The sequence below is a fragment of the Bacteroides sp. 44_46 genome, assembly GCF_001915465.1.
GTDB classification, from domain to species: domain Bacteria; phylum Bacteroidota; class Bacteroidia; order Bacteroidales; family Bacteroidaceae; genus Bacteroides; species Bacteroides clarus.
The window spans coordinates 57,672-173,014 of the sequence record NZ_MNQO01000002.1; the positions used below are offsets into that span (position 1 = coordinate 57,672).

Consider the following 115,343-nt stretch of genomic DNA (forward strand, 5'->3'; position numbering starts at 1 on the left):
TATATGTCCTTGTTTTAATCGGTCACTTTTAACAGTTCCTCTTTCATCTTTTCAACACCGGGAAAACCGGTTTGCTTGAATTTGATATCTCCCTTACGGTCGATAATCAAATAGGTAGGGACGCCTCTGATTCCGAAGCTTTTACTTAGATATTCCCATTGCGCGTTTGTCAGACGGTAGTGCTCTCCATGAATGTCGGGAATCATGTTTTCCCATGTCTTCTGTGGAGAAACTTCGCCTGTGATATACAGATAGACAATATCCTTATCTTTTAACTCTTCTTTCATGGGAGCCATTACTTTGTTCGCCATGCGGCAAGGACCGCACCAGGTTGCCCAGAAGTCTACTAAAAGTACCTTACCTTTGAATTTGCCGATAATGGAGGGAAATAAATCCTCATTACTTACTTCGCCTGCCTCGTTGATGGTAAAACCTGATTTTTTCTTATTGTTCTCGAGTAGCTGCAATAACTGTTCGTTGGCTTGTTGCAATGTGCGTTGATAAGCATCGGGCAGAGTGGTGATTTCAACTTTTTGGGTATCGGTCAGCGGAGTAAAGTCTTTTATACTCTGATAGAGCAATGTCGTGCGGGCGATATCGAAAAATACGCCTTTATCGGTCCCCAATCTCCGGGCGTAATCATTTTGGCGGCGTGCCGATACGTTGATTGCGTACAGGTAAGGTTGTACAAGAATAGCTTGTGGGATATTCAGATGTTTCAAGGTTTCGGTGGGAATATAATCTGCCGGTAAACTTTCGTCTAGTTTTTTGAAATAGGCTTCGGATTCATTTCTTTGCAGTTTTTTCTGTTGCAGAGCGGCCTGCGTCAACAGCCAAGGGGCTTGTGTCAATGTTTGGATTATATTCAATTCCTTTTCAAGAGAGAGTAGTTGTTTGGCACTTTGGCTGAGACTGGCATTGTCTATTTTCTGTTGAATATCTTTTGCTTTGTCAAGCATATAGGTTTTGTAGGCTGCTATATCCATGTTCCTAATCTCTTTTATTAGGGTCTGGTAATTAGTTATCATATCGGTGTTGATGCGGTTTCTATTCAACTCCTCGGATAAACTTGCCAGCGGCCCATTGATGTAGACGATTTCACCATAAGGCTTTTTGCTTTTGTGGAAAGTAGATTTTTTTCTGGATATTTCCCGCAAATTGATGTACAGTTCGCTGGTTTGTTCCGGCTCCACAAAAAAGTTTATATCTGTACCAAGAAGATTGATTGCGGCCGCTGTGGTTCCCATTACGGGGAAAGTGATATTAAAGCTTCCGTCTCGTTTGATTTCCGTTTTGATGGGGTCGGCATAACCTTTTGAGGGTTCCGACAGATATAGGGAGAGCTCTTTCATCATGCAGGGACGATAATCCAACAGCTTCCCTTTTACAGTCGTGTTACCATATTGCACAAGGGGAGCGGGGAGTGTGGCATTTTTATCTATCGGATGAGCTACGGCTTCCTGCGGTAACATTAACTTCGGCAGTTCTTTGCTTTTCAGTTGTATTCCCCAAATACTGAAAGCTCCTTCCACACCTTCCCCTTCTGTAAAGTCGATGGATGTAACTTTGGCTGGCAATGGCGGAAATACCAGTTGAAACTCTGCTTCACCGGATTCCGGCATCCAAAATTGCTTTCCGGGAGTGATGCCTATGCCGGAGCGTAATAAGTAAGTTTCTCCGTTATTGTCTTGCAGGTAACTTTCCGAGGCAATCCGTATCCAGTTTTTTGGACGGTATTTGGAGTAGATATGCAGTATAGTGGCTGTGTCGCTAAGTATTATTTTACTTACTTCGATGGAGGTCGTGTTACGTACGCAGAATGGCGGTTCTTCGATAACCCGGTTTTTGGCTTGGACGGTACAACCTACTATCAAGCCGACGATAAGTAATAGTGTTTGTCTCATAATATGTTGGTTTTTTATCAAAAATACGCATGTTTCGCAGAAGTGCAAGTATATGCGAGTTAATTGATGCAAAACGAAAGAAAATCGTATTTTTGCAAGAAACTTTGTATCTTTGGGAAATACTTAACATCATCTATAACATGAAAACAAAATCTTTTCTTTTGTGCCTTGTTTTGGCTGTATCCGCCAATGCACAAGTCGTCTATCACGACGCTTCCGCTTTTCCTCTGTTGGGAAAAGCTACCGAGACAACCCTTACACGTTACGAACGTTTGCCGGATTCTTTACAGAATATCTCCCGTAAGCCTTTATGGGAGTTAGGGCGCAACAGTGCCGGACTTGCTGTACGCTTTCGTTCTAATTCTACCCGGATTGCTGCCAAATGGGATGTATTGCTCGACAGGAATATGAATCACATGACCCCTACGGGTATTAAAGGACTTGATTTATATTGTCTGCAAGATGGAAAGTGGATGTTTGCCGGGAGCGGACGTCCGCAAGGAAAGGCGAATGAGGCGACGATGGTGAAAGATATGCTGCCGGAAGAACGTGAATATCTTTTGTACCTTTCTTTATATGATGGAGTGACTTCTCTTTCTATCGGTGTCGATTCGTTATCTCAAATTAGCGGGCCGGCAGTAGAATTACCGGTGCGTAAGAAGCCTGTCGTATTTTACGGGACAAGTATTCTGCAGGGAGGTTGCGCTTCCCGTCCGGGTATGGCGCATACCAATATTTTGGAGCGCTGGCTCAATCGGGAGTGTATTAATTTGGGATTTAGCGGTAATGCTTTATTGGATTTAGAGATAGCGCATGTGATAGCGGGTGTGGATGCTTCGGTATTTGTATTGGATTTTGTTCCGAATGCCAGTGTGGAGCAGATAAAGGAACGTACTGATAAGTTCTATTCTATTATCCGTAGCAAATATCCTGATACGCCCATACTCTTTGTGGAGAATCCTGTATTTACTCATTCCCGTTTTAATAGAACCGCTGCCAAGGAAGTGAAAGATAAGAACGAAACTTTGCATACTGTTTTTCAATCTCTCAAAAAGCGGGGAGAGAAGAATATCTATCTGCTTTCTTCCAAAGATATGATAGGGCATGATGGAGAAGCTACCGTAGACGGTGTTCATTTTACGGATTTAGGTTTTATGCGTTATGCGGAGATGTTGTATCCGGTGTTGAAGAAACATATAAAAACAGAGTAAAGGGAAGTAAATTGTAAAAGTAACTTCTCCCTGTCATTTAAAACGCAGTGAAGAATCCCTTTCTCTTATATGTATGGGAAGGAGATTCTTCACTGCGTTTTAAATGACAGGGAGAGATGTTTATCAAAGCTTAGTATTTCCCTGACATTCGTATATCAAGTTTCTCAGCCTTAAGCTTTCTTCTTGAAAAGTTCTTTCAAACAAATTGTCTTATTATTAATCAGCGGATGAGCCCAGAACCCGATGAATGTAATATAACCTACGAATACGAGGATAATCAACATACCGGTACGTAATGAAGTTGCATCCGCCAGCATACTGATAATCATCGGACCGCCGGCTCCGCCTACAATCGCCGAACACAGGATACCCGCAAACGAGCCATGATGTTGCGATGCCGAGTTCAGTGCCAGTGAGAATACGATGGAGTACATCATGGAAATGCTGAAACCGATAGCCGGGAAAGCAATGATAGATGCTTCCTTATTTCCAAAGAGCGCAGTCAGCAATAAGACGATAGTTAATCCGCCTGATATTTGGAGCAGCCGTTTACTGTCAATCAATTTCAACAGTACCATGCCTACCAAACATCCGGCAGTCATTAATCCCCAGAAATAACTTACAGCTTGCGCACCTTCTACCTGCGGGTTCACTCCGTGATATTGTTCGAGGAATGTACTCATAAAGATGGAAGTTCCCTGTTCCGTGCTGACGTAACAGAAAATACCGAGGAAGAACAACCATACGTATTTCTGCTTGAACAGTGCCAGATAAGAATCTTTTGAACCGCTCTTTTCATCTTCTTTCAACTCGATTTTCGGAAAGCGGGAAACGCTTACGGCAATCAGCATTACCAGCAATAGTAACGTAAATACCCAGTAAAGCGATACCCACGGCAAGTCGGGCGGGGTGATACCTGCCAAGAGGTCGATGAAGAAATTCCGGCCTTCCGTGTATATATCCGGATTGAGTTCGTGAATCAGGTATGTGTATACCAAAGGGCTGAGGAAAGAAGCGATACCGAATACGAATTGGGCTACCTCTGCCACGAACGCGTAGTTCTCTTCTCCGCCTACGACACGCTGTAACGGATTAATAACTGTCTGCAACATGGCCATACCCAAACCTATGATGAAAGAAGAAGCCAGCAGCACAGGGTATGTGTGCATGCAAGCAAACAACGTTGTTCCGATAAACGGCATCAGGAAGCCCAAGAACAATACCGGTTTCTCGCCGAAGCGGTCAATCATCAGTCCGGCAGGAATAGACATGATAGCATAGGCAATGAAGAAAGAAGTCGGGATGAATCCCGCCATTGCCAGGTCACTCAAATTGAAGTTATGAATAATGTCCGGAATGAGCGGTCCCAGGATATTAGTAATAAACGATATGGTAAACCAGAACGCCATGATTAGCGCCAGCATTCCTAAATTCTTTTTCATACTATTTTGTGTTTAATGAGAAGACCAGTGACGCGGCGCCGATACTTCCAGCTTTATTACCTAAAGATGCAGCCATGATTTGAGTATTCACGGCACAGTCGGCTATGGCATAACGATGTGCTTTTTCGCTGACTTTCCGGATATAGAAGTCGCCGGCTTCGGACAGTCCGCCACCTATTACGATGCGTTGCGGGCTGAAGATGTTGATGAATCCGGCGATGCCATGTCCCAGAAAGTCACAATGCTCGTCCAAGCACTCTGTCGCCAGTTCGTTTCCTTCTTTATAAAGGCGTACGATAAGCTCTCCGTTGATGTCTTCACCCGGGAATGAGACACCGGCTTCAGCGGCACGTTTGCTGAAACGGCGTACCAGTGCCGAAGTGGATGCATAATGCTCCAGGCATCCCACGGAACCGCATGCGCAAGGTTCACCATTAGCGATAAGGGGCACATGTCCCAGTTCGGTACCGCGGTTGGCAAAACCGTTGAACAGTTTACCGTCGATAACCACTGCGCCGCCGATACCGGTTCCTACGGTCAGGAACACGACATTCTTTGCACCTTGTCCGGCACCGTACATCGTTTCTCCCAACCCCATCAGGTTGGCGTCATTGCCCATCTGTACAGGCAGGCCGGTTTCCGCTTCAATGCGGTCGGCAAGATTCAGATTCTCCCAACCCTTGATGTTCTCGGCTCCACCCAATACTATGCGGTTCGTTTCGTCCACAATACCGGGAGTACCTATACCTATACCTTCTACCGCTACTCCGAGTTGCAGGGCCGAAGCCATCACCTCTTTGCAGGCGGTTACCAATTGACCGATTACCGCTTCCGCGGATACGTCGGCTTTTGACGGTAACTTCCCTTGAAAGTGAAATACGCCTTCATTATCAATAAGGGCGTATTTCACAGAAGTACCGCCAAGGTCAATTCCTATAGCGTATTTTTTCATAATTATCAAACTCTTTCAGCCCAGATAGGAGAACTCCAAGCCCATTGTCCGTCGCGCTGACGTACACGTACGTAGTAATAATCGGTGTCACGCTGAGGTTCTTTGTCTTCCATGTAGTGTTCTACGGTGAAGCAGCTTTCAGGCATGGCGCGGTTAAAGAGAATAGCTTCGCTCAACCAGCCGATCATGAAGTGAGAACGGGAACCTTCAAGCAGTTCGCCCAATGTGTGTTCGAACTTCTTGCCGTTGAAGTCTGCGGTAAGTATTCCGTCCTTCGGCATTTCCAGGTCGAGGATTACCGCCTGCATGGCTGCGGTGGTCGTATTCGGGTTCTTGCTGCTGTACAAATCCAGTTCCGTTTCTTTCTCGCCCACGGAGAGAATACGATTTACGTGTGTCTTGAACTCGTGTTCGCCCTCTTGGGGAGAAGTGAAGGCTGCGCCACGGAAGCAAGGAGTAACGCTTACGATACGGCCCTTGTTTACCGACAGCTTACCTTGCCAGTGTACGTACTTTTCTTCGCGGTTCCAACCGAAATCAACTTTTACTTTGCAACGGACGGTATCGCCTTCCGGTGCAACCGGAGTTAACGGGCCGTTCATGCGGGCCAATATCTGACCGTTTTTGACAATGTCTACATAATCGATGCAGCTTTCGCCGGTTACATTCAAGTAGATACGACGGCTGTTGCCACGGACAACATCACCCATGAAAGCGTCATTAAGACGGAAGTCGATTATTATTTTATCACCGGTGGCGGCGCATACGTGGCGGGTACGAAGAGCTTCCCAGATAGCGTCACGAGTCAATGACGGAGCCAGAACACCGATACGTCCGTCACCGTAGCTGCCCGGATAACCGGAGTGCTGGTCGGTAGAAGCCATGATACCGAATTTGTGGCCTTGATCCAGACCGTATTGGATAGTGCCTTCCCATTGGCGGGGACCCATATCGTGCAGATACGGATAATCGCCCTGGTCGCTTTCTGCCAAACCGTGGCGGGAATACATTTCGACGAACGGAGTAATATCTCCTTCGGTGAAGCATTTCCAGTTGTAGCCGCGATAACCGCCCTGATAACCCATGTGGTGCGGAGTGACGAATACTTTATGTCCTTTGGCTTTCTCTTTCCAGTCTTCGATGGAAGTACATTCCACAAGCGGTGCGTCCAAGTCATAGTTCAGCGCTACGTGGTCGCCATGCTCCATACTGTGTGCCTCGTATCCTACGAAAGTAAGGAATTCGCCTTCCTTATTGTATTCGTTGGTCATCTTTACATATTTCTCATAACCGCCTTCGCGCAAACGCTTGAAAGCTCCGGTATGATAGTCGATTACCCATTTCAGACGGGGATCGTTTGCACCCGGAATATCCGGCCACATAGCGTGGGGAGTTACGCTGACAAAGTCCAACTGGCCTTTGGCCGCTTCAAAAGCATCGCGCATATCGCCGTGTCCGTAAGTAATGTTACAGTGGTTATGTAAGTCACCCCAGAAAACTTTAAGGTTGCTTGCCGACGGCATAATTTTCTTTGCTTCTTTGCTTCCTGCTACGCAAGAGCCGAGCAGGCTTCCTGAAGCTGCCAGTCCGAGAAAAGACCAGCCTGTGTTTTTTAGAAAACTTCTTCTATCCATGATAATAAATTTAATGGTTTTATCTGTTTTTCATCAATCTTCTGTCACCCTTGAAAAGCTCGTTTACTTTTTCGTCGGGGTCATTGTCATTGTATTGCTTTTGAGTGTCTTGCAGCAGTTGCATCAGCTCTTTCTGTTTTTCAGCGTATTCCGGTTTACCGAACACATTGTTCATTTCGCGCGGATCGGCTTTCATATCATACATTTCCCATTCGTCGATGTCGTTATAGAAATGAATCAGTTTGAAGTCCTGTGTGCGAATACCGTAATGACGTTTCACCGAGTGCTCTGCGGGATACTCGTAATAATGATAGTAGGCAGCTTTACGCCAGTCTGCGGGAGTTTTGCCTTCATTCTCTAATACGGGTTTCATGGAAGTTCCCTGAATATCCGATGGAATTTCCACTCCGGCAAAGTCAAGGAAAGTAGGAGCGAAGTCCACATTCATACAGATTGCGTTACTTGTGCTGCCGGCTTTAATGGCTTTGGGGTAACGGATGATAAGCGGCATGCGCTGGCATTCCTCATACATGAAGCGTTTGTCGAACCAACCGTGCTCGCCGAGGAAGAATCCCTGGTCGGAAGTGTAGACAATGATTGTATTATCCAGCTCGCCAATCTTTTCAAGATAGTTCAAAAGGCGGCCGATATTTTCGTCTACCGACAGTACGGTAGACAGATAGTCGCGCATATATTGCTGATACTTCCAGCTGACTAACGCTTTACCTTTCAAGTTGCCCTTGCGATATTCGGCAATGCGTTGCGCATACACTGAATCCCATTTGTCCTGTACATCGGCAGGCATACGCTTGTACACGCTGTAAAGCCTGTTGGTGGTATCTTTCAGCATTTCTTCACGAGTCAGCAACTTCAAATCCCAGTCGTTGGTCAGGGTATGTTCGATGGACATATCCTGTTCGCGGGCGGCTCTGCCGCGTCCTTCATAATCGTCAAACAGATTGGCGGGTTCCGGGAATGTAGTATTGTTGAATATGCCCAGATGGCGTGGGGCCGGCATCCAGTTACGGTGCGGAGCTTTCTGATGATACATCATGCAGAACGGTTTGTTCTTGTCCCTGCCTTCGAGGAATTTGATAGCCTTATCTGTAATGATGTCCGTGGCATAACCTTTCTCTACGATATGTTTGCCATCTTCCCAGAAATCGGGATCGTAATAATCTCCCTGTTCGTGCTGGCCACTGAGAATACTCCAATGATCAAAACCTTGCGGTTCGCTGATAAGGTGCCATTTACCAATCATAGCCGTTTGATACCCGGCTTGCTGAAGCAGTTTCGGGAATGTTTGCTGGTCGCCGTTGAAGGTACTTGCATTATCCGTAAAACCGTTTTCGTGGCTGAACTTACCGGTAAGGACACATGCGCGTGACGGGCCTGAAAGAGCATTGACAGCGTAACAGTTATCCATGCGGATGCCCTCATTGGCTATACGGTCCATATTGGGAGTTTGCAGGAGGTTACCACCGTAACAAGACATGGCTTGTGTGGTATGGTCATCCGTCATCATGAAGATAATGTTCGGACGCTTGGGCTCTTCTTTTTTCTGGCTGGCGCAAGAAGCAAGACTTAATGTCGCTAACGGAAGAAGCAGGTTGGGGAGATTGTTTTTCATAATTGGATTGATTTGTTATAATCCTTTGGTAAATAAGTAAGTGTTGAAAATTAGTTTATACCAGATAGTATAAACTAATTTTCAGTATTATTATAATTTGTAATTTAGAGACTGTTTCTTACCGTTTACTTTCACCTCTACTTCCAGTCCGTTTTCATTGAATGCTTTGTTTTTGAACTTGGCAGATAATTTGGGGGCATCTGCACTGTTCTTAATCGGACAGATAACGGTAATGTAACGTACGGCATCTTCGCTGTCTTTCTTTGCGTTGAACGATACATTCATACGGTTGTAGCGTTTGCGGTAAGCGGTTGAACACCAACCCGGCTCTTTCTTCATAGTCATACCTTCGGGACCGAAGCATTGCAGTTTCATGTTGCTTCCTTCTTCAAACTGAGTAACGAAAGTCATGTCTTCGCGGCTGTTGGCGATTTTGCCTTTCGGCATCTGATAGTGCAGGTTGATAGAACCCTTTTGGCTTCCTACCATTTCGTCTACAATTACGAAGTAGCTGTTGTCTACGAAGAATACGGAACGACGGTGTTTCAAGTTTTTGTAGCTCGGGTTTTCGGTAACCAATATCTGTACATTACCTTCCGGCTGCCACAGTTTGGTTACAGATTCAGTCTGATCCAGATTCTTGTTGTTCAGAGTTACGGTGTTGTGTACGCAAGTCTGACGGTGCCAGTTACGTTGTTCCATTACTTCTCCTTCACCGGCGTATACATAAGAACCGGAATCGGGGAACAGGTTCTTACCGTTGAACCAGAGTTCGAAAGTACCGTTATCCGGTTGGCAGTGCCAGAAAGCTTTCGGGCCGGCCTTTACAACCATTTGTGTGGCATCCGTTCCCCAAGAGTTACGGAATACGAAGAAACCGGATTTCAAGAAACCTTTAGAGAGATATTCGGGCAATGCGCCTTCTTTACCATCGGTTGCCAGATACTTGATGAACTGGTTCTTCGGGAACATCTTGCTCCAGCTACGGTAGTTCTTCAGCATTTCTTTCTTATTGGTCAGCTTGGCATCGCTGAAACACGGGTTGGTGTAGTCAGGGAAAGAAATGTTGGCATAGAATACAATCATGTTTTCAATTGTATTCAGGTATTCTTGCGGGAACTCGTTGCGGAAACCGTTCAAGTCGGCAATGTTCAATGCTTTACAGAAGATATTGATAGCAGCGAGGTGATAGTGCGGGTCAAGCTCGAACTGTCCGCCGTCATTGTATACCTGTACATTGATTTCACGGTTCATGATGTCGATACCGCTCTTTCTCCAGGCAGCTGCTTCTTTGAATTCGGGGAAGAAAGCTCCGGCATAAATCATACGCTGTGCTTCGAACAGCAGGTGATTACCTTGCTTGGAATAATTACCCAATATATGTATGGCATGTTTGTGATAGTTTACCAGGAACTCAGTCAGGAACTCCGGTGTGAAAGAGGGAGACGGGAGGAACAACTGGAACTGTGAGGTCTGGTCTTGCAGACGGTTGCTCACTTCCAGCGGACGCCATGCGAAGCGTACATTCTCTGCGTCATCTTTCAGTTGGGTATTTCCTGTCAGTTCATATTCGTTCTTGTTTATCTTCACCAACGGGTTTTTCTTAATCCAGTCAATGTATTGCTTCGTCCATTCGGCGGCATATTTTTCGTCACCGCTTACACGATAAGCCTTACCCATGGGAGTAAACCATTTGTGGCGGTGCAACTGCCAGCGCAATTCGTTATCTTTCACCGGCCAGTATCTCCAGTCGATGTCTTCACCGTAATTGAATGACGGTTGATAACCTTTGTGAGCAAAGAATGTATGCTGTAGAGCATCGTCCGCCATTTTCTGGTCATCTTTGCTGATAGTCACTTTCTTAAGGTTGATGTCCGGAGTTTTCACGTTGGTACGTGCGCGGTAGTAGTCGAGTAATGCTTTGGCCGCATCGGCGTCTTTGCCTTCCTGATGCAAAGTCTTTACTTTCTCCAATCCGGGATAGTCCAGATTAAGGAGCGAGAATACCTCAGTCTTCAGTTCCTGGGCATTTGCTTTTCCAACGAAGCAAGCAAGAGCCAGCAGGACGATATATTTGAAAGTCTTATTCATAATGTTTGTCGATTTATAGTTCAGGTATTAGAGATTTTTATAGCTGATGCCTTTCAAATCCATGAAACGCTTCAAAGCTTCCATATAGTAGTAGTCCGCATAGTTCAGCGGAGTATCGATTTCCGAACCGTTAGGTAATGAACCGGTCGAGTGCATCAGGATGAATCCCTGGTTGTCGCCAACCTTTGCCAGATAAGCGTCGCTTGACAAGCTCTTCAAGATTTTCTCTGCGTAGTCCAGATATTTCTTTCCGTCGGGTACCATCGTACTCAGCTCTATCAGTGCGGAAGCGGTTACTGAAGCGGCAGATGCGTCACGCGGAGTTTCCTCGGTTACGGGAGCGTCATAGTCCCAGTAAGGAATGGCGTCGTCGGTCTTAACGCGATCCATAATCATGTCAGCCACTTTTACGGCGAAGTTCAGGAAAGTAGTGTCTTGTGTTTCGCGATAGCAAGCAGTATAGCCGTATACAGCCCATGCTTGTCCGCGTGCCCATGAAGAGTCGTCGTTCTTGCCTTGGAATGTTTGTTTCTTTTCTACCGTACCGTCGTTGTTGTAGCTGACTACGTGCCAGCAAGTATAGTCGGGGCGGAAGTGGTTGTTCATGGTAGTCATTGCGTGTCTGACGGCAATATCCTTATAAGAGTTGTTACCGGTTGCTTTGGCTACATTGAACAGGAGATCCAGGTTCATCATATTGTCGATGATAACGGGGAAGTTCCAGGTTCCGAAGTCCCATGAACGGATAGCTGAAATGGAGTCGTTGAAACGTCCGCACAAGTTGTCGGCGGTTTCTTTCATTACGGCTGCAATGGTATCGTTAGGAGCCAGACGCTCTGCATTACCATAGCTGCAATTTACCATGAAGCCCAAGTCGTGCGTACCGGTGTAGTAACGAACGGGGTTCAGCAGGTTAGTATATTGAATAGCCCATGTTTTCAGTGTATCGTTGCCCGTCAATTCGTAAGCATACCATAAAGAGCCCGGGTAGAAACCGCTAGTCCAGTCATAAACGCTGCATAGGCGGCGTTTTCCCAGTTGGTCGGCTGCGGGGTGCGCGCGTAAAGAATCTTTGAAGGTGTCTTCACCTCTTTCTAATTGGCGGCACAGGAAGTCCATGTCATAGCCTGTGCGAATAGAACGCGGCAACATATTAGTGGATGAGATTTCTTCTGCGGTTAATGTTAATTGTGCAGAAGCTACATCCAGGCCTTTTTTAATCCAACTGTAGTCTTCCTTAGGCTGTGTCTGGCATGATGCAAAAGTCAGCGCACCCAAAGCTAAGAGAACAAGGTTTTTTTTCATGTTATTCGTTTTTAATGTAATTGATTTTAGTAGGTTTTGTAACGAAAGCAAAGCTAACGGATTTTTTATAGTTTTTGTAGTAAGAATGTTGAAAAGGCAATTAATCCGCGTTCTTCGAATGTCACTTTTGTTGAAAAGAGTTTAGATAATCTCCAATATGCCTCGGGTAGGGGCATATTGGAGATATATTTAGGGTGATTGTTACCAACCCGGGTTCTGTTTGAACTGGGTACACAAGTCCATTTCGCGTTGCGGGATGGGCATTAGTTCGTGTTTTCCTTTTTCTGTGTAGTCATATACAACGTAATTAGCACTACTCCACCAGTTCTTTAATGCGTTATATGTATTTTGTACTGTTTCATAATACACACCCCAGCGTACTAAGTCGAGGCGTCGATGACCTTCGAATGCTAATTCGTAGGCACGTTCTTTATGAACGGCTTCACGGAAAGCTGTTTGATCCAATCCCTCCTTTAAGCTATAGTCTTTGTTGATTGTTCCATCTGCTTTTGTATAACCGCGTTTGCGAACTTTATTAATAGCAGCATAAGCCTCTGTGGTGGGGCCGCCTTTCCATTCGTTCAAGGCTTCTGCATATAGTAACAGTACATCTGCATAACGTAATACATACCAGTTTACAGTTGATTTATCATTGTTGATGAAAGGTATACTTTCCATGTATTTGTCAATATCCCATTTGGCCGGAGTATAAGTTTGTTTAGCTTTTTGAGACTTTTCAGGATCCAGGTCTTTACTTAACGCAGTAGCAGTATTGTCGTTGGGAATACTGGCTGCCAAGTAGTAATCATCCAAGTAAACAGCACCGGTTTTACTGTCGTTATGACCGTGCTTGTAGTTAGCTATAGATAAGTTCTGACGTCTGTCGGGACTTATGCCGGTGATTTCATCAGGCTTGGCTTCTTCTCTCCAATCAAGTACGAATGAATGAACAACCTGAACGTTGGCTGCAGTACTTCCGCTACGACCTGCATCGACTGTAGTTTTAACTCCGTTCCATTTTCCAATACGACCCACAGGATCACTATTTCCAGAATATGTAGGAGAGTAGAAAGATATTTCAATCAAACTTTCCGTTGGGTCCCAAATACCGTTACAAGTGTTTTTCCATAATTGTTCGTAGTCGTTCAGTAAATCATGTTTACCCGATTCTACTAAGATACGTGCAGTTTTTGCGGCAGCTTCCCACTTACTTGTATCTTGTATGGGGTATCCTGCCCAAGTGGCATACACTTTAGCGAGTAATCCCAATGCTGCTCCTTTTGAGAAACGATAATCGTTACTACTGCGGTAAGTATCATCTTTTGCATACGGCAGAATGTCGCAAGCGTATAACAAATCTTCTTCAATTAACTTATAGACATCTACAGGATCGGCCTGTACAAAGGTCGACGGATGTTGGTTGGACATAGCTGTACTCGTCATTAAAGGAATGTTTCCCCAGCGGCGGACTAATTCGAAGTAATACAATGCTCTTAGGGCTCTTGCTTCGGCAATGTAGATAGTCGCCAACTGTTTATCGGACTCGTTGTATGAATCCATTTTTACAGATATGCGTTCCAAAAAATCGTTTGCATTATAAATACCCGTATAGAGAGAAGCCCATGAAGTCTGCACTTCGGCTTGCGAAGCAGAATATGCATTGGTAGGCAAAATACGGAAATTCTCGGTAGTGCTTCCTTCTACTTGTGAGATATCAGTTCCCATAGAAAAGTAGATGGAGAGATGATAACCGTACATTCCTTCTTCTATCGTAGAGCGATATACACCGAGCAATACATCCTGTGCTTCTTTAGCATCATTTAGATATTTGTTTTTCTCTACTTCAGTACTACTTTCTTCTTCCAAAGAGCATGCAGCGGGAAGAAAGCATAAGGCTAAAATTCCTATATAGTATATAAACTTTTTCATATGTATATTATTTTATGAATTAGAATTGAAGGTCGATTCCCACAGTGAATACTCGGCTCTTAGGATAAGCACCCCAGTCCAGACCCGGCATCATCGGATTACTCAGACTGTTTACTTCCGGGTCATAACCGCTGTAGTTATTCAGACAGAACAAATTCTGACCGGTAACATATACACGGAGTCTGGAAGCGTGGAACTTGTTTGTCCATTTCTTTGGCAAGGTATATCCAAGTGTCACATTTTTCAGACGTAAGAATGAACCGTCTTCTACAAAACGTGAATATACATCGTTTGTGATATAGCCTCTGTAAGAAGGTACCAAATTAGATGCATTGGTAGGACTCCAGCGATCGGCTACTTCAGCAAGCATATTGCGACGTCCGCTACGGCTTTGTGTGGCATACAAACGGGTAGCATTATAGATGTCGTTGCCATAGTTGAACTGGAACATAAAGCTTAAATCGAATCCTTTGTATTCAAAAGTATTAGTGATACCACCAAACCATTTCGGCATGGCATTACCAATTACTGTACGGTCATTGGTCGTGATATCACCGTCACCGTCTTGGTCTTTATATTTTACAGCACCCGGAACAGCTCCGTTTTGTGCACCTTTCTCACCTGTATTATAACGTGTATTGTTAGTTATTCCTGGTTTCAATACTAAATTACCATTCGTATCGGTATAAAAATCATCGTACTGATAGATACCGTCAAATTCATAACCATAAATCAATCCCAGAGATTCGCCAACTTTAGCGATATAATCATAACCGGTGAAATTGCTATCGAAACCGGAACGTGCGTACATATGGCTTGCGCCGTCTGCCAATGCTTTCAACTCATTTCGGATAAATGAGATATTGAAATTGGTATTCCATGTGAACTCTTTAGTCTGTATATTAGTAGAGGTTATACTTAATTCGATACCCTTGTTTTGGATTTTACCGATATTCTGCCATTGCGAAGTGAAACCGGTGGCTTGTGCCAATGATTGTGCCAACAATAGATCTTTAGTGTTCTTGATAAAGAAATCAGCAGTTACATTCAAACGGTTATCAAAGAAACCTAAATCTAAACCTAAGTTGACAGAACTTGAACCCTCCCATTTCAAATTAGAGTTTTTCAATTGTTTCGGTGTCAACACGGTAACTGTACTGTTACCCATACCATATTTACTGTCTGTATATAAATCCATAGACAAGTAATTGCTGATACGGTCATTACCCACGATACCCCAACCGAAGCGTACTTTGAAATTGGAAAGCCATTTAAGGTCTTTCATAAACGCTTCTTCTGACACACGCCACGCAGCAGAGAATGAAGGGAAGAAACCCCATTTATTCTTGTTGGAGAATACGGTAGAACCGTCAGTACGTACAGTTGCCGTCAACAGGTAACGGTTGTCGTAGTTATAGTTGGCACGGGCAAAGAAAGAAAGTAGGGTCTTATCATAATAGTTACTGTTTACTTTACTTGGAGTAGCGCCAAGTCCCAAGTTGTTGTTACCTAAGTTATCAAATGGAAAGTCCATAGCTTCACCAAGCAGATACTCGCTGCTTCTGAAAGAAACTTCATGAGCTAACATTACATCATAGTTATGTTTTTTCACTTTGTCTTTCCATGTCAATGTATTCGTATTGGTCCAGCGAACATCGCGTCCCATTTGTGTACGTCCGTAAGGTTTCTGTCCATTACGGTAGGCTTCTTTTGAACCGTCTCTATAGAATATATCTGTGCGGCTGTTGGTTGTATTATAAGAGCCGCTGGTTTTGAATGTCAGTCCTTTTATAATTTGCCAGTTTACTGCAGCATTAGCCGACCACATTTCGGCACGTTTGTCATTTGTTACGGATTCTGCCTGTTTCACAGGGTTTACCTGTGCCAAGCTTTCACCTGTACTTAGCATTTCAGGGTCAATGGCTGATTCTAAAAGTTCCTCATTAGTCATTTTTAAACCACCTGTAGGACGTGCACTTAATATCTGTGCCAACATGTTGAAACGTCCTGAATCACCGGATGTTCCTACACCCTTGCGATTGGTCATAGCATAGTTTACAGTCAGATTGAAAGAAACTTTCTTATTTATTTTCTGATCCAAGCGGAATTTGGCAGTAGTTCTGTCAAAGCCACTATTTTTGAAAATACCGTTTTCTACATAACGTGAGAGTGAACCATTGTATTTAGTATTGTCGGTACCGCCCATAATACTTATATTATGATCTTGTGACCATGTTGGGTTGAATGTTTCACCTTGCCAGTCTACTCCGGCTACTCCGATATAGTCGTCAAGTGTCTGGTATTTATAAGGATTACCGTCTGCGTCATTTTCAGCTTTGAAGTAAGTACCACTATAATTTTCATTGACTTCTCCCTGCAATTTTACGAATTCATATGGAGAAAGCAAATCCAGCGTCTTTGAGATTTTACGGTAGGTGGCGGAACCGTTATAAGAAACAGTTGTCTTGCCTACTTTACCAGATTTTGTAGTGATTAATACCACACCATTGGCTGCACGTGCACCGTAGATAGCAGATGATGAGGCATCTTTCAGTACTTCGATAGATTCAATGTCAGAGTTTGAAAGATAATCTATGTCTGAAACTTCGAAGCCGTCCACAATATAAAGTGGAGAAGCGTCTCCGGTTAATGTTCCTACACCACGGATGCTGATATTGAAACCTGCCCCCGGAGTACCGTCAGTAGAGGTGATTTGCACACCGGCGATTTGACCGCCTAAAGCTCCGGCAACAGAACTGGTTTGGAAACCTTCGATATCCTTAGAAGCTACGGAAGCAACAGAACCTGTCAAGTCACTTTTTTTCATGGTACCATAACCTACTACAATTACTTCATCCAACGTTTTGCTGTCAGGAACTAATTGTACTGTTATTTGTGTCTTGCCTTGCAGACGGACTTCTTGCGTCAAATATCCGATGTAGCTGACTACCAATGTGGCATTTTTCTTTACTTTAAGTGTAAAGTTTCCATCCAAGTCGGCTGCAACACCGTTATTTTCTCCTTTTACTTGAATTGTAGCACCAATTAGAGGCTCTTTGTTTTCGTCGAGTACAGTTCCTTTCACTGTTACACCTTGTGCGAACGTGATAATGGAGACGAGGAGAGCCAAGAGGGTAATGTACCCTCTTTTGCTCAGTGTATGATATGCTGGTTTATACATAATGTTTTTTACTTTTTTGTTGGATTATTAGTTGCCTTCATAGGTTTCGTCGAACCAAATGATGAGAGGGAATACAGAGACATTATTGGTTGTTTGTAGGTCAGCTGTTCCACCATATACGTTAAATCTCATTTGTCCTATCATAGCTCCATTGGGATATTTACCATCAGTTCCAATCCATTTTGTGGGGTCGATATATAATTGGTTTGATTGGTTGATATATCCTGCTTTTGTCCCTTGGTCTTTGTTACCTTTTTCATCGTAAAAACGCATTGGAGAATTATCCGTTTTAGTAACGATACCACAATTATCCCAAACTTGATATAACATTGTTGATGCAGTTTGATTATTTCCTGTTGCATGTTCAGAGTTTTCATCAAAATTGCAATATGAATAAGCAGAATTATAATCCCAAACTAAGTTATCAGTAGGCAGTTCTTTTGTACAGAAATTTCTTTGGATTCCTTCTGGGTTATTGGCATTTGCATTTATTACATAGACTTTATAATTGAAAGGAGCACAAACACCTGTTTTAGGATTGGCTTTTACAACGAATGGAGTGCAAATTAAAGTTTGATTTTCTGTTGTGGGGCTCTCTCCAGATGTGAGATTTTTCTTCTCAACTTTTGGCGTACTGATGAAAATGGGTATTTTTTTTGTAACAGAAGGAGCGCCATTGCCAGATGCAGTAACTTCAATTTGGAATACACACCCAGTATAGTTGCCACCTCCAGAAAAGTTTCCGTTGTTTGTTTTTGTAAATGTAATAGTTCCTCTATTATCGATATTAGCACCATTGATAATATTAGGATTTCCAATATAATTATCCTTTATAATTTTATATGTAAAGTTAGAGTTTCCTTCATTATCCGTATTTTGACGAGGAATATCGACTACATCTCTAATATGGATGAATCTAAATAGATTTCTATTATAACTATATGTAGCTTCTGAACAAGTTGTACTAATATGATTAGTTTTTGTAGGATCTATTAGTATTTCATTTTCAATATTAGTACCCCAACTTACGTATGTAAAACTATTTGGGTTTTTAAGAACTGTTACAGAAAGAGCTTTTACTACACCTTCTTCATTTTTCTTATTGGTTACTCGAACCTGAATTTCATGAGTCTTTGCTGCTAGGGTATGGTTATTGGCGATTGAAATAGCACCGGTTCCTGAGTTGATTGAAATGATATTTTGTGCAATTTGGGTTTTAATTTCATCGCTGTTACTTTCGTCGAACTGGAATGTAGGTGCACCTCCAATAAAACCTTGGTCAGGGAGTTGGTTTTCTAGGGACCCTCCTTGTTGATAGAGTTTATCAACTGCAGTATAGTGGAATGTTTCCGGTTGAATAGGTTCAATGAAAGCTACAATCTTAGCAGAATAAACCGCTTCAAAATCTGAACTACCATAAGTGTTCTCTACTGTGATAGTAAAGACATAAGGGGTTCCGCTCTCTGTAAGTGGATGATTTTCAGGTAAACTTATTTGTCCAGTTGTTTCATCGATTATAAAAGCATTGGTTTCTGGAGTAACAGATTTGATTGCAAATTTTAAACCTTCTTTTGTACCTTCGATTGTGGGTATTACGGATTTACCTTCTACTTGAACTTCAAAGAGGTCAGGCAGAGATTCTTGCTCTATATAGAACAGATTACGGGGTTTGGAAACAACTTTGAAAGTTACCGCATCAGCATACATATGTTCACCTGCTTTAGTTGTCAGCTTTAAACTAAGTGTATAGCTTTCGCCTGCAATCAGTTGTTGTTCTGTAGTACCTGATTTAATCGTAATTTTACCCTCATTATTAATGGAGAAATATTCTAAATAAGGTTTACTTTCGTCTTGTGCGATAGCGTAATTAGTAATACTTACATGTTTATCTTTTTCAGTTGTTACTTGTGCACTGGCTTCTACCCAGTTTTCCTCGTCTTGGTTTACTAATACTTCTGCCGGTTCCACAGTTACACCTTCAGGAACGGCTAATAGCATGTTTACTTGTACGGCATCTTTAAAATTGTAGAAATTGCCATTGGAATAACAACCCACACTGATATTGTAAAGACCAGCCGACATCGTTTCTGTATTTTGGATAGTTATTTCGCCTGTTTCGGCATTTATCACGAAGTTATCCTCATTACTATAGGTTTCATCATTGAGTGTAACATTAGTAATAGTAAAATCGTATGGCGCACTTCCTTTGTATGTAGGTGCTTTTAGTGTATATGACATACTGGGGCCTATGTCTGTTACTCCTAAATAATGGAGAATAAATCCTGTTGAATCAGTAGTTTCTGTTTTGTCACAAGAACTACATAACACTGCTAATACGGCTATAATGGATAGACGTAATAAGCTAAATGTATTTGATAATTTAGATTTCATATTATGAAAATTATTGGTTTGTTATAAAGTATAAGATAAATCGTAATTAGTATTATTGATTTCTACTTTTACGGAAGCACCATTTTCACTATAACCTTCATCTGTGAATTCTGCATTAATATTTTGTGAACTTGTATCTCCACAGGGAAGGATAACTGTGATAAAACGTGCCGTTTCATCAGCCGCTTTATTCTTTTTAATACGATAAGATTTACGTGTATAAAATACGTCATTTTTTACAGAGAAAGCGACTCTTCCTGTAAAAGGTTCAAAAGTGAAGTCTGTTTTTGGGAATGTACGTACTACAATGTTATTGCCATCCTTGAATGTAGTATGGGCTCCCATCTCATCGGCATCGTATTCTACTTCATTTTCGTTTTTGCAGAGGTTAAAACTCAAATTTGCAGAACCAGTTGCATTCCCTATTCCTTCATCTATTAAAACAAAGAAACTCTTATTTACGTAGAATACAGCACGCCTGTGTTTCATATTTTCATAATCTTGATTTTCGAAAACAAGCGTTTCGATATTATTTCTTGTTTCAGATTTTAATAATACACCGGCGGCGTTTTTACTTTTTGTGTTGTTAAGAGATAATGTGTTGTGTTTATCAGGGCCACGGAACCAATTGCGATATTCTTGTATCGCCGAATCATCACTTGAATATGCGCATACACCTGAGTCAGGGAAAAAATTACGTTTATTAATATAGAGCTCAAAAGTTCCATTGTCTGGCTGGTTGTGACTATACGAACTTAAACTGGTTGATACATCATTGAATTTATTATTACTGAAAATCATAACTGTAGATCCGGGGTCCCAGCCGTTACGCATAATGTAAAAACCTGCATCATCAAATATCTTCATTTCATTTCCCGGAGTTTTTCCTTGTGCTGTACCGCCATTACCAGCTGTATACATATACTTCAGCTCTTCACTGTCGGGAAACATTTCTACATATGTTTTAAAATTATTGTTTTTCAATGTGTTGCGTGAACGATTCCATGAATCGTTGAACATAGGAACTATTTGGTCTAGATTTTCTAATTCATCTTTACTAGTTCCGCTAAGAAAATAGTTAGGGTATGTGAAATACATAACTACTTCAGCAGCTTTACGAAGTGCTTCTTTAAAATCAATAGATTGATTATTGGCGTTTGCTAACTTCATGGCTTCATAGAAGTCTGCAATAGCCGCTATATGATAGTGTAAAGAAAATTCTTTATGCCATCCATCTGCAAGAAATTGTTGTACTTGTGTATTTAGAATCCCGTAACCTTTATTTTTCCAATTTTCCGCATTCTTCAATTCAGGCATTAAAATACCGGCTGTTGCTAATGCGTTAGCTTGTGTGACAAGGATATTACCACCAGCTTCATATGGATATGCAGCTAAAAAATCAACATGTTCTATGAATGCTGTTAGGAACGTAGTGAACCATTCAGGAGTAAAATTGGAAGATATTTTGTAGTAATCCATTAATTGTACTTGGTCAAGAACGCGTGTTGCTACTTGTAATTGCCACCAGGGCCCCTCATCTGTGGGACCTGCTTCTGGTTTAGGGTTTTGAGCGATCCAATCGCTATATACTTCAATCCAGGAGTTTATGTACTTCTCGTCGTGGGTTGCGCGATATACTTTTGCCTGTGGTATGAACCATTGGTGGCGGTGTAGCTGTTTTTGATATTCTGCACTTGTACCTTTAGGATTGTTGGCCCAATTGATAGCTCCGGCTTTTCCTACGGAATAGGGCATTTCTGTTGTAGCATCTTCAAGTTGTCCATTTACATAAAAGCGATATTCCAATGCATAATTTGCTTTAGATAAATCGGCATCACTGTAAGTTACATCAATTAGTGAGAGATTCGGATTTGTTACATTAGTCCGTGTTCTGTAGTATTCAAGCAATGCACTGGCGGCAAGGTAATTCTCGCCTGCTTCATAATATTGCTTTACTTTTTCCAGACCGGGGTAGTCGAGGTTGAGTTGTTCAAAAACAGCAGCGTTCAATTCTGCGTTCTCTTTGTTTTCGGGAGTCAGTTCCGGACTGATGTTTCCGCCTGTTGCGAAGTCTTCTTCATCGTCAACACATCCGGAGAATGCAAATAATGCGAACAAACAAATAAAAAGAGTGTTCTTCATACTTAAGTTGATTTTTATTAGTAAAAGTTTAATTTTTCTTGCCGCAAATATATTACATTGTATTTTAAACAATAGTATATCTTGTTTATGTTTTTTTTGAATTTCGAATTTTATTATCAAAGTTGTTGAATGAAATATTAGATTTGTCTAAAAGGGTGGCATAAGATGCTCAGAGAGGGCGGTTTGAGTGAATTGGGAAGTACCGGATTATACTTGTTTTATCAGATTATCATCGTAGGAAAACAGGATATTATCATAGGAAAATAATGTTTGCTCATACTTCCTTCACCCTTTTACTTCCTCCTATTCATAGGGGATAACGGGTGAAGCCTGATTATATAAGTGCCATTAGTGTCGGCGTATAGCAGTACTTGAAACGCCACACCTTATCTCCCCAAAGTCCGGGTATTTGCTTGGCAAACCACAGGCATTATGAACGTTGAGGTGTGGCATTTTACTCGTAAAGACGTGGTGTTGCGGGTGCTGACGTGTGGGGTTATTACACATAAAATCGTCTTGCAGGATGAACTTATTCATCCTGCAAGACGAATAAATTCATCTTACTAGCTAAACTTTTTCGTCCCATGGGATGAATATATTTATTCCATGGTTTCACCCGCTATCCCGCATGAATAGGAAGAAGTGAAAGGGTGAAAGGCGGGAATGTATAAACTTCATCAGATAACTTATACATTAAACCTTTATCCTTTAGCTTTCTTTATATACTCCGTCGGCAAGCAGCCCACATACTTCTTGAAACATGTTGCAAAATAAGACGACGAATTAAATCCTACCATACTGCTGACTTCGGCCACTGTATAACGTCCGCTTTTCAGCAGTTCCGTCGCTTTCTTGAACCGGATTTTGCGAATAAAGTCAATAGCGGATTCTCCGGTAATCGCTTTTAGCTTCAAATGCAGGTTGGAACGGCTCATATTCATTTTCTGCGCAAATTCATCGGTGGAGAATTCGATGTTGTCTATGTTCTCCTCTACAATGCTCACGGCACGTTTCAGCAACTCTTCGTCCATGGCGTTGAAAGTGATTTTCTCCGGTTCCACTTCCAGTGACTTGGCATACTTCTCGAGCATGTGCCGGCGGGTACGCATCATGTTCTGTATCTTTGAAGTGAGGACGGTAATGGCGAACGGCTTGGAAATATAATCATCCGCACCCACTTGCAAGCCTTCCAACTGGTCTTTTATATCGGTTTTGGCAGACAGAATAATGACCGGAATGTGGCAAGTACGGATGTTCTGCTTGATATTCTTACACAGTTTGATTCCGTCCATTACAGGCATCATAACGTCGGTGATGATGATATCTACCTCATTATCTTTCAGCTTCTCCAGCGCTTCTTCACCGTTTCCGGCTTCCAGAGTATTGAACAACCCGGCCAAGCCGCTGCTGAGATAATGGCGTATTTCCTGATTGTCTTCCACAATAAGGATAGTGCCGCGTTTTTTGTCACCCGTCTCTATGGCCTCACTTTCCATTTTCTCCGTATCGATGAAATACATGTCTTTGGAGTTGGTGGAGTACACCTGCTCTTCTTCCTTGGAGGCATTGGAGTCCGCCCGTTCCGAAACTTTATAGACGGACAAGTCTTGCGGCAGATAGACGGAGAACGTGCTTCCCTTACCTTCTTCGCTCTCTAATTCGATGTGCCCGTGATGTAAATCCACCAGGCGTTGCACCAATGAAAGGCCGATTCCGCTTCCTATATGCTGGCTTTCTATCTGATAGAAACGTTCGAACACCTTACCCTGCTTGTTGATGGGGATACCGATACCGGTGTCGCTCACTTGCAGTATCAGGCAGTTGTTCTCCTCTTTCAGAGTAACGGTGATACTCTTTCCGTTATCCGTATATTTAAAGGCATTGGATAACAGATTGTTGACAATCAGTTCCAGATAGTTTGGGTCGAAATACTCCTCTTTATCTTCCAGCTCGGAGTGGAAAACATAGTGTATCTCTTTGTGGCGTGCCAGCTTGTCATAATACAGGAAGTTTTCGCGTATCAGGCGATATGCGTTGCCTTTCTTTATCTTCAATTCGAAAACCCCGAGTTCCGCCCGGCGGTAGTCCATAAGCTGATTGACAAGATGCAGCAGGCGATTGGCGTTCCGCTGGATGTATTCCAGCTGGTTGCGGGTCCAACGGTCGTTGATTTTGCTGATAACCTCTTGCAGCGGTGCCAGAATCAGGGTAAGCGGCGTGCGGAGCTCATGCGAAATATTAATGAAGAAACGCATCTTCATCTGGTTGATTTCTTCACGGTGTTCCTTGTCTCGGCGTTCTATTTCAAGCTCCGCTTCCATATTCTTACGCAGCCAGAAGAACCGGAATACAAACGTAATGAACCCGATGGAAGTGGAGAGGAACAGCAGGATAGCCCACCAGGTCTTGTACCATACGGGCAGTATGACGATTTCCAGTATGGTAGGCGTGGTATTCCATTTGCCGTCGTTGTTGGCGGCTTTCACCATGAAGTGATAAGTGCCGTGCGGCAGGTTGGAGTAGGATACCGAGCGCCTGTCCGTGAGGTAATACCATTCTTTGTCGTAACCGTCTAATTTATAGGCGAAAGTATTATGCTGTCCGGAAATGTAGTTTGAAACGACAAACTCCAGAGAAAACGCTGTCTGCCAGGATTTCAGCGTGATGCTTTGCGTGTCGCTGATGTTCTTGCTCAAAATACCGGTTTCGTCGTCGGGACGGACGGTTTTGTTGAACAGTTGTAACTTGGTGATTACTACCGGCGGAGTATAGGGGTTGTCCAGCAAGAGTTCCGGGCGGAATGTGGTAAGGCCGTTTATGCCTCCGAAGTACATTTCGCCGTTAGAAGTACGATAACAGGAAGATGTATTGAACTGGTTGCTTTGCAATCCGTCCGCTTCGGTAAAGTTGCGGAACTTCTCCGTTTCAGGGTTGAAACATGAGATACCCCGGTTGGTGCTCATCCACAGGCGGCCGTAAGAGTCTTCGAGTATGCCGTAGACCACGTTGTTGGGCAGGCCGTTGGCTGTGGTGTACCGCTTAATCCGCTTCTCCTTCTCGTTGAAACAGTAGAACCCTTCGCGCGTACCCACCCAGATTAAACCGTTGGCCGCTTCATAGATATAATTGGTGAATGCTTTTGTAACAGTGGATTCGGGCAGAATCGCCGCTTTCTGTATAGACGTTCCATGCTGTTTGAATACGGATATACCCTCTTCCCCGCCTATCCAAAGGCGCTTTTGAGAGTCCCGGAACAGGGTTGTAATCTTTTGAAGATTCATTGGTGTCCCGTCGCTTTCCTGCGTGACGGTGGTAAAGCTCCGCTTCTCCGGATTGAAGTGTACCAAAGCGCTTAATGTACCTAAGAGGAAGTTATTCTCTCCGTCGGGCAGAATGGCGTATACGTTTTCGTTGATTAAACGGCTGTTGCGTTGGTTGAAGTTCTCTATGCGTCCGCTGTTGCGATGCAAGATGCTTAGACCGCCGGCGTGTGCGCCGATGTAGACCAATCCTCTCGGTTCATCCACATATACGGACTTGATGTTGTTGGAGCCGAAACCGTCTTCACGCTGGTTTTCCTGCAATGCGTAATGGACGAATTGCTGGGTATCGGGGGTGTATAGGTTCAGTCCGCCGTCATTGGTTCCTATCCACAGGTTTTTCTGCCTGTCTTCAACGATACAGCTTACGACATTATCACTCAGCGAGTTTCTGAAAGGAATACGCTCGATGTTCTTGAAGCGGTTACGGATGGGGTGGTAATAGTTCAGTCCGCCGAAATAAGTGCCCAGCCACATACCGCCTTGCGAGTCCATGAAGATGCTGCGCACCGAGCGTTGCGACAGGCTGCCGCTTTCTACGGGATTGCTGCTGTAAGACATGAAAGAGTCGTTTCCTTCATGGTAGATATTGAGGTCGTTGAAAGTACCTATCCATAAGCGGTTTTGCGAATCCAGCGCCAATGAACGGATGTAATTGGAACTGATGGACTGCGGATTGGAAGGGGAATGTCTGTATATCTTGACTTCCCGGGTCTTAGGATTGATAAGAAGCAGCCCGGAGCCTTCCGTTGCCACCCATATACGGGTGGGGGATTGCTGGAGTATTCCCTGAATCTGCTTGCTGCTCGGTATGTAAGTAAGCTTCTCAAGTTTTTTCTGCGGAACGGAGTAGCAGTACATACCGTCCGACGGCGTACCGATATAGATTTGGTCGCCATGCCTGTACAGGGCGGATGCAATCGTTTTGTGCATTGCCGTACTGAATATGTCGTTGACAAAACGGGATGTAGAGACGTCGAACATCGTCAAACCCTCCAGAGTGCTGATGAGCAAACGGTCCGGTGACAGTTCCACAATACCGTTGACTTGCAGATGCTTGCCGTTCTTTTCATAGAAAAAGTTCTGGAATTTGTCTTTCTCCTCGTCGTAGTACGAAAGGCCGTCGCGGGTACCGATCCACACGCGCCCTTTGCTGTCGGTCATCACGATACGGGCTATATCGTTGGCGATGCTGTTCGGGTCGTTCTCGTCGTGCTGATAAACGGTGAATGCGTATCCGTCGTATTTGTTGACGCCGTCGTAAGTGGCGAACCACATATTCCCGAGCTTATCTTGCGCTATGGAGAATACTGTGCTTTGCGATAAGCCGTCCTTAATGGATATATAAGAAAAATTTATTTGCCCCCAGGCTTCCGAATAAGCGTAAGAGACTCCTGCCGTACATAGAAGAAACAGGATGGTTACTATCTTTTTAAGGTTACTCATTATTAAACCGTAAAATTTATGATGCTTCAAAGGTAGTAATATCTTTCAAAATTTCTATATCTTATGGTGGATTTACACAAATATAGGGTTTTCTGAAACAAATAGGGGGTGGGTATGAGGGATAGCTTTCGTACTTTTGCAGCGTAATTTAAGTTTAATATCAAATAGGATGAAGAAAAACATTTTTGTTATCTGCATGGTGATGGCAGCAGGTTGCACGACAACACTGACTGCGCAAACCAAAGGCTCTGAAACATTGGTTCCCTTGACCAAACGGGTAAACGTTCAAGCTGACTCAGCGCGTATCGATCAGGTTATAGACGGCTGTTGGGTAGCTGTCGGCGCGAAAAAGGAGCATGCCATTCAACGGGATTTTACATGTTTGTTCAACGGCAAGCCGTCTTATCGTTTTGAGCTGCGTGAAGAGGATAATACTTTGGAAGGGTACGGAAAGGGAGAGACCAAAGGCCGTGCCGAGTTCTCTTATTGTTATGCCACCTCGGCCGATTTTAACGGATTGCCGGCGGATGCTTACCGGAAAGCGCAAATCACCAAGACCGTATATCATCACGGAAAAGGTATTTGTCCGCAAGGAGCGTCACGCGACTATGAGTTCTCCGTATATATTCCGTCTGCGCTGGATAGCAATGTGTCTACCATTTTTGCCCAATGGCACGGTATGCCCGACCGTACGCTTGTACAGACTCCTGAAGGTGAAGTGAAAAAGTTGACGGTTGACGAGTTTATAGAGCTGGATAAGACCACTATTTTCAAAAAGAACACCGGACATGAAAAAGTGGCGAGACTGGATAAGCAAGGAAATCCGATGAAAGATAAAAAGGGAAATCCTATCTATAAGGCCGGAAAGAAGAACGGTTGGTTGGTAGAGCAAGGCGGTTATCCGCCGTTGGCTTTCGGATTTTCCGGCGGCTGGTTTTATATCAAGGCCAATTCAGACCGCCGTTGGCTGACCGACAAGACTGACCGCTGTAACGCCAATCCGGAAAAAACTCCGATAATGAAGCCTGTGACTTCTGAATACAAATCGTCTACAATAGCTTATAAGATGCCTTTTGCCGATTTCCCCAAAGACTGCTGGGTTACTTTCCGCATTCATATCGACTGGACTACTTATGGCAAGGAAGCCGAAACCATTGTGAAACCGGGCAAACTGGACGTACAAATGGAGTATACCGACAAGAAGAAAACCGTTAAAGAGCATATCGTGAATAATGAAGAAATTCAGATAGGCCGTAATGACGATGACGGTTACTATTTTAAATTCGGCATCTATCGTGTAGGTAACAGTACAGTACCGGTATGCTATAACTTGGCCGGATATAAGGAAGAGTGATGAGTTATAAGTTATGAGTTATAAGTGATTAGCGATTAGTGATACCCCCGATTCACAATTCCCTTGCTTACAACCAATCCTTAATCACTTATAACTCATAACTTATAACTTATCACTCCTTTCTTTCTGCTTTGTATGATTTGCCAACGATAGACCAGACAAGTGGTGAGGAAGTAAATGCCTGTTTGTATCCATAAAGCCTGATACTCGAACGATACTTCGTTGAGAGTGGCTCCCATACTGTTGATGCGTACATAGCCGTTGATTCCGAAAGTGGAAGGGAAGATATAGGAAAAATATCTCCAGAATTCGGGCATTGCGGCGCCCGGCCATGAAATGCCGGAGAGGAACAATAGCGGTACGGAGGTAAATACAAACAATAACATACAGGTTTCCCGGTTGCGTATGGCAATGGATGCCGTCATCGCAAAGAAGATGCAAGCTGCCAGATAGGGCAGGGCGAAGAGAGTCAGCACACCGGGAATCGCTATCTGGTTGAGGCTGAAAAGGCGGGGAACCACGCATAATATATACACAGCCACCAGCGAATATACCATAAAATAACTCAATCCTTTTCCCATTACGATACGGAGCGTACCGTTATAATGACGGTTGATAGGAACCAAATCTTTGAACCGGTTTTGCTCGCGGGCGGTTCCGGCGGATAAGCCGATACCCAGCAGGAGCGTTTGCTGTATAATCAATATGAGTACGGCAGGTATCAGAAAAGCGGCAAATCCATTGGTCGGGTTGAAGATGGTTACGTCTTCGTATTCGATGGGGTAGGCTGTTATTTCATCCTGACGGGCGGTGGTGTTGCCGGAGCGTTTCATTTTAATGTCTGCATTCATGGCGAGCGACACGTTGGTGTTGGCTGTCAGTAATGCCTTGTAGTAAAGCAGTCCGCTCATATCGCAGAAAATACTGACTTGTGTCTGTTTGCCCCGGGCTATGTCATCGCTGAAATGGGCGGGTATGTAAATAATGCCGTAAGCTTTGCGGTCTTTCAGCATGAGTTTGGCTTCTTCCATATCGGCGCAATGAGCCACAATGCTTGTTTCCGGACTGGCGTCTACTTTCCGGAGATACTCCCGGCTCAGTGAACTGCGTGAGTTGTCCACGACTACGGTAGGCACTTCACGAATTGTTTCGTTGGTATAGATGAAAGAGTATATCAACGGATACACCAACGGGACAAGCACAAAGAAAATCAGCACGCCTTGATCGCGAAAGGTGGTGCGGAATTCCTGCTTCCATATATAGAACAGGTCGTGTATGCCTTGTACGACTTTCTGTTTGAACGTCAGCTGTTTCATCAGGGTACGTATTTATAGTATATCAATGCTTCTTTCAGCCTGTGGGCAACGAGGAAGGGAAGCATCATGAAAATAAGCAATGCCACATAATTCATCCATGAGTAAATCATGGGATAGCCGTTCAGAGCCTGGTCTACATAGATAAGGAAGTAGTGACGCAGGGGGAATAAGTTGGCCAAACCTTGCAGTACGGGGTGCATCGCCATAGCCGGGAACGACAGTCCGCACATGGAGAACGACAGCACGCCCCATAAGGAAGCGAAGCTCAGTCCCAAACGCAGTGTGGGGAGGGTGCCTATCATCAGTATGCCCATGCCTTGCGAAGCCAATACCAGGCAGAGGGTGGCGAACAGCATCGGCAATATTCCGCTGTTGCAGGGGAAGTGCAGGAAGCCGTACAGATACACATTATATAATATACCCATAAGGAAGAATACAGCCGTGTGGGGCAGCAGCTTTCCGGCAAGGGAAATCCAGATGGAGTTGTTACCCGTACGCAACCATTCGCGGGCGGTACGGTCTTTGATTTCTACGCCGATGGAGTAGACGGTTATCATAAAGATGAGCAGCATCAGTACGCCCGGAGCAAAGGTATTGCACAGGTATACGGAATAGTTCAGCCACGGATTGTTCAGCGGGTGAGTATCGATGACAATCGCTTGCAGGAATGCCATCGCCTGGTCTTCGGTAGCGCCTTTGGCATATAGTGCTGTGCGTGCGGCGGCTCCGGATGCCAGTTCGCTCATCATCTTCATGTCTTTAAAGAGTAATGAACCGGCTATGAGCAACGTGTTGTTGGTATAGAAAGATACTTTGGGCTGCCGCTGGGCTTGTGCTTTGGCGGTTGTCCCTTCGGGGATGTAATAGAAGCCGTAAATCTCTCCTTTCTGCATGGCGATACGCGCATCGGCGATAGTGGGGTAGTGAGCTACGACTGCCGTTTGCTCGAAAGCGTCCAGATTACGTACCAGTTGGCGTGAGGTGGTAGTCATATCCTGGTCTACCACGCCGACCGGCATATCGGTGGGCAAACCGGAATCCATCAATGTCGTGAAGAATATATAGCAGAATAGGGGCGCTACTACCATGCAGAACAGGTAGAGCGGGCGTGAAACGAGACGGCGAAACTCACGTTTCATCACATTCCACAAGGCCATGTATTTATTGTTCTTCTCCATTGTCATTCTCTCACCTTATCACTTTACCACCTTATCGTCTTTGTATTACCTCATCACTTTTTCAATATCACGCTCATTCCCGGACGCAGCCCTTCTACTTTCTCCTGCGGAGACGCCTTTACCTCGAATGTTTTTAAGTCGAATTGTCCGGTAGTCTTGGTGGCTTTCCAGGCGGCGTATGTGCCGAGGTCTTTCATGTAGTATACTTTCAGCCGGATGTTCCTGTCAAGAGCGGGGATGAAGGCTTCAAATTCGGTTCCCATACCTAATCCTTGCAATAAATCCTCGCGCACATTGAAAGTGACCCACATGTCGTCCATAATAGCGATATTCATGATGGGGGCACCTGTACCCACCAACTCGCCTGTTTTGGGGAATATCTCGGAGACTTCACCGGCGGTTTGGGCTATCAGGTAAGTCTCCTTAATGTATGACTCTACCTCGGCGACGGCTCCTTTTGCCCGTTCCACCAAAGCTGCCGCGGCGGCCTTGTCCTCACGTTCCGCCCCGTTCTTTGCCATGGTGTATTGGGCTTTGGCGGCTTTCTCGGTGGCTTGCGCGGCATCGCGCTGGGCGGTAACTTCATCCAGCTTTTGGGCGGACATTACTCCCTGGTCGTGCAGGTTCTTTACACGCTTGTACGATTTCTCTGCTATGGCAAGTCCTGCTTGGGCTTTCTGCCACATTTCGTAGGCTGCCTGTATTTGTTCTTGGCGGGCGCCTTTCAGCGCCTTTTCGTTTTGGGCTTGCGCGGCGGCTTCGGCGGCACGTGCCTGCTCCAGTTTCGCCTGTACGTCCGGAGCTTCAAGAATGGCAAGCGTATCTCCGGCCTGTACGCTTTGTCCCTCTTTCACCCGGAACTCCAGGATACGCCCCGGTACTTTGCTCGATACGCGGTATTCTGTTACTTCCGCCTGGCCTTGTATGATTTCCGGTCCCTTGCGCAGCATGAAGAAACCCACCAGAGCAACGATGGCAATCACTCCCGTTAAAGTGAGGAATGCCAGCAACATGTTACTGTTTTGTGATTTTGTATTCATTTTATGATTTCAGATTTATAATTTTCAACCCTTAAACTTCCCATTGCCTTCTTTAAATAGATGTCCGTCAGTTTCACGTCTATTTGGGCGTCTATCTTCTCCGACTGGGCGGACAGCCAGGCGGTATGCGCTTCCAATACGTTGCTTGCCGGGATTACTCCTTCCTCGAATCCGAGGGTGGCGTAGCGTAAGTTCTCATTTGCCTTTTCCAGGTTCTTTTCAGCCATGATAAGTTTCTTGGCTGCTTCGTTTACTTTGAAAACCGATTGGCTGACTTGCAGTTCTATCTTTTCTTTGGCGTCGTCCAGTTGATATTGGGTGATACGGGCTTCGGACTTGGCGGCTTTTACTTTATAAATACCTTCTCCCCAATGCCAGATAGGTACACTGACCATGACGCCTACATTCCACATGCCTTTGAATTTGTTCTCAAAGCTGTTGAATACGGAAGGATTCGTTGCCATATAGTTTCCGATGAGGGCTACGGACGGCAGGAACTCCGAACGGGTGACGTTCACTTTCTGCTTGTAGATTTGAGTGGCGAGTTCCAGGCTGCGTACTTCCGGGCGCGTGGCATATACATTATTTATATCGATACTGCTGTTGTCTGCCGGAATAAGGGTTAAGTCGTTCTCCTTTTCATCCGCTAAAGCAATGGGGGTACTGAGGTCTAATCCGCATAGCTGGCATAGCAACATTCTGGAAAGGCTTAAACCGTCATCCACTTTTGTCAGTGTCATTTCGGCTTCGTTTACTTTTACTTTGACAGACAATCCGTCCGCTTTGGTAGCTACTCCTTCGGCAATCATCTTGTCTACATCGCTTTCCAGCTTTTGCAAAAGTTCAAGATAGCCTTCCGCCAATTTCTTTTTATTGGCGAGAGATACGACTTGCCAATATGCCTGGTCGGTACTTAGAATGACTTCCTGCATCCCGCTGTTGTGCTGTTGGCGCGCCAGTTCTTCGGCATATTTGGTAATCTTGTTGTAAGCGCGTATTTTACCGCCCATATACAATGGCTGGGTCAGTGTCAATGCCCCGGCGTACATGTTACGTGTGTCGGTACGGAAGGCATCGACAAGCGACTGTCCTAATCCATTCAGCGGAGTGGCAATGTCTATGTTGCCCAATGACCGGACGAGCGCCATGAATTGCGGGTTTTGTGTCAGTTGCGGGTATTGGGTTATCATACCTTGAATACCGTTCTGTAACGCGCCGCTTACTTGTGTTCCTACGGAGCCGAGCGCGCCTTTCTGCGCATCATTCAGCAGAGAAAACTCTTTTTGATTGCGCATATATCCGCCGGTAGCGGATATTTGGGGCAGATAGCTCGTGAACGCCGCTTTTTTCCGGTAGTGCGCCGCTTTGATTTTTTCCTGACCGATCAGCAGTTCCTTGTTATTGGCAATTGCCAATGCACGGCAACTATCCAAGCTTAAAACGTCCTGTGCAACCGCTGGAAGCGTCAGGCAGGTCAAACAGATGAAACAGAAGAACTTTTTCATTGTATCTATACATTAGAATAGTAGTGAATCCGTTGTTTAATAAAGCAACAATTATTGCATAAACAACGATGCAAATGTATAGGGTTTCAATGATATTGCAAAATAAATTAGGGCTTTTTTAGAACTTAATCCAAGTTGAACGATTGAGAGCCGATGAGCGTTCCGTCCGAGAATATGTCTATGCGATAGCTTCCCGCATACAGAAACTCTTCGACATCCCAATAAACCGTAACATGCTGTTCTTCGCCGTTATACTCTATATATTTCTTGATGGAGTATACCAGTTCGCGATTTTCATACGGGAATGTGTTGGAAGCGCTTTTGCTCAGTACGTCATTATCCGGTTTGGTGATACGGACGTAGAGCGTGCGTTCTCCAGTTTCGGCGGTTATATTCTTGACGATTGTGAAGTTGATTTTCAGTTTAACGACGTCTTTCACCTTTTTGGCTGTTTTGCCTCGTTTGTTGGTAGCCTGGATGTTGATGTTCGTAGCATCCAGCTGAGCTGCGAGCGTAACCTTTTTATTCAGGTTTTTCTTTTCTTCGGAAAGGTTGCTGATTTGCTGTGAGGCGACGTTATACTTACGGGTGACATCGGCTATCACTTCCTTTTGGTGGGTAGTGAGACGGCTCAGGGAGTCTATCTGGTTGATATAGCCGATCATTACTTTACGAAGGGTCGCCAGTTCTTTTTTCAAGCGGCGAATTTCGGTGGCATTGGTGCTTTTTACGGTACGGAGCTCTTCCAACAGACGTTGTGTCTTCAGCTGCTCCTGCTCCAGAAGTACGGAAAGGGAGTCGTTGGAAACGGTAAGTTTCAGTTCGTCATATTGTTTGGCGAAGTCGGTATATTGGTTCTCCAGGTCTTCCTTTTCCAGGTTGAACTCCTGTACCAACTCGTTGTTGGTTCGTTTCTCCGAAATCAATAACACGGTGACACCTATTAATAATAGTATCAAAAGACTTCCGATGATAATCTGAAGCGTATTTTTTTTATTGGCCATTTTGATGGTGTTTAGTGGTTAGCGATTGGCGATTAACAGATGGGTTGCTTCCCCCTATAATCGTAAATCACCGCAAAAATAATCATTAATCACCAATCACTAACCACTAACTACTATCAAATTCTTCATTTAACTAAAATTATTACGGAAATATTTCTTTAATCAGGAATGTCGTTGTACTTTTGTGGCAACTTTATAGAACACTAATAAACAAAAACTTTAGAAATTATGTCAAAAGTAACCGTAGTAGGTGCAGGTAACGTAGGTGCTACATGCGCTAATGTGTTAGCCTTTAATGAAGTGGCTGACGAAGAAGGCGTTTCAGAGGGTAAAGCAATGGATATGATGCAGACTGCTCAGCTGTTGGGCTTCGACACCACTATTGTAGGTTGTACCAACGATTATGAGAAGACTGCCAATTCCGACGTTGTCGTAATCACTTCAGGTATTCCCCGTAAGCCGGGTATGACTCGTGAAGAGTTGATTGGCGTGAATGCAGGCATCGTTAAGTCGGTTGCGCAGAACATTCTGAAATATTCTCCTAATGCTATCCTCGTAGTTATCTCTAACCCGATGGATACTATGACTTATTTGTCTTTGAAATCTTTGGGTATTCCTAAGAACCGCATCATCGGTATGGGCGGCGCTTTGGATAGCTCTCGTTTCAAATACTTCTTGTCTCAGGCTCTGGGTTGCAATGCCAACGAAGTGGAAGGTATGGTTATCGGTGGTCATGGTGATACTACTATGATTCCTTTGGCTCGTCTGGCTACTTACAAAGGCCAGCCGGTAAGCACGCTGTTGAGCGCGGAAAAGCTGGACGAAGTCGTTGCTTCTACTATGGTGGGCGGTGCTACGCTGACTAAGTTGCTGGGTACTTCTGCATGGTACGCTCCGGGTGCGGCAGGCGCTTATGTAGTTGAGTCTATCATCCACAACCAAAAGAAGATGGTTCCCTGCTCTGTATATCTGGAAGGTGAATACGGTGAGTCCGATATTTGCATCGGCGTTCCCGTTATTCTCGGCAAGAACGGTATCGAAAAGATTGTTGAACTGGAACTGAACGCTGATGAAAAAGCTAAATTTGCTGCCAGCGCTGCTGCCGTTCACAAAACCAACGCTGCTCTGAAAGAAGTAGGCGCTCTCTGATTGAGGGGGTAACTTAAAGTATAAGTAAAGCCTCACGAACTTTTACCGGAAAGGAAAAGTCGTGGGGCTTTTGCATTTTTCCCATTATCCTAATGCCGTTCGTTATGCTCTGAATGACAAACGGCGGAAAACAACACTTATTATATGAAAAAACTATTATTAACCCTTGCCGCCTGTATGGCAAGCTTTGCTTTTGCGCAGGATACTCCGCTTTGGATGCGTCATTGCGCCATTTCTCCCGATGGGACTACGATTGCTTTCACTTATAAAGGCGATATTTATACAGTGCCGGTCGGTGGTGGGCGTGCCATGCAGCTTACTACCAATCCCGCCCATGATACGGAACCGGTATGGAGTCCTGACAGCAAACGCATCGCTTTCGCTTCCGATCGTATGGGGAGCATGGATGTCTATATCGTTTCCAAAGAGGGCGGCGAGCCTCGCAGGCTGACTACCCATTCGGGGAGCGAAATCCCTGTGGCGTTTAGCGATGCCGGACATATTCTGTTTTCCGCGGATATTATGCCGTCTGCCGAAACGGTTCTCTTCCCTTCCAACGGACAATTCCGGCAAGTATATAAAGTGTCGGTAGAGGGCGGCCGTCCTGTCCTTTATTCGCCGATGCCGATGGAGCGTATTTCTATTAATAAGGAAGGGACGATACTTTATCAGGATAAGAAAGGCTATGAAGATTATTGGCGTAAGCATCAGGTATCGCCCATCGCACGTGACATATGGATGTATGCACCGGATGAAAAACCCGCTTACCGACAACTGACTGCATTTGGCGGTGAAGACCGCGAACCGGTTTGGGCGCCCGATGGAAAGTCTTTTTATTATCTGAGTGAAGAAAACGGAACTTTCAACGTATATCAGCGTACTCCCGACGCAACTTCCGCCACGCAGGTCACCCGTCATACCAAGCAACCGGTGCGTTTTCTCAGCATTGCTGCCGACGGCAGGCTTTGTTACGGTTATGACGGGGAAATTTATACCTTAACTCCGGGAGGAGAACCTCGGAAAGTGAATATCAGCATTGTTTCCGACAGAAGCGACAAGGATTTGATTCGCCAGATTAAGAGTAGCGGGGCAACGGAAATGGCTTTATCGCCTAATGGCAAGGAAGTGGCTTTTGTGCTTCGTGGAGATGTGTATGTAACTTCGGTTGACTATAAAACCACCAAACAGATTACAAATACGCCTTGTCAGGAACGTGATGTTGATTTTGCTCCCGACGGCCGTTCGTTGGTATATGCTTCCGAGCGTAACGGGCTCTGGCAGCTTTATACTTCCGCTATTGTCCGTAAGGATGAAAAACAGTTTACATACGCTACGGAGTTGAAAGAGGAACGGTTGACCGATTCGGATGTGACCTCTTTCCAACCGCAGTACAGTCCCGACGGGAAAGAAGTGGCATTTCTGGAGAACCGTGCGGCTATCCGTGTCATCAACTTGAAAACGAAAGATGTACGTACCGTAATGGATGCCAAGTATCAGTACTCTTATTCCGACGGCGACCAGTGGTTCCGGTGGAGTCCTGACAGCAAGTGGATTCTTTCTGATTTTATAGGCATCGGCGGTTGGAACAATAAGGATGTCGTGTTGCTGAATGCCGACGGAAAAGGAGAAATGATAAACCTGACCGAAAGCGGCTATACAGACGGTAACGCCAAATGGGTATTAGGCGGAAAAGCGATGATTTGGACGAGCGACCGTGCCGGATATCGCAGCCATGGCAGTTGGGGAGCCGAAGATGATACCTATATCATGTTTTTCGATGCCGAGGCTTATGACCGCTTCCTGATGAGTAAAGAAGAAACCGCTTTGATGGAAGAGGCCGAAAAAGCGGAAAAGGAAGCAAAGGAAAAAGCGGATAAGAAGAAAGATTCCAAAAAGAAAGGTGATAAGACAGAAAAGGACGGGGATGCAGCGAAAGAAAAGAAGGCGGAACCTTTGAAATTTGATTTGGAAAATCGCTTCGACCGCATTGTACGTCTGACAGTTAACTCTTCGCACATGGCGGATGCCGTACTTACTCCGAAAGGGGATGCGCTTTATTACCTGTCTACTTTTGAAGACGGTTACGACCTTTGGAAGCATGATTTGAAAGAAAATTCAACCAAGGTTCTTTTGAAAGATGTAGGCGCGGGTGCTTTGTTGCCTGATAAGGATGGAAAGAATATTTTCCTTTGCAGCAGCGAAGGTATGAAGAAAATAGAGGCAGAAGGCGGTAAAGTTACTCCGATTGAGTTTGAGGCCTTCTTCGATTATCGTCCTTATGGAGAACGTGAGTATATTTTCGACCATGTTTGGCAACAGGTGGATGATAAGTTCTATGTGGAAGATTTGCAGGGAACGGACTGGATGGGCTATAAGGCGAGCTATAAACGCTTCTTGCCATATATCAATAATAACTACGACTTTACGGAAATGCTGAGTGAAATGCTGGGTGAGCTGAACGCTTCGCATACGGGAGCGCGTTATTATGCTTCCGGTGCAACACTGCCTACGGCTGCATTGGGCGTATTCTATGATGAATCGTATACCGGTGATGGACTGAAAATCAAGGAAATCATCGCTCAAAGTCCTCTGACCAAAAAGAAAACCGATGTCAAGCCCGGTTGTATAATCGAGAAGATAGACGGTGTGGTTGTCAAGGCGGGTATGGATTATTTCCCGTTGCTTGAGGGTAAGGCTAATCGTAAAACGATTCTTTCGGTTTATGACCCGGGTACGAAGAAACACTTTGAAGAGACGGTCAAACCGATTACTTATGCGGCGCAAAGCGAACTCCTTTATAAGAGGTGGGTGGAGAATTGCCGTAAGAAAGTAGAGGAACTGTCCGGCGGACGTATCGGTTATGTTCATATCAAGGGAATGGATAGTCCGAGTTTCCGTAAGATGTATTCCGAATTGCTGGGACGTAACCGTAACAAAGAGGCGGTAGTGGTGGATGTCCGTCATAATGGTGGCGGATGGCTGCACGATGATGTGGTGACATTACTTGGCGGAAAAGAATATGAACGCTTTGTGCCGCGCGGGCAGTATATCGGCAGCGATCCGTTTAATAAATGGTTGAAACCGTCCTGTATGTTGGTTTGCGAGGACAATTACAGCAATGCCCATGGTACTCCTTTTGTTTACAAGACTTTGGGTATCGGTAAATTGGTGGGCACTCCCGTTGCCGGGACGATGACAGCCGTATGGTGGGAACGCCAGATCGATCCGAGTATCGTGTTCGGCATTCCACAGGTGGGTTGCATGGATATGCAGGGTAATTATCTGGAAAACCATACTTTACAACCGGATATTTTGATATACAATACTCCGGAAGAGGCGATAAACGGAGATGATGCGCAATTGAAAGCTGCGGTGGAACATCTGCTGAAGCAGTTAACATCGAAGCCTGAATGAAGTTAACTGAAAGGTAGATAATTAGTTAACATCTTGATATAAGGAAGTTAACTTCGTTGTTGGCGCGAAGTTAACTTCCTTTTTTTATCTTACATCCGCCCCCCACATCATTTTATTCCGCAACGTATCGAAAAAGATATGATTGAAGCGCTTCACTACTTTTATGGAATAGTCCGCACGTGAAATGGTGAGCCGTGTGGTTTCTTTGCATGATTCGCTCCGTCCGTCGATGGCTACGAGGAAGTTGTGGCTGCGGCTCTCTACTTCAAGCGTGATTTCCCAGTCATCACAGATGACGATGGGACGTACGTTCAGGCTATGAGGGGCAACGGGAGTAATTGCAATCGTCTTGCTATGAGGAACGATGACCGGACCGCCGACACTCAATGAATAAGCCGTAGAGCCCGTAGGGGTGGCTACAACCAAACCGTCAGCCTGATAAGTGGTAAGATGCGCTCCGTTGATTGCCGTATGAATACTGATCATGGATGAACTGTCGCGTTTCAGGACGGCTATTTCATTCAGGGCATAAGGATATTCCATTAGTTTTTCGTCATCGCACTTCAACTGCAATACGCTGCGTTCCTCTACTTTATAGTGGTTGTTGTAAATTTCATCAATCGTTTCTTCCATTTCTTCGGGCGATATGTCGGCCAGGAAGCCGAGACGTCCTGTATTGATACCCAAAATGGGAATATTCTTTTTGCCGACGCGGCTGGCGGCTTTCAAGAACGTGCCGTCACCGCCGATGCTGATAACCATATCGGCGCAGAAATCGTCACCGTCGAACAATTCGGCGGAGGGGATGTTGAGGTGTAGGTCGGAAGTCAGGAAATTATAGAACTCGCGGCAGACACAGAGCTGTGCTTTGCGCTGAGCCAGCAGGCGGAAAAGGTTTTCGGCATGCGATGACTTCTTCGCCTGGTAAGTATTTCCGAATATGGCAAATTTCATAATTGTTTTCTGTTTTTGTAGGATGCAAAAATAGTTTTTTTCTCAGAATGCTGCCAACATATTGCTATTATTTGTACTTTTGCCCCAAACTATAAGCCGAATTATGACTAGATTAAGTGTAAATATCAATAAAGTGGCAACATTACGTAACGCGCGTGGAGGCGATGTGCCTAATGTTGTAAAAGTAGCGTTGGATTGTGAAAACTTTGGCGCCGACGGTATAACGGTACACCCGCGCCCCGACGAAAGGCATATCCGTAAGAGGGATGTTTTCGATTTGCGTCCGTTGTTGCGTACGGAGTTTAATATAGAGGGTTATCCCGCCCCCGAATTTATAGATTTGGTGTTGAAGGTAAAGCCGCATCAGGTGACGTTGGTTCCGGACAGTCCCACTCAGTTGACATCCAACTCCGGTTGGGATACGAAAACCAACCTTGAATTTTTGACGGAAGTACTGGAAGCGTTCAATACCGCCGGTATCCGTACGTCTGTATTCGTGTCTACCGATGCGGAGATGATAGAGTATGCCGCCAAAGCCGGCGCAGACCGTGTGGAGCTTTATACCGAACCCTATGCTACGGCATTCCCGAAAGGAAAGGAAGCTGCGGTAGCTCCTTTTGTGGAAGCGGCCAAAATAGCGCGCAGCCTGGGACTGGGGCTGAATGCCGGTCACGACCTGAGCTTGGAGAATCTGAATTATTTCTATAAAAACATACCCTGGCTGGATGAAGTTTCCATCGGTCATGCGCTGATTAGCGATGCTTTGTATCTGGGATTGGAACGCACCATTCAGGAATATAAAAACTGTCTCCGCTGATGAATCTTATGTTGTTATTAGCCCAGGCGGCTCCGGCGTTGGCCGATTCTATCGCCGGCGCCAATCCGGTACTTACTCCTGTTGCCGCTCCCGATGAAATGAATTTATGGAGTATGGCTGTCAAGGGCGGTTGGATTATGATAGTTCTCGGAGTTCTCTCCGTTATCTGCTTCTATATCTTGTTTGAACGGAATTACGTTATCCGTAAGGCGGGTAAGGAAGACCCTATGTTTATGGATAAAATCAAGGATTATATTCTGGGTGGTGAGATTAAGGCTGCCATCGCTTATTGCCGCAGCGTCAATACGCCTTCCGCCCGTATGATAGAGAAAGGTATCAGCCGCTTGGGACGTCCGGTTAACGATGTGCAGGCTGCCATAGAAAATGTAGGTAATATCGAAGTGGCAAAGTTGGAAAAAGGATTGACTATCATGGCTACCATTTCCGGCGGTGCTCCGATGATCGGTTTCTTGGGTACGGTGACCGGTATGGTACGCGCTTTCTTTGAAATGGCGAATGCCGGTAATAATATCGATATAACCCTGCTTTCGGGCGGTATATACGAGGCTATGATTACCACCGTAGGCGGTCTGATTGTGGGTATCATCGCTATGTTTGCCTATAATTATCTGGTGACGCTGGTGGATGGTGTCGTAAACAAGATGGAAGCCAAGACAATGGCTTTCATGGACTTGCTGAACGAGCCTGCCAAATAAAATCATAAGTTATAAATCATAAATAGGAGAGCGTGTTACAACGTAGAGCAAAAATATCGCCCAATTTCAGTATGGCGTCCATGACGGATGTTATATTCCTGCTGTTGATTTTCTTTATGATTACTTCTACGGTAGTATCGCCGAATGCAATCAAGGTATTGCTTCCGCAGGGAAAACAGCAGACATCCGCCAAGCCGCTGACAAGGGTTATCATCGATAAGGATTTGAATTATTACGCGGCTTTCGGTAACGACAAGGAACAGGCGTTGACTTTGGATGGTTTGACTCCTTTCCTGCAATCGTGCGCAGCGAAAGAACCCGAAATGTATGTGGCGTTATATGCCGATGAATCCGTTCCTTATCGGGAGATTGTGAAAGTGCTGAATATCGCTAATGAGAACCACTTCAAAATGGTGTTGGCTACACGCCCGCCTGAGAATAAGTAAACGGTTTCAATCGTAAATAGCTAAATCGTAAATCGAAACGGTGAATCAGAAGAAGAAAGGAAAATATATAGGATTGGCAGGGGCGCTGTTGGTACACGTTGTTGTCATTGCCCTTTTGATACTGGTAGGATTTACGTTGCCTGAACAGTCGGAGGAAGGCGGTGTGCCTGTGATGATGGGAGAAACGTCCGATGCCTGGGGCGTTGCCGATCCTTCTTTGGTAGAAGTGGAGACTATGCCGGAAGAAGCGGCTCCGGAAGTGCCGGAAGAGGCAGAGCAAGAGATGTTGACGCAGGAAGATGAAGAGACCGTCGCCATAAAGCCTAAAGCGGAAGAAAAGAAGAAAGAAATAAAGAAACCCGAAAAGACCGAGGCTGAAAAAGCCGAAGAGGCTCGTAAACTTGCTGCTGAAAAATCGGAACGGGAACGGAAAGCAGCCGAAGAAGCTGCCCGTAAACGTGTAGCGGGAGCTTTCGGTAAAGGTGCGCAAATGGGTAGTAAAGGTTCTACGGAAGGAACCGGCGTGCAGGGAAGCCCTACGGGGAATTCTTCGACGGGAGCGACAGCCGGAACCGGCGGATATGGAACTTTTAATCTTGGCGGACGTTCTATAGGCGAAGGCGGATTGCCGCGTCCTGTATATAATGTACAGGATGAAGGAAAAGTAGTGGTTACCATTACTGTAAACCCTGCCGGACAGGTCATCGGAACCAGTATCAACCGCCAGACGAATACTGTAAACCCCGCTTTGCGGAAAGCGGCCGAAGATGCGGCGAAGAAAGCGAGGTTCAATACTGTAAGCGGGTTGAATAACCAGACAGGAACGATAACGTATTATTTTAATCTAAAATAAGAGGAGAAACTATTATGGGTACAGTTTATGTGTTTTTTGCAGACGGTTTTGAAGAAATAGAGGCTTTCACTTCTGTCGATGTAATGAGACGTGCAGGTTTGAATGTGGAAATGATTACAGTGACTCCTGACGAAATTGTAACAGGCGCTCATAGTGTACCGGTGCTTTGTGATAAGAATATAGTGAACTGTGACTTCTTCGATGCTGATTTAATATTGCTTCCGGGCGGTATGCCGGGTGCGGCCACCTTGGAAAAATGTGATGATTTGCGCAGATTGATTTTACGTTTTGCCGAAGAACAGAAACCGATTGCCGCCATTTGCGCCGCTCCTATGGTGCTTGGTAAGTTGGGACTGTTGAAAGATAAGAAGGCTACTTGTTATCCGGGCTTCGAGCAATATCTGGAAGGCGCTGACTGCACCGGGGCGATGGTGGAAAGAGACGGTAATATTATCACGGGAAAAGGTCCCGGTGCCGCAATGGAGTTTGCTTTGGCTGTCGTGGAATTGCTGCAAGGTAAGGATAAAGTCGCAGAGTTGAAGGAAGCGATGATTGTCTGATTATAAATTATGAAAAAGCTGTGTGAAAAGCGCATGGGTATTTACATAATGATAGGATTTTAGGTACGGATTATACGGAACACACGGATTAAATAAACTAAGATGATGGAATCCGTGTAATCCGTGCCTAAAAAACATTAAGAGCTTTTTACACGGTTTCTTTAATACTCAAAACCCGTAATTCCAATGAAGTATGTTCTGATTGTAGCCGGTGGTAAAGGTTTGCGTATGGGATGCGAACTTCCCAAACAATTTCTTCCGATAGGAGGAAAACCTGTATTGATGTGTACCATAGAAGCCTTTTACGCTTACAATCCGGAGATACGGATAATATTGGTGCTTCCGCGTAACCAGCAGTCTTACTGGAATGAATTGTGCCGGAAACATGACTTTTCAATCCCTCATCATATCGCAGACGGTGGAGAAACACGTTTCCATTCGGTGAAGAACGGTTTGGAATTTGTTACAACACCGGGCTTGGTCGGGGTGCATGATGGTGTCCGCCCTTTTGTAGCCCGGGAAGTTATAGAACGTTGTTATTCCTTGGCAGCCGGAAAGCAGGCGGTGATCCCTGTGATAGACGTGGTGGAGACAGTACGTCATTTGGTCGGCGAAGGAAGTGAAACAGTCAGCCGTGACGAATACAAACTGGTGCAAACTCCGCAAGTATTTGATGCGGATTTGCTGAAACAGGCCTATGAACAGCCTTATACTCCGCATTTCACGGACGATGCCTCGGTTGTTGAGGCGTTAGGCAAACCTGTTTATCTGACGGAGGGTAATCGGGAAAACATTAAAATAACCACTCCCTTTGATTTGAAAATAGCTACCGCCCTTTTGGATTCATGTTCGATTTAACTACGCGTGACATAAAATATTTGTCGGGCGTCGGGCCGCAACGTGCTTCGGTGCTTAATAAGGAATTGGGCATCTTTTCCTTCCATGATTTATTATACTACTTCCCTTATAAATATGTAGACCGCAGCCGTATCTATTACATTCAGGAAATAGACGGTACGATGCCTTATATCCAGCTAAAAGGAGAAATCTTAGGTTTTGAAACAGCCGGTGAAGGACGGCAGCGAAGATTGATAGCGCACTTTTCAGACGGTACGGGGGTAGTTGACCTGATTTGGTTTCAAGGCATCAAATATCTGATAGGGAAGTATAAAGTTCATCAGGAATATATCGTATTCGGTAAACCTTCCGTCTTTAATGGCAGGATAAACATTGCCCATCCGGATATAGACCCGGCTTCCGAGCTGAAACTGTCTGCTATGGGTTTGCAACCCTATTATAATACGACGGAGAAGATGAAGCGAAGCTCTCTCAATTCGCACGCCATGGAGAAGATGATGAAAAACATTGTCCGGCAGTTGAATGAACCTTTGGCGGAAACGCTTTCTCCTGCCTTGTTGGCGGAACACCATCTGATGCCGTTGACGGATGCTTTGCTGAATATTCATTTCCCGGTTAGTCCGGATGCGCTGAGAAAAGCGGAATATCGTCTGAAATTCGAGGAATTGTTTTATGTCCAACTGAACATACTGCGTTATGCCAAAGACAGGCAACGTAAATACCGGGGGTATGTCTTTGAGAAAATAGGCGAGACGTTCAACGGTTTTTACTCCCGTAATCTTCCTTTTGAGTTGACCAACGCTCAGAAACGCGTGTTGAAGGAAATACGGCGGGACTTAGGCTCGGGTAAGCAAATGAACCGTCTCCTGCAAGGAGATGTGGGTAGCGGAAAAACATTGGTTGCGTTGATGAGCATGCTGATTGCACTTGATAACGGTTATCAGGCATGTATGATGGCGCCTACCGAAATATTGGCGAATCAACATTACGAAACGATTCGTGAACTGTTGTATGGAATGGATGTACGGGTTGAGCTGTTGACCGGTTCAATCAAAGGCAAACGCAGGGAAGCCATTCTTTCCGGCCTGCTGACAGGAGATGTACAGATACTTATCGGTACGCACGCCGTCATTGAAGATACCGTGAACTTTGCATCATTGGGTCTGGTTGTCATCGACGAACAGCATCGTTTTGGCGTAGCTCAGCGTGCCCGCTTGTGGGCAAAAAGCGTACAGCCGCCTCACATACTGGTAATGACCGCAACCCCCATACCGCGAACGTTGGCAATGACGCTTTATGGTGATCTGGATGTATCGGTTATTGACGAGCTTCCTCCGGGAAGAAAGCCGATTGCTACTATCCACCAGTTCGATAGCCATCGTGTAAGCCTGTATCGTTCTGTGCGTAAACAGATTGATGAAGGACGCCAGGTCTATATCGTTTATCCTTTAATCAAGGAGAGTGAGAAGATTGACCTCAAGAATTTGGAAGAAGGTTATCTGCACATCTGTGAAGAGTTTCCCGATTGCAAGGTTTGCAAAGTACATGGAAAAATGAAACCTGCCGAAAAAGATGCGCAAATGCAGTTGTTCGTTTCCGGTGAGGCGCAGATAATGGTTGCCACCACAGTTATTGAGGTAGGTGTGAATGTGCCTAATGCTTCTGTGATGATAATAGAGAATGCCGAACGTTTCGGACTTTCTCAGCTTCATCAGCTTCGCGGTCGTGTAGGGCGTGGAGCCGACCAGTCTTATTGTATATTGGTCACCGGTTATAAATTAGCGGAAGATACCCGGAAACGTCTGGAAATCATGGTGCGCACGAATGACGGTTTTGAGATAGCCGAAGCCGATTTAAAGCTGCGTGGGCCCGGTGATTTGGAAGGAACTCAGCAGAGCGGTATTGCTTTTGATTTAAAAATAGCGGATATAGCCCGTGACGGACAACTTTTGCAATATGTTCGTGAGGTTGCCCAAGCCATTGTAGATAAGGACCCGAATGCTTCTCTTCCTGAAAATGAGATACTGTGGCGACAGCTGAAAGCCTTGCGAAAGACAAACGTTAATTGGGCGGCTATAAGTTGAAAAACGGTTAAACATACGCTTTATTTGCAAGTTTATGTTGTTAAACATGTTTGTAGTGTAAGTTGTTTGTTGTTAGTGATTTATCTGCTGTTATTCTCTGCTTTTATTCTTACTGCTTCAAAAAAATAGTTAATGATACAAGCGCCTTTTCGGAGAGAAATGTTACCTTTGGGAGAATTTTTGAAAATAATCTGGATATTCGCGTAAGAATAGGTGTGGTTGATTCACCAGATATGCTCTACGGATATCGAAATGAATGACGAAACGGAATGAATTTTAATTGGATTAGAACGGCTTTATTAGCAGCAACGGCAATGGTCAGCCTGAACTCTTTCTCGCAGGATTTGATTGCCCGCCAAGCCCCCATTGACAGAAAACTTAAAAGCGTAGATTCATTGGCTTTGCAGAAACAAATCCGTGCGGAACAGTCTTTGTATCCGGGACTGGATTTGTATCCGAGCTGGAATAATGAATTTGTGCAGGCTTATGGCAATGCTATCGTGCCGGAAAGTTATACCTTTGACTTGAAAGGCTTCTGTATGCCTACCGAACATACCCGTATTACTGACGTATTCGGCTATCGCCCTCGCAGAAGAAGAGCGCATTACGGTTTGGATATTAAAGTATATGTAGGTGATACGATCCGTGCCGCGTTTGACGGTAAGGTACGTATCGTTAAGAATCAAGGCCGTCGCGGATACGGTAAATATGTCGTTATCCGCCATGATAACGGCTTGGAAACGGTCTATGGGCATTTATCCAAGCAATTGGTTGATATAAACCAGTTGGTAAAGGCCGGAGAGCCTATTGCATTGGGTGGTAATACCGGACGTTCTACCGGTTCTCACCTGCATTTTGAAACCCGTTTTCTGGGAATTCCTATCAATCCCGCATTGATGTTCGATTTTGAAAAGCAAGACGTTGTTGCCGATTCTTATACGTTCCGTAAGACCAAAGGCACTTCCGGTACGGCCCGCAGTATGGCGTCGGGTGAAGGCCTCTTCTATAAAGTGAAGAAAGGCGATACCTTATCCAAGATCGCATCCCGTCAGGGTACAAGCATCGACAAGCTTTGCAAACTGAACCGTATTACCCGGAGAACAATTCTCCGTCCGGGACAGGTGTTGCGTTGCTCATAAAACGAAAATACTCTCTAAACGTAAACAATCTCTATAGGAGAGGGCGCTTTAATATAATTTAGAGTGCCCTCTTTTCTTTTTTCTTTAATTATTCCTAACTTTGCAGCCTATTTGTAAGGATATGAAAGATACCAAGCAACAATTTGAGCATGTCATTGCTATTTGTCGTGATTTGTTCTCTAAGAAACTTCATGATTACGGTCCTGCATGGCGTATTCTTCGTCCGGCTTCCGTAACCGATCAAATATTCATTAAAGCCAATCGTATTCGAAGCATTGAAACTAAAGGTGTGACTTTGGTGGACGAAGGCATTCGTTCGGAGTTCATAGCTATTGTCAATTACGGTATCATCGGTTTGATACAGTTGGAGTCGGGCTATGCCGAATCTGCGGACATAACGAACGAAGAAGCAATGGTCTTATATGATAAATATGCGAAAGAATCATTGGAACTGATGCTTGCCAAGAACCATGATTACGATGAGGCTTGGCGCAGTATGCGTATCAGTTCGTATACGGACTTGATATTGATGAAGATATATCGTACAAAGCAAATTGAAAGTTTGTCCGGTCAGACACTGGTTTCGGAAGGTGTCGACGCCAATTATATGGACATGATTAATTATTCCGTATTTGGTTTGATTAAGATAGAGTTTGGAGACTGAGAGAAAACATATCATAAAACTCGTTTGGGTAAATACCTGCCGCTTTTTGCTGGCGGCACTGTTTATCTTCTCCGGATTTGTGAAAGCTGTCGACCCGCTCGGCTCTTTTTATAAGATTCAGGATTATCTGACGGCATTCGGTATCATTTCATGGTTTCCCGCATATCTTCCGTTACTCTTTGCCATAGTTCTGTCATCCGCGGAGTTTTGTGTGGGAGTTTTCCTTTTTTTCGGGGTTCGTCGGAAAATCGCGTCGACATTGGCGCTCCTTCTAATGGGTGTAATGACCCCGCTGACGTTGTATCTTGCTTTGGCAAATCCCGTATCCGACTGCGGATGCTTTGGGGATGCCTGGGTGTTGACGAACTGGCAGACATTCGGAAAGAACATAGTATTGCTGGTTGCGGCGATAGCGGTGTTCAGGGATCGGAAACTTATGTTCCGCTTTGTTACGCTGAAGATAGAGTGGATGGTATCTTTATATACGCTTTTATTCGTCTTTGCGCTCTCTTTTTATTGTCTGGAATATTTGCCGGTATTGGACTTCCGCCCTTATAAGATCGGAACGAACATAAAGGCGGGCATGGAGATTCCCGAAGGTGCGAAACCGAGTGTGTTCGAGAGCCGTTTCGTGTTGGAAAAAGACGGCAGGCGGCAGGAGTTTACATTGGATAATTATCCGGACAGTACATGGACCTTTGTTGAAACACGTACCGTATTGAAAGAAAAAGGTTATGAACCGCCCATTCACGACTTCTCTATGATAAGCTTGGGTACGGGTGAGGATATAACGGACAGTGTGCTGTCAGATAAAGGATATGCTTTTTTACTGGTAGCCCACCGGATAGAAGAAGCGGACGATAGCAATATCGACCTTATCAACGAGATTTACGATTACAGTGCGGAGCATGGTTATGGTTTCTATGCGCTGACTTCTTCACCGGATGAAGAAATCGGGATGTGGCGTGAAAGAACCGGTGCGGAATATCCGTTCTGTCAAATGGATGATATTACCCTAAAGACGATTATCCGTTCCAATCCCGGCTTGTTATTGATAAAAGACGGGACAATCCTGAATAAATGGAGCGATAATCAGCTTCCGGATGAGTATGTGCTGAACGACAGTTTGGACAAATTGGAGTTGGGGCAACAGAAACATGAAAATAATTTGCATACCATAGGCTACGTATTGTTATGGTTTATCGTACCTTTGACGCTGGTTATCGGCATTGATATTCTGGTAATCAAGCGGAGAGAAAGGAAAAGTAAGGAGCGGCAATAAACAGTAAATATATTAACCCTTTAATAATTAAAACAAAATGAGAAAAAACATTGTTGCAGGAAACTGGAAAATGAACAAAACCCTTCAAGAGGGTATTGCTCTTGCAAAAGAACTGAATGAAGCGTTGGTCGGCGAAAAGCCTAACTGTGATGTAATCATCTGTACTCCGTTTATTCACCTCGCATCTGTTACTCCGCTGGTGGATGCCGCTAAGATCGGTGTAGGTGCAGAAAACTGCGCGGACAAGGAATCCGGTGCATATACCGGCGAAGTGTCAGCCGCTATGGTTGCTTCTACCGGCGCTAAGTATGTAATCCTCGGTCACTCGGAACGTCGTGCTTATTACGGTGAAACAGTGGAAATCCTGGAAGAAAAAGTAAAGTTGGCTTTGGCTAACGGACTGACTCCGATTTTCTGTATCGGTGAAGTTCTGGAAGAACGTGAAGCTAACAAACAGAATGAAGTGGTTGCCGCTCAGCTGGCATCTGTATTCTCTCTGTCTGCAGAAGATTTCTCTAAGATTATCTTGGCTTACGAACCGGTTTGGGCTATTGGTACAGGCAAGACCGCTACACCGGCGCAGGCGCAGGAAATCCACGCTTTCATCCGTTCGGCGGTTGAAGGAAAGTATGGTAAGGAAATCGCTGAAAATTGCTCTATCCTTTACGGTGGTAGCTGCAAGCCTTCCAATGCAAAGGAACTGTTTGCAAATCCTGATGTAGACGGTGGTTTGATTGGTGGCGCCGCTTTGAAAGTTGCCGACTTCAAGGGTATCATCGACGCTTTTAATTAATAACGGAGAGTTGGGAGTTGCCGTCCTGATAGGGAATGGCCAACTTCCGACTCTTTATGTTTAAAGCTTGGCTTTTCAACTATATAAAAACACCCTTTTATGAAGAAACTTGGTTTGCTTTTAATTGTATGTTTTGCTTTTGCCGCTGTATCTGTGGCGCAGAATAACATCGTAAAAAGCCTGGAACGTAATGTGCCGGGGCAGGGTAAGGTGTCCATTCATCAGGATGCCCGTATCGGGGCTTTGATAGGCTCTGAATACATTTCTACCGGTTCGGACGACCAAAAAGTGATTAAGAGTTCGGGCTATCGCGTACAGGTATACGCCGGTAATAACACCCGTCAGGCCAAGAATGAAGCCTATTCGGTGGCTTCCAACATAAAAGAGCGTTTTCCCGACCTTCCCGTTTATACATCTTTCAATCCGCCCCGCTGGTTGTGCCGTGCAGGCGATTTCCGCAGTATTGAGGAAGCGGACGCCATGATGCGCCAATTGCGTGCGACGGGTGTTTTTAAGGAAGTGTCTATTGTGAAAGATCAGATAAACATTCCTCTGTAATTTATAACTCATCATTCATCATTTATTCCATCTTCTCATGTTAGGAAAAGAAGAAATCGTATCTCCTTCATTGGACGAACTGAAAGAACATTATCATCGTATATTGACTTTGTTGGGTGAAGACCCTGAACGTGAAGGGCTGCTGAAGACGCCGGAACGGGTGGCGAAAGCTATGCTGACACTGACTAAGGGCTACTCTATGGACCCGCACGAAGTACTCCGTTCCGCCAAGTTCAAGGAAGATTATAACCAAATGGTGATTGTGAAAGACATTGATTTCTTTTCTCTCTGTGAGCACCATATGTTGCCTTTCTACGGTAAAGCTCACGTGGCTTATATTCCCAACGGCTACATCACAGGCCTGAGCAAGATTGCCCGTGTGGTAGATATTTTCTCTCACCGCCTGCAAGTGCAGGAACGTATGACGCTGCAAATAAAGGAGTGTATTCAGGAAACGCTGAATCCTTTGGGCGTAATGGTTGTGGTAGAGGCTAAGCACATGTGTATGCAGATGCGCGGTGTGGAAAAACAGAATTCAATAACCACTACTTCCGACTTTACGGGAGCTTTCAATCAGGCTAAGACGCGTGAGGAATTTATGAATCTTATCCGTCACAATTCTTAATGTCAGGGGAGCACCACCCGGTCTCCCAAACGTTTTGCCATGATACTTTGCACTTCGCGCATTTCGCAGTAGCGCTTCATGATAGCGTTGCATTTCTCCTCGTCATTGGCTACGGCAGGGTCTTGCAGGGCAGACATCATGTGCTTTAACTCTTCGCTGACAATGGCATATTTAAAGTTAATCATCAGTGCCGGAACCAGCTCATAAAGACGTTCTTCATCGGTTACTATCTTTTGGCTTTTTGAGTGGTACTTGCTTAACTGATAGCGGTTGCTGATAAGTTCCACGCTCAGCTTGCTGATGGTTGTTTCCGGATGTGCCAGAAAATAACGCTCGGCTGTGAATCCGGCATCATGTATATGGGTGGCGGCTTCGGTCAAAATTTGACGGTGCAGCGGGTTGTGAAATGACAGCTCGTCTTGCTTCAAATCGTTAATAACGTATTCAATCACACTTACAGGTACTTCCTGCCCTTCTTCATTGGTTGCGTTGCACATTATCTTTTCGCCGTAGCGCACAATCATCTGAAGAATCAACCGTTCGTATTTATAGAACTCCTGTCCTTCTTTTCCCTCCTGGGGAATGAAAGAGACATAATTATCTTCCGGCGGGATAGGGGAACCGGCATATTCAGCAGCCATATCAGGCGGCAATGATGTTCCGTCGGCGGTTGTAAGGGGGGCATCTCCTTCAGTGTAGGGAACTTGTGCGGCTGTTGCTTCCGTATTGTTCCTTGCCGCGGCTCTGCGCTCGCGTTCCGTTTGTTCGGCACGCTTCTCGGCCTGCATTTCACGTCGTTTGGCAACTTCCGAAACCAGCAGCTTGTCCTCTACGCGCAGCAGTTGGGCGCACTCTTTGATATAGACATCGCGCACAATCGCTTCGGGAATGACCGAGATGCTTTGTACAAGATTACCGATTAATTCGGCACGTTTGATAGGGTCTTTACCCGCGTCCTCCAGCAACAAATTGGTTTTGAACCGGATAAAGTCCGTTTCGTGCTCTTGTATGAATTGCCGGAACTCGGTCGAATTATGTTTGCGGGCAAAAGAGTCCGGGTCGTCTCCGTCGGGCAGGAGGCACACCTTAATATTCATGCCTTCTTCCAGCAGCATGTCGATACCTCGTATAGAAGCCTTGATGCCGGCTGCATCACCGTCATAAAGCACCGTCATGTTATTGGTGAAGCGGTGAATCAGGCGGATTTGCCCCGGTGTCAGGGCAGTGCCCGAAGAAGCCACTACGTTCTCTATGCCGGATTGGTGCATGGAGATAACATCGGTATAGCCTTCCACCAAAAAACACCGGTCTTGCTTTACAATCGCCTGTTTGGCAAAGTAGATGCCATACAACTCATTACTCTTATGGTAAATTTCCGATTCGGGTGAGTTGACGTACTTTACTTTCACCCCTTTAGTGGCGCTGGCAAGCACACGGCCACCAAATGCCACCACCTTACCCGACAGCGTATGCACGGGGAAGATGACACGTCCCCAAAAACGGTCGCGCAGTCTGTGGTCGTCCGTTTCATAACAAAGTCCGGTCTTGATGAGGAATTCTTTCTTATATCCTTTCTTTATAGCCTCCTGTGCCATGGCATCGTGGCTCTCGGTACAATAGCCCAACTGGAATTTCTCGATAATGTCATCACGGAATCCGCGGTTGCGAAAATAAGCCATACCGATGCTGCGTCCGTCCACATGGTTGCGCAGAATATTCTGGAAATAGTCGCGGGCAAACTGGTTGACGATGAAAAGGCTTTCGCGTTCGCTCTGAGCGAGCTTTTCTTCGTTGGACAGTTCCCGCTCCTTGATTTCGATGCCGTATTTCTTGGCGAGGTATTTCAGCGCTTCGGGATAAGACATCTGTTCATGTTCCATGATGAAATGTACGGCATTGCCCCCTTTGCCGCAGGCGAAACATTTGCACAGTCCTTTGGCGGGAGACACGTAGAATGACGGCGTCTTATCATCGTGAAACGGGCATAGTCCCACATAGTTCACTCCGCGTTTCCGCAGCGTGACGAAGTCCGATACGACATCGTATATTTGTGCCGCGTCCAGAATTCTGTCTATGGTGGGTTGGTCTATCATAATTCGAGTACAAAGTTACATATAAAATCAGCCCCTGCAAAAAAAAGTTTTGCAGGGGCGGGAAAAGGGGAATTAAATCATCATTTAATCTTCTCTCTGATTTTAGTCAGGTATTTCTTCATCCCTTCCGCATCCTTATTGTTGATGATTTCCAACAGCTGCTTCAGTTCCAGGCGTATATTCTCTACTTGTCCGGGCGTACGGGGATTGAACAGAATTTCCTGGAGCAGATAATCGTCCTCGCTCAACAGGCCTTTGGCAATGGCCATATGCTTTTTGAACGTAGTACCCGGGGCTTCCTGATGCTTCATGACCGCTGCAAACACAAAAGTTGAAACGAAAGGAATGGACAAGGAATAGGCTACCGTTTCATCATGCTCGTCGAAAGTGTACTCAAAGATATTGAGCTTCATGGTCTGGTACAGGTCTTTGAAGAAGATTTTTCCCAAGTGGTCGCCTTCGCTGATGATGATGGCATTTTCCGTATTCAGGTTACTCAGGCTGGCAAAAGTCGGTCCGAACATGGGATGCGTCGACACGTAACGGAAACCGCTTTCTTCATAGAATTTTTTCAGTCCCGTCTTTACCGAAGCGATATCGCTGATGATACAGTCTTTGGGCAGTACGGGCAACACCTGGCGGAAAGCTTCCAGAGTATATTTTACCGTGGCGGCGTTGATTACCAGCTCCGGTTCAAACTCCTTGATTTCTTCCAGCGTAGTGAAACGGTAGGTGTTATAGACAAAGCGCAATTGATGCGGGTTGACGTCAAACACGGCCGTCTCGTGTTGAAAACTTAAAATATCCGTAAAGAAAGAGCCCATTTTCCCGGCTCCGAGTATTAATATTCGCATATACTTGATGTTATAGTGACAATGTTATATAGTTATCTTGTCACTTATTAATAATTTCCATTTGCTGGCGCACGCTTTCCTCGTGTATCGCCTCAAACACTTTCTTGATAAATTCCGAATCCATGCCGCACAGTGCGCCTTGCGAGCCGCGTTTTTCAAGAATCTCGTTATAACGTCCCGTTTGCAGGATGGTCATATCATGTTCTTTCTTGTATGTGCCGATTTCACGGGCTACACGCATCCTTTTGGCTAATTCCTGAATGAGGTTGTTGTCGCATTCGTCAATCTGCTTGCGCAATTCGCTGAGGTTTTCGGTGCTTTGCGTGTCCTTGCGGATAACAAGCAGGTTAAGGATATAATCCAATACATCCGGCGTAACCTGCTGGGCGGCGTCGCTCCACGCGCAATCCGGGTTGCAGTGGCTTTCGATAATCAAACCGTTGAAGCCTAAGTCCATTGCCTGCTGGCAAAGCGGAGCAACCAGTTCGCGCTTTCCGCCGATATGGCTCGGGTCGCAAATGATAGGCAGGTTTGGAATACGGCGGCGCAGTTCGATAGGGATATGCCATTGCGGCAGGTTGCGGTAGAGCTTTTTGTCGTAGCTGCTGAAACCGCGGTGGATGGCTCCAAGACGTTTCAGACCGGCATTGTTGATACGCTCCAAGGCGCCAATCCATAATTCCAAGTCCGGATTAACGGGGTTCTTTACCAATACCGGAATATCCACGCCTTTCAGGGCATCTGCTATTTCTTGTACGGCAAAAGGATTGGCGGTAGTGCGGGCGCCTACCCAAAGTATGTCTATTCCGGCTTTCAGGCACTCATATACATGTTTGGCTGTGGCTACTTCGGTGGAAACATACATGCCCGTTTCCTTTTTCACCTCTTTAAGCCAGGACAAACCTTCTACGCCGACACCCTCGAAACCGCCCGGTTTGGTACGGGGTTTCCAGATGCCCGCACGGAATATCTTCATTCCTTTCGCAGACAATTGCCTGGCGGTATCCATAACTTGTTCTTCTGTCTCTGCGCTGCATGGACCGGCGATAACCAGAGGACGTTTTTCCTCGATACCCGGCAACAAGATTGATTCTAATTCAAGTTCCATATTCTTTATTTGTTTAATTATATTCAGTTGTATAAATATTTCCAAACCGTTATCCCGCTTCCGTATCAAATTATCTCATTGCTTTGATACGTTTCAACGCTTCCGCCAGTTTGTCGTCCTTGCAGCAAAGCGAGATACGGATGTATCTTTTTCCATTGCTGCCGAAGATAAATCCCGGAGTGATGAATACGCGCGCTTCATGCAATACCCGCTCGGTCAGTTCCTCTACATCGGCGCAACTGTCGGGTATCTTTCCCCAAAGGAACATGCCTACCTGACTTTCATCGTAAGTACATCCCAGTTCACGCATTATTTCCCCTGCCAGCCGGCGGCGTCCGCGATAGTTCTTATTGTTGCCTTCGTACCATTCTTCACCGGCTTCCAGGGCAGTGGCGGCTGCCAGCTGCATGGCGCGGAACATGCCGCTGTCTATGTTGCTCTTCACTTTCAGTATCCATTGTACGAAGTCGGCATTGGAGGCGAGCATACCGATGCGCCAGCCCGGCATATTGTGGCTCTTGCTCATGGAGTTGAACTCGATGCAGCATTCCTTCGCTCCCGGAACGCTGAGAATGCTGATAGGACGTTCGTTCAGGATAAAGCTGTACGGGTTGTCGTTGACGATGACGATGTCCTTACGGCGTGCGAAGTCCACCAGCTTTTGGTAAAGCTCCGGCGTGGCGTTCGCTCCTGTCGGCATATTGGGATAGTTGGTCCACATCAGTTTGACACGGCTCATATCCATTTTCTCCAGCTCATCGAAGTCGGGCATCCAGCCGTTTTCTTCTTTCAGGTTGTAGTTCACGACCTCGGCGCCCAATATCTTGCTCAATGAAGTATAGGTGGGATAGCCGGGGTTGGGAACCAATACCTGCTCACCGGGATTGACGAAAGCCAGCGTGACGTGCAGAATACCTTCTTTGGAACCGATGAGCGGCTGTATTTCCGTGTTCGGGTTCAGCTCCACGCCGTACCATTTCTTATACCATCCGGCAAAACCGCGGCGCAATTCGGGAATACCTACGTAGGGTTGATAGCCATGTCCGTCAGGATTGCGCGCCGCATCGCAAAGCGTTTGTATGGTGTCTTCCGAGGGGGGCATATCGGGACTGCCGATACCCAGGCTGATTACATCCTTGCCTTCGGCATTCATTTGCGCCACCTCTTTCAGTTTTTTAGAGAAGTAGTATTCGCTTACGCTTGCCAGTCGGTCGGCGGGCTTTATTTTAGATATTTGATTTTCCATCTTCGTATTCTCCTAATATTTTAAGTTCTTTGGTCAGCGGGGTGATAGCCACGATAGATTGTTTATACTTCAGTACATTGTCGAAAACCACGTCTACGTAGAATTGATATTCCCATTCGCGCCCGATGATGGGCAGTGATTGTATTTTTGTCAGGTTGATGCGGTAGAAAGACAGGATGGACAATACCTGTGAGAGGCTTCCCTCGGTATGCGGCAACGTGAATACCATGCTTGCCTTGTTGACCTCCTTGTTGCGGTGACGGCTCAGTTCATCCACCTGCCACGGGTCTGCCACAACCAGAAAACGGGTGAAGTTGTGCTTGTTTGTCTCGATGCCTTCCTGCAACACTTTCATGCCGTAACGTTCGGCGGCGGCTTTGGAACAGATGGCGGCGTGTCCTTTCAGGTTCTCTCTCTTGATAATCTCCGCACTGAGGGCGGTATCTTCGCCTTCCACGACTTTAATGCCGGGGTGCTGTCCGAGGAACTCGCGGCACTGCATCAGAGCGATGGGGTGGGAGTTTACTTCCGTGATGTCGTCCCAATCCTCTTCGGGCAGGCAAACGAAGCTGTGCGAGATGCGCAGCTTATATTCGCCCACAATCTGTGCGCCGCTTTGGCGGAGCAGCTCATTGTTGTGCAGCAAGCTGCCTGCAATCGTATTTTCTATTGCCAGCATACCTATGGTCTGACTGTCTTTCTTGACAGCTGCAAATACATCCTCAAAGGTAGCGCAGCAGATAAGCTGTATTTCTTCTCCTTCGAAGTACTTGTGTGCGGCAATGTCATGATACGAACCTAATGTTCCTTGAATGGCTATTTTTTTCATTCCTGACTGTTTTTTTCTTAGTTTATGCTACAAAAAATCCCGCTTCCATACAATGGAGCGGGATTCTATATATTACTTAGTTCTCTATTCAGTTCTTAAGCATCACTGTCACTTGATACATACAAACTCCCGCTCTACTTTCCGGCTAAAGTAAAAGTAAAAAAAGAAGTAATATGCATAAGTAAATGATTTCATCATTGCTGTTCTCTTGTTTTGAATTACGCGACAAAAGTAATACTTTTCTTTTATACGCAAATAAAAAACAATGTTTTTTTTGATATTTGTATCAATTTATAGATAATCTTTTACAATCCCAATACATTTGTCGTATTGTTGCCCGGCTGATTGCCATATTGTCCGGTGAATCCTTGTATGTCTTTCGGGTTCAGTTCCAGTCCGCGCTTCATGTCTTCCACAGAGCCTTCCTTGTCACCGTTCAGCAGCTTGGCACGTCCGCGTTCGTGGTAGGCCTGGGCGAAGTTAGGGTTCAGATCAATGGCTTCATCAAACAGGGCGATAGCTTCGGTCAGCTTCTTCTGGACGATGTACAGTTGTCCCAAGTAGAGGAACGCCTGCTCGTTGAACGGATTCAACTCGGTTATATGAAGATAGTCGGCTTCCGCTTCGGCCTCGGCGCCGGTTGCTTCTTTTATCTTTCCGCGAAGCAATATGGCGCTTTCGTCGTCCGGGTCTTGGGCGAGTACGGCATCGATGTCTTCCATGGCTTCTTTGTATTGCCGCATCTTCGTCAGAGCTTCGGCGCGCAGCAGGCGGGCTTCGGTGAAGTCGTCTTTCAACACGATGGCTTTTGTGAGATGGGCGATGCACATAATGCCGTCGTTCTGTCCGTTGTCGGCTTTGCCCAACAGATAATGCGCCATGGCACTGCCTTCTTCAATGGCGATGGCTTTTTGGGCGGCTTCCGCCATGGCGGCGTAGTCCTCTTGCATGTAGCAGACGTTGGCAAGGGTGAGGAAGGTGGAGGTATGCTCCGGTTCTATTTTGGTCATCTTCTCCAAAAGTTTGCGGGCTTCGTCCGGTTCGTTGGACTGGATATATACTTGCGCCAAATAGCCCATTGTTTCGAAATCCTCTTGCAGCGCAAGGGCTTCGGTAAAACATTTAATGGCATAGTCGGCGCGTCCCATGCGTTGGGCACGCATACCGTCGTACTTGAATATCTCGAAGTTCTTCTGCTTATTTTTTTGTTTTTCCTCTTCCGGATTGCTCGTTTTGCCGGAGAAAAAAGATTTAAAGAATCCCATGGTTATGATATTGTTTTAGTTATGTTTTAATAGGTTGATAGGAGCAGTGCGTGTATGCACCGTGCAAAAGTAATGATTTATTTTTTGATTTGCAGTATTCCGTTGACGGCAATAATTTTTCCTTCGTCCAATAATCGGTGTAATGCCTCGGTCAAAAGCTCTTTGTCCGTCGGAAGTTGTTCGAGCAGACCGGCGGGAGTTTGCGGGGCGGAAGAGAGTATCTCTTGTATTTTTCCGGCAAGCTCTTTGGAGGTCGGCCTGTCGGTTGCAGGCTTGTTGCGCAGACTGATGCAAGTGTCGCACTGCCCGCAATTATGTTCGTTTTGCTCTCCGAAGTAATCCAGCAGCATACGGCTGCGGCATACGGTGTCGTTGGTTACGTAGTCCAGTATGGAATTGATGCGTGCTTCATAACGGGCTTTCCGTTCTTCATAGATTTCCGGAGAAAGGTGGATGCGTTGCGCCTCCACACGTTCGCGCGTGTATATTATATAAGGTGTCTTTTTGTGGGGGATGTAATTTACGATATGCAGTTTGGCAAGGTGAACCAGCAACTCGTAGATTTGCCGGCGGGTAAGTCCCGTGCGCACGGCGAGCGAATCTTCGTTGATATAGGTGTAGTCTGTAAATACCCCTGTATAGGAACGGAGTACGGCTTGAATGAGTTTGTCCATGTCTTCACCCATTTCGCGCAGCCTGTAAAGTTCGTCCCTGCGTATGGTAAAGAGGATGCGTGAGGTGTTATCCTGTTCTCCGGTATATTCCAGATAGCCTGCCTGGGTCAGGATTTTCAGTGCGCTGTCCACCGGGACGGGGAAGTGCTTGAACTTACGGCAGAAATCCTCGATGTTGAATTCCCGTACGCATTCCAGTCCGTCTCCCATTGCCATCTGGTAGTAGTATTGAAGATGCTCGTACACATCTTTGATATAGTCTTTCTCCGGAAAAGTGTCGGGTATGCGCTTGTGCAGCGTGGTTTTGTCCGATTTGGCGTACAGGATGACGGCATAGGCTTTTTGCCCGTCGCGACCGGCTCTCCCGGCTTCCTGAAAATAGGCCTCTATGGAGTCGGGCAAATCCATGTGGATAACGATGCGCACATCCGGCTTGTCTATGCCCATTCCAAAGGCGTTGGTGGCTACCATGACGCGGCTTTCACCGGATTGCCAGCGGTGCTGTCGGATGTCTTTGGAGGCATCGTCCAGTCCGGCATGGTAGAAATCGGCTGTGATGTCTTCATTATTCAGCAGTTCGGTGATTTCTTTGGTACGGCGGCGATTGCGTACATACACAATGGCGCTGCCGGGCATACTGCGCAATATATGCAGCAGTTCTGCCGTTTTGTTCTCCGTCTTACGGACGATATAGGCAAGGTTGTTCCGCTCGAAACTCATGCGGAATACATTTTCCCGGCGGAAATGCAAGCGGGTCTGGATGTCCTTCACGACTTCCGGAGTTGCGGTAGCTGTCAAGGCCAGAACCGGAGCGTCCGGCAGCAGTTCACGTATTTCCGCAATTTTCAGGTAGGCGGGACGGAAGTCGTACCCCCATTGCGAAATGCAATGGCTTTCGTCCACCGTAATCATGCTGACCTTCATTTTCCGCAGTTTGATACGGAAGATTTCCGTATCCAGCCGCTCGGGGGAGATGTAGAGGAACTTATAGTTGCCGAAGATGCAGTTCTCGAGGGTTGTGATAATGTCCTGCCGGTTCATGCCGGAGTAGATGGCAAGCGCTTTGATGCCCCGCTTCCTTAAATTCTGCACTTGGTCTTTCATCAGGGCTATCAGGGGGGTAATAACCAGACATAATCCGTCTTTGGCAAGTGCCGGAACTTGGAAAGTGATGGACTTGCCGCCACCCGTAGGCATCAGTCCCAATGTGTCTTTGTTCTCACTGATACTGTTGATAATATCTTCCTGGATTCCCCGGAAGCGGTCGTATCCCCAATACTGTTTTAAAAGTCGGGAGTTGAGAGTTGAAAATTGAGGGTTATCGGGCTGGGCGGACATGGCGTTGGGAGTTGAAAGTGAAAAGTTGAAAGTTGAGAGTCAGGAGTTGAAAACCAAACTGCACAGCCCAACTTTCAACTCTCAACCCTTGACTTTCAACTAAACTAATTCGGTTTTATGTCTTCGATTTGCAATTGCACTTCTCCCCGTTTGTGGGTGTTTTCTTCAATGGTGTAGCAAATGTCAAACGAACGTTTGGTCTTGATGTAGCGAACGTGGGAACTTTGTCCGAAAGCGATGCCGTTCATTACATTGTTCGATTTGTTATCCACTAATTCCAGTTTGATATGTTCCTGGTCGCGTCCTACGACTTTACTGGTTCCGTAGTCGTACACGTTATGGGTACAGAAGACAGGTTTGGTGTTGTCGGGACCAAACGGGTTGAACTTTTTTAAATCGTTGCAGAATTTGGGCGTAATATCCCGGAAGTCGATTTCTGCGTTGATGTCGATTACGGCGCTGGTTTGTTCCGGCAGGATATGCTGTGAAACGAATTCTTCAAAACGTTCGGTGAAGGCGGGAACGTTTTCTACCTTCATGGACAGTCCGGCGGCATAGGTGTGACCACCGAAATTCTCCAGCAAATCCCTGCAATATTCGATGGCTTTGTATACATCAAAACCGGAAACGGAGCGTGCCGAACCGGTCGCCATATCATCCGTACGGGTCAGTACTACGGCCGGACGATAATATACTTCCGTCAGGCGGGAAGCCACAATGCCGATTACCCCTTTGTGCCAGTCTTCGTTGTACAACACGATAGAACGGCGGTCGGCCAGTCCTTCCAGTTCGGCAACGATTTGATTGGCCTCTTCGGTCATTGTCTTGTCGAGGTCCTTACGGGTTTCGTTATATTGGTTGATTTGCCCGGCCTTTTCCAAAGCGAGCGAGAAATCCTTTTCCGTCAGCAGGTCTACCGCTTCCTTACCGTTCTGAATACGTCCCGATGCGTTGATGCGCGGGCCTATCTTGAATACTATATCGCTGACGGTAATTTCTTTTTCCGACAGTCCGCACACGTCGATGATGGCTTTCAGTCCTACGCTCGGATTGCTGTTGAGCTGTTTCAGACCGTGATAGGCAAGTATGCGGTTCTCTCCCATAATCGGTACGATGTCCGAAGCGATGCTGACCGCAACCAAGTCCAACAGGGGAATCAAGTGATGAAACTCGATGCCGTTGCTGATGGCAAACGCCTGCATGAATTTAAAGCCTACCCCGCAACCCGAAAGGTGTTCGTAGGGATAAGTATTGTCTTCGCGCTTGGCGTTCAATATGGCTACGGCAGGGGGCAATATCTCATCGGGCACGTGGTGGTCGCAGATGATGAAGTCGATGCCTTTTTCTTTGGCGTATGCGATTTCGTCTACGGCCTTGATGCCGCAATCCAATACGATAATCAGTCCCACACCGGTTTCGGCGGCGTAGTCCACACCTTTGGTTGAAACTCCATACCCTTCGTTGTAGCGGTCGGGTATGTAATAGTCTATGTTCGAGTAGAACTGTTGAATAAACTTGTAGACCAAAGCCACGGCGGTGGTTCCGTCCACATCATAATCTCCATAAATCAGAATGCGCTCTTTCTTTCCCATTGCCTTGTTCAGGCGCTCTACGGCCACGTCCATATCCTTCATGAGGAACGGGTCGTACAAATCCGGTAGTTGCGGGCGGAAAAACTTTTTGGCGGCAGCTGCCGTTGTTATTCCCCGCTCCACCAGCAATTCCCCAAGTACAGGGCTAATCCCTAATTCTTGGGCCAGTCGTTGGCTTGCTTCTGCCTGATCGGATGTAATGGGTAAATAATTCCATTTGTGAGTCATTTTATATATTATTTTTTCTTTTTCTATCGCAAAGTGCCGGAGAACAAAAAGGACTTTTCACCGTCCGCTTGATATATGCTATTTCTCCAACAAGCTGTAAAGGTATGAAAAACTCTTGAAACCGATGTGAATTCTATAGAAAATATTCTTAACGATGCGTATTCTCTCCTAAAATCCTCTTATTTTTGTAAGGTCTAAATAAGTAGAAGACTTTTGTTCATTAAAAACAGGCTGAAATTATGCTTACTTTCATTTCTTGCGCCAAGACTATGGCGTCGCGTTGCTCTTTAAAGGTACCCGAAGTAACCGTTCCGCATTTTGAAACGGAAGCTGTTGCGAATGCGTTGGAAATGTCGCAGATACCTGCCGCAGAGTTGGAAAAACTCTTGAGGGTGAATGCCAGGATCGCTGCGGAAAACAGGGTTCGTTTTCACGATTTCTGCTCGGAAGACAATCACCCTATGCCGGCAATCGGCGCATATACAGGAGCTGTTTTTAAACGTATTCTGCCAAAGGAATTTACGGCTGATGATTTCCGTTATGCGCAAAATCATCTCCGTATCACTTCTTTTCTCTATGGGTTGCTCCGCCCGCTGGATGGAATCAAGCCTTATCGTCTGGAGGGTGATGTACGACTGCCCGAAAAAGGCGGGCTTTCCATGTTCAATTATTGGAAACCGCTGCTGACAGATTATTTTATGGAAGAAATCAAAAGCCGGGGTGGTGTACTGATTAATCTGGCAAGCGGTGAGATGAAAGATTTGTTCGATTGGAAGCGGGTGGAAGAAGAAGTACGGATTGTTACCCCTGATTTTCAGGTTTGGAAGGGCGGGCAGCTGAAAACGGTTGTTATTTATGCGAAGATGTGCCGGGGCGAGATGGTGCGTTACATCATTAAGAACCGTATTGAACGTCCTGAAGATTTGAGAGGCTTTTCGTGGGAAGGCTTCGCCTTCGATGAGAAACGCAGTACGGATAGTCACTTGCTGTTTACGTTGGGATAAGCCCGGGATACTATAAACAGATGCGATGAAGTAGGTGTGTTTTGCCGTTATACAGTAATAAATGAGAGTATATCGGTATACGGCTTAGCTATCCCTAACTGTATGCAGAGATACTCTAAACCGTATACCGGGACAGGCTCTTTATTTTTTACGTAAATCCCGTCCTTCGTATTTACAGATTGCCTCAATCCATTCTTCTGTCAGCGGTTTGGACTCGTGTTTGCTGAGGTCGTACGTTACCATGACAGAGGTACAGATGCATTTCACTTCCTGCGTTTCAGTATCTATGACGCGTTGGGCGAGATGAAAACTTTTTGTTCCGATTTTTGTTACGGCGGTTTGTACGGCAATGTGGTCGGAACCATAAATCTGCGCAAGAAAATCGGCTTCTATATGGACGACGACGATACCGTCTTTTTGCCAGTCGACATGCGGACATACGGAAGCAAAATATTCTGTCTTACCCAAATCATAAAAAGAGAAGTAGACGGTGTTGTTGACGTGACCGAATTTGTCGACGTCGTTGAAGCGCAGTTGTATAGGTAGGGTGTGGTTAAATTTAATCTCTTCCATTGTTTTCTCTTAAACTTTGTTTGTAATCGGGGCGAATTTACTACTTTTGCGTGTTAATCACAGTATTTATATATCAAGAAATGATAGAAGACATTAAAAAAGCCTGCCAGGTAATGCGGGAAGGCGGGGTAATTCTGTATCCCACCGATACCGTTTGGGGTATTGGTTGTGACGCTACCAACGAAGATGCGGTGCGCCGTGTATATGAAATAAAGCAGCGTCAGGACAGCAAGGCGATGCTGGTGTTGGTAGATTCTTCCGTAAAGGTGGATTTCTATGTTCGGGATGTCCCGGAAGTGGCATGGGACTTGATAGATTTGGCAGACAAACCGTTGACTATTATTTATTCGGGCGCACGTAATCTGGCGGCAAATTTGCTGGCGGAGGACGGCAGCGTAGGTATCAGGGTGACGAATGAAGAGTTCTCCAAACGTCTTTGCCAGCAGTTCCGCAAGGCGATTGTTTCTACCTCCGCCAATATCAGCGGGCAACCCTCACCGAAGAATTTCAGTGAAATAAGTGAAGAGGTTAAGTCGGCCGTAGATTATATTGTAGGTTATCGGCAAGAAGAGATGAGTAATCCGAAGCCGTCCAGCATTATTAAACTGGGTAAAGGCGGGGTGATTAAAATAATCCGTGAATAAGGAAGATGGCTGGAGAAGAAAGAGGTTGGTTACAACGCTTTATCATTTGGCGTGAGAAGAATGTTAAGGAGAAACGGTTTATTCTGGTTCTTAGCTTTCTGGTCGGTATCTTTACGGCATTTGCCGCATTGATATTGAAAATGCTGATACACTGGATACAGAACTTTCTTACGGAGAACTTCGATACGACAGAGGCTAATTACCAGTATTTGATATATCCGGTGGTGGGAATCTTTTTGGCAGGGCTGTTTGTACGCTATGTCGTAAAGGATGATATCAGTCATGGGGTTACGAAAATTCTATATGCCATATCCCGCAGGCAGGGACGTATCAAACGGCATAATACGTGGTCGTCCATTATCGCCAGTTCCATAACAATCGGGTTCGGTGGTTCGGTCGGAGCGGAGGCTCCGATTGTGCTTACAGGCTCGGCCATCGGCTCTAATCTGGGAAGTCTGTTCAAGATGGAGCACCGCACGCTTATGTTACTGGTGGGATGTGGCGCCGCCGGTGCTGTGGCGGGTATTTTCAAAGCTCCGATTGCGGGGCTTGTGTTTACGTTGGAGGTGCTGATGATAGACTTGACCATGTCCTCGCTGCTTCCATTGCTGATTTCGGCAGTGACGGCGGCGACCGTTTCTTATATCGTGACGGGTACGGAAGCCATGTTTAAGTTTCATCTTGACCAAGCCTTTGAACTGGAGCGTATTCCCTATGTGATTATGCTGGGTATTTTCTGCGGACTGGTTTCTCTTTATTTTACCCGTGCCATGAATTCGGTGGAGGGTATGTTCGGTAAACTGAAAGTTCCTTATAAGAAACTGCTGGTGGGCGGTTCCATGTTGAGTATTCTGATATTCCTTTTCCCGCCGCTTTACGGTGAGGGCTATGATACGATAGAATTGCTGCTTAACGGTACAAGCAAAATTGAGTGGGATACGGTAATGAATAACTCTTTCTTCTACGGTCATAGCCAGTTGCTGCTGTTGTACCTGATGCTGATAATCCTGTTTAAGGTTTTCGCTTCGAGCGCAACGAATGGCGGTGGCGGGTGCGGTGGTATTTTTGCGCCTTCTCTTTATTTGGGATGTATTGCCGGATTCGTATTCTCCCACTTCAGCAATGAGTTTGAGACCACCGCTTTTCTGCCCGAAAAGAATTTTGCCCTGATGGGGATGGCGGGAGTGATGAGCGGTGTCATGCACGCGCCGCTGACGGGCGTATTCCTGATTGCCGAGTTGACGGGAGGGTACGACTTGTTCCTGCCGCTGATGATAGTTTCGGTCAGCTCTTATTTGACGATTATCGTTTTTGAGCCGCATAGCATTTACTCCATGCGTTTGGCAAAGAAGGGAGAACTGCTGACGCATCATAAGGATAAGGCGGTGCTGACGTTGATGAAAGTGGAAAATGTGGTAGAGAAAGATTTTATCGCAGTGCATCCGGAGATGGAACTTGCCGAATTGGTGAAGGCTATCTCCGCTTCTCACCGCAATATATTTCCGGTAACGGATAATGAGGGTAAACTAATCGGTATTGTCTTGCTGGACGATATACGCAATATCATGTTCCGCCAGGAACTGTATCATCGTTTTACGGTGGGTAAATTGATGACTTCCGCTCCGGCGCGTCTTTATAATACGGACAGCATGGAGCAGGTGATGCGTACTTTCGACGATACGAAAGCATGGAATCTGCCGGTAGTGGATGAAGAGGGCAAGTACCTCGGTTTCGTTTCCAAATCGAAGATATTCAACTCGTACCGTCAGGTATTGGTACATTTCTCGGAAGATTAAAAGAGATGATTATGAAGAAAGAAGATTTACGGATTGTATATATGGGTACTCCCGAATTTGCGGTGGAACCCTTGCGCTGCCTTGTGGAAGGCGGATATAATGTAGTAGGAGTGATTACTATGCCCGATAAGCCGGCAGGGCGAGGGCATAAGGTGCAATTCTCTCCGGTGAAACAATATGCGCTGGAGCATGACCTACCGCTTCTCCAGCCTGAAAAGTTGAAAGACGAAACGTTTGTCGGGGCTTTGCGCGCTTGGAACGCCGATTTACAGATTGTAGTCGCTTTCAGAATGTTGCCGGAAGTGGTGTGGAATATGCCACGTTTGGGAACTTTCAATCTGCATGCTTCGTTGCTGCCGCAATACCGCGGCGCCGCTCCTATCAACTGGGCGGTTATCAACGGTGATACGGAAACGGGTATCACTACTTTCTTCTTGAAGCATGAAATAGATACGGGAGAGGTTATCCAACAAGTCCGTGTCCCGATTGCTGACACGGATAATGTCGGTATTGTTCATGACAAGCTGATGATGCTTGGCGGCCGTTTGGTAACGGAGACGGTGGACGCTATTCTTGCCGATGCGGTAAGACCCGTTCCACAGGAAGAAATGGTTGTAGCGGGCGAACTGCGTCCGGCTCCCAAGATATTCAAAGATACTTGCCGTATCGATTGGAGTCAGCCGGTAAAGCGCATTTATGATTTTATCCGCGGTCTGTCTCCCTATCCCGCCGCATGGACGGAACTGGTACAGCCGGACGGAACGGTAGTGGTTCTGAAAATATTTGAAACGGAGAAAGTGGAACGCCCGCACTCATTCGCCCCCGGAACTTTGCAGACCGACGGTAAGACATATATTCGTATAGCGGGCGCAGACGGCTGGATTAGTGTGAACGCGTTGCAGCTTCCGGGTAAGAAACGGCTGAAAACGGATGAACTGTTACGGGGATTTAAATTGACAGAAGAATACAAGGTGCGCTGACTGTTAATCTGAAATCTTTTCTGTATATTTGTTTGTTGTAATTCATGTAACCTAATAGAATGTAACTGATATGAAACCTATAATATCCCCTTCCATACTGTCTGCCGATTTTGCGTATTTGGCAAATGATATTGAAATGATTAACGGCAGTGAAGCCGACTGGGTGCACATCGATATAATGGACGGCGTGTTTGTTCCCAACATCTCTTTCGGCTTTCCTGTGCTGAAATATGTGGCGAAGCTTACGGAAAAGCCTTTGGACGTGCATTTGATGATAGTGCAACCGGAAAAGTTTATTCCTGAAGTAAAGGCTTTGGGGGCGCGTATAATGAACGTGCACTATGAGGCGTGTCCGCATCTGCATCGGGTAGTGCAGCAAATCCGTGAAGCGGGAATGCTGCCTGCGGTTACTATCAACCCGGCTACTCCTGTGGCTATGTTGAGGGACATCATAGATGATGTTTATATGGTATTGATAATGGGGGTAAATCCGGGATTCGGCGGTCAGAAATTTATCGAGCATACCGTTGATAAGGTGCGCGAGTTGCGTGAATTGATAACGGTGACCGGTTCGGAGGCTCTGATAGAGGTTGACGGTGGTGTGAATTTAGAGACAGGCGCCCGTTTGGTAGAGGCAGGCGCTAATGCTTTGGTAGCCGGTAACGCCGTCTTTTCGGCTCCTGATCCGGCGGAAGCCATCCGCGCTTTGAAGAATCTGTAATATTTATTGATAACAGACAACTTACAACGGCATCCTTTCCTGCGACTGTTGATGCCGTTGGTCGGTGGAATAGTATATGGGGATAAATATCCTTATATACTGCCTGCCAGTCTATGGATAGCTGTAATCCTGCTGTTGATAGGCGCATATATTCTCAGCCGTAAGTATTATGCCCTTTGCAAGCTATATGGAGTTGTCGTATTTTTGGCTTGTTTCGTATTGGGCGGGGCTTTGGTAAGTTTACAGTTAAAGCAGGCTGACCATGCATTTCCGAATACGGAAAAATCTTCCGCTTATCAGGTTGTTCTTACGGCAAAGCCGGAAATCAAGAAAAACAGTATTCTGTTTCATGCCGTTTTGAGAGGAGAAGTGTTGAAGGACACGCTCTTATATGACTTTTCAGAAAAGACCTTCCTATTTTATTTCCCTAAAGATTCTGCGGCATATTCTCTGAAAAGAGGGGACAGGCTGTTGGTTTATGCCCGTTTGTCTCCACCGGTGAATAATGGAAATCCGGATGAATTCGATTATGCCCGTTATCTTCTCAGAAAGGGAATCTGCGGAACCGCTTATGTACATGCCGGACATTGGCGCAGAATTGGTTGTGACGGCTCCTCTACTTTTCGTCAGCAGGCTTCGGACTGCCGTGATAAGATGATTGCAGGGTATCGGAATATGGGTTTCCAAGGGGATGAGCTGGCGGTACTTTCTGCGCTTACGGTAGGCTGCAAGGAAGAGCTGAGCGAGCATGTAATCGAGACATATTCGGTAGCCGGAGCCAGCCATGTACTGGCGCTTTCCGGATTGCATATCGGTTTCATTTCGGCTTTATTATTGTTTGTTTTGTCGCCTTTGTGGAACAGGTGGCGGTTTTTGAAACCTTTTCTGCTGCTGTCGGTAATCTTGTTTTTATGGGGATTTGCTTTTCTTACCGGATTGTCCTCTTCTGTGGTACGCGCTGTTATCATGTGCTCGCTTTGGCTGCTTTCCGCTCTATTACCCACTTGCCAAAGGCTGACGCTGAATACGTTGGGAGCTACGGCTTTCTTGATGTTATTGTTCAATCCCGTATGGTTGTTTGATGTTGGTTTTCAACTGTCTTTTGCGGCTGTTACGGCGATTTTGCTCCTGCAACCCGGGTTATACGGCTTGTTGCCGGTTAAAAATACGGCGCTGCGAAAAGTTTGGGCCTTAATAACCGTTTCCATAGCTGCCCAAATAGGGACGGCGCCTCTGGTCATGCTTTATTTCTCACGTTTTTCCACGCATTTTCTCCTGACAAACTTATGGGTGATTCCGCTGGTGTCGTTGATTGTGTATGCGACTGTTGTATTGCTTGCCTTAACTCCTTTTCCCGGCTTGCAACATTTCTTTGCAGAGATGACAGAGATGTTGATTCGACTGCAAAATACGGTGCTCCGTTGGATTGAGCAACTTCCTTTGGCCTCTATCGACCATATCCGGATGGATATCCGGGAGGTCTTTCTGTTCTATTTCTCTTTGTTGTTATTGTGCCGTGCCGTAACAAGGCGTACGGCAACGAATGTTTATATCGCTTTGTCCGCTCTGCTGCTTTGCGTTTCCTATCATTCGTATTCGTTTATGGCGGATGCTTCCCGTCGCAGCCTTGTCTTCTATAATGTCCGGGGGTGTCCTGCGGTACATTGTTTGACCGATAACTCTTATTCATGGCTGGTTTGTACCGACAGCCTGTCCGATATTACCCGTTTGGAACGTGCGCTTACTCCCCATTGGAACCGTTTGCGTCTGAAATCTCCTGCCGTAATAACGGGAGATTATTCTGCGCCGGATATTTCTGTCCGGAATCAAATCGTGTTTTATGCAGGAAAACGTATTTGCCTGCTGTGCGATAACCGTTGGCGGAATAGAGTTGCCGATATTCCCATCTCTATTGACTATTTATATGTTTCTCAGGGATATAAAGGCGGTATAAAAGAGCTGGTTTCTTTATTTGAAGTGGGTACGGTAGTGATAGACTCATCCGTTTCCGATTATTATCAGGAGAGGATTATCAATGATTGTATTCGACTGGGAATTTCTTATCTTTCCCTTTCTGAAAAAGGTTCTGTGCGCATATCATTATAAATCATAAACTTTTTCGTACTTTTGCCCTTTCATTTGTTGGGGATAAACGGAATTCCCTGTTTATTCAGAACGTAAATCGTAAAAACTATATGTTGACTAAAGTAATAGAGCAATCTAAGATAGACCACTTTGCCAAGTGGATGGAACGTGCGGATAAAATTGTTATTGTTGCTCATGTGGCTCCCGATGGGGATGCAATAGGTTCTTCTTTAGGATTATGGCATTTTCTCAATACGCAAGACAAGGACGCGACTGTTATCGTTCCGAATGCTTTTCCGGATTTTTTGCGGTGGATGCCCGGCAGTAAGGACATACTTTTGTATGACCGCTATAAAGAGTTCGCCGATAAATTGATAGCGGAGGCAGATGTGATATGTTGCCTTGATTTCAACGCCATCAGCCGTATCGATGCAATGGCGGATGCCGTATCTGCTTCTCCTGCACGGAAAATACTGGTAGACCATCATCTGAACCCGGAAGATTTTTGCAGAATCATAATTTCCCACCCCGAGATATCTTCTACTTCGGAGCTTGTTTTTCGTCTGATCTGCCGCATGGGATATTTCAGTGACATCACAAAGGAAGGAGCGGAATGTATCTATACAGGTATGATGACCGATACGGGCGGCTTTACATATAATTCCAATAATCGTGAAATATACTTTATCATCAGCGAGTTGCTCTCAAAAGGCATTGACAAGGACGATATTTACCGGAAAGTGTATAACACCTATTCCGAGAGCCGTTTGCGTCTTATGGGGCATGTGCTGTCACAGATGAAAGTCTATCCGGAACATCATGCCGCTTTGATTACGCTGACCAAGAAAGAACAAAGCAATTTCAACTATATCCGCGGCGATAGCGAGGGTTTTGTAAACATACCGTTGAGTATCAAAAATGTAGTGTTCTCCTGTTTCCTGCGTGAGGATACGGAAAAGCCGATGATAAAGGTCTCCTTGCGTTCGGTAGGAAGTTTTCCTTGCAACCGGCTCGCTGCTGAGTTTTTTAACGGCGGCGGACACTTAAATGCTTCCGGCGGAGAATTTTACGGAACGTTGGAAGAAGCTGAAAAAGTGCTGGAGCTGGCGTTGGAAAAATTTAAGCCACTGCTTAATGCCAAAGGATAAAAAAAGTTTGGCTGTAAAGGTTAAAAGATACGAACTTTCCACTTGCAGCTTTTAACTTTCAAGGAAATCAGATATTTTTGTACGAAATTACTAAATAACAGAAATGAAGAAACTTACTTTATTCTTTTTGTCTTTATTGGCACTCAGTTTGGGCTTTCAGGCCTGCGATGATAGCAAGACCTATGCAGAGATGCTGGAAGAGGAAAAAGACGGTATAAATGACTTTATCAAAAAGAATGACTTTAAGATAATCTCACAATCGGAGTTTTATGCACAGGACTCTACGACAAAGTCTAAGGAAAAAGGAGACGGCGTGGATGAGTTTGTGCAGCTTGCCAGTGGAGTATATATGCAGATTGTAGATAAAGGCTCCGAGAACGAGGCTGATACGGTGAAGAATAATGATGAGATACTGGTACGTTTTATGGAGTACAGTATCCTTGATAAAGATACCGCGTTATCTAATTTGAGCGCTGTGGAAACTGTGGACGCATTCCGTTATACGGTGACCTCGTCTTCCATAGCGGGAACTTTCTTGCAGGGATACATGATGACCTACTATTCTTCGCCGGCTGTTCCGGCAGGATGGCTTGTTCCATTGACTTATGTGCGTGATATGGCTCACGTAAGACTGATTATTCCTTCCAAGATGGGACATCAGACGGCTATGCAATACGTATATCCTTATTATTACGATATCCGGAAATATCAAATCTGGAAATAACTAACCAATATTTAAATTATTAACCTATGACTCTAATCAAATCTATCTCTGGAATCCGCGGAACGATCGGCGGTGGTGTAGGCGAGGGGTTGAATCCGCTCGACATCGTGAAGTTTACTTCGGCATACGCTACCCTTATCCGCAAAACGTGTACTGTAAAAAGTAACAAGATTGTAGTAGGCCGTGATGCGCGCATCTCGGGCGAAATGGTAAAGAATGTGGTAGTAGGTACCCTTATGGGTATGGGCTGGGACGTAGTGGACATTGATTTGGCTTCTACCCCGACCACTGAGTTGGCTGTAACCATGGAAGGCGCCAGCGGCGGTATTATCCTGACCGCCTCTCACAATCCCAAACAGTGGAATGCTTTGAAGCTTCTGAATGAAAAAGGAGAATTCCTGAATAAAGAAGAAGGAAACGAGGTACTTCGTATCGCTGAGGCCGAAGCTTTCGATTTTGCGGAAGTGGATAAACTCGGCTCTTACCGTAAAGACCTGACTTATAATCAAAAACATATTGATAGCGTACTTGCGCTTGATTTAGTGGATGTGGAAGCCATTAAGAAAGCCGGTTTCCGTGTAGCCATTGATTGTGTAAACTCTGTGGGCGGTATCATCCTTCCGCAACTGTTGGAGCAACTTGGAGTACAGCATGTGGAAAAACTCTATTGCGAACCTACCGGTAACTTCCAGCATAACCCTGAACCTCTGGAAAAGAATCTGGGTGACATCATGAACCTGATGAAAGGCGGTAAGGCCGATGTCGCTTTTGTGGTGGACCCGGATGTAGACCGTTTGGCTATGATTTGTGAAGATGGCAAAATGTATGGTGAAGAATACACGCTGGTTACCGTAGCCGATTATGTATTGAAGCATACTCCGGGCAATACGGTTTCTAACTTGAGTTCTACCCGTGCATTGCGTGATGTAACCCGTAAATACGACCAACAATATTACGCTTCCGCCGTAGGTGAAGTGAACGTAACTACCAAGATGAAAGAGGTAGGCGCTGTTATCGGCGGCGAAGGCAATGGTGGAGTCATTTATCCCGCCAGCCACTACGGACGCGATGCCTTGGTGGGTATTGCCCTGTTCCTTAGCCATCTGGCACACGAGGGTAAGAAAGTAAGCGAACTGCGTGCCACTTATCCGGCTTATTTCATGGCTAAGAACCGTGTAGACTTAACTCCGGATACGGATGTCGATGCCATCCTTGCCAAAGTAAAGGAAATCTATAAAAACGAAGAAATCAATGACATCGACGGTGTAAAGATTGACTTCCCCGACAAATGGGTACATTTACGCAAGAGTAACACAGAACCGATTATTCGTGTTTATAGCGAAGCGGCTACGCCGGAAGCAGCCGAAGAAATCGGTCGGCAGATTATGAAAGTAATCGAGGACTTGGCGAAATAAGATAAGGAAGCTAATAAGAAAGAGGGTGTGTCGAAACCCTCATAAATAGAAAATCACCCTCGCTACGACTATCTGTGGCGAGGGTGATTTTCTATTTATGAGGGGAGTTTTGACACACCCTTTTAAATAAGTGTTGAAATTTAATTTATATCAGTAACGATGATATAGCGTAACCTAAGGCTGAAAGCCTTTTTATCTTATAGCCCGGGGTAACACCCCGGGAGTACTTACAGGGCGCAGAATACCGGGAACATTTATTCCCGGGGTGTTACCCCGGGCTTATAGATAAGAGTCTTTCAGGCTGAAAGCTAAAATCCTTTAGGCTTAAAACTAAAATCTTTTCAGGCTTAGATTATTCTTGCTATAAATTAAATTTCAACACTTACTTATTATATCAGCTTTACTCGTTCTATCTCCTGCTCGAAATTGGGCGTGAATATCCCTTTTCCTATATTCTCTTTGATTTCCTCTATATTCCAGAAACGTCCGCCATCCAACTCGTCGCTGGGATGTATCTCGCCGTCGTATACGGTTTTGTGTACAAACACGAGCTCTTTCTCGCGTGCGGATTCAAAAACATAATTGGTGATGGCTTCCGGTGTGAAGTCGGTTATCCCTAACTCCTCGCGTACTTCCCGTTTCAAGGCCATTTCCACACTTTCGCCCAAATCAACGTGTCCGCCTACCGACGTATCCCACTTGCCGGGTTGTATATCTTTCCATTCGGGACGTTTCTGCAGATATAATTCTCCTTTGGAGTTGAATACATGCAGATGAATTACGGGGTGCAGAAGCTTGCTTCCGTTGTGGCATTCGCCGCGGGTGGCTGCACCTATAATGTTCCCTTGTTCATCGACAAGGGGAAACATTTCCTGATTGTTGTCGCTGTTCATTTTATTCAGAGCTTTTTATGGGTGTTATCAATAAAAATGTCGTGCCGGATATCCTTTAAAGAATATCAAGGTATCAGCAGCGACGAATCACCGTAACTCAAGAACCGGAAATCATGGGCAAGGGCATAGTCGTAAATCTTCCGCCAATCTCCATGTAGAAATGCCGAGACAAGCAGTAACAGTGTGCTTTGCGGCTGGTGGAAGTTGGTCACCATGGCTTTTACGATTCTGTACTCGTATCCCGGAGCAATGATGATTTGCGTGCTGGTATGCAACGTTTCCATGTGATGCCGGTCAAGATAGGCTATGATTGCTTGCAAGGCGTCTACGGCAGGTGTGGCAGCCGTTTCAGGAGTCATCTCATAGGGTTGCCATTGCTTTACATGCAAATCCTCTTCTGTGGCGTCGGGATTGTTCAGAAGAGTAACACCTATGTGATAGAGACTTTCCAGCGTACGTACGGAAGTTGTTCCTACCGCAATGGCTTTTCCTTCGTGCGCTACGAGCTTCTCCAGCGTACTGCGATTGACGGATATGTATTCCGTGTGCATTTCGTGCCCTTCTATCTCTTCGCTTTTGACGGGCTTGAAAGTCCCGGCTCCTACGTGCAGCGTCAGTTCTTCCGGCTCCACTCCTTTCCCGCGCAAAGCGTCCAAAACCCGTGGAGTAAAGTGCAGTCCGGCGGTTGGAGCGGCTACCGAGCCTTTTATTTTGGAATAAACGGTCTGGTAGGTTTCCTTATCACTTTCCTGTGTCTCCCTGTTCAGATAAGGCGGGATAGGCAACTCTCCGAACACCTCGAGAATATCGGCGAATGTTATTTCCGGATTGTTCCAACGAAAATCCACCCAATGACTGGTACCATGGCACGCTCCCCGTTCGGCAGTCAAGGTAAGCGGTTTTCCTTTCACAACCATTTCCCGTTTTAACGTACCTTCTTTCCACTTTTTCAGATTTCCTATCATGCAGAGCCATGCGGCGTGTTCCGTCTGCTGAAAATTAAGAGCGTAGTCGTTGGGTCGGATAGGTTCGAGGCAGAACACTTCGATAAGCGCTCCCGTCTCTTTATGGAAGTGCAGACGCGCCTGGATAACCTTGGTGTTATTAAAAATCATCAGGCTGTTGGCCGGAAGGTAATCGGGCAGGGAGGTGAATACGTCTTCGGAAACCTCACCGTGGCGATACAGCAATAACTTGGATTGGTCGCGTACAGGCAATGGAAACTTGGCGATGCGCTCATCCGGCAAGGGATAATTGAATTCGCTGATTCTAATATGTCTGGGATCTTCTTTCATATCTTTGTTTTATTAGGGACTGCAAAGGTACGGATATTTGGGAAGATTTGAATTATATGCAGGCAATTAATGATTGTCTTGCCGAAGCGCCCGGAGAGTTACTTTACTTACCACGCAATCTTGGAACGGAAGTTATGTTTATAGAAATCAAAGTTTGATTCTTATAAACTAAAGCTTTATTCTTAGAAATGAAACTTCTGTTTTAAGATTGCATCGCATGAATAAAAACTTTGCGATACAAACAAAGTATGTTTGTATATAATCATCAAATAATTCCTAACTTTGCGAGAGATAAAAGAGGATGCCGGAATCGCATGTCTGCCATGGTTTTGACGCATCTTCCGGGTAATGATAAAAAAACAGAATAGAAAGTATGAAAATAGGAGATAAAGTACGCTTCCTCAGTGAAGTAGGCGGTGGTGTCGTGACGGGCTTCCGTGGAAAAGACATAGTATTGGTAGAAGATGCCGACGGTTTTGACATTCCGATGCCGGTGCGCGAATGTGTGGTGATTGAAACAGATGATTATAATATTCCCACTTCGGCTTCTAAAGCAGCCAAGAAGAGGGCGGAGGAGCAATCGGCGGCTCGTACGGTTGTTGCAACCTCAAAGCCGGCATCTTTCGCTTCGGGCTCCGGACAGCGGGTGGAGCGTCCGGTCGAACCCCGGATATCCGTTTATCGTCAGCCGGAAATGAAGGGCGGTGATGTACTGAATGTATACCTTGCCTTTGTTCCGGAGGATATCAAGGCGGTAAGCACCACTCCGTTTGAGGCCTATTTGGTGAACGATAGCAATTACTGTATGTATTATACATATTTAAGCGCGGAAGGCAAGTCGTGGACTGTCCGTTCGCATGGTCTGATAGAACCGAATACAAAGCTTTTGTTAGAGGAATTTGAAAAATCGGAGCTGAATGACAGGGAGCGTGCAGCCGTTCAGTTGGTCGCTTTCAAGGACAATCGTTCTTTTGCCATGAAGCCTGCTGTCAATGTGGAAATTCGTATCGATACGGTGAAGTTCTATAAACTGCATACATTCCGGCAGACCGACTTTTTTGACACTCCCGCGCTTATGTACGATGTGGTGAAGAATGACGCTCCTGCCAAACAGGTTTACGTGTCGGCCGAGGATTTGCAGGATGCCCTGATGCAAAAGAAAACGGTGGATGTCCCGTCCAAGCCTCAGACTATCGTCAAGCGGGGCGGCAAAAATGAAATCATCGAAGTGGATTTACATATCGGCGAATTGCTGGATGATACGCGTGGCATGAGTAACAGCGAGATATTGAACTACCAGTTGGATAAGTTTCGCGAGGTAATGGAGCAATACAAGAATAAGCGTGAGCAGCGTATCGTCTTCATTCATGGCAAGGGAGACGGTGTGCTTCGCAAAGCCTTATTGGATGAGATGAAACGGAAATATACGGCTTGTAAGACACAAGACGCTTCTTTCCAGGAATATGGGTTCGGAGCTACGATGGTTACAATAAAATAAAACACGGAGTATGCGGAGCGGTCTGAAAAGCTGCATCGGTTTCTTTCTTCTTCTATGGACGGGGATTGTATTGCCGGGCGCCTGTACTTGTAAAGGCGGCGGTGACGTGATATCTGAAATGCGGGAATTCGATTCTTTTTTCAGTACTCATGTCGATTCTGTGGCAACGGCTCCGCGCAGGATGAGGACACAGGTCTTGCAAAGAATGAAGGCTGCGAAAGACAGTCTGGTACGGTACAACTATCTTTCCGTCGCTTTGAAAACCTGCCTGGCCACTTCCGATATCGATTCTGCGCAACTTTTGATTCGGGAGATTGAGGATTTTACCGGCAGACAGCCTTTCTCGCACCGATTGGCCGATTTGCAGTCCGAATGTTTCAATATGAAGGGTAATATCTATTCGAGAAAAGGGTATATAGATTCCGCGGAAGTTTGCTTCAAGAAAGCTTATGAATGGAGATTGCAGGGAACGAAACCGGAGACCGTTCCGGACATTCTGATAAACCTTGCCGATGCCAACAATCATTTGGGAAGGCTGGATATGGGTGTTTTCTGGTACAGGAAGGCACTGTTGATTTGTGATTCGCTGAATATGCCTTCGGATAGAAAGTTTCCCATCTACTATGGATTGGCGCAGGGATATATGACACTGCGCGACTATGAGCAATGTGACTACTATTCGGAACTTGCGGCTAAGAACTATGATGAGATGCTTCCGGATGAAAAGCATTTTTATCTGAATAATCGCGGAAACTCGTATTATTACCGGGGGGATTACGCTACGGCAATCGGTTACTTCAGGAAGGTGGTGGAGCTTGTGAAAGATTATCCTGATATGCGCTGGGGGCTTAATCTGAGTTACTTGAACCTGAGCGACTGTTTTCTTCAACGGAACGAAGCGGATTCGGCTGCCAAATATCTGGATTTGTGCGAGCCTTTCTTTAAAGAGATAGGTTCCACTACCGCGCTTTATTATATCGATACGCAGAAAATAGAGCTGGCTTTGCAGCGTAAAGACTTTGCGGAGGCACGGCGGTTGCTGACGGTGAGTAAAGCTTCGCCGGAGATAGACGCGGACATGATACATATCCGTAATAAATATTTGCAGCAATTTCACGAAGAAACCGGTAATTATCAGCGGGCATACGATTATCTGAAGAAAAATGACCGCTTGGACGACTCTATTCGCAATGAGCGTATAAGGATGCGTACGGCGGATTTGACTTTGCGTTATCAGCAGGACTCTACCTTGATGGCGCATAAGGTCTTGTTTCAGAAACAGGAAAACGAGGTGCTGGCATTGAGGCAAACTCGTCTCGTGACATTGGCGATTGCCGTTATAGCGTTCTTGATTGCCGTTTTTCTTTATCTTTATAATAGGAAGAAGCATGATTTACTGCTCGCTCAAAATCGCAGGACAGTCTCTACGCTCCGTCTTGAGAATATCCGTAACCGCTTGTCTCCTCATTTTATATTCAATGTTCTCAATCAGGAGGTTGTGAACCGTAGGGAAGAGGAGAAGCAGGAGTTGGCGTCATTAGTGAAACTGATGCGGCGAAATCTGGAACTGGCGGAACAGTTATGTGTCACTTTGTCCGAGGAGCTGGATTTTGTCGGAACTTATATCGACTTGGAACGCCGTTCGCTCGGAGCGACTTTCCGCCCGGATATTAAAATAGCGGAAGATGTGCATCCTGAACAGGTATGGCTGCCCTCTATGATGATACAGATTCCGGTGGAAAATTCCGTAAAACATGCGTTGAGAGGCAAGGAGGGAGAACGGAATTTATGGATTACCGTAGACCGGCAGGAGAGAGGCATTCGCATTAAGATAACGGATAACGGTGGCGGTTATCGTCCGGACAGCCGGCATAGAGGCACAGGTACAGGCATGAAAGTCATCATGCAAACGATTCAGATTCTGAATATGAAAAATAAGGAAGCGATTGATGTCGCCGTGCATAACGTGACTTTGCCGGGTGGCGAGGTAGGATGTGAAGTAACTTTTCTGTTACCGGATAAGTACGATTATAAAATCTAAGAATAGCCGCTTAGTTATGTTTTTAGGGGTGATAGAACGGGTTATGGATGAATAGTCTGTAAATGTCCGTTTCTGGTTTTGTATGGAAACAAGAAAATTTTTATATTCGCCAAAACAAAACATGGAATATGGACAAGTACAAAGTCGTTATAGTAGATGATGATGAAGTATCTCTTGAAAATCTGAGCTTTGAATTACGGAAAGATGCTCGCTTTTCTTTGGAAGGCACTGCACGAAACGGCAGGAAAGGGAAAAAGCTGATTACGAAAGTACAACCCGATTTGCTGTTTTTGGATGTGGAGATGCCGGATATGACGGGGCTGGATCTGTTGCAGGAGATGCGCGATAACGTGGCGTGGAATATGAGGGTCGTGTTTTATACGGCGTATGACAAGTATATGATACAGGCTATTCGGGAAGCTGCGTTCGATTATCTGTTAAAGCCTTTTGAAGAACAGGATCTGAAAGATATTCTGACGCGTTTCGTCAAACAGGTTGAAGCCGGCCAGCGGGTGTCGCTACCGGTAGGGAGTCCTGTGCACACCGGGCAGACTTTCATCGTTTTTACTCCGACTAATGATATGCGTGCCCTGCGTCCGGCGGAGATCGGCTTTTTCCGTTACTGCTCCGAACGCAAGCAGTGGGAGGTAATATTGAATAACCAGCCGCCTCTGACTTTACGCCGGGGAATGACTGCCGAACAAATTACTTTGTATTCTCCGTGTTTTGTACAAATACATCAATCGTATATCATCAATATAGATTATCTGATGCTTATACGGGATAATAAGTGCGTTTTATATCCGCCTTTTGACAAAGTTACCGAATTGCTTGTTTCAAAAAAATATAAGAAAGAATTACAAGATCGTTTCTGCTTGTGAAAGTAGGCCAATAACTGGTTTAGGAAGTTGATGTCGTCATTACTCTAACGATATTGACAAGCAAAAAAAGGGTACTGAACTAATCAGTACCCTTTTTATCTATTTTAAAATACATTTTCCGTATTTATCGGAAGTGAATGTTACTTCACTTCGATACCTTTGTTTTGCAACGTAACATTCAAAACTTTGGCATAGTCGGAATATTGTTTTTCGTTCAAAGTTCTTTTCATTAATTTCAAGTTACCGTAAACCGCGTTACGCAGCAACTTTTCCTGATTCTTCTTTGAGCTTGTAGCACGCGACATCTGCTCGTCGAAGTATTCACAGATATTTGTGACTTCTTCCTGCTGATTGGCGGACAAATTCAAATACTTACTCAATTTGTTTACGTTGATGTTACCTTCCCATCTTGCAGTTGTCGGTTGATTCCCTGCTGCAAATGTGCTGGCAGCCAGACATACTGCTGCCACTAATGTTAATCCTAAACGTTTCATAATACCTACTTTTTAATTGTTATACCTAAAAACTAATCTAATAATAAATCTAATACCTACTGAAAACAATTGTAAGCGCTTAGCTTTTTCTTTTTACCTATGCAAATATAGGAATATGTTTTATAACACAAAAATGAATAGAAGGAAAAGTGCGGGTTGCACCTTCATTTCTTGATTTACATCAATTAATGACTATGAAAATGAACAAAATCGGCTTTATTTTGTAATGCAGATGTAATATGGAAGACGAATTTGTGTTAATATGATAGTAAAATAGAGATACTGGTGTACAAAAAGATATGCTTGTCTGCTCCGGGGACGGCTTTCAATCTTCTATGAACATTAAATCACTCATAATGCTGTCTGATACAAAGATTCCCTTACGGGTAAGACAGAGGTGACTGTCGCGTATTTCTAATTTTCCGCTATCGAGGTGCGGACGCGCCATATTCATACAGTATTGCCATAGTTCCTTGCCGAATTCCCGTTCCAAATCATTCAGGGACAGTCCCCGCTTGGTGCGAATGGAGGTCATGATGCATTCGTTATAGCGGGTGGTACGGTCTAAATATTCATTTTCGAACCGGCGGTGATTGTTTTCGATGGAATGTATGTAGTCTTCCAACGAGGATATGTTCCACTCACGGGTATCTGTGTTGAATGAATGTGCCGAAGGACCGCAACCCAAGTAGGGAATTCCCTTCCAGTAAGATGTATTGTGGCGGGAATACATGCCCGGACGGCAGAAATTGGATATTTCGTAGTGCTCGTAGCCGGCATTGCCAAGCGTGTCCATAAGGGTGGAGAAGAAGCGAAGGCTGCTTTCTTCGTCTACTTCGCGGATACGGTGCGTTTGCAGAAGTTCGTAGATGCGGGTGCCTTCTTCGTATGTCAGGTGGTAAGCGGAGATATGCTCTACGTCAAGGCTGACGGCTTGTTGCAAATCACGTTTCCAGCGTTCGTCCGTTTCGCCGGGAAGGCCGTAGATAAGGTCGATGCTTATATTGTTGAAACCCGCACGGCGGCAATGATGTACGGCATTGACGGCTTGCGTCGCGTTATGGCGGCGGTTCAGCAGTTTCAGGGTAGCGTCGTCAAAAGTTTGTATTCCCATGCTGATACGGTTGAAAGGCAATCGTTGCAGCATGACGGCGTATTCTTCGGTCAGGTCGTCGGGATTGGCTTCAAGAGTAATTTCCCGGCACTGCTCCATTCCATAGTATTTCCGGATGGTTTCAAATATTTCCCGGAAATCTTCTTCCGCAAGTTGTGAAGGGGTGCCGCCACCAAAGTAAATCGTTTCGACGGGCTCTTCTCTCAGATATTCTTTCCGTATTTGCAACTCTTTACACAACGCATGGATGTAGCGGCCTTTCAGTTTGCTACGGGTGGTGGAGTAGAAATCGCAATAAATGCAACGTGTCTTGCAAAAGGGAATATGGATGTAGATACCTGCCATGTGCCTGTAAGTTGGTTGGGGCGCAAATATACAATTTTTTTCTGCTTTGAATTGAGTGATTCTTAATCTTTGCCTGTATTTAATACTAAAATGGATATTGAAATGCGGAAGGACTGTGTTTTTTCCTTATATTTGTAGCGTTGTCACGGCAACGGAATCCAATTTACATTGTATGAAAAGCATAACACTCAGATATATAGTAGCACTTTTTGTTCTGTTGGTTTCTTATGCTCCTTACGCACAGACATCTATATTCCGTGGCCTGTCCGTCACCGAGGGACTTTCCGATTTGGTGGTCAATGCTTTGTACAAAGATTCGATAGGATATGTATGGATTGGTACGGGAACTTCATTAGAGCGTTTTGACGGCGTCCACCTGAAACGTTATCCTGTCTCAGGCAATAATGAAAAGTTGAAGCGTGTCAATGCCATTGCCGAAACGGAAGGTAACCAGATATGGATGGGAAATGGCATGGGATTGTGGCGCGTGAATCATGAGAAACGCGAGCTGGATGCCATCGCTGCGGAAACAATCAAATGCGGTGTCCGTTCTTTGTTGGCCGACGGCAAGGGGGGACTTTACATCGGCAGTGAGGCGGGGCTGTTTATTTACCGGCAAGGACGGTTGGAACATATTCTGATAGACCCCAACGTATTATCCGCTGCCAATATCATCAACGGGCTGAGTTTCGGAGAAAACGGAATCTTATGGATGGCTACATCGAGCGGACTTTACTCGCTGGAATTGGAAAACCGGAAAATAGTTCCTTATTATTTCATAGTGGAAGACAAGCATATTTGCTCGTATACCAATATCGCCCGTATCGGTCCGGTTATCTATTTGGGTACGATGGGGCAGGGAATCGCTTGTTTTGATACCCGTACGCATAAGTTCGACTCTTATCTGGATGTAGGTTGCAATGTAATATCTTCCTTGTCTTGTGACGGGAAGGATTTGTTGTATGTAGGTACGGACGGCAACGGGGTGCACTTTATTTCCACGAAACAGGGCAGGATAGTCCGTTCTTTCCAGCATGAAGTCGGAAAAGGCGGTAGTTTGCGTTCCAATTCGGTGTATTCCCTGCTGGTGGACAGGGACGGGTTGATTTGGGTGGGTTTCTATCAATTGGGATTGGATTATACGCTTTATCAGAGCGAATTGTTCCGTACGTACAGTTATCCGCCTTATTTTGATACAAAGGATATGCCTGTAAGGACCATAACTTTCCGGGGAAGTGAAAAACTGATAGGTTCTCGTGACGGTTTATATTTTATTGACGAGCAGCGGGGAAGGTATGCCGGTTTCAGCGCTCCGCAGTTGCGTTCCAGTATGATTATTTGTAGTTATGCCTTTCAGGGGAAGTATTATGTCGGAACTTATGGCGGCGGGATGTATGTGCTGGATCCTGTAACATTGACCATTAGCGATTTTGAGCCTCGCGTGGCGCAACCTTTTGTCAAGGGGCAGATATTCTGTATTAAGTCTGATGCGGAAGGATGCTTATGGATAGGGACCTCTGTCGGCTTATTCCGCTATAAGGACGGCAGGATGCTGAACCATTATACGAGTGCCAACTCTAAGCTGCCTGAGGGGAATGTATATGAGATTTACTTTGATTCTACACGTAAGGGGTGGGTTTGTACGGAGAATGGCATGTGCATCTGGGACCCTTCTTCCGAAAGTTTAAAAGTGGATATCTTTCCGGAGGGATTTATTCATAAGGAGAAAATCCGTACCGTATTTGAAGATTCCGCGCATCAGCTTTATTTCCTGCCGGACAAAGGCCCTATGTATATATCCGATTTGTCGATGAATCATTTCCGCCATTTGCAGCCTAATACCTTGCTCGAGGGTAAGGATTGCATGTCTATGATAGAAGATGATGAGGGCTGGCTATGGATCGGTACCAGCAACGGCTTGTACCGGTATGACAAGAAGGACACGTTTATCCTGTATCATTTCATAGACGGGATTCCCAGTCCTATCTTTATATTCTGCCTGCCTGTAAAAGACGGGCAGGGCCGTATCTGGATGGGAAACTCGAAAGGGTTGATTTATATGAATACTCACGCCGAAGGAGAGTTTCTGCAACATAATCGCCCTTTGAGGATTACAGATGTCTTTGTAAACGGCAAACATCCGGTAGCGCCCGCATGGAATAAGGATAAGATGCGGGTGGATTTGGAAAATTCGCAAAACAATCTGACGGTTCGCTTTTCCGCTTTGAATTTTACCGATCCCAGTTATATGTCTTATGAGTGCAAGCTGGAAGGTAAGGAAGAAGGCTGGCAGATGCTGATGGGGCGGTCGGATATCACTTATTATGATTTGTCGTCAGGCAATTATTGCTTTAAGGTGCGGCGTGTCGGTGTGGCCGATTCGGAAATCAGTATGGCGGTACATATTGCCTATCCGGTTATGGCCTGGATTGTGGGGGCGGTTATTCTGATTGTCTTGTCGCTTTTGTGCGTTTTTTATTTTTACAGGCGGAGAGGGAAGTCAAAGAAAACGGTTGAGCCTTTGCCTGTTGCCGAAGTAGAGCCCAAGACCGCTGTCACGGAAGAAAAGTACAAGACCAGTAAAATCAGTCTTGAAGAATGCGAGCGTCTCACCGGGAAATTGGAGAATATCATGCATCGTGAGAAGGCTTATACAAATCCGGATTTGAAAGTGGCGGATTTGGCGGCTATGATAGGGACGTCCGCCCATACTCTGTCCTATCTTTTTAATCAGCATCTGAACCGTAATTACTATGACTATATCAACGATTACCGTATCGCTGAATTCAAACATTTGATTGCTAAAGATGAATACTCCAAATATACTCTTGGCGCGCTTGCCGAACTTTGCGGTTTCAGTTCTCGCGCCTCTTTCTTCCGTTACTTTAAAAAGGCCACGGGCATTACTCCCAATGAATACATTCGCAGTATCGGAAAAACGAATGAATAACCGTGGAATTTATTCTTGAAATGACTGCCGGAGTCTCAAATTATTAGTTGATACTGGGAGTCCCAAATTCTTAAATCTTTGTTTTATTGTGTTTTACGCTTGTTTTAGTCTAATAGGATTAAGCGAGATTTATTAGGCATGGTAGAATGATGTTATCTGTGTATGTATCTATATCTTTGCTTTCGTAAAACAAACGTAAACCCAAAAATCTGAGATATGGAAAACAGTACGATGACAACTTCTCAATTAATAGCCGATTCTTATGTAAGCTATCATAACCAGGTTTATCTGTATATATTACATAAGGTAAACTGCCGGGAAGAGGCTGAAGATTTATCACAGGATGTATTCCTGCGGTTAATGGAATACAAGCAGATGCTCCGTCCCGATACAGTGAAATTTTTTATTTATACCATTTCCCGCAATCTGGTGAATGATTATTTGCGTCGTTTTTATAAGAAGCAGGAAATTTCCTCTTATATGTACGATCATGCCGAAACTTGTACCAACGATACCGAGAGCCGTATAATATCTGATGATTTAGCCGCTTTGGAACAACGTAAACTCAGTGTCCTTCCCACTCAACGCAGGAAAATTTATACGATGAGCCGTTTTGAGGATAAGTCGATAGCGGACATATCTTCGGAATTGAACCTTTCACACCGTACGGTGGAAAACCACCTGCGTATCGGACGGCATGAGGTCCGTGAATATATCAGACAATGTATATAATAAATATAGCGTACTAACGAGAATGTTAATTTTAAATTATAAACGTATGAAAAATGATTTCTTGAAGTTCTCATCGAGAAAACTTTTCTTTTCAGCCATGCTGGTTACCGCATTGTCGGCAGGAGCTTCATTGCCTGCCTTTGCCGGGACTGCAGGTGTGCAATCCGTTATGCAGGCGGGCACGGTGAAAGGACTGGTCGTTGATGCGACAGGCGAGTCCGTAATTGGCGCCAGTGTACTTGAAAAGGGTACAACTAATGGAGTGATAACGGATATCGACGGTAATTTCACTTTAAATGTTTCTTCTCCGAATGCTGTTGTAGTCATCTCTTATATCGGTTACAAAACAGTGGAAATTCCGGCTTCAGACACAAAAGCTTTTCAGAAGATTGTAATGCGTGAAGATTCGGAAGTGTTGGCGGAAGTGGTGGTCGTAGGTTATGGCTCTCAGAAAAAAGAAACACTGACAGGAGCCGTTACAGTGGTTGATGATAAGATGTTGAAAGACAAAGGCGCCCTTTCCAGTCCCGCACAGGCTTTGCAGGGGCAGGTACCCGGTGTGGTGATTACCCGTAACTCGGCAGCGCCGGGTGATGAAAGCTGGAATATGAAGTTGCGCGGTTCATTCTCCAAGAACAATTCCGATCCGCTGGTGATTATCGACGGGGTGGAATCGGAATCATTCAGCCAGTTGAATCCGGCGGATATCGAGTCTATCAACTTCTTGAAAGATGCTTCCGCCGCTATTTACGGTAGTAAGGCTGCCGGTGGTGTAATTCTGATTCAGACCAAAAAGGCAAAGGCCGGTAAGGCGAAAGTGGAATATGGCGGTTCGGTAACTGCAAAGTTTGTCGGACTTCAGCCGGAGCTGATGACCTTGGACCAATGGTGTAATGCCGTTACGCAAGCCCGACTGAACGACGGTTATAAACCGGAAGACGATACTTGGCTGCAATATACCGCTTTAGCTCAGGCAAACAAGGGGCATTATATTGATTTGGATAATACGGTGAATCCCTTTAATAATGCTTTTACCGATGTTGCGGACTTTGTATTCTTTGATACCGATTGGCAGAATATCCTGTGGGGTACGGCAATGTCTACCTCTCACGAGCTGAGCGTATCCGGTGGCGGTGAAAAGACGACTTATCGTTTGTCCGGCCGCTATATGTACGATGATAGTAATTTGAAATGGGGTAACAATAATAACCAGCGTTATAATCTCCGCTTGAATAATACTTTCCATGTGACGGATAAGTTTGATATAGAGTCCGTGCTTTCATTCTTCCGTCAGGATCAGGTAGCGCCTACACAAGTCGGTTCCGCGCTGACGGCTTCTACCCAGCAGCCGGGTTTCCCTTCGTCTACAACAGATGGAAAGCCTTATGCCTGGGGTACATGGGGAGCGCCCAACTGGTATTGCGAACTGGGAGGCGACAATAAACTGAAAGTTACGGGTATTAATATCAGCGAGATGTTTAAGTATACTTTCAACGAACATTTTAATGCGGTAGCTACTTTGGGTTATAACACGAACAATGCTACGCGGGATATACAACGGACATCTATTGATTGGTATAACTATGCCGGCACTAAAAAAGTAATGACTAACCCTCAGCAAGAAGAAAGTAACTATATCAAGAGCAACAGCCAGACAGACCTTTACACCCTTAATGCTTATGCTAACTGGAGTCAGACTTTCGCGGACAAGCACGATATTGCGGTGATGTTGGGTACGCAATATAGTTTTAAGGAGTATGACTATACCACAACCAAAGCTAAGAATATTCTGCCGTCATTGGATATAATCAATGGTATCGGAGAAGTGACTTTGGTTAATGATAACAATAAAGGACCGGAGAAATGGCAGGAAGCGTTACTTTCTTATTTTGCCCGCGTCAACTACGATTATCTTTCCAAGTACTTACTGGAAGGTAACTTCCGTTATGACGGTTCTTCCAAGTTCCAACCCGAAAACCGCTGGGCGTTCTTCTGGGGCGTATCGGCCGGCTGGCGTTTAAGCGAGGAGGCTCTCATTAAGAATCTTAATATCTTTGATGATTTGAAACTGCGCGTATCTTATGGTACGGTTGGTAATCAAGGCGGCATCGACCGTTACGATGGTATTCAGCTTTACAACTTCAATCAGAATAAAGGCGCTTTGATAGGAGGTGAAAAGATTTCCTATATCGATACAAACGGTAAGTTGCTCAGTATGGACCGTGAGTGGGAAACCATTCAGAATTACAATGTCGGTCTTGACTTCGGCTTGTTCGGAAACCGGTTGAAAGGAACGGCGGAGCTTTTCTGGAAAGTCTGCGAAAACATGCTGATTGATGTGTCTTACCCCGCAACGTTGGGCGATAAGGCTCCTACCGCCAATGTGGGTAGTTTTAAAGCCAACGGTTTTGAAGGAAACCTCAATTGGTCGGATAAAATCGGTAAAGTGGGTTACAGTATCGGTGGAACATTTACCTATACAACCAATAAACTGACCGACAATGGCGGAAGCGCAACGATTACGGACGGTGTACGTTCCGACCGTGAGGGTTATCCGTTGAACTCCGTATTCGGCTTGAAGTATGCAGGCAAAATCCGGAATGAAGAGCAATTGGAGAAATACCTTTACCGTTATACCGGCAATAATACCATCGATATGCCTACCAACCTGCGTTTGGGTGATAATATGTATGAAGATGTGAACGGTGACGGTAAGTTGACCGAGGAGGACTACGTTTATTTGGGAACAGATGACCCGAAAATCTCTTTCTCTTTCAATGGCGGACTGAACTGGAACGGCTTTGATTTCTCTGTCGTATTCCAGGGTGTGGGAGAGCGTACGATATGGCGTACCGGTAGCTCCAATAAAAGCAATGACGCATGGCGTATTCCTGTAATGAAGCCGCATCTGAACTCTCCGAATTTCTCGGTGGGAGATGTGTGGTCGCCGGAAAATCCGGGCGCTTACTATCCGACTTATACGAATGTCGATCAGATTAATACTTATAACTACCGTTGTTCGTCCTGGTCGGTGGAGAATGGTAACTATCTGCGTCTGAAGAATATTTCTTTAGGGTATACTTTCCCGGCCAAATGGCTGGAGAAAACTAAGTTCCTGACTTATGCGCGTGTTTATGTAACGGGGTCGGATTTATGGGAAACCAGTAAGATACGTGACGGTTGGGACCCGGAAGCCTCGCGTGAGGTAACAGCTTACGGTCGCTACCCGTTTACGCGCAATGTTACGTTCGGTTTAAACTTAACTTTCTAAAAACAGATTATTATGAAACTACATAAGATTAAAGCTATTTTGGCAGTGGCGGCAATGGGAATCCTGTCCCAATCCTGCCTCGACTTAGAACCGAAAGACCAGTTGGCCGAATCCAATTTATGGAGTTCTCCTTCCGAGTTCCAGTTGTTTGCCAATCAGTTCTACGGTTGGACACGTGATTTCGGCTCGTTGGACAATAACTCGACCAAGCCGTTACACTCGGATTATAATTCCGACCTTTTCACAAGTCGCGACGACCGTAATCGTTTCAGCAACGGTTCTAACTCGGTGCAAGAGTCCGATGGCAATTACGGCTCCTGTTATGCGCATATCCGGCGTACTAACTTATTGTTACAGAATGCGGAGAAATATTCCACTCCCGCTGATATTGCGCAGTATGTAGGCGAGGCTTATTTCTTTCGTGCCTATTCCTATTTTGATTTGTTGCAGTTCTATGGTGACGCCATCATCATTACCCAACCTTTGGATGTGACTTCACCGGAATTGAGAGTAGCTCAGAACGACCGTAGCGAAGTGGCTGATTTTATCATAGAAGACCTTGAAACTGCCGCTCCTATGTTGCCCCGTTTTGCTGAGCTGACTACGGATGATGCGGGACGTATCAGTCGTGAGGGGTGTTGGGCGTTTCTCTCGCGTGTGGCTCTTTATGAAGGTACTTGGCAAAAGTTCCGTGGAAATGAAGAACGGGGACGTGAGTTGTTGGATATTGCGGCAAAAGCGGCTAAGCAGGTTATTGACAGTAAGACGTTCAGTCTGTTTAAGCCGGATGCCCTGAAAGAAAAGGCGCAGAAGTATATGTTTATTCTTGAGGATGCCAAATCCAATCCGGCCGGTATACAAAAAAGCGCTAACAAAGAATATATCTTTGCGCGTCGCTACGATGAGTCTTTGGCTCCTATCGGCAAGAACATCACGAAGACTAATTTGATTAATATGGTGTGGGTGAGCCGTAAGTTCGCCAATATGTACCTTTGCCAAAACGGACTTCCTATTTACATGAATGGTGTGAAGAATGCACAATTCCAGGAATATGCGACGCTGACTTCCGAATGGGAGAACCGTGACAACCGTATGCGCTATACGCTTGCCAAACCGGGAGATTATTTCTGGAACAACAGTAATCCGGGATGCCGCCTGACATGGAATGATGCCTCCGACCAAAGCAATGCGGCTATCAAAAACTTTACTCCCAGCAGCGGAACCGGTTATCATAATCAGAAGTGGGCTTCCGAACGCTTGGTGAAAGATAATTTCGAGGGCTTTGATTATCCGGTTATCCGTTACGCCGAGGTTTTGCTGAACTATGCTGAGGCTGTTTATGAACGTGACGGGAAAATAGAGGATACGGATTTGAATCTTTCCCTGAATCTTGTCCGTACCCGTGTAAATCCCAATATGCCGGGGCTGACCAACAAGCTTGTGAATGACAACGGATTGAGCATGCGTGAAGAAATCCGTCGCGAACGCACTGTCGAGTTGTTCCATGAGGGTTTCCGCTTGGATGATTTGAAGCGTTGGAAGACTGCGGAAACGGAAATGCCGCAAGATATACTCGGTGTAAAGTGGGCGGGAACAGAATTTGAAGCCAAATGGTCTGCATGCCCTTATCCTCGTAACAGCGAAGGGGTAATTGTAATGGAAACAGGCCGTCAGTGGCAGGACAAACATTATTTATTCCCTTTGCCGAAAGACCAGTTGCAATTGAATCCGAATTTGAAACAAAATCCGGGTTGGGATAAATAAGCGGTAAACTTATAAAAATAGAAAAGCGTTATGAAAAAGATATATATGAATCAGTTCCTGCTTGCCGGTACATTGACGGGATGTCTCTTTTTGGCTTCCTGCGATAAAGAGCAGGAGTTTACAACGGGTATGCCTGAACAACAGCTTATCAATTCCATTGAGTTGGAAGTGACTTCTAAATTGCCTTTGGCCATAGGCATGGATAGTACTATTGTATATAAGGTTGCACCGGAAGATGCCGCCGATAAAGAAGTGATGTGGACTTCCTCTAATGAGAAAGTGGCCGCTGTCTCTCAAAACGGTACAATCACGGCGCTTACCGAGGGTGAAGCTGTTATTACGGTAAAACCTGTTATAGGCTTTGGAGTTACCGATGTCACAGAGAAGACGATTACGGTGAGTGTCATTCCCGAAATTATAGAAGTTACCGATATTCGGTTGACGAATAAAGATGATGAGGGCAATCCGCTTACCTCTCTTTATCCGGGTGATGAACAGAAACTGACTTATACGCTGTTGCCTGAAAATCATACCTATTCTTATCTTACATGGGGCAGTAGCGATGAAACGATTGCTACTGTCGCGGAAGACGGGACGGTAACTGCCGTTACACCGGGAAATGTGGTTATTTACGCTTATACTCATGATGGCAGTGGCTACCGGGGTGAGTTCCCGCTTGTGATTAATGAGATAGTAAACGCCGAAGATATATCCATCGAAGATTTGCCAGCCTTACATATGTATCAGACGGCTAAACTGAGTTGTACATTCGTGCCGGAGATAGCCGTTGCCAATTCGGTGGACTGGGAATCGAGTGATGAAAACGTGGTTACGGTGAAGAATGGCAAGGTTACAGCCGTAGGTTTTGGTGAGGCTACGGTTACGGGTACTTGCCGTGCTACGGGCAATAAGGCTGCTACAACGGTGAAAGTTACTACCGGTTGGTGGGTATGGGATGCCGCTTGCGGTTTCGACGGCTGGGGCATGGGTACCAAAGGAGCGAGCTTTGAGGTGACCGAAGACCGTATGGTAGTGACTACTGCAACACAATCATCCGGTGCGTTACGTGCTGACTTGACTTTGGATACTAAAAACATGAAAGTTATCATGGATCTTGTCAATTATCCGGTCATCGCTCTTCACACCAATCTTCCCGATATAAGTAAACAAGGGTATACGCTAGACTTAGTGGCAAGTAATGGTACGAAAGGAGAAAGTAAACTGAGTAAAGGCAAAGCGCTTTCGGACGGAACCAAACTATTGGTTTATAATGTGAAATCGCTTAATAAATTTACGGAAGAAGAAGTGACTTTTACCACTTTCCAAATAAAGATTGCTGATATGATGTCGGCTGAGCTTCCCACCGGACGGTACGAAATGTATTGGATACGTACGTTTGCATCAGAGGAAGAAGCTGTTCAGTTTGCCGAAGATCAAATTGCGGCAAATAAATAAGAATGATAAGTTATAATCATATAGAATAAAATAACAGAAGATATGAAGATGGACTTTATTTATACATTGGCGGTTACCGCTGCATTGAGTTTCTGCTCATGCACAGAGATAGAGGACGGCGCTCCCATTAACTTTGATGAATGGGAGGCACCGGAAAAGATAGAATTTACACTGAATCATCCGTGTATGTTGCACTCGGAGGCCGATTTTACGTATGTAAAAGAAAAGCTTGCCGCTTCTGCGCAACCTTGGGCGGACGCTTACGCGTCATTGGAAAGCAGTAAATTTGCAAATCCTGCTTATCAGGCCGATCCTGTGGAATGGTTGAAACGTTTGGATAAGACCAATTGGGAAAATAAACATCCTGATTACGTAAATTATACCAATCTGGCAAATGATGCCGCCGCGGCTTATCAATTGGCCTTACGCTGGAAACTTTCCGATAAGAAAGAATATGGTGACGCCGCCAAATCCATTTTGAATGCTTGGGCAAAGAATTGTAAGGGCATTTATCGTGAGAACGGTAGTTTGATAGACCCGAACGAACTGTTGATAGCTATTCAGGCTTATCAGCTCGCCAATGCCGCCGAAATCCTGAGAGGATATGATAAGTGGGGTGAGACGGAAGAGTTTAAGGCTTTCGTTCAATGGATAGAAAGCACATTCTATGCTATGGCAGACGATTTTCTTGTCCGTCACAATAATACAGCCGACCATTATTGGCTCAACTGGGATCTGGCGCAAATGACCGCCATCCTTTCTATCGGTATTTTGAGCGATAATCAGGAAATGATAAATAAGGTAATCCAATATTTCAAGAATGGTATAGGTCCGGGCAATGTGAATACCGCCGTACTGCATTTGTATGATGATCCGGACGGTTCGGGCGAGAAGCTGGGACAATGTCAGGAGTCCGGTCGCGACCAGGGACACGCCATGTTATGCTGTGCATTGATGGGGTATTTCTGTAAGATGGCGTATAATATCGGTGAAGACTTATTTGCTTATGGTAACGGCCGTGTAGTGGCGATGGCTGAATATGTAGCCAAATACAATGTCTTCAAACCGGAGTTTGCAGATCAGGTACCGGGTGGCAATAACGAATGGTTCAGCTATACACGCGTAGGATTCCCGTATACGGCTTATTTTTATTGTGACGAACAAATGGACGAACCTTCGGCGGTAGAATTGCGCAGTAACGGTGCGGAAACAGGTCGTGGCGGTAAACGCCCTATATGGGATTTGTGGTACGGACATTGTAAGAAAGTGGGGATGTCTGCCAAATATTGCGGTGAATTCGCTTCTCGTCTTCGCCCCGATGCCGGACCGGAACAATACGGCGGCAGTGGCGGTGCGCTCGACCAACTTGGTTATAGTACGCTTATGTTTTATTACGAATAGAGAAGAACCTAAGAGGTATTAATATAGCAAAAAGTAAATACGGCTTTGAGCGGTATGTTCCGCTCATCCGTATCTTACTTCAAAACAATGAAACTCTGATGTTAACGAGATTATTTAAATCGAATAGTATGATAAAAGGAAAATTTTTACTGACAGCTGTTTTAGCTCTTTTCCTGGCTTCTTGCGGAGATGATGAAGTGTCGCAAGGAGCTGATGGGGCGGAAGTAAAGTTTACTGCCGGATTTGTACCGATGCAGACTGCCGGAGCTGATACTCGCTTGACAACCAATGACAATTGGGCAGGTCTTGCCGATCGTACCGTAGCGATAGAGATAGACGGTATAGTGAAGCCTTATACTGTGGATGAAATGGGCAACCTGACCTCTTCAGACCCGTTCTACTGGGGTGATAAAACAGAACTGACCGTAAATGCTTGGTATCCTTATAATGAAGGTGTCAAGCCGGAAATTCCTGTAGTAAAAGCAGACCAAAGCGGTAGTGGATATTGGGAAAGCGATCACTTGGAAGTGGTGACACAGGATGTTCCTTTTTCTGCTTCTGATATTTCTTTCCGTCATCGTAACACCCAAATAGTATGTGATTTGAATTCCACCTTACCCGGTGTAAGTTACAACAATATTATAATCAAGTATCTAAACCTGCAAAATGTAGAAAAAGGTACTGTAGTACGCGCTACAGCCAAAGGTAAGGCTTTGATTGTTCCACAGACTATTACTGCGGGAACGGAATTTATGGAAGTAACCTTACCGGATGAACGTACCTATACGTATATACTTGAAGAAGATTTGACTCTGGGACAAGGTATCGCAAAAGGTATGGAACTTGAGGTGTCGGAAGATGGAATCAATGTGACCTTCAAAGATTTATCTTCTTGGGATATGAGTGAGGACAGTTTGGAAGGTAATACCATAGAGAATAAACCGGATACGGATAACGATAATTCATGGGATAATGCAGGAAATGGCACGATAGACGGTAGCACAATTGAAAATCAACCGAGTACTCCTAATGATGGCGGCTCGTGGGATTCCGGCGAGGAATCATGGGGAGGTGCTGCTAAAGCGCAATCAAATGAAATTTAAATGGAATAATAATAACAATTAAAGAATATGAATATGAAAAACATTTTCAAATTATCAGCAATGATATTGGCGGCAGCTTTTGTAGCAGGTTGCAGCCAGAACGATGAATTGGATGTGACACCGGTAGAAAATGAAGGACAACTTACTATCCACGCAACAGCTTCAGATTTTGTATCATCCGATGCGGATACTCGTATAATCAATGAAGGTGCAGACACTCAATTTGAAGCCGGAGATAAGATTGGTATTTTCGCCATCCGTTCTACAGATAATAAATTGTTGGTGCAGAATATGCCTTTGGAATATGCCGGAGCTGACTGGACGGGTAATGATAATAAAGTATATTATTATAAGAATACGTCTTATGTGGCTTATTCTCCTTATGATGAAAACTTGAGCATAGCGAGCGCAGACAATCAGGCGAGCCTGCAAGAACAGATTAAAGAACATTTTACCCAAAAGCTGGAAGCAGCTGGAAATGATCAAAGTATAGCTTATCCCTCTCTTGACTTGATGTTGGCATCTGCTGAACCGACTGATATAGGAAATGCAAATGCAAAATCTCTTTCTTTCGACTTTAAGCATCAGTTGGCATTAATGGAAATTGAAGTGCCCGTAAAGGCGTATTTGGATACAGATAAGAATTTTATTTATGCGGAACCTTTTACGAAGGATTTTACTTTGAATAGTAATTCGCTTACAATGTATCCTCTTTCTATTAAGACAGAAGGAGTTGCCGGTGAGGATGCTAAAGCTTACAGCCTGTTTCGTTTCCTTGTAAAGCCGGAAATGGTGTATACTTTGGGAGGGGAATTAAAGTATGGCGCACCGATTCAGTTGGAAGAAAAGACTGTGAATTTGGAAACCGGTAAATATATGAAGTATACAATCAATGCAGAGGGTGCTGAAAGTTCTTATACTGAACGTGCCATTGCGGTAGGTGATTATTATTATGCAGACGGAAGTATCTGTCCGGGAACTAATGATGGTGATAATATTATTAAAGAAAATTGTATAGGAATTATTTTTGCAACTGACAATGTATCTGTAAGTAATGGAATGGACGGTTCAAAGAAATATACTAATGGAAAGGTATTGGCTTTGGAAAACTATCATACAGATGAAATGATACCAACAAGTAATACCAGTACAAGCAGTTATTACGTAATTTGGGGTGCTCATACGGTGGAAAATGATGATGTAATAGCTAAAGCCGAAGGCTATGATGTTTTTTCGGGAAAACTTGATGGTTATGCAAAAACTATGGATTTTGCTTCTTCAGTAGAGGCGGTTCAGAATGTACTGAAATTTGGTAAGGAAAGCAATACGAAGTACGTAGCTCCTATCAGTTCTACGGGATGGTATATGCCAAGTATAGGTGAATTGATTGAGGTATTCAATGCTTTTGCAGTCAGCAATGAGGGTGGTGAGTATTCTTTAAGTGCAACTGATTTTTTAACTGAATCTGCAAATCAGTTAAGTAAGGCGGCTACTTTGAAAAACATGCAGGATAAATTAGTTGCAGCTGGTGGTGAATTGTTGGAAGAGTTTGCGGCTGAAAATAAGACAGACCGTTGGTGGTCTACAACAGAAGTTGGTGATACTGAGAATCCAAACAAACAGACATGGGTAATAGAATTGAAAACAAATGGACAAGTAAAGGTTTTGGGCAGAGATAAGACTGGTGCTAATGCATCGATACGTCCTATCTTAGCTTTCTGACATCCTCTTTTTACTGTTAAATCATAAATTCTCAGTTTTCAATAGGTATTCAGAAAAGTATTCTTTTCTAAAGGAGATGCATCAAAATGATGATAAACGTACCATTCTGCCATTCAGAGGACTTTAGCCCGAAGAATCTACTCCCTTTGCAATAAGGGAAGAGATGCTTCACTATGTTCTGCACGGCAGAATGTAACGTTTATCAATGTTTTGACACACTCACACTCATTGAACCTAAAGCGGCTGTCATATAATTGGCAGCCGTTTTTTTGCAAAGTTTCATATGTCGCATTAGGTATTTTCACGCTTTCATTCGTATCTTTATTAAAAACACCAAGGATATATATGAAGTATAAGATCATGATTTTCGCTTTATGTTTGTGGATGGCGGGTACACTGTCTGCGCAATCCGTTTATCCCGGACAATTTGCGGGTAAGATGAAATTGAATACGGTGGCTCCGGTCAAGGCAGAGAGTTTTGATTTGCAGGATGTTCGTTTGCTGCCAAGTCGTTTTCGTGATAATATGTTGCGTGATTCGGTGTGGATGACTTCGATAGATGTGAATCGTTTGATACATAGCTTCCGAACGAATGCCGGTATATGGGCAGGCCGTGAGGGCGGATATATGACTGTGAAAAAGTATGGCGGTTGGGAGTCTTTGGATTGTGAATTACGCGGACATACCACAGGACATTTGCTCTCGGCATACGGACTGATGTATGCCGCTACGGGTAGCGAAATCTTTAAACTGAAAGGCGATAGCATTGTGACGGAACTGGGTAAAGTGCAGGATGCGTTGGGCAATGGTTATCTGAGCGCGTTCCCCGAGGAGCTGATAAACCGCAATATTAAGGGACAGTCTGTCTGGGCGCCGTGGTACACATTGCACAAACTGTTTTCCGGTCTGATAGACCAATATCTCTATGCGGATAATGCGCAGGCATTGGCTGTTGTGACGAAAATGGGCGATTGGGCATACGATAAACTAAAGCCGTTGAGCGAAGAAACGCGTCGGAGGATGATACGCAACGAGTTTGGCGGTATCAATGAATCATTCTATAATTTGTATGCCGTTACCGGTGACGAACGTTACCGTTGGTTGGCGCACTTTTTCTATCATAATGATGTGATAGACCCTTTGAAAGAGCAAAATGATGATTTGGGCACGAAACATACGAACACGTTTATACCGAAGGTACTGGCAGAAGCCCGTAATTATGAGCTGACAGGAGATAAAGACAGTAAAGCATTGAGTGACTTCTTCTGGTACACCATGACAGACCATCACACGTTTGCTCCCGGATGCAGCAGTCAGAAAGAGCATTATTTCGATACGAAACGTTTCTCGCACTTCCTGAATGGCTATACGGGTGAGACTTGTTGCACCTATAATATGCTGAAGCTGAGCCGACACCTGTTCTGCTGGCAGCCGGATGCGCGCATTGCCGATTATTACGAAAGAGCCTTGTATAACCATATTTTGGGACAGCAAGACCCGCAGACCGGTATGGTTTGTTACTTTCTGCCTCTGCTGTCGGGGGCGCATAAAGTATATAGCACAAAGGAAAACTCTTTTTGGTGCTGTGTAGGAAGCGGGTTCGAGAACCATGCCAAGTATGGGGAGGGCATTTACTACCGCAGTGCAGCGGGCATTTATATAAATCTGTTTATCCCTTCCGTTGTCCGGTGGAAAGAGAAAGGGATTACTTTGAAACAGGAAACGGCTTTCCCCGCAGGGGAAGCAACCGTACTGACAGTTGAGGCTGACCGTCCGGTGCGGACCACCGTCTATTTACGTTATCCGTCATGGAGTGAAAAGGTGACGGTGCGTGTTAACGGGAAGAAGGTACAAGTAAAGCAGAAGCCCGGTTCTTATATTGCTTTGAACCGTCTGTGGCAAAACGGTGATCGCATCGAGGCTGCTTATCCGATGCGGGTGCATTTGGAGACTACTCCGGACAATCCTCAAAAGGGCGCGTTGCTCTATGGGCCGCTGGTATTGGCAGGAGAACGCGGTACGGAAGGAATGCAGGCTCCGGCGCCTTTCTCCAATCCGGAGCTTTATAATGATTATTATACTTATGATTACCATATTCCGGCAGGTTTGAAAACAACGATGGCGATAGACCGTAAGCATCCGGCACGTGTGTTGCAACGGGTTGGAAAGGAATTGAAATTTACTACGGAACAAGGTGATGTACTTCGACCGCTGTACGATATGCACCATCAGAGGTATGTGGTATATTGGGATTTAAAGGATAAATAACAGGTTATGGTATGAAACATCTTTCTCTTTGGATTTTCCTTTCCATTCTTTTTGGGGGAAGAATGACAAGTGTAGCTGCCGAATGGCAGTGGTCGGTGCAGATTCCTTCGATGATTTCGCAGGAAACCGAAGCGCATCCGCAGGCCTTTTTGTGGATACCCGACGATTGCGGGCAGGTGAAAGCCGTAGTGGTAGGGCAGCATAATATGTGTGAAGAAACCCTGTTCGAAAACCCGCTATTCCGCAAGCGGATGCAGGAAGCGGGCGTCGCCTTGGTGTGGATTACGCCTATACTTGATTTTCCTTGGGATGTGAGTACGGGATGTAATGACGCGTTGCTGGCTGCGCTGGACGATCTGGCGGAAACGAGCGGTTACGATGAATTGAAAGCCGCGCCTGTTGTTCCTTTAGGACATTCGGCAATGGCAACCTTCCCCTGGAACTTTGCGGCATGGAATCCGGAACGTACGTTAGCGATTATTTCTTACCACGGCGACGCTCCGCGTACTAATCTGACTGGTTACGGCGGTGCCAATCTGGAGTGGGGACGTACGCGCAACATCGACGGTATTCCCGGTTTAATGGTTGAAGGAGAGTATGAATGGTGGGAAGCGCGCGTTAATCCGGCTTTGGCTTTTCGTATGATGTATCCCGAAAGTTGTATATCTTTTCTTTGTGATGCCGGACGAGGACATTTTGATGTGGCTGACCGTACAGCCGATTATATCGGTCTTTTCTTGAAGAAAGCGGTAGAACATAGGATTCCCGCGAATGTGGATGGGAATAAATCGGCTGTCTTGAAGAAATTGAATCCCCGTGAAGGCTGGCTTGCCGAACGTTGGCGTACAGGTACACGAGAACCGCAGGGAGAAGTGCGTACAGCACGCCTCACGAAGCAACTCCGCCGCGCAAAGCCTGCTCCTTACCGGCAATATACAGGCGATCGCCACGATGCTTTCTGGTACTTTGACCGTGAGATGGCGGAATTGACCGAAGATTTTTATCGTCAGGAACATGACTTACTTCCGCAATATGTCAGTTTTATGCAGGAAGAATGGCTTGTTCCATATAATCCGCAATCACATGTCACGCTTTCCGCCCGTTTTTTACCCGAAGCTGACGGCGTAACGTTTCATCTGAAAGCGGTATATACCGATAGTCTGCGCGCTTCTTTGGCAGACAAACATTCGATTGCCATGCCTCGGATTGAGCGTATTTGCGGTCCGGTGAAGCGGGTCAATGATACGACTTTCGTCCTTGACTTCTACCGTATGGGGACAACCAATAAAAAGCGAACTTCGAGCATTACGCTGGTAGCAAGCGCCGGGGGAGACCGGCAATATAAGGAATGTGTACAGGAGCTCAGTTTTAATATTCCTTATCCTCTTACCGAGGGACGGAGACAATGTATTCTTTTTCCCGGCATCGAGGATGTGAAAGCCGGAACGGAATCCGTTACGCTCGATGCGACATCCGATTGCGGGCTGCCTGTATATTATTACGTAAAAGAAGGGCCTGCGACAATCAAGGGAGATAAGTTGATATTTACTAAGATACCGCCCCGCAGCAAGTATCCGCTGAGGGTGACGGTAGTAGCTTGGCAATACGGTATTATTGGAAACGTACAGACGGCAGAGCCCGTAGAACGTACGTTTTTTATTGAAAAATGAGCTTTTATTGAATGTGCGTTAAGTGTCGTGTGCTTCTTATTCGTATTGTAATTGGAAAGTAAACGGATGCTCATGATATAGCGATAATATGAAATATTAAGTAAATACGTATAAGTAGCTTATACTATCTGTCATTCAGAGACTCTTGATACAAATAAAGTTCAACACTTACTTAAAGATACACTTGCAGTAATGAATAAAAGAATAGGATTTCTATTAGGTACATTCGTATATGCCGCTTTTATGTTTGCGGGTAATGCCCGGGAATTGAGACTAACCTCTCCGGGCGGCATACAGGAAATAAGTTTCTATCAAAAGCAGACTGCTCCTGTCGTCAACGGTTTGTTTTATCAGGTTTCTTTCAAGGGACAATCCGTTATAGAAGAATCGCGTGCCGGGTTGGAACTGGATAACCGCATCTGGGAAATGGCATTGGGACAGCGCAAGCTTATACAGCCCACCTGTTGGATGGACAACCTTGAAGTAGACTCTGTAACTTATACACCGACAGCGGATAATATCTGGAAACCTCTTTACGGTGAACGTAGCGAAGTGCGCGACCATTATAACGCGGCGACACTCCATCTCTCCAAGAAAGACGGTTCTTTGTATCGTCTTGATATAGAAGTGCGCGCTTATGACGAAGGGGTTGCCTTCCGTTATTTCTTTCCCGAACATCCCCGTGCTACATTTCACAAAGTAGTGGGTGACTTGACGGAATATACCTTGCCTGCCGGTACGAAAGCATGGTCGGAACAATGGGCGCAGGCTTTCTTTGAATATCTGGATATCAATGAGCTGAAGCGTCCCGTAGAACGTGCCCTGACGTTGGAATTGCCCGGAGGCCTGTGGACCGCATTGCTGGATGCCGATGCGGACGATTGGTGCCTTACCAAATATCAGGCTTCGGCAGTGAAAAAGAATACGCTGACTTCCGTGATGTATAGCCCGGTAGATGTAGTGACTTACTACGCTACTCCGTGGAAAGTGATAATGACCGCTGAGAAACCGGGAGATTTGTTGGAACATAACGATATTATCCAAAATCTGAACCCGCCCTGTGAAATAGCGGATGCCGCCGAGTGGGTGAGACCGGGTACTATCATGCGCGAAACAACCATCAGCACCGAAGGGGCTGTCGCAACGATTGACTTCTGCGCCGAACATAACATTCCTTACATGCTTTTCGACTGGCTGTGGTATTTGCCGTGTACTTCGCACGACGGAGACGCTACCAAAGTGGTAGATAAATTGGATATGCCGCGTGTGGTGGCTTACGGAAAGGAAAAAGGGGTTGGTGTTTGGGTGTACGTCAACCAGCATGCCTTGATGAAGCAGGCGCGTGAACTCTTTCCGATACTTCGGGAATGGGGTATTGTAGGCGTGAAGTCCGGTTTTGTACAGTATGCCAGCCACCGCTGGGCTACGTGGTTGCACGAACTGGTTCGTCTGGCTGCCGAAAATCATCTGATGATGAATATACACGATGAGTACCGCCCGTCCGGCTTCAGTCGCACGTATCCCAATCTTCTTACTCAGGAAGGTATTTGCGGAAATGAGGAGTTTCCGGATGCTACGCACAATGTAACGTTGCCTTTTACCCGTATGATAAACGGTGCGGCGGATTATACAATCTGTTATTTCGACAAGCGTTTGAAAACAACACACGCGCATCAGTTGGCGGCATCATTGGTGTTTTACAGTCCGTTGCAAACAATCTTCTGGTATGATAAACCCTCTTTCTATCATGGCGAACCGGAAGTAGAGTGGTTTGAAAACTTGCAAACGGTCTTTGATGATACGAAAGTATTGGACGGAACACCGGGTAAGAATATCACAATGACCCGTCGAAAGGGGCAGGAATGGTTCTTGGCGGCTATGACGAATAACGACGGTTCAAAAGAGAATGTATCGCTCTCTTTCCTTGATAAGGGTAAGACTTACCTTGCGTATATCTATACGGATGGCGGGAAAGAAGTCAAGACCCGTACGCAGGTGAAGTGCTCGTATCTGCTGACGGATGCTTCTAAAGTGATGAAGTTCGATTTAAAACCAAGTGGCGGAGCTGCCGTCCGTTTTGTGCCCGTAAGTAAGGATGAAGCCAAGAAATACAAGAAATATAAGGGGGAAGTCTTATAAAACTTCACTTTGTGTTGAGTAATCGGTATGGTTTGTTCGTATTGGTAAATGAATGTTTTAAGTAAAATAGGGTATAAATACGCTAAGGTGATTGAAGTATTGTTTCCGGGATGTTTATTAATTGTAAGATGAAAAGATTAACGCTGATTATTGGCATGTTATGTACCGTCTGTTTGCAGGCGGAAGCGCAATACGTATCCGAGGTATGGGTGTCGGATCAGGGTAACGGTACTTATAGAAATCCGGTATTGCATGCCGATTACTCCGACCCTGATGTCTGTGCGGCCGGTGATGATTTTTATATGACCGCTTCCAGCTTCGGATGTACGCCGGGGCTGCCTATTCTCCATTCCAAGGATTTGGTGAATTGGCGTATTATCAATTATGCCTTGAAGGAGCTGGAGCCGAAAGAGTTTTATAATTCCGCCCGCCACGGTAAGGGGGTGTGGGCTCCGTCCATACGTTACCATAAAGGGGAATTTTACATCTATTGGGGCGACCCGGATTTCGGCATCTTCATGGTAAAGACAAAAGACCCTGCCGGTGAATGGGAGAAACCCGTACTTGTGAAAGCCGGTAAAGGAATGATAGACCCTGCGCCGCTGTGGGATGAGGACGGACAGGTTTATTTGGTACATGCCTGGGCCGGCAGCCGCTCGAAGATGAACAGTATTGTGGTGGTATGCGGGATGAATGCGGAAGGTACACAGGTTATCGGTAATCCGGTACTCGTTTATGACGGGAACGACGGAGTGAACCATACGGTAGAAGGACCGAAGCTCTATAAACGCAACGGTTATTATTATATTTTCGCTCCTGCAGGCGGTGTGGCTACGGGTTGGCAGTTGGTGTTGCGCTCGCGTAACATATACGGGCCGTACGAGTCGAAAATCGTGATGGCACAGGGCAAGACGAATATTAACGGCCCCCACCAGGGAGCGTGGGTAGATACCGGTAAAGGGGAATCGTGGTTTGTTCATTTTCAAGATAAAGCGATGTACGGACGTGTGATTCACCTGAACCCGATGGCTTGGGTGAATGACTGGCCGGTAATCGGTGCGGATAAAGACGGTGACGGTTGCGGTGAACCGGTCACCGTTTACAGGAAACCGGATGTAGGCGGGACTTATCCCGTGGAAACTCCTGCGGAAAGCGACGAGTTTAATACCCGCCGACTGGGATTGCAATGGGAATGGCACGCTAATTATCAGGATACTTTCGGCTTTACCTCGGATTTAGGCTTTGTCCGTATCTACGGGCATGTGCTTTCGGAGAATTTCGTGAATTTCTGGGAAGTGCCTAATCTGTTGTTGCAGAAGTTTCCGGCGGAAAGATTCACGGCTACCGCCAAACTGAAAGTATCCGCCAAAATGGACGGACAGCAATCGGGACTTATCGTAATGGGCTGGGATTACAGCTATATCGGTGTGGAAAAGGTAGATGAACTGTTTGTATTGAAACAAGCCGTTTGTAAAGATGCCGAGCAGAATGCGCCGGAAACGATTGTCCGTCTGGCGGAAATTCCGGCAAGCCGAATTTATGAAGCCGGCCTGTATCCCAATTATGAAAGGGAAATCTACCTGAGGGTGAAAGTGGAGAAAGGCGGTGTTTGCCGCTTCTCTTATAGTTTGGACGGCAAGCTGTATACAGTTGCCGGGAGTCCTTTTACTGCCCGTCAGGGAAAATGGATAGGGGCTAAGGTCGGACTGTTCAGTACGGCTCCTTACGGTAAAGAACGCGGTTGGGTGGATGCCGACTGGTTCCATGTTGAGAAATAAAAGAATAAAATCGGATATGAAGACAAAAGCTCTGTTGGCAGCTCTGGGCGTCTGCCTGTTATCTGCCTGTACTACTACGGAAAATAAGTTTCATGTTGGCGAGGCACTGGATTATTGCAATCGTCAGGTGGAGCGTACATTAAATCGGTTGCATGATACGAATGGTGTGGCGGATTACACTATGATGCCCCGCAATATACTGAACGGTCAAAGTGATTGGAACTGCCGTAAGGCAACGAAAGAAGAGTGGTGCGCCGGTTTTTGGCCCGGTGTGCTGTGGTATGATTACGAATATAGCGGTGACAAGCGGATAAAAGAGGAAGCGGAGAAATTTACCTCTTCATTGGAGTTCCTTTCCAGAACTCCCGCATTCGACCATGACTTGGGTTTCCTTATTTTTTGCAGTTACGGCAACGGCTATCGCCTGACGCAAAATCCGGCTTACAAACAAGTGATTCTGGATACGGCGGATACATTGGCCACACTGTTCAAACCGCAGGTAGGCACAATGCTGTCATGGCCCCGCAATATAGAGCTGTTTGGCGGACACAACACAATCATGGATAATATGATAAATCTGGAAATGCTGTTTTGGGCGGCAAAGAATGGCGGAAATCCTTATCTGGCGGATATTGCCATTTCTCATGCCGATAAAACGATGAAGTATCATTTCCGGCCTGATTATACTTCTTATCATGTAGCTGTTTACGATACGCTGACCGGCGATTTTATCAAGGGAGTTACCCATCAGGGATATGCCGATAACAGCATGTGGGCACGCGGCCAGGCTTGGGCTGTCTATGGATATACGGTAGTGTATCGTGAAACCAAAGACTGCCGTTATCTGGATTTTGTGCAGAAGGTGACCGATGTGTATTTGAAGAATCTGCCCGAAGACTATGTTCCCTACTGGGATTTCAATGACCCCGCCATACCCGATGCTCCCCGTGACGCTTCTGCCGCCTGTGTAGTGGCTTCCGCATTGCTGGAACTTTCCACCTACTTGCCCGGTGATAAGGGAGAACGGTATAGAGATGCGGCGATAAAAATGCTGACGAGCCTGAGTACGGATAACTATCAGTGCGGTGAAGCAAGTCCGGCATTCTTGCTCCATTCCACAGGACACCGGCCGGCCAATTCGGAAATAGATGCTTCCATCATTTATGCGGATTACTATTATATAGAGGCATTGTTACGTTTGAAGAGATTGCAGGAAGGGAAGCCTGTCATAGGCTGACTGTAATCCGTGCCTAAAAAATCATCAAGTGTATTTTGACACACTTTCTTTATTGCTTTTAAGAGACGAACGAAACTTGTTCTCGAGGGTATAAAATGGATAGTGAAACAGGGGTTGTTTTGATTATCTTATTTGATATATCTTTCTTTATTTGTATTTTCGTGCGCCTTAATGAATAATTATATATGGAAAGTACAGAATACACTTTGGATGGATTATTGTGTCAGTCTATCTTGCTCTTTCATCAGTCGCGGTTTTACGATACGTGCCGTGAGTCTGAAACAGAGGCGTTTCAGCTGCTGGAACAAGCGCGGCTGGTAATGCGGGACACCCAAAGCTGTGTTGATATGGCCAAATGGGGATGTACTTTCGAATGTCTCGCCCAGAAATATTATATAAATGGTGATACGGATGGGGTTTTGGAAGAGATAGATACCGCCTTGGCTTCTTTCTGGAAGAGAATAGAAGCGTCCCGTGTGGAAACGTTCGCCGTTTATTTGTGGTTGGGGTATTATTTTTTATTGCGTTTCAGGAACGGGGCTTCAAACTCTCGCGGGCGTTGTAAGCGGGTGATGTCCGATATATTATCGTATCTGACGGAGACTTTCCGTAAGGTCAGGAAGAAGCCGGCCTTAATGAATACTCTGCCTGATTTCTCGGCGGATGTATGGGGAGAAACTGTTTATTGGGTAGAGGTGGTTCATGGTTCCTGCCTTTGTGAAAAGCAGGCGGCCGCTTTATTGAAATTGCTGTACGACTTCAAGCAAATGGAACTTACCCGGGATAAAGTTGAGCAGGATATGCTGCTTCAACGGATTCTGGAGTTTTACAGTTTTTGATGCGTATATCTTATTATGACCGCTTTACCTTTCTCCGTCCAGATATCCTTTTTTGAACATATTGACAAAGAGGAAGAATAAGGAAAGTAGTAACGGACCGAAAATGACACCCATAAATCCAAAAAGAGAGAGACCGATGACTACTCCGAAAATGGTGATAAGCGGATGGATATCCGCCATCTTCTTCTGAATGATAAAACGTATCAGGTTATCGAGCTGGGAGATAACGAGGGCGCCGAAGATTGCCAATCCGATCGCTTGGAACCAATTGCCGATCAGTGCCATGTATATGGCTATGGGAACCCATATCAGTGCCGTACCTACCATGGGAACGACGCTGGCAAAACCTGTCAGAAATCCCGAGAATAAAATATTGGGGGCGCCGAATATCCAATAACCGATCATGGCCACTCCACCTTGTATAATGGCGAGCAAAGGTATGCCGATGGCATTGGAACGGACAATCATATTGATTTCATGTACTACATCCTGCGTGTTGGCCTCATTGAAGGGAAGAAGCTCGTTGACATATCGCTCCATTTTCTTTCCACCCATCAACATGAAGTAGAGAACAAAAACCAATACGAACATATTGACGGCAAAGCTGCTGATACCGCCCATCAGCGTTTGCCCGATGCGTGGCAGGGATGAAATGATGAATGAAAGGCTGTCTCCGCCTAATACGTTATATCCGGTCTTGGCCTTGATAACGGCGGCGGCTTCTTCAAACGGGGCGATGATGGCTTGCGGATCGAGATTGATGTTTTGCAGGTTTATTACAGCCAGCCATACTACCAACGCCAAAGGAACGAGGAAGCATAAAATAGCTTCTGCCGTAATGATGGTGGCGGCTATGCTGCGTTTCATCTTTCGTTTTTCGGACAGATAAATCATCTGGCGTCTGACCAGTATATAAATAGTCAACGCTCCTAATAAACCTCCCAAGAAAGGCGTGATTTGTCTGAAGAGGATAATTCCCAGTCCGATGATAATGGTAATCAGCGAATATTTCCAGTATTGCTCTTTTGTACTCATAAAGTGTATTGTTTCTTTGGAAAAGAAACATCATAAGAGCCGGAAAAGTTTTGCAAAGTATACGGGAGACTGCATTTTATCCTTCATCCAGCCGGCCTTTTCCCTGGCGTACGATTTCCGCCTCGCCATTAGTGCAGTTTACTATTGTAGAACCCTCTATGCCACCTATACCGCCGTCGATGACCAAGTCTACGATATTACCGAATTTCTCGTCAATCAGTTCGGGGTCGGTACAATATTCAATGTCTTCATTTTCATCGTAAGGGAGTGTGGTAGTCATGATGGGAGCGTCCAGCAGGCGTGCCAGTTCCTGGATAATCGGGTTGTCGGGCATGCGGATTCCTACTTCCTTGCGGTTACGAAATATCTTCGGCAGGCGGACGGTGCCGTTCAAGATAAAAGTGAAAGCGCCCGGCAGGTTGCGTTTCATTAATTTGAACGTATTGTTATCGAATTTGGCATATTCGCTGATACTGCTCAAATCGTAGCAGATAATGGACAGATTGTTCTTCTTCGGGTCAATGTTCTTGAGCTGGCAGATACGTTCTATTGCACGTTCTTTTAATCCGTGGCAGCCGATGGCATACATGGTATCGGTAGGATAGATAATGATTCCGCCGTCGTTCAGAATATCGATTACCTGTTGCAAATCCGCCGGATTGTTGTTTCTTTCATAAAGTTTCAGAAGCATAGGGCTATGGGATTATAAGTTGGATGTAAAAGTACTCGTTAATATTCTCAAAAGCAAGAGAATCATCTTTTTAGCATCTCTTTCTCTAATTTTTTAATCTTCTTCCATGCCTCTTTGAACTTGGGGCAGAGAGCAACGGCCTTTTCATAATTCTTCATGGCGGCTTCCTTCATATCCAGTTTAAGGCATTCGTCACCCATGATGATGTATTCACGGGCATACTTCACCAGCGACTTTTCTTTCTCTACGGCAGCCTGTTTCAGCGCGCGGTTCTCTTCACGCAATTGATTGATGATATTCAATTTCTTGCGGATAAGACGCTGCACAACGGGCTTTTCAATGTCGTAGCGGGAATGGATGGCTTTAAAGAACTCGTTGAGGAAAGTCTCAAAATCCCCTTTGTCGAACGCTTTGGCAGCAGCTGCATATTGAACGTCCGCCTGCGCTTGTTTTAGGGCGCGGTCGATGGCCTGACGGTTGTTGAAACGTTCGGCAAATCCTGCAATTTCGGGGCGTACGAATACGTCGGCGCGACTGATAGGCTTCCTCAGTTGTATTCCTTCCAGAGACGTACATCGGCTGAGTGCTACGTACGCTTGTCCTCCGGCAAACACTCCTCCGGTGAAGTCGATAACTACCCGGCTGAACGTCAGCCCCTGACTTTTATGAACAGTGATGGCCCATGCCAATCGTACGGGATACTGGGTGAAAGTTCCTAATTCCTCTTCTTCAATCTGTTTCTTTTCTTCATTGTATTTATAGCGGATATTCCGCCATGATTCCCGTTTCACGTCACATTCCTTGCCATCGTCCGTAATGACGTAGAGCGTCTCTTCAATGGGGTCAAAACCGCTGACAATCCCGATGGTGCCGTTTACCCACCGGCGGTCGAAATCATTTTTGATGAAAATGATTTGCGCGCCCGGTTTGAGTACCAGTTCCTGTGAAGTGGGAAGACTGCTTTCAGGGAAATCACCCATGATTTCTCCATGAAATGTTACAGGGTCTCCCGGCAGTTCGGCGAGTTTCTTATCGTTGATATAGTCCACGTTGTCGCGGCGGGTGGCGAGGGTGATGTACATATCGGCTTCAGACTGCTCTATCTGTGTGCCGTAACGGGTGTTGAGCAGTTGCAGGTCGGCAGCGCCCACCGTATTGTTTCGTATGTGGTCCAGTACGCTGACAAAAACTTTGTCGGTTTGGCGATAGACGGTCTGCAATTCAATGGAGACGAGGTCTATCTGGTTGAAGACCCTTGCGGAGAAAAAATAGGGGGTGGGATAGAAACGGTTCAGTATTTCCCGTTCGTCTCCTTTCACTACCGGCTCCAGCTGAAAGACGTCACCTACCAATAGAAGTTGTTTCCCGCCGAAAGGTTCCCGCAGATTACGTGAATAGACACGTAAAATACGGTCGACGGCATCGATGATGTCCGCCCGCACCATAGAAATCTCGTCAATGATAACCAGCTCCAGCTCCTCAAGCAGCTTGCGATGCGGTTTGGTATATTTAAAGAATTCGTGGATGCGTCCCCGCTGCAGGCTGAAATTGGGATCATCGGGCAGCAGAGGATAAAAAGGCAGCTTGAAGAAACTGTGCAATGTACTCCCGCCCGCATTGATGGCGGCAATTCCCGTAGGAGCCAACACTACATGCTTTTTCTTGGTATGCCCGCAGATATACCGGAGAAAGGTGGATTTGCCCGTACCCGCTTTCCCCGTCAGAAAAACGGACTGGCGGGTGTACTGTATGAGATTCAAAGCATCTTGAAACTCCTTGTTTTGGGTATCGGGTACGAACGGCATGATTCAACTCTCGATTATCCCGTACCGCTTTAGCGCATTGGCTATGCCATTGTCATCAACGCTCGTGGTGACATAATCGGCCACGGCTTTTACGTCGTCTTTGGCATTGCCCATAGCCACTCCGATACCTGCATGGCGCAACATGCTGATGTCGTTTCCACCATCGCCGAAAGTCATTGTTTCTTCCAGGCGAATGTTGAAATGCCGGATTATCTCATCGATGCCGTGTTGTTTGGTATTTCCTTTGGCGGTAACGTCTACAAATGCCGGATGCCAGCGTCCCATTTCGCAGTTGGGAATGGAGGGTAATACGGTTTGTTCCTCTTCGATGGTGATAAAGGGTGTCAGCTGGTAATATTCCTTGTCTGAATGATCGCTTGTATAAGGCTTTGACGCGATAGGGTCCGTTTTGAGTTGATGGTTGAATATCTCCGTTACGATCTCGTCGGGCTGGTTTACGCAAATATCGTGTTCGCCTACCAGTATGCAGGGGATATTGCGTTCGTGGCAGAAACTTGCCAGCGCATCCACTTCGGCTGCCGGAACGGGGCTTTTGTAGATGACGGTATCGTCCACAAAACAATAGGCGCCGTTCATGGTGATGTAGCCGTCTATCAGTTTCCGTTCCTGCAGGGCGGCGAGGTTGTTGATGATGACACGCGGACGTCCGGTGGAAATGAATATCTGTATGCCTTTGGCTTTAGCGGCTTCCAGCGCTTCAATGGTGGAAACGGGAATTTGGTGAGTCTTGAAGCTCACCAGCGTACCGTCAATGTCAAAAAACAGAGCTTTAATCATATGGGTCTCTTTTAAATTGGTTGGCAAATTTACTCAAAAGCGAAGATATTTCGTACTTTTGCACACAATTTTGTTCAGCGCATTTAAAATCAAAAACTCGAATATATAATGAAGACACATTCTTTTAAAGACTGGATGATAGCCGTGCGTCCGTGGTCGTTCCCCGCTTCGGCCATGCCGGTGGTGGTGACGCTGGCCTATCTGTTTTGGATGAAGGAAGATATAAATTGGGCGAACGGTATATGGGCTTTGTTGAACATCGTCGTTTTCCATGCGGCCGGAAACACTTGGAGCGATTATTTCGATTATAAGCAAGGGGTTGATATGAAAGATACGTTCGGCGCGAAAACGTTGACGGATAAGATGTTTACTCCTAAGGAAATATATTGTTTGTCGTTAGTCCTGCTTTTGGCGGCTCTTGCCGGAGGTCTCGGATTATTGTGGCGTACAGGCTTTCCTCTGCTGTATATCGGTTTGGGCGGTGCGGCGTGCGCGCTTCTGTATCCGCCGCTGAAGTACAACGCGTTGGGAGACGTCGTTATCTTCATGGCTTACGCTTTCTTGCCCACTTTGGGGACTGCCTATGTCTCTACCGGAGCATTTCTGTGGGACGTTCTTTGGATAGCGATTCCCGTAGGGTTGATTACGGTGGCCATCCTGCACGCCAACAATACCCGCGATATGCAGACCGACGCCCGGGCGAGCATCAAGACTTTGGCAATGGAATTGGGTGGAAGGACATCCGTGATTCTCTATTGTGCGGAGATACTGTTTCCTTTCGGTTGGATTGCCGGTTGCGTAGCAGCCGGAACTTTTCCTTTATGGACGTTGTTAGTCTTGCTTGTGCTGGTTCCTGCCGTCGGCAATGTCCGGGTCATGTCCCGGTTTTCGGGAAAGGGTGTTGCCGCCATCGCCAATCTGGATGAGATGACGGCAAAGCTCCAGTTATTGTTTAGTTTGGTATTCGCTTTATCATTTGTCATAGCCGGTTTATTCGTATGAAGAAATTAGTTTTTACTATTATATTGGCCGCTGTTTTGTGGACCGTCATGTTTTCGCCGTGGACGGCTCCTGCCGTTAATTTCTGGTGGATGATGACCGGTTCCGCACTGACCTTATCCGTATTTGCCACCCTGTTCAGCCCCGGATGGTGGCGTGAGGTGAAATGGAGTATTTCCAATGTCTTGCTGGGCGTCGGTATCGCCGTTGCTTTATGGATGATTTTCTGGGTGGGAGATAAGGTTTCCACTTGGATGTTCGACTTTGCCCGTCCGCAGGTAGATTCCATTTACGGTATGAAAGAAGGCGAGTCTCCCTGGTTGCTGGCTGCCTTGATGCTGGTCTTGATAGGGCCTGCGGAAGAAATCTTCTGGCGGGGATACGTGCAACGCACGCTTTCCGAACGTTGGAAGAATCCCGATACGGGGTTTGCGGCGGCTACGGCCTTGTACGCGCTGGTACATGCCGGCTCTTGCAATTTCATGCTTATCATGGCGGCATTGGTGGCAGGTGTGGTTTGGGGAGCGCTTTACCGTTTCTTCCCGAATCGGTTTGCCGCCATTATCCTGTCGCATTCTTTGTGGGATGTGGCTGTTTTTATCTTTTTCCCTATTTAAAACAACTTGAACCTTATGAAGTATAATTTTGATGAAGTGATCGAACGCCGCGGTACGGACTCCGTAAAGTGGGACGGCGTGGAGAATGTATGGGGGCGTAGCGATTTGCTTCCCATGTGGGTGGCCGATATGGATTTCCGTACGCCGCCTTTTGTAATGGACGCTTTGCGCAGACGTCTCGACCATGCGGTTTTGGGATATACTTTCGCCTGTGAAGAGTGGTATACCTCTATTTGCCATTGGTTGCGCAGGCGTCACCAATGGGATATCACGCGTGATATGCTGACGTTTGTGCCCGGTATTGTGCGTGGACAAGCCTTTGCCTTACAATGCTTTACCAAGCCGGGCGATAAGGTGATGGTAATGACTCCGGTATACCATCCTTTCTTTTTGGTGACCGAACGTATGGGACGTGAAGTCGTTTACTCTCCGCTTGATTTGCATAACGGGCATTATCACATTAATTTCGAGCGTTTCGCTAAGGACATTCAAGGGTGCAGGGCGCTTATTCTTTGTAATCCTCATAATCCCGGCGGGCGTGTCTGGACAACCGGGGAGTTGCGCCGGATAGCGGATATCTGTCAAGAGAACGGGACTATGGTAATTTCCGACGAGATACATGCCGACCTCACTTTGCCTCCCCATAAGCATCATCCTTTTGCCACCGTATCCGAGGCGGCCGCACAGAATTCCCTTACCTTTATGGCTCCCAGCAAAGCTTTTAATATGCCGGGTTTGGGCAGTTCCTACGCCATAGCGGTAAACGAAGATATTCGCCGCCGTTTCCGGGACTTTATGGAGGCGGGCGAGTTCTGCGAAGGACATTTGCTGGCCTATATCGGCGCTGCGGCAGCCTATACGCATGGAGAAGAATGGCTGAAGCAGATGCTCGGATACGTACAAGGCAATATAGACTTTACGGAGAATTATCTGAAGGAGCATATCCCGGGTATCGGTATGATACGTCCCCAGGCCTCTTACCTGATTTTCTTGGATTGTCGCGCATTAGGCCTGCCGCAAGAGGAACTGGTAAAGTTTTTTGTGGAAAAAGCCCGTTTGGCATTGAATGACGGCACAATGTTCGGTAAGCCGGGAGAAGGGTTTATGCGATTGAATATCGGTTGCCCCCGTTCTGTTCTGGAAAGAGCCTTGCAGCAGTTGGCCGTGGCGGTTAAGGAAGTAAGAAGCGCGGCAAAAAAGACAGTCCCCTAAACTTTCCGAAGAAGTTATTGTTAATTTATACGGAAGAGAAGAGACGGCGTTCGGTAATCTACCGGGAGTACTTTGTACCGATAAAGCTGTAAATCCTGTGAACATACGCAGGATATGAATCATTAATAAAGTATATAAGTGACTAAAAAAGAGACTTTAACGAAAAGCTTTGTCTTACGTGTGGATGCTGTGACAATGGATGCTATCGAGAAATGGGCAGCCGATGAGTTCCGTAGTACCAATGGACAGCTTCAGTGGATTATAGCCGAGGCTCTTCGTAAAAACGGACGGGTCAAAAAGAGTAAGTCCGCTCCCCATCTCGATTTGGAAACACAAGAATGTGAAGATTAAATGGTTATCTTGATAGTTAATCCCTATTGCCGAATGCGATAGGGATTTTTTTTGTTTGGATAAGACCTACCTAATTGTTGCTATCCCGTCTTTAAGTAATACTCTGTTTTAGGTATTGTTACCATTTTTAACTACCCCTACCTTTGTCCCAACAAAAATTAAGATAAAAGATGAGAAAATTAACGAGCTTATTAGCATTGTGTTTTTTAGTATCGGCCAATGCTTTATGGGCAGGGGAGCCCGATGAAGCGAGCGCGAAAAGCGAGACTGCCGAGAGTATGCTGAAGAAAGAAAAGACAAGCACTTCGGATGATGACAGCTACAAGAAATTCCGTTTCGGCGGATATGGAGAAATGGTAGCCAGTTTTAAGGATTACGGCATCAACCGTTTCTTTGGCGGCAATAGAGGAAATTCGGACGACCACCGTAATACGATCGCCATCCCGCGTTTCGTATTGGCATTCGATTATAAGTTCAATTCCAAGTGGATACTGGGGGCTGAAATAGAATTTGAATCCGGAGGTACAGGTACGGCCGTAGAGCTGGAGAACTCCGAGAATGGAGAGTACGAAACGGAAATAGAGAAAGGCGGCGAGGTCGCTTTGGAGCAATTCCATATTACACGCCTGATACATCCTGCTTTTAATGTCCGTGCCGGACATATGATTGTGCCCGTCGGACTTACCAATGCGCATCACGAGCCCATTAACTTTTTCGGAACCTACCGTCCGGAAGGCGAAACCACCATTCTTCCTTCCACCTGGCACGAAACGGGTATCGAGTTCTTCGGTACTTTCGGTAAGGGATATGCTACATTCGATTATCAGGCGTTGATTGTAACCGGTCTGAATGCGAACGGTTTCGACCGCAATAACTGGGTTGCAGGTGGAAAGCAGGGCTTCTTCGAGGTCGACAACTTTACCTCTCCCGCTTATGTCGCCCGTCTGGATTATAGGGGAGTACCGGGTCTGCGTATAGGCGGCTCTTTCTATTACTGCGTCAATACGGCGTCCAATTCCGATAAAGTAGCCACGTATGCGGGAGTAAAAGCACCGTTGCGCATTTATACCGTCGACGGTCAGTATAAGAACAAGTATGTGACGGCCCGTACGAACTTTGTGTTTGGCAACCTGACGGGAGCTACCGCTATCAGCAATAAGAATAAAGGTTTGTCCAATTCCTCTCCTTATACCCGTGTGGTACAAGTGGCCAAGAAAGCCGTGAGCTATGCCGGTGAGGTCGGTGTCAATCTCCGTTCTATTTGCAACGGCAATAAGAAAGTGCCTGTCATCTATCCGTTTGCCCGTTATGAATACTACAATCCTCAGGAAGCGGGAGAAAAAGGCCAGCTTCCCATGGACAAGAGAAATCAGGTGAGCATGTGGACTGCCGGCCTGAACTGGTACGCATTGCCCAATCTGGTGGTAAAGGCCGATTACATGACCCGCCAAATAGGTACAGGCAAGGTATTCGGCAAAGGCAAATACAATAGCGAAAACGAATTTTCCATCGGTATCGCCTATGTCGGTTGGTTTATAAAGAAATAATATATTAATCTCAAATAATAACGATGAAAATGAAAAAGTATTTTTTGTATGTTGCAGCTTGCATGCTGTCTTTGGGCGGAATGATGTCCGCATGTAGTGATGACGATGATCCTTCTAATGGAAATGGTAATGGCGCTGTGGAAGAAATCGACATTACCAAAGATAACGCTTCCAACTGGTACAGCTACATGATT

Annotated in this window: 84 protein-coding genes (1 of these 84 only partly in view); 49 read left to right on the forward strand and 35 right to left on the reverse strand. The window is 45.6% G+C overall.

What is annotated here, in order from left to right:
- Positions 1–14: 14 nt before the first annotated feature.
- Entirely contained in the window at positions 15–1,904 is a 1,890-nt protein-coding gene (locus tag BHV73_RS01425) for a TlpA family protein disulfide reductase (RefSeq protein ID WP_286736078.1), read from the reverse strand.
- 140 nt (positions 1,905–2,044) lie between these two features.
- Here BHV73_RS01425 and BHV73_RS01430 point away from each other — a divergent pair, with 140 nt between their 5' ends.
- Positions 2,045–3,115 (forward strand): SGNH/GDSL hydrolase family protein, encoded by a 1,071-nt coding sequence (locus BHV73_RS01430; protein WP_286736080.1) that lies wholly within the window; start codon positions 2,045–2,047, stop codon positions 3,113–3,115.
- 170 nt (positions 3,116–3,285) lie between these two features.
- Here the strand turns inward: BHV73_RS01430 and BHV73_RS01435 are convergent, their stop codons facing one another.
- From BHV73_RS01435 to BHV73_RS01485, 11 genes are all read right to left on the reverse strand, one after another.
- Positions 3,286–4,557 (reverse strand): sugar MFS transporter, encoded by a 1,272-nt coding sequence (locus tag BHV73_RS01435; protein WP_009122763.1) that lies wholly within the window; start codon positions 4,555–4,557, stop codon positions 3,286–3,288.
- A 1-nt stretch (position 4,558) separates the two neighbouring features.
- Positions 4,559–5,512 (reverse strand): ROK family protein, encoded by a 954-nt coding sequence (locus BHV73_RS01440; RefSeq protein WP_087412967.1) that lies wholly within the window; start codon positions 5,510–5,512, stop codon positions 4,559–4,561.
- Positions 5,513–5,514: 2 nt separating this feature from the next.
- Positions 5,515–7,143 (reverse strand): CehA/McbA family metallohydrolase domain-containing protein, encoded by a 1,629-nt coding sequence (locus BHV73_RS01445; RefSeq protein WP_009122761.1) that lies wholly within the window; start codon positions 7,141–7,143, stop codon positions 5,515–5,517.
- A gap of 19 nt (positions 7,144–7,162) precedes the next feature.
- Entirely contained in the window at positions 7,163–8,773 is a 1,611-nt protein-coding gene (locus BHV73_RS01450; RefSeq protein WP_143269484.1) for a sulfatase family protein, read from the reverse strand.
- A gap of 90 nt (positions 8,774–8,863) precedes the next feature.
- Positions 8,864–10,864 carry a heparin-sulfate lyase HepC gene (gene hepC / locus BHV73_RS01455; RefSeq protein ID WP_009122759.1) on the reverse strand — a complete coding sequence of 667 codons (2,001 nt, stop codon included), beginning with the start codon at positions 10,862–10,864 and terminating at the stop codon, positions 8,864–8,866.
- Between the two features lie 27 nt (positions 10,865–10,891).
- Entirely contained in the window at positions 10,892–12,169 is a 1,278-nt protein-coding gene (locus BHV73_RS01460) for a DUF4995 domain-containing protein (RefSeq protein WP_087412894.1), read from the reverse strand.
- A 201-nt stretch (positions 12,170–12,370) separates the two neighbouring features.
- Positions 12,371–14,098 (reverse strand): RagB/SusD family nutrient uptake outer membrane protein, encoded by a 1,728-nt coding sequence (locus BHV73_RS01465; RefSeq protein ID WP_118045853.1) that lies wholly within the window; start codon positions 14,096–14,098, stop codon positions 12,371–12,373.
- 19 nt (positions 14,099–14,117) lie between these two features.
- The gene (locus BHV73_RS01470; RefSeq protein WP_286736085.1) at positions 14,118–17,279 is read right to left on the reverse strand and encodes a SusC/RagA family TonB-linked outer membrane protein; all 3,162 of its coding nucleotides are present in this window, start codon (positions 17,277–17,279) and stop codon (positions 14,118–14,120) included.
- Between the two features lie 27 nt (positions 17,280–17,306).
- The gene (locus BHV73_RS01475; protein ID WP_286736087.1) at positions 17,307–19,670 is read right to left on the reverse strand and encodes a surface glycan-binding family protein; all 2,364 of its coding nucleotides are present in this window, start codon (positions 19,668–19,670) and stop codon (positions 17,307–17,309) included.
- A gap of 21 nt (positions 19,671–19,691) precedes the next feature.
- Positions 19,692–21,812, reverse strand: coding sequence for a heparin-sulfate lyase HepC (hepC, locus tag BHV73_RS01480; protein WP_286736090.1), 2,121 nt, complete (start codon positions 21,810–21,812; stop codon positions 19,692–19,694).
- Between the two features lie 701 nt (positions 21,813–22,513).
- The gene (locus BHV73_RS01485) at positions 22,514–26,578 is read right to left on the reverse strand and encodes a hybrid sensor histidine kinase/response regulator transcription factor (protein ID WP_286736092.1); all 4,065 of its coding nucleotides are present in this window, start codon (positions 26,576–26,578) and stop codon (positions 22,514–22,516) included.
- Between the two features lie 169 nt (positions 26,579–26,747).
- Between BHV73_RS01485 and BHV73_RS01490 the strand changes: the two genes are divergently transcribed.
- Complete coding sequence (locus BHV73_RS01490) at positions 26,748–27,932, forward strand: heparin lyase I family protein (protein ID WP_087425066.1); 1,185 nt, start codon at positions 26,748–26,750, stop codon at positions 27,930–27,932.
- 95 nt (positions 27,933–28,027) lie between these two features.
- Here BHV73_RS01490 and BHV73_RS01495 read toward each other — a convergent pair whose 3' ends face one another.
- The 5 genes from BHV73_RS01495 to BHV73_RS01515 form a co-directional block, all read right to left on the reverse strand.
- On the reverse strand, positions 28,028–29,248 hold the full coding sequence (locus BHV73_RS01495; RefSeq protein WP_286736095.1) for an ABC transporter permease: 1,221 nt from the start codon (positions 29,246–29,248) through the stop codon (positions 28,028–28,030).
- Complete coding sequence (locus BHV73_RS01500) at positions 29,248–30,426, reverse strand: ABC transporter permease (protein ID WP_286736097.1); 1,179 nt, start codon at positions 30,424–30,426, stop codon at positions 29,248–29,250. Before BHV73_RS01500 ends, BHV73_RS01495 begins: the two co-directional genes overlap by 1 nt.
- Before the next feature lie 53 nt (positions 30,427–30,479).
- Positions 30,480–31,466: an HlyD family secretion protein gene (locus BHV73_RS01505; RefSeq protein WP_009122748.1), complete on the reverse strand. Its 987-nt coding sequence runs from the start codon at positions 31,464–31,466 to the stop codon at positions 30,480–30,482.
- The gene (locus tag BHV73_RS01510) at positions 31,463–32,971 is read right to left on the reverse strand and encodes a TolC family protein (protein WP_286736099.1); all 1,509 of its coding nucleotides are present in this window, start codon (positions 32,969–32,971) and stop codon (positions 31,463–31,465) included. Before BHV73_RS01510 ends, BHV73_RS01505 begins: the two co-directional genes overlap by 4 nt.
- Positions 32,972–33,096: 125 nt before the next feature.
- Complete coding sequence (locus tag BHV73_RS01515; protein WP_009122746.1) at positions 33,097–33,975, reverse strand: DUF8429 coiled-coil domain-containing protein; 879 nt, start codon at positions 33,973–33,975, stop codon at positions 33,097–33,099.
- Between the two features lie 228 nt (positions 33,976–34,203).
- Here BHV73_RS01515 and BHV73_RS01520 point away from each other — a divergent pair, with 228 nt between their 5' ends.
- Both BHV73_RS01520 and BHV73_RS01525 read left to right on the forward strand, forming a co-directional pair.
- Entirely contained in the window at positions 34,204–35,124 is a 921-nt protein-coding gene (locus BHV73_RS01520; RefSeq protein ID WP_286736100.1) for a malate dehydrogenase, read from the forward strand.
- A 144-nt stretch (positions 35,125–35,268) separates the two neighbouring features.
- Complete coding sequence (locus tag BHV73_RS01525) at positions 35,269–38,538, forward strand: S41 family peptidase (protein WP_286736101.1); 3,270 nt, start codon at positions 35,269–35,271, stop codon at positions 38,536–38,538.
- 84 nt (positions 38,539–38,622) lie between these two features.
- Here BHV73_RS01525 and BHV73_RS01530 read toward each other — a convergent pair whose 3' ends face one another.
- Entirely contained in the window at positions 38,623–39,492 is an 870-nt protein-coding gene (locus BHV73_RS01530) for an NAD kinase (protein ID WP_009122743.1), read from the reverse strand.
- 103 nt (positions 39,493–39,595) lie between these two features.
- Between BHV73_RS01530 and BHV73_RS01535 the strand changes: the two genes are divergently transcribed.
- From BHV73_RS01535 to folE, 13 genes are all read left to right on the forward strand, one after another.
- Positions 39,596–40,309: a pyridoxine 5'-phosphate synthase gene (locus BHV73_RS01535; RefSeq protein ID WP_009122742.1), complete on the forward strand. Its 714-nt coding sequence runs from the start codon at positions 39,596–39,598 to the stop codon at positions 40,307–40,309.
- Entirely contained in the window at positions 40,309–41,025 is a 717-nt protein-coding gene (locus BHV73_RS01540) for a MotA/TolQ/ExbB proton channel family protein (protein WP_087412906.1), read from the forward strand. The genes BHV73_RS01535 and BHV73_RS01540 overlap by 1 nt, the downstream gene beginning before the upstream one ends.
- A gap of 71 nt (positions 41,026–41,096) precedes the next feature.
- Positions 41,097–41,471, forward strand: a complete 375-nt coding sequence (locus BHV73_RS01545) for an ExbD/TolR family protein (RefSeq protein WP_009122740.1) — start codon at positions 41,097–41,099, stop codon at positions 41,469–41,471.
- 40 nt (positions 41,472–41,511) lie between these two features.
- Complete coding sequence (locus BHV73_RS01550) at positions 41,512–42,324, forward strand: TonB family protein (RefSeq protein ID WP_087412907.1); 813 nt, start codon at positions 41,512–41,514, stop codon at positions 42,322–42,324.
- Positions 42,325–42,338: 14 nt separating this feature from the next.
- Positions 42,339–42,884, forward strand: coding sequence for a DJ-1 family glyoxalase III (locus BHV73_RS01555; protein WP_087412908.1), 546 nt, complete (start codon positions 42,339–42,341; stop codon positions 42,882–42,884).
- A 186-nt stretch (positions 42,885–43,070) separates the two neighbouring features.
- Positions 43,071–43,742, forward strand: coding sequence for a 2-C-methyl-D-erythritol 4-phosphate cytidylyltransferase (locus BHV73_RS01560; RefSeq protein WP_087412909.1), 672 nt, complete (start codon positions 43,071–43,073; stop codon positions 43,740–43,742).
- Entirely contained in the window at positions 43,730–45,826 is a 2,097-nt protein-coding gene (gene recG / locus BHV73_RS01565; protein WP_087412910.1) for an ATP-dependent DNA helicase RecG, read from the forward strand. Before BHV73_RS01560 ends, recG begins: the two co-directional genes overlap by 13 nt.
- 269 nt (positions 45,827–46,095) lie before the next feature.
- Positions 46,096–46,965 (forward strand): M23 family metallopeptidase, encoded by an 870-nt coding sequence (locus tag BHV73_RS01570; RefSeq protein ID WP_009122735.1) that lies wholly within the window; start codon positions 46,096–46,098, stop codon positions 46,963–46,965.
- Between the two features lie 121 nt (positions 46,966–47,086).
- The gene (locus BHV73_RS01575; protein WP_009122734.1) at positions 47,087–47,629 is read left to right on the forward strand and encodes a DUF1599 domain-containing protein; all 543 of its coding nucleotides are present in this window, start codon (positions 47,087–47,089) and stop codon (positions 47,627–47,629) included.
- Complete coding sequence (locus BHV73_RS01580; RefSeq protein ID WP_087412911.1) at positions 47,619–48,911, forward strand: BT_3928 family protein; 1,293 nt, start codon at positions 47,619–47,621, stop codon at positions 48,909–48,911. Before BHV73_RS01575 ends, BHV73_RS01580 begins: the two co-directional genes overlap by 11 nt.
- 37 nt (positions 48,912–48,948) lie before the next feature.
- A complete protein-coding gene (gene tpiA / locus BHV73_RS01585) occupies positions 48,949–49,704 on the forward strand; it encodes a triose-phosphate isomerase (protein ID WP_195620534.1) in 756 nt (251 codons plus the stop codon).
- A gap of 99 nt (positions 49,705–49,803) precedes the next feature.
- Complete coding sequence (locus tag BHV73_RS01590) at positions 49,804–50,262, forward strand: SPOR domain-containing protein (RefSeq protein ID WP_196052443.1); 459 nt, start codon at positions 49,804–49,806, stop codon at positions 50,260–50,262.
- Between the two features lie 37 nt (positions 50,263–50,299).
- Positions 50,300–50,887 (forward strand): GTP cyclohydrolase I FolE, encoded by a 588-nt coding sequence (folE, locus tag BHV73_RS01595; RefSeq protein WP_004288383.1) that lies wholly within the window; start codon positions 50,300–50,302, stop codon positions 50,885–50,887.
- Positions 50,888–50,889: 2 nt separating this feature from the next.
- Here folE and dnaG read toward each other — a convergent pair whose 3' ends face one another.
- From dnaG to recJ, 8 genes are all read right to left on the reverse strand, one after another.
- Positions 50,890–52,980, reverse strand: coding sequence for a DNA primase (gene dnaG, locus BHV73_RS01600; RefSeq protein ID WP_087425075.1), 2,091 nt, complete (start codon positions 52,978–52,980; stop codon positions 50,890–50,892).
- A gap of 80 nt (positions 52,981–53,060) precedes the next feature.
- On the reverse strand, positions 53,061–53,834 hold the full coding sequence (locus BHV73_RS01605) for a prephenate dehydrogenase (protein WP_009122729.1): 774 nt from the start codon (positions 53,832–53,834) through the stop codon (positions 53,061–53,063).
- A gap of 40 nt (positions 53,835–53,874) precedes the next feature.
- Complete coding sequence (locus tag BHV73_RS01610) at positions 53,875–54,942, reverse strand: bifunctional 3-deoxy-7-phosphoheptulonate synthase/chorismate mutase type II (RefSeq protein ID WP_039951025.1); 1,068 nt, start codon at positions 54,940–54,942, stop codon at positions 53,875–53,877.
- A 70-nt stretch (positions 54,943–55,012) separates the two neighbouring features.
- A complete protein-coding gene (locus BHV73_RS01615) occupies positions 55,013–56,188 on the reverse strand; it encodes a pyridoxal phosphate-dependent aminotransferase (protein ID WP_286736116.1) in 1,176 nt (391 codons plus the stop codon).
- Positions 56,169–57,017 carry a prephenate dehydratase gene (locus tag BHV73_RS01620; RefSeq protein WP_009122726.1) on the reverse strand — a complete coding sequence of 283 codons (849 nt, stop codon included), beginning with the start codon at positions 57,015–57,017 and terminating at the stop codon, positions 56,169–56,171. Before BHV73_RS01620 ends, BHV73_RS01615 begins: the two co-directional genes overlap by 20 nt.
- Positions 57,018–57,322: 305 nt before the next feature.
- Positions 57,323–58,282, reverse strand: a complete 960-nt coding sequence (locus BHV73_RS01625; protein ID WP_286736119.1) for a tetratricopeptide repeat protein — start codon at positions 58,280–58,282, stop codon at positions 57,323–57,325.
- A 77-nt stretch (positions 58,283–58,359) separates the two neighbouring features.
- The gene (locus tag BHV73_RS01630) at positions 58,360–60,294 is read right to left on the reverse strand and encodes a RecQ family ATP-dependent DNA helicase (protein WP_118045896.1); all 1,935 of its coding nucleotides are present in this window, start codon (positions 60,292–60,294) and stop codon (positions 58,360–58,362) included.
- A gap of 104 nt (positions 60,295–60,398) precedes the next feature.
- Complete coding sequence (recJ, locus tag BHV73_RS01635; protein ID WP_009122723.1) at positions 60,399–62,114, reverse strand: single-stranded-DNA-specific exonuclease RecJ; 1,716 nt, start codon at positions 62,112–62,114, stop codon at positions 60,399–60,401.
- A gap of 239 nt (positions 62,115–62,353) precedes the next feature.
- Between recJ and yaaA the strand changes: the two genes are divergently transcribed.
- Complete coding sequence (yaaA, locus tag BHV73_RS01640) at positions 62,354–63,118, forward strand: peroxide stress protein YaaA (RefSeq protein WP_087412916.1); 765 nt, start codon at positions 62,354–62,356, stop codon at positions 63,116–63,118.
- Between the two features lie 141 nt (positions 63,119–63,259).
- Here yaaA and BHV73_RS01645 read toward each other — a convergent pair whose 3' ends face one another.
- The gene (locus BHV73_RS01645; RefSeq protein WP_009122721.1) at positions 63,260–63,691 is read right to left on the reverse strand and encodes an acyl-CoA thioesterase; all 432 of its coding nucleotides are present in this window, start codon (positions 63,689–63,691) and stop codon (positions 63,260–63,262) included.
- A gap of 80 nt (positions 63,692–63,771) precedes the next feature.
- Between BHV73_RS01645 and BHV73_RS01650 the strand changes: the two genes are divergently transcribed.
- The 8 genes from BHV73_RS01650 to glmM all read left to right on the forward strand — a co-directional run bounded on the left by BHV73_RS01650 (position 63,772) and on the right by glmM (position 73,204).
- Positions 63,772–64,335 carry an L-threonylcarbamoyladenylate synthase gene (locus BHV73_RS01650; protein ID WP_087412917.1) on the forward strand — a complete coding sequence of 188 codons (564 nt, stop codon included), beginning with the start codon at positions 63,772–63,774 and terminating at the stop codon, positions 64,333–64,335.
- Between the two features lie 5 nt (positions 64,336–64,340).
- Positions 64,341–66,131, forward strand: a complete 1,791-nt coding sequence (locus BHV73_RS01655) for a chloride channel protein (protein ID WP_009122719.1) — start codon at positions 64,341–64,343, stop codon at positions 66,129–66,131.
- A gap of 5 nt (positions 66,132–66,136) precedes the next feature.
- Entirely contained in the window at positions 66,137–67,111 is a 975-nt protein-coding gene (gene fmt / locus BHV73_RS01660) for a methionyl-tRNA formyltransferase (RefSeq protein WP_181986653.1), read from the forward strand.
- A 70-nt stretch (positions 67,112–67,181) separates the two neighbouring features.
- A complete protein-coding gene (rpe, locus tag BHV73_RS01665; RefSeq protein ID WP_009122717.1) occupies positions 67,182–67,832 on the forward strand; it encodes a ribulose-phosphate 3-epimerase in 651 nt (216 codons plus the stop codon).
- Positions 67,833–67,883: 51 nt separating this feature from the next.
- Complete coding sequence (locus BHV73_RS01670; protein ID WP_118045987.1) at positions 67,884–69,938, forward strand: ComEC/Rec2 family competence protein; 2,055 nt, start codon at positions 67,884–67,886, stop codon at positions 69,936–69,938.
- Positions 69,939–70,027: 89 nt separating this feature from the next.
- Positions 70,028–71,065, forward strand: a complete 1,038-nt coding sequence (locus tag BHV73_RS01675; RefSeq protein WP_009122715.1) for a DHH family phosphoesterase — start codon at positions 70,028–70,030, stop codon at positions 71,063–71,065.
- Positions 71,066–71,168: 103 nt separating this feature from the next.
- Positions 71,169–71,789 carry a BamK family beta-barrel-assembly machinery protein gene (bamK, locus tag BHV73_RS01680; protein WP_009122714.1) on the forward strand — a complete coding sequence of 207 codons (621 nt, stop codon included), beginning with the start codon at positions 71,169–71,171 and terminating at the stop codon, positions 71,787–71,789.
- A gap of 26 nt (positions 71,790–71,815) precedes the next feature.
- The gene (gene glmM, locus BHV73_RS01685; RefSeq protein WP_009122713.1) at positions 71,816–73,204 is read left to right on the forward strand and encodes a phosphoglucosamine mutase; all 1,389 of its coding nucleotides are present in this window, start codon (positions 71,816–71,818) and stop codon (positions 73,202–73,204) included.
- 389 nt (positions 73,205–73,593) lie between these two features.
- On the opposite strand, the gene BHV73_RS01690 is transcribed toward glmM, so the two are convergent.
- A complete protein-coding gene (locus BHV73_RS01690) occupies positions 73,594–74,097 on the reverse strand; it encodes an NUDIX hydrolase (protein ID WP_129618631.1) in 504 nt (167 codons plus the stop codon).
- A 65-nt stretch (positions 74,098–74,162) separates the two neighbouring features.
- Positions 74,163–75,392, reverse strand: a complete 1,230-nt coding sequence (locus BHV73_RS01695) for an S-adenosylmethionine:tRNA ribosyltransferase-isomerase (RefSeq protein WP_118045901.1) — start codon at positions 75,390–75,392, stop codon at positions 74,163–74,165.
- Positions 75,393–75,765: 373 nt separating this feature from the next.
- On the opposite strand from BHV73_RS01695, the gene BHV73_RS01700 reads away from it, so the two are divergent.
- The 3 genes from BHV73_RS01700 to BHV73_RS01710 all read left to right on the forward strand — a co-directional run bounded on the left by BHV73_RS01700 (position 75,766) and on the right by BHV73_RS01710 (position 79,812).
- On the forward strand, positions 75,766–76,890 hold the full coding sequence (locus BHV73_RS01700) for a DUF2027 domain-containing protein (RefSeq protein ID WP_286736127.1): 1,125 nt from the start codon (positions 75,766–75,768) through the stop codon (positions 76,888–76,890).
- Between the two features lie 10 nt (positions 76,891–76,900).
- Positions 76,901–78,931: a tetratricopeptide repeat-containing sensor histidine kinase gene (locus BHV73_RS01705; RefSeq protein WP_286736128.1), complete on the forward strand. Its 2,031-nt coding sequence runs from the start codon at positions 76,901–76,903 to the stop codon at positions 78,929–78,931.
- Positions 78,932–79,059: 128 nt separating this feature from the next.
- A complete protein-coding gene (locus tag BHV73_RS01710; RefSeq protein ID WP_022219813.1) occupies positions 79,060–79,812 on the forward strand; it encodes a LytR/AlgR family response regulator transcription factor in 753 nt (250 codons plus the stop codon).
- 140 nt (positions 79,813–79,952) lie between these two features.
- Here the strand turns inward: BHV73_RS01710 and BHV73_RS01715 are convergent, their stop codons facing one another.
- Positions 79,953–80,306, reverse strand: a complete 354-nt coding sequence (locus BHV73_RS01715) for a hypothetical protein (protein WP_009122706.1) — start codon at positions 80,304–80,306, stop codon at positions 79,953–79,955.
- Positions 80,307–80,631: 325 nt separating this feature from the next.
- Positions 80,632–81,765, reverse strand: coding sequence for a radical SAM family heme chaperone HemW (hemW, locus tag BHV73_RS01720; protein ID WP_286736130.1), 1,134 nt, complete (start codon positions 81,763–81,765; stop codon positions 80,632–80,634).
- A 172-nt stretch (positions 81,766–81,937) separates the two neighbouring features.
- Between hemW and BHV73_RS01725 the strand changes: the two genes are divergently transcribed.
- The 14 genes from BHV73_RS01725 to BHV73_RS01790 all read left to right on the forward strand — a co-directional run bounded on the left by BHV73_RS01725 (position 81,938) and on the right by BHV73_RS01790 (position 106,094).
- Complete coding sequence (locus BHV73_RS01725; protein WP_009122703.1) at positions 81,938–84,715, forward strand: two-component regulator propeller domain-containing protein; 2,778 nt, start codon at positions 81,938–81,940, stop codon at positions 84,713–84,715.
- A gap of 216 nt (positions 84,716–84,931) precedes the next feature.
- Complete coding sequence (locus tag BHV73_RS01730; RefSeq protein ID WP_009122702.1) at positions 84,932–85,447, forward strand: sigma-70 family RNA polymerase sigma factor; 516 nt, start codon at positions 84,932–84,934, stop codon at positions 85,445–85,447.
- A gap of 46 nt (positions 85,448–85,493) precedes the next feature.
- Positions 85,494–88,718, forward strand: coding sequence for a SusC/RagA family TonB-linked outer membrane protein (locus tag BHV73_RS01735; protein WP_164470632.1), 3,225 nt, complete (start codon positions 85,494–85,496; stop codon positions 88,716–88,718).
- Between the two features lie 12 nt (positions 88,719–88,730).
- Positions 88,731–90,482 (forward strand): RagB/SusD family nutrient uptake outer membrane protein, encoded by a 1,752-nt coding sequence (locus BHV73_RS01740; protein ID WP_009122700.1) that lies wholly within the window; start codon positions 88,731–88,733, stop codon positions 90,480–90,482.
- A 30-nt stretch (positions 90,483–90,512) separates the two neighbouring features.
- On the forward strand, positions 90,513–91,937 hold the full coding sequence (locus BHV73_RS01745) for an Ig-like domain-containing protein (RefSeq protein ID WP_087412925.1): 1,425 nt from the start codon (positions 90,513–90,515) through the stop codon (positions 91,935–91,937).
- Positions 91,938–91,979: 42 nt separating this feature from the next.
- Positions 91,980–93,338 (forward strand): alginate lyase family protein, encoded by a 1,359-nt coding sequence (locus tag BHV73_RS01750; protein WP_009122698.1) that lies wholly within the window; start codon positions 91,980–91,982, stop codon positions 93,336–93,338.
- A gap of 128 nt (positions 93,339–93,466) precedes the next feature.
- Positions 93,467–94,441 carry a fimbrillin family protein gene (locus BHV73_RS01755; protein WP_286736135.1) on the forward strand — a complete coding sequence of 325 codons (975 nt, stop codon included), beginning with the start codon at positions 93,467–93,469 and terminating at the stop codon, positions 94,439–94,441.
- 33 nt (positions 94,442–94,474) lie between these two features.
- The gene (locus BHV73_RS01760; RefSeq protein ID WP_286736136.1) at positions 94,475–96,163 is read left to right on the forward strand and encodes a fimbrillin family protein; all 1,689 of its coding nucleotides are present in this window, start codon (positions 94,475–94,477) and stop codon (positions 96,161–96,163) included.
- A gap of 345 nt (positions 96,164–96,508) precedes the next feature.
- A complete protein-coding gene (locus BHV73_RS01765) occupies positions 96,509–98,431 on the forward strand; it encodes a glycoside hydrolase family 127 protein (RefSeq protein ID WP_286736137.1) in 1,923 nt (640 codons plus the stop codon).
- 11 nt (positions 98,432–98,442) lie between these two features.
- The gene (locus BHV73_RS01770) at positions 98,443–100,101 is read left to right on the forward strand and encodes a hypothetical protein (RefSeq protein ID WP_286736138.1); all 1,659 of its coding nucleotides are present in this window, start codon (positions 98,443–98,445) and stop codon (positions 100,099–100,101) included.
- Positions 100,102–100,293: 192 nt separating this feature from the next.
- Positions 100,294–102,240, forward strand: coding sequence for a glycoside hydrolase family 97 protein (locus tag BHV73_RS01775; protein WP_286736139.1), 1,947 nt, complete (start codon positions 100,294–100,296; stop codon positions 102,238–102,240).
- A 128-nt stretch (positions 102,241–102,368) separates the two neighbouring features.
- On the forward strand, positions 102,369–104,018 hold the full coding sequence (locus BHV73_RS01780; RefSeq protein WP_087412975.1) for a glycoside hydrolase family 43 protein: 1,650 nt from the start codon (positions 102,369–102,371) through the stop codon (positions 104,016–104,018).
- Positions 104,019–104,034: 16 nt separating this feature from the next.
- The gene (locus tag BHV73_RS01785) at positions 104,035–105,255 is read left to right on the forward strand and encodes a glycoside hydrolase family 88 protein (RefSeq protein ID WP_143269486.1); all 1,221 of its coding nucleotides are present in this window, start codon (positions 104,035–104,037) and stop codon (positions 105,253–105,255) included.
- Between the two features lie 185 nt (positions 105,256–105,440).
- Positions 105,441–106,094: a hypothetical protein gene (locus BHV73_RS01790; RefSeq protein ID WP_009122688.1), complete on the forward strand. Its 654-nt coding sequence runs from the start codon at positions 105,441–105,443 to the stop codon at positions 106,092–106,094.
- A gap of 24 nt (positions 106,095–106,118) precedes the next feature.
- Here BHV73_RS01790 and BHV73_RS01795 read toward each other — a convergent pair whose 3' ends face one another.
- The 4 genes from BHV73_RS01795 to BHV73_RS01810 form a co-directional block, all read right to left on the reverse strand.
- Positions 106,119–107,129: an AI-2E family transporter gene (locus BHV73_RS01795; RefSeq protein ID WP_009122687.1), complete on the reverse strand. Its 1,011-nt coding sequence runs from the start codon at positions 107,127–107,129 to the stop codon at positions 106,119–106,121.
- A gap of 76 nt (positions 107,130–107,205) precedes the next feature.
- Positions 107,206–107,820 (reverse strand): L-threonylcarbamoyladenylate synthase, encoded by a 615-nt coding sequence (locus BHV73_RS01800; protein WP_022219829.1) that lies wholly within the window; start codon positions 107,818–107,820, stop codon positions 107,206–107,208.
- Between the two features lie 62 nt (positions 107,821–107,882).
- The gene (locus BHV73_RS01805; protein ID WP_087412931.1) at positions 107,883–109,625 is read right to left on the reverse strand and encodes an ATP-dependent DNA helicase; all 1,743 of its coding nucleotides are present in this window, start codon (positions 109,623–109,625) and stop codon (positions 107,883–107,885) included.
- A gap of 3 nt (positions 109,626–109,628) precedes the next feature.
- A complete protein-coding gene (locus BHV73_RS01810; RefSeq protein ID WP_286736143.1) occupies positions 109,629–110,423 on the reverse strand; it encodes a Cof-type HAD-IIB family hydrolase in 795 nt (264 codons plus the stop codon).
- Positions 110,424–110,531: 108 nt separating this feature from the next.
- Between BHV73_RS01810 and BHV73_RS01815 the strand changes: the two genes are divergently transcribed.
- From BHV73_RS01815 to BHV73_RS01840, 6 genes are all read left to right on the forward strand, one after another.
- Positions 110,532–111,425 carry a prenyltransferase gene (locus tag BHV73_RS01815; protein ID WP_087412932.1) on the forward strand — a complete coding sequence of 298 codons (894 nt, stop codon included), beginning with the start codon at positions 110,532–110,534 and terminating at the stop codon, positions 111,423–111,425.
- Positions 111,422–112,039 carry a CPBP family intramembrane glutamic endopeptidase gene (locus tag BHV73_RS01820; RefSeq protein WP_087412933.1) on the forward strand — a complete coding sequence of 206 codons (618 nt, stop codon included), beginning with the start codon at positions 111,422–111,424 and terminating at the stop codon, positions 112,037–112,039. Before BHV73_RS01815 ends, BHV73_RS01820 begins: the two co-directional genes overlap by 4 nt.
- A gap of 15 nt (positions 112,040–112,054) precedes the next feature.
- Entirely contained in the window at positions 112,055–113,251 is a 1,197-nt protein-coding gene (locus BHV73_RS01825; RefSeq protein ID WP_022219834.1) for a MalY/PatB family protein, read from the forward strand.
- Between the two features lie 138 nt (positions 113,252–113,389).
- Positions 113,390–113,602, forward strand: coding sequence for a type II toxin-antitoxin system antitoxin (locus tag BHV73_RS01830; protein WP_087425096.1), 213 nt, complete (start codon positions 113,390–113,392; stop codon positions 113,600–113,602).
- 170 nt (positions 113,603–113,772) lie between these two features.
- The gene (locus BHV73_RS01835; protein ID WP_009122679.1) at positions 113,773–115,149 is read left to right on the forward strand and encodes a porin; all 1,377 of its coding nucleotides are present in this window, start codon (positions 113,773–113,775) and stop codon (positions 115,147–115,149) included.
- Positions 115,150–115,172: 23 nt separating this feature from the next.
- Positions 115,173–115,343: the 5' portion of an imelysin family protein gene (locus tag BHV73_RS01840; RefSeq protein ID WP_286736145.1), read on the forward strand. It continues 1,062 nt past the right edge of the window; 171 of the gene's 1,233 nt are visible here — the first part of the coding sequence; the start codon lies at positions 115,173–115,175; the stop codon falls past the right edge of the window.

Excerpts from the sequence above, each read along its gene's own strand:
- BHV73_RS01500 (WP_286736097.1), bottom strand. The coding sequence starts at position 30,426 with ATGGAGAAGAACAATAAATACATGGCCTTGTGGAATGTGATGAAACGT.
- recG (WP_087412910.1), top strand. The coding sequence starts at position 43,730 with ATGTTCGATTTAACTACGCGTGACATAAAATATTTGTCGGGCGTCGGG.
- BHV73_RS01700 (WP_286736127.1), top strand. The coding sequence starts at position 75,766 with ATGAAAATAGGAGATAAAGTACGCTTCCTCAGTGAAGTAGGCGGTGGT.
- BHV73_RS01525 (WP_286736101.1), top strand. The coding sequence starts at position 35,269 with ATGAAAAAACTATTATTAACCCTTGCCGCCTGTATGGCAAGCTTTGCT.
- BHV73_RS01835 (WP_009122679.1), top strand. The coding sequence starts at position 113,773 with ATGAGAAAATTAACGAGCTTATTAGCATTGTGTTTTTTAGTATCGGCC.
- BHV73_RS01810 (WP_286736143.1), bottom strand. The coding sequence starts at position 110,423 with ATGATTAAAGCTCTGTTTTTTGACATTGACGGTACGCTGGTGAGCTTC.
- dnaG (WP_087425075.1), bottom strand. The coding sequence starts at position 52,980 with ATGATAGACCAACCCACCATAGACAGAATTCTGGACGCGGCACAAATA.
- BHV73_RS01465 (WP_118045853.1), bottom strand. The coding sequence starts at position 14,098 with ATGAAAAAGTTTATATACTATATAGGAATTTTAGCCTTATGCTTTCTT.
- BHV73_RS01560 (WP_087412909.1), top strand. The coding sequence starts at position 43,071 with ATGAAGTATGTTCTGATTGTAGCCGGTGGTAAAGGTTTGCGTATGGGA.
- BHV73_RS01645 (WP_009122721.1), bottom strand. The coding sequence starts at position 63,691 with ATGGAAGAGATTAAATTTAACCACACCCTACCTATACAACTGCGCTTC.
- BHV73_RS01425 (WP_286736078.1), bottom strand. The coding sequence starts at position 1,904 with ATGAGACAAACACTATTACTTATCGTCGGCTTGATAGTAGGTTGTACC.
- BHV73_RS01705 (WP_286736128.1), top strand. The coding sequence starts at position 76,901 with ATGCGGAGCGGTCTGAAAAGCTGCATCGGTTTCTTTCTTCTTCTATGG.
- BHV73_RS01730 (WP_009122702.1), top strand. The coding sequence starts at position 84,932 with ATGGAAAACAGTACGATGACAACTTCTCAATTAATAGCCGATTCTTAT.
- BHV73_RS01630 (WP_118045896.1), bottom strand. The coding sequence starts at position 60,294 with ATGTCCGCCCAGCCCGATAACCCTCAATTTTCAACTCTCAACTCCCGA.
- BHV73_RS01590 (WP_196052443.1), top strand. The coding sequence starts at position 49,804 with ATGAAGAAACTTGGTTTGCTTTTAATTGTATGTTTTGCTTTTGCCGCT.
- BHV73_RS01435 (WP_009122763.1), bottom strand. The coding sequence starts at position 4,557 with ATGAAAAAGAATTTAGGAATGCTGGCGCTAATCATGGCGTTCTGGTTT.
- yaaA (WP_087412916.1), top strand. The coding sequence starts at position 62,354 with ATGCTTACTTTCATTTCTTGCGCCAAGACTATGGCGTCGCGTTGCTCT.
- bamK (WP_009122714.1), top strand. The coding sequence starts at position 71,169 with ATGAAGAAACTTACTTTATTCTTTTTGTCTTTATTGGCACTCAGTTTG.
- BHV73_RS01475 (WP_286736087.1), bottom strand. The coding sequence starts at position 19,670 with ATGAAATCTAAATTATCAAATACATTTAGCTTATTACGTCTATCCATT.
- BHV73_RS01770 (WP_286736138.1), top strand. The coding sequence starts at position 98,443 with ATGAAACATCTTTCTCTTTGGATTTTCCTTTCCATTCTTTTTGGGGGA.
- BHV73_RS01800 (WP_022219829.1), bottom strand. The coding sequence starts at position 107,820 with ATGCTTCTGAAACTTTATGAAAGAAACAACAATCCGGCGGATTTGCAA.
- BHV73_RS01605 (WP_009122729.1), bottom strand. The coding sequence starts at position 53,834 with ATGCGAATATTAATACTCGGAGCCGGGAAAATGGGCTCTTTCTTTACG.
- BHV73_RS01460 (WP_087412894.1), bottom strand. The coding sequence starts at position 12,169 with ATGAAAAAAAACCTTGTTCTCTTAGCTTTGGGTGCGCTGACTTTTGCA.
- BHV73_RS01655 (WP_009122719.1), top strand. The coding sequence starts at position 64,341 with ATGGCTGGAGAAGAAAGAGGTTGGTTACAACGCTTTATCATTTGGCGT.
- BHV73_RS01620 (WP_009122726.1), bottom strand. The coding sequence starts at position 57,017 with ATGAAAAAAATAGCCATTCAAGGAACATTAGGTTCGTATCATGACATT.
- BHV73_RS01495 (WP_286736095.1), bottom strand. The coding sequence starts at position 29,248 with ATGAAACAGCTGACGTTCAAACAGAAAGTCGTACAAGGCATACACGAC.
- BHV73_RS01510 (WP_286736099.1), bottom strand. The coding sequence starts at position 32,971 with ATGAAAAAGTTCTTCTGTTTCATCTGTTTGACCTGCCTGACGCTTCCA.
- BHV73_RS01575 (WP_009122734.1), top strand. The coding sequence starts at position 47,087 with ATGAAAGATACCAAGCAACAATTTGAGCATGTCATTGCTATTTGTCGT.
- BHV73_RS01695 (WP_118045901.1), bottom strand. The coding sequence starts at position 75,392 with ATGAAAGAAGATCCCAGACATATTAGAATCAGCGAATTCAATTATCCC.
- BHV73_RS01775 (WP_286736139.1), top strand. The coding sequence starts at position 100,294 with ATGAATAAAAGAATAGGATTTCTATTAGGTACATTCGTATATGCCGCT.
- BHV73_RS01610 (WP_039951025.1), bottom strand. The coding sequence starts at position 54,942 with ATGGAACTTGAATTAGAATCAATCTTGTTGCCGGGTATCGAGGAAAAA.
- BHV73_RS01815 (WP_087412932.1), top strand. The coding sequence starts at position 110,532 with ATGAAGACACATTCTTTTAAAGACTGGATGATAGCCGTGCGTCCGTGG.
- BHV73_RS01825 (WP_022219834.1), top strand. The coding sequence starts at position 112,055 with ATGAAGTATAATTTTGATGAAGTGATCGAACGCCGCGGTACGGACTCC.
- BHV73_RS01555 (WP_087412908.1), top strand. The coding sequence starts at position 42,339 with ATGGGTACAGTTTATGTGTTTTTTGCAGACGGTTTTGAAGAAATAGAG.
- hepC (WP_009122759.1), bottom strand. The coding sequence starts at position 10,864 with ATGAATAAGACTTTCAAATATATCGTCCTGCTGGCTCTTGCTTGCTTC.
- BHV73_RS01755 (WP_286736135.1), top strand. The coding sequence starts at position 93,467 with ATGATAAAAGGAAAATTTTTACTGACAGCTGTTTTAGCTCTTTTCCTG.
- hemW (WP_286736130.1), bottom strand. The coding sequence starts at position 81,765 with ATGGCAGGTATCTACATCCATATTCCCTTTTGCAAGACACGTTGCATT.
- BHV73_RS01650 (WP_087412917.1), top strand. The coding sequence starts at position 63,772 with ATGATAGAAGACATTAAAAAAGCCTGCCAGGTAATGCGGGAAGGCGGG.
- BHV73_RS01470 (WP_286736085.1), bottom strand. The coding sequence starts at position 17,279 with ATGTATAAACCAGCATATCATACACTGAGCAAAAGAGGGTACATTACC.
- BHV73_RS01760 (WP_286736136.1), top strand. The coding sequence starts at position 94,475 with ATGAAAAACATTTTCAAATTATCAGCAATGATATTGGCGGCAGCTTTT.
- BHV73_RS01690 (WP_129618631.1), bottom strand. The coding sequence starts at position 74,097 with ATGAACAGCGACAACAATCAGGAAATGTTTCCCCTTGTCGATGAACAA.
- folE (WP_004288383.1), top strand. The coding sequence starts at position 50,300 with ATGTTAGGAAAAGAAGAAATCGTATCTCCTTCATTGGACGAACTGAAA.
- BHV73_RS01790 (WP_009122688.1), top strand. The coding sequence starts at position 105,441 with ATGGAAAGTACAGAATACACTTTGGATGGATTATTGTGTCAGTCTATC.
- BHV73_RS01485 (WP_286736092.1), bottom strand. The coding sequence starts at position 26,578 with ATGAGTAACCTTAAAAAGATAGTAACCATCCTGTTTCTTCTATGTACG.
- BHV73_RS01785 (WP_143269486.1), top strand. The coding sequence starts at position 104,035 with ATGAAGACAAAAGCTCTGTTGGCAGCTCTGGGCGTCTGCCTGTTATCT.
- BHV73_RS01625 (WP_286736119.1), bottom strand. The coding sequence starts at position 58,282 with ATGGGATTCTTTAAATCTTTTTTCTCCGGCAAAACGAGCAATCCGGAA.
- BHV73_RS01445 (WP_009122761.1), bottom strand. The coding sequence starts at position 7,143 with ATGGATAGAAGAAGTTTTCTAAAAAACACAGGCTGGTCTTTTCTCGGA.
- BHV73_RS01515 (WP_009122746.1), bottom strand. The coding sequence starts at position 33,975 with ATGGCCAATAAAAAAAATACGCTTCAGATTATCATCGGAAGTCTTTTG.
- BHV73_RS01540 (WP_087412906.1), top strand. The coding sequence starts at position 40,309 with ATGAATCTTATGTTGTTATTAGCCCAGGCGGCTCCGGCGTTGGCCGAT.
- hepC (WP_286736090.1), bottom strand. The coding sequence starts at position 21,812 with ATGAAGAACACTCTTTTTATTTGTTTGTTCGCATTATTTGCATTCTCC.
- recJ (WP_009122723.1), bottom strand. The coding sequence starts at position 62,114 with ATGACTCACAAATGGAATTATTTACCCATTACATCCGATCAGGCAGAA.
- BHV73_RS01750 (WP_009122698.1), top strand. The coding sequence starts at position 91,980 with ATGAAGATGGACTTTATTTATACATTGGCGGTTACCGCTGCATTGAGT.
- BHV73_RS01670 (WP_118045987.1), top strand. The coding sequence starts at position 67,884 with ATGCCGTTGGTCGGTGGAATAGTATATGGGGATAAATATCCTTATATA.
- rpe (WP_009122717.1), top strand. The coding sequence starts at position 67,182 with ATGAAACCTATAATATCCCCTTCCATACTGTCTGCCGATTTTGCGTAT.
- BHV73_RS01545 (WP_009122740.1), top strand. The coding sequence starts at position 41,097 with ATGGCGTCCATGACGGATGTTATATTCCTGCTGTTGATTTTCTTTATG.
- BHV73_RS01795 (WP_009122687.1), bottom strand. The coding sequence starts at position 107,129 with ATGAGTACAAAAGAGCAATACTGGAAATATTCGCTGATTACCATTATC.
- BHV73_RS01535 (WP_009122742.1), top strand. The coding sequence starts at position 39,596 with ATGACTAGATTAAGTGTAAATATCAATAAAGTGGCAACATTACGTAAC.
- BHV73_RS01450 (WP_143269484.1), bottom strand. The coding sequence starts at position 8,773 with ATGAAAAACAATCTCCCCAACCTGCTTCTTCCGTTAGCGACATTAAGT.
- BHV73_RS01615 (WP_286736116.1), bottom strand. The coding sequence starts at position 56,188 with ATGGAAAATCAAATATCTAAAATAAAGCCCGCCGACCGACTGGCAAGC.
- BHV73_RS01725 (WP_009122703.1), top strand. The coding sequence starts at position 81,938 with ATGAAAAGCATAACACTCAGATATATAGTAGCACTTTTTGTTCTGTTG.
- BHV73_RS01490 (WP_087425066.1), top strand. The coding sequence starts at position 26,748 with ATGAAGAAAAACATTTTTGTTATCTGCATGGTGATGGCAGCAGGTTGC.
- glmM (WP_009122713.1), top strand. The coding sequence starts at position 71,816 with ATGACTCTAATCAAATCTATCTCTGGAATCCGCGGAACGATCGGCGGT.
- fmt (WP_181986653.1), top strand. The coding sequence starts at position 66,137 with ATGATTATGAAGAAAGAAGATTTACGGATTGTATATATGGGTACTCCC.
- BHV73_RS01520 (WP_286736100.1), top strand. The coding sequence starts at position 34,204 with ATGTCAAAAGTAACCGTAGTAGGTGCAGGTAACGTAGGTGCTACATGC.
- BHV73_RS01780 (WP_087412975.1), top strand. The coding sequence starts at position 102,369 with ATGAAAAGATTAACGCTGATTATTGGCATGTTATGTACCGTCTGTTTG.
- BHV73_RS01675 (WP_009122715.1), top strand. The coding sequence starts at position 70,028 with ATGTTGACTAAAGTAATAGAGCAATCTAAGATAGACCACTTTGCCAAG.
- tpiA (WP_195620534.1), top strand. The coding sequence starts at position 48,949 with ATGAGAAAAAACATTGTTGCAGGAAACTGGAAAATGAACAAAACCCTT.
- BHV73_RS01570 (WP_009122735.1), top strand. The coding sequence starts at position 46,096 with ATGAATTTTAATTGGATTAGAACGGCTTTATTAGCAGCAACGGCAATG.
- BHV73_RS01715 (WP_009122706.1), bottom strand. The coding sequence starts at position 80,306 with ATGAAACGTTTAGGATTAACATTAGTGGCAGCAGTATGTCTGGCTGCC.
- BHV73_RS01735 (WP_164470632.1), top strand. The coding sequence starts at position 85,494 with ATGAAAAATGATTTCTTGAAGTTCTCATCGAGAAAACTTTTCTTTTCA.
- BHV73_RS01530 (WP_009122743.1), bottom strand. The coding sequence starts at position 39,492 with ATGAAATTTGCCATATTCGGAAATACTTACCAGGCGAAGAAGTCATCG.
- BHV73_RS01820 (WP_087412933.1), top strand. The coding sequence starts at position 111,422 with ATGAAGAAATTAGTTTTTACTATTATATTGGCCGCTGTTTTGTGGACC.
- BHV73_RS01740 (WP_009122700.1), top strand. The coding sequence starts at position 88,731 with ATGAAACTACATAAGATTAAAGCTATTTTGGCAGTGGCGGCAATGGGA.
- BHV73_RS01805 (WP_087412931.1), bottom strand. The coding sequence starts at position 109,625 with ATGCCGTTCGTACCCGATACCCAAAACAAGGAGTTTCAAGATGCTTTG.
- BHV73_RS01710 (WP_022219813.1), top strand. The coding sequence starts at position 79,060 with ATGGACAAGTACAAAGTCGTTATAGTAGATGATGATGAAGTATCTCTT.
- BHV73_RS01765 (WP_286736137.1), top strand. The coding sequence starts at position 96,509 with ATGAAGTATAAGATCATGATTTTCGCTTTATGTTTGTGGATGGCGGGT.
- BHV73_RS01430 (WP_286736080.1), top strand. The coding sequence starts at position 2,045 with ATGAAAACAAAATCTTTTCTTTTGTGCCTTGTTTTGGCTGTATCCGCC.
- BHV73_RS01745 (WP_087412925.1), top strand. The coding sequence starts at position 90,513 with ATGAAAAAGATATATATGAATCAGTTCCTGCTTGCCGGTACATTGACG.
- BHV73_RS01505 (WP_009122748.1), bottom strand. The coding sequence starts at position 31,466 with ATGAATACAAAATCACAAAACAGTAACATGTTGCTGGCATTCCTCACT.